The following is a 112,558-nucleotide window of genomic DNA, read 5'->3' as shown; positions in this document are numbered from 1 at the left end:
GTTCGGCCAGTGTGCCCTGGGGGCAGAATTCGACCTCCAGATCCCCGTCGAGGAACTGCTGGGCGAAGAACTTGTTCTCCCCGACGTAGGAGGCGAGGACCTTGGAGACCTGCTTGTTCTCCAGCAAAAGGCCAAGGCCCTTGCCGTCGACTCCCATGTTGTTGGAGACGATGGTCAGGTTCGTCGCGCCCGAGTCCCGCAGCGCCTTGATGAGCTGGGTGGGATTCCCGCTCAGGCCAAAGCCTCCCACGGCGATGGTCATGCCGTCCTTGACGACTTCGGCCAGTGCGGCTGCCGCGTCGTCGCGATACTTCGTTGTCATCGATTCCTCCATGCCGTCCACGATGTGGAGTGCAGTTCTGATTACCTCCAAACCTACGTAGTCGCAGGTAGGCAATCAATAGGCGGTGCCGTATTGGAGCGGTATTGCTCAGATCATGGGGAATCGTGGACACAGCGTTCATAATATGGACGAATGTTGCACGAGATTAGACGACGTCGAATTCATTGCCTTCCGGATCCTGCATGGCGATCGCATAATGGCCCATGGAGGGCTCGTCGTGGATGCCGAGGACGACCGCTCCGCGCGCAACCAGTCGCTTGGCCGCGGCGCCCACACGCTCGACGCGGGTCTCCAGCGGAACACCCCGTCCACCGCCGACTTGCAGGTCGAAGTGCCAGCGGTTCTTCATGGTTTTCGACTCGGGAACCTGCTGGAACCAGATGCGAGGCCCTCGGCCGGTGGGATCGATGATGGATTCGGGGAGGTCGCCAGAGCCGGGAGACAGTTCCTCGTCCGGCACTCCCAGGTCCTGCCAGTAGGCGCGCCAGCTGGCGTGGCCGGCCGGCGGAGGTTCTTGCACGTAGCCCAGCGCCTCGGCCCAGAACTCCACCATGAGCTGCGGGTGCGCGCAGTCGATGGTCAGCTGCATGGTCATCTCCGGTGTCGTCTCCATGCCAGCAGTATGGCGGAGACGCGGTGCGCGGACGCGGGCTTGGCGGCTGCCATCCAGGAGGCTGATGCGCCGCCCCAAGTTCCGGCCATGGACGCCAATCGTCCATAATGTGGGCATGAGTACAACACCTTCCGGGGCACAGGTTGTCGGACGCCTGGCAGCCGTATTGCGCACCGTGAGCACCTCCATGCCGCAGGGCATCACCACCACGGAGGCCGCACGGCAGGCGAGGCTGCCGAGGCCCACGGTGCACCGGTTGCTGACCGCATTGGTGGCCGAAGGCTTTTGCGACCACGACAACGCCACCGGACATTGGCTGCTGGGCCCGGAGCTCTACCTGATGGGCGCGGTGGCCGCCGAACGCTACGACATCAGCGAACTGGCCCGGGTGCATGTCGCGGCGCTCGCGGAGGCGACCGGCGAGAGCGCGTTCCTCTCCGCCCGGCGCGGGGATGAGACGGTCTGCTTGCTGCGCCAGGACGGGGCTTTTCCCATCCGCTCCTTCGTCCTCTACGAGGGGCGGCGCTTCCCGCTGGGTGTTGCCTCGGCGGGGATCGCGATCCTCGCGTTCCTGTCCGAATCCACGGTGGAGAACTATCTGCAGTCCCACGATCTGGTACCCGAATACGGGCAGGCCCATTCGGCTGAGGCACTGCGCGCCAAGGTCGCCGAAACCAGGACGCTGGGATATTCGGTGAACCCGGGGCTGATCGTCGAGGGCAGCTGGGGCATGGGAGCGGCGGTCTTCGACGCCACGGGCCAGCCGGCCTGGGCGCTGAGCCTGACCGGCATCCAGAGCCGTTTCGAGGAGGCCCGCCGCAAGGAGCTGGGCCAGCTGCTGCTGCACCACGCGCATGAACTGTCCACGCAGCTGCGCCGCAGCCCTGGAGCGATCACCCGGTAGACCTCCGGTTCCCGGCATCCGGCGACTCACATGATCACAACTTCCTGCGGTAGTCTGTGCTCCGGACGTGTTCGCGGCGAAGACGTCGGCTCGAGCTCTGGAAGGTATTTGTGGGCAATATTCCGTCAGGCATCAACACGCCTGAGATCTTGGTGGACGTGGAAAAGCTGGAGCGGAATATCGCCCGGGTGGCCCAGCGGGTATCCAGCCAGGGGCTGAAGCTGCGCCCCCACGCCAAGACCCACAAGATGCTGGAGGTCGCCGACCGCCAGCTCACCGCGGGGGCCGCGGGCCTGACCGTCGCCACCGTCGGCGAGGCGCTGAACTTCGCCTTGCACGGGGTGCCGAAGCTGTTCATCGCCTACCCGCTGTGGATCAACGAATCCCAGGCCGAGCGCATCCTTGAACTGATGAAGCGGGCCAAGCTGAGCATCGGCACCGACTCGGTCGCCGCCGTGCAGCAGATGGCGAAAATGCTGGGGGAGAAGGCGCCCAAGGTCAAGCTCATGATCGAGATCGACAGCGGCCACCACCGCAGCGGCGTCGCCCCGGCCCAGGCCGTGGAGATCGCCGACGCCGCCCGCGACGCCGGACTGCGCGTGCACGGCGTGTTCACTTTCCCCGGCCACAGCTACGCCCCGAACGCCATCGACGAGGCAGTCAACCAGGAGCACAAGGCGCTCGCCGAGGCAGCCTGCCTGCTGCGCAAGGCCGGGCACCAGGTCAAGCGCATCAGCGGAGGCTCCACCCCCACCGCAGAACTGAGCGACAACTCGGTGCTGACCGAGGTCCGCCCCGGGGTCTACGTCTTCGGCGACGCCCAGCAGTTCGAGCTGGGGCGCACCGGATGGAACGACATCGCGCTGAGCGTGGCCACCACCGTCATCAGCCGCCACGAGGGCTCCGCGGACATCCCGCGGCGCATCGTGGTGGACGCCGGCAGCAAGGTGCTCGGCACGGACCGCCCGGCCTGGGCCAGCGGCTACGGCCGGGTCATGGAATGCCCCGAAGCGTCGATCACCGCGCTGTCCGAGCACCATGCAACCATCGCCTGGCCCGAGGACCGGGAACTGCCCGGCTACGGCGAGCAGCTGCGCATCATCCCGAACCATGTCTGCGTGGCGGTGAACCTGGTGGACTCCGTGCTGGCGATCCACCCGGATGGCGCCGTCGAGCGCTGGGACGTCAACGCCCGCGGGCTGAACTACTAAGGGCCCAAGGCTGACGGCCCAAGGCTGGCGGCTTAAGGCCAGCGGCTCAGGGCGCCGGCTCCAGCTGCTGGGTGGCGTGCGGGTCCCACAGCTGCGCCTTGGACAGCGCCTGCGGCAGTTCGTGGCCGCAGGCCTCGTCGAGCAGGTCGGGGTCGCCGACCACCACCAGCAGGCTGCGGGCGCGGGAGAAACCGACGTAGAGCATCTCCGCGGCGCGGCCCATGTCCTTGAAGCCGTTCACGCACAGGATCACCACGCTGCGCTCCAGGCCCTTGAAGCCGAGCACGTGCCCGTAGAACTCGCCGTCGCGGCGGTGGAACTCGGGCCAGTACTCGCTGTCCACGGTGCCGTCCTCGAAATGCCCCTGGTGGACGGGGTGGCGTTTGTTCGTGGTCAGCAGCGCGATCTGGTTGTTCGCCCAGCCCTCGTCAAGCAGCGCGTCCACGCAGTCCGAGGCGGTGTCGATGCTGTCCTCGGTGCTGCTTGCCACGAAGCGCACCGGGATCCCGTCGCCGCCGCGCAGCTTGCTGGCCTGGTCGATGAATCCCTTGAAGGTCTGCGCGATGCTGCGCGTGTTGCGCAGGTTGTCGTCGACATGGATGGGAACCAGCGCGGCGGCCGGGCCGAAGCTCTCGCCCACTGCCTCGCCGTCCCAGCGGCGGTAGACATCCTGCCGGCTGTCCATGAAGGCGTAGACCCGGCCGCCGGTGGGATCCACCGTGCAGGAAAGCAGTGCCTCCCACCAGTCCGGGGCGAAGTCCTGGGCTTCGTCCACGATCACCGCATCCAGCTTCAGCCCGGCGTCCAGCCCCGGGCCGATCTCGCGCAGCATCGCGGGCATGGCCACGTCGAAGTATTCCTGTCCGCTGCCGTCGGGCACCCCCAGGCTGCGCGCGTATTCGTGGAATTCGCCGGTGTGCACCGGCTTGTTCTGCCGCCAAGTGCCGACCTCGGATTTCAGGTAGTGGCCCAGGCCCTTGTTGTAGCAGAACAGGCCAACCCGCAGCCCCTGCTTGGACAGCTCGCGCGCCTTGGCCAGGGCCATCCAGGTCTTGCCGCTGCCGGCGCCGCCGATGAAGCGCACCCGCGGCAGCGAGCGGGTGGCCGAGAGCAGGATCTGCTGGCGGGCGGTCAGGGTCTCCTGGACCTGCTCGTTGCCCAGCGCCTGGGCGTAGTCGACCTCGGCCTGGTCCCCGCCCAGCGGGCCGGTGGAGGAGGTCAGGTGCTTGACCATGCGTTCGGCGAAGTCCAGGGTCAGCCCGGCCAGGCCTCCGCCCTGGTTCTCGATGGCGCCGCGCACGTGCTGGGCGATCTGCGGTATCTGGCCGCGGTCGATGATCAGCTCGCGGGGGAGTCCCACCGAGGTGTAGTCAGCAGGCCACGGGGTGTAGGGCAGGACCACGATGTGCGCCATGCGGCTGGTGACGCGGGTGCCCATCAGAGGGTAGAGCACCTCCTTCAAGGCGTGGGCGGAGCTTTGCACCTGCGCCATGGGGCTCTGCTTGAGCCGGTGTTTTCCCTTGGCATCCGACTGGTACCAGCAGCCCTCCGAGCTGGAGACCAGGCCGCCCTTGACCTCGATGGCGGCGATGCCCACCTCGGGCCAGAGCACCAGCAGGTCGATCTCGTGCTCGGCGCTGCCATCGCGCAGCTGCACCGAGTGGAAGAGCAGGGCATCCTCGGGCAGCGCGTCGCGCAGCGCCTCGAACACCGCCTTCTCCGCTCCGCCCTTGTCCGTGAACTCCGGATCCTGCGGATAACACCGTGCCATTGATTCCCCCGTGTGATGTTCTGCGGCGCGAAGACGGCCGTCCTACGGGAAGTTTAGGCAGATCAGTGGAGATTTGTCATTCAGATGTCGCCGCGGCGGGCTCCGGGTCCGCTTCGGGTTCCGGCAGCGGCAGCAGCGTGATGGCCACCCAGCCGATCCGGACCCCGATAAGCACCGCCAGGATCGGCGCGCCGGTGACGAAGAGGATGATGATCAGGAACGCCGCGACCGGCTTGCCCCAGCCGGCGACCACAGCGGCCGCCATGCCGGCGGCCATGCCGGGCCCGGCGTCCGCTCCCAGCAGCAGACTGGCTCCGGCGCCCGCTCCGATGAACACCAGGGGGAAGAACTCCCCGCCGCGCCATCCGGCCGCCAGGCACAGCGCGAGGGCCAGGACCTTGGCCACGGCGGCTCCGAAGAGCAACGCGCCGCTCCCGGCTTCGAGCGCGGTCTCCAGCTGCTCGATCTCATGGTGGCCGGAGAAGCGCACAATCGGCAGCGCCGCGGCCAGCGCGGCGAAGGCCAGCGTGTCCGCAGCGGTCGCCAGCATCGGGCGGGACACCAGCCGTGCGACCCGGGCCAGCGCATGGTGCAGCCATTGGAAGGCGAAGCCGGCCGCGGCGCCCACCGCTGCCACGAGCGAGATCCGCCAGGTCACTGCGCCGTCATCGAGCTGTACTGCGGCGATCCCGTTGTTGCCGAAGACGACCTTGGAGCAGAACATGAACGCGAAGAAGCCGGCCACGCCGGCCAGCACCTGCAGCAGCTTCTGCGGCCCCAGCTCGCCGTCGTCGGTGGCGGCGGCCCCCGGCGGAGAGGCGTACAGCCCGCTCAGCGCCCCGGCGATGGAGGCCGAGTGGAGCATGCGCTCTTCGCGCAGGTCGCGGGTGATGAAGTGCCCGACGAGTACCGAGACCTGGGCGATGACCGCCAGCAGGCCCGCCTCGGGGCCCACCGCGCCGCCGAAGGCGATGGAGACGATGCCCGACAGGGCGGTGACGAGGATGATGCGGTGGCGCTTCGCGCGGTCCGTGGGATCGGCGCGCAGCAGCTCGGCCATGGACAGCGGCTCGCTGATGCGGCGCAGCACGATGAGCAGCGCGCCGCCCGCGCAGATGGTGGCGGCGATCCGCCACCAGGGCGCAGGTCCTGCCCACACCAGGTGCTGCAGCGAGGTCATGCCCTGCAGCGTCAGCTGGGCCAGGACGCCGGCGGCTGCGCCGTAGAGCATCGCGAGCCCTGCCAGCCTCAGCCGGCTTGCCAGTGCGCTCACTGCTCGCCGTCCTCCTTCCTGGAATCGCGGTGCCGGCGCTCGCGCACCGACTGGCCGATTTCACCGACCAGCAGGCTCAGGAAGATGATGTCGAAGGCGAAAACAGCGATGACCAGCGACCTGGCGGTTTGACCCACCGCCACGATGTCCCCGTAGCCGGTGGTGGTCATGGTGGTCAGCGTGAAGTACAGGGCGTCGATCCTGGTCTCCAGCCCGACGAATTCCTCCGGGTTGCGCAGCGAGATCGTATAGAAGATCAGCGAGAAGACCACCATGATGGCGTGCAGGAGCAGCAGCAGGTTGCTGGTGCGCGAGGGCTGTCCATGCAGGTGCCGGACGACCAGCACGATCAGCCCGATCAGCAAGGCGCCCACGGCGACATAACGCCAGGGCGCTCCCGGAACGGAGTCCGGGATGGGCACCAGGAAGTACACCAGCGTCAGCACTGCCGCGCCGACACCTGCCCGCACGATGTCGCGTTTCCAGAGCCGCTGAATCAGCGCGCGAACAGGATCAGTCATGGTTCAAGGATGTCGGCCACGCCCGGCACCTCCGCGCCGGGATACAGGACGGCAGGCTACCGCTGGCGTGCCGCCTGGATGATCTGGCGGACCCCGGAGAGGAAGACCTCGCGGTGGTCCAGGTCCAGGATTTCCTCGCGGATCGAATTGGCCAGCGGAGTGGTGCGCGGGTCTGCGAGCAGCGGTCCGGAGAACCATGCGGTGGAATCCGGATCGGAGGACTCGACCTGGTCGACGGCAAGTCCTGCCGCGCCGGAGAGCACGTAGGAGCCGAAGATCGCGTACTGCTCGGCCAGTGCCCTGCCCTGCAGGCCTGCATTGGAGAAGCAGGTGAGCATCAGTTCGATGCTGTCCAGCTCGCCCTGCCCGCTGGTGGTCAGCGAGGTGGCGGAGGCGGCGATGGCTGGGTGCTCCATGAAGACGTCAAGGGTGCGTTCGGCGAATTCCTGCAGGCATTCCTGCCACTGGCCGGTGGGGGTTTCCAAGCGCTCGATGGCCATGAGGAAGACCCGGTCCAGCAGCTCCTGCATGAGGCTTTCCTTGTTCCGGAAATACCGGTAGATCGCCGTAGGATCGACACCCATTTCGTTGCCCAGTTCGCGGAAGGTCAGGCTCACGGTGTTCTGGCTGGAGGCAAGGCGCAGCGCGGCTTCGACAAAAGCCTCGCGGTCCAGAGGGGGCTTCACTGCGCGCTTGGCAGCCGCTTTGGTGGCCATGCAACCTTCTTCCTGACGTGGTGGAGCCGGTTTTCGACTCTTCCGGTCATCTTACATTTCTTCGTGACAGCAGAAATGTCAACACCATTGACAGCGTGATTGACGCACGCTTAGTCTCATATCTAACACTTGAAGTAACGAGCGTCACATTGCGAAATGTTGGTCCGGCCTCCTGGGGCACGGCGGCCGGTCATTGCAGTGGGGACGACTCGACGGGGATTCGTCACTTCGATCAGAAACCTCATAGCTAGGGAGACCGAAATGAGAAAGAAGCTCGCGTCCGCGGCCATGGTGGCCGGTGCAGCGCTGCTGATGACTTCGTGCGCCGCAGGCGGCGGCGAAGGGGCCAAGCCGGAAGGCCCGAAGTACGAGATCACCGACAAGACGGCGGCCCCCAGCGGCGAGCTGGACCAGGTGACCTGGGCGACCTATGCCGAACCGTTCTCGCTGGACTACGCCTACGCCTTCGACTACGCGGACAACCAGGTCCTGTCGAACGTCTGCGAATCGCTGCTGCGCCTGGAGCCGGACATGACAGTTTCCCAGGGCTTGGCGACGAAGTGGGAGAACAAGACCCCGACCACCTGGGTCTTCACCATTCGCGAAGGTGTGAAGTTCCACGATGGTTCGGAGATGACGGCCGACGACGTGGTGGCCTCGATGAAGCGCCATATCGATCCGGCCGTCGGATCCTTCTGGTTCTCGGTCTACCAGAACGTCGACAAGATCGAGAAGACCGGTGCCAACGAAGTCACCGTCACCACCAAGATCCCCGATGCGCTGTTCGGGGAGTCGATGTCCGGTGCGGCCGGCGTCATCGACTCGGCCAAGACCTTCGAGGCCCTCGGCAGCGACTACGGCAACGCCAAGGGCGGCGTGAACTGCTCCGGTCCGTTCGAACTGGACAAGTGGCAGAACGGCGAGAAGATTTCGCTGACCCGTTTCGACGACTACTGGGACAAGGATCTGGCGGCGAAAACCAAGAAGCTGGACTTCGTGATCATGACCGATCCGGTGGCCCGCATCAATGCCATGAAGTCCGGCGAGGTTGACGGCGGCTGGATGGTTCCGGCCAACGCCATCGAGGAGCTCAATTCCTCGGGTATCGGAAAGGTCCATTTCGGCCTGAACACCGCCATGCAGTTCCTGGTGGTTTCCGATCTTGAAGGCCCGCTGGGCAACGAAGAAGTGCGCAAGGCGCTGCTGATGGCCATTGACCGCGAGGGCCTGGTCCAGGCCGCCGCGCAGGGCTACGGCAAGGCCAGCAATTCCTTCACCACCGAATCGGTGTGGGGCCAGGCCGACGAGGCGACCCGCAAGGCAGCCTTCGAGAACCTGAAGGAGTACCCATACGACCTGGACGCGGCGACCAAGATCATCGAGGAGCAGGGTGTGAAGGGTGAGGAAATCACCATCACCACCGCGCCGATCGGCAACGACTTCGCGGTCATCGCGCAGGCGACCACTGCCGCGGCGGAGTCCATCGGGCTGAAGGCCACGATCAATACCGTGACCCCGAATGCCTACACCGCCTTGTTCTCGGATCCCGAAGCTCGCAAGGGCACCGACCTGTACTACACCAGCTGGTACCTGTCAGTCGGCGATCCGCTGGAGATGTTCTCCATCCTGCGCACCGATGACTTCTCGAACTACGGCAACTGGTCGGTTGCCGACTACGACAAGTCAACCAACGAGGCCCTGAGTACGATGGATCCGCAGGAGCGTTATGCCGCAGCGGTGAAGTCGCAGGAAATCACCAACGACCAGCTTCCATGGCTGCCGCTCTACGAGTCGCCGAACTACCTGTGGATGAATGACAAGATCACCGGCCCGTCGCCGTCGATCAATTTCATGTACTACCCATGGGGTGCGGAAATCGGCGCGAAGTAGCGCCACCGCCGCCACGGGGCAAAATGAGCAGCCTCCCGGATTCCATTGAATTCGGGAGGCTGCTCGGTTTAAAGCGAGTGCTGCGGAAAGGATCACGGTCCGTAGTCGACGTGGATTGCGGTTCCCACCTCTCGTTGGACATCCCTGGCCAGCTGTCGTCCGTCCTGGATCCACCTCCGCTCGTCGAATCCCGTGCTCCATCCGCGGTCCCAGTGCATGTGCTGCTGGAATTGGCCATTCCACTGCGAAAGCCTGACGCACAGGGCGTCGGACAGGCCGTAATCCTCCGGGATCTGCATGCCGCATTCCCACAGGGGCCATTCGGCCCCGTAGTCGCAAAAAATCCGAAGGACCCGTAGGTTCCCGGACGGCATTTCACTGGTCATGCCGTTAGCCTACGCGGTGGAGCCGAATCTGTGGCGCGCCAAGCCACAAGGGCGACCGGATGGCCTGGTGCGCTGGTGCTTCCGTTCAGGCAGGCGCCGCGGCAAGCTGCTTGGCGCTCCTGATGAGCTGCCTCGCCCCGGCGATGAACAGCGCCCGCTGGTCCAGATTCAGGATTTCGGCTTGCAGCTCGGCGGTGCGCAGATGGTTCGGGCAATTTGTTGCCAAGGGCCCGCCGAACCATGTCCCGGAAAGATCATCCGGGGAATCGAGGTAGTCGCGGACCAGGCCCACCGAACTTGAAATGAGGTATGACGCGAACACCGCGTACTGCGAGGCAAGCTGCGCGCCGCGCAAACCGGCCTGGGCGAAGCATTCGAGGATCAGCTCCATCGTGGCCAGTTCGCCGGGGCCGTTGGTGGTGTAGCTGTTGGCGACCAGAGCGATGGGCGGATTGGCCAGGAAGCTGCGGAGGGTATGTTCCGCGAATTCTTCGAGCCGCCGTTCCCAGTCCTCGACCGGCGTGGCCGTGCACTCGCAGACCTGCATCAGGATGCGGTCCAGCAATTGTTCGAGCAAATCATCCTTGTTGCGGAAATGGCGATAAATCGCCGTGGCGTCGATGCCCAAGTCTTTGCCGATGTCACGGTACGTCAGATCGCTCTTGGCGGATCCAAGTGCCAATCGTAGCCCTGACTGAATAAAAGTCTCCCTGTCAAGGCCGCTTTTTTTCTGCCATTTGCCGTGGCTCGGGGCGTCATTGGTGGCTCCTTTCAGGGTGCGCGAAAGACTGGGATTTGGAACAAACCCCGAGACCACTTTCGTACCTGACAACAAGTCTGTCAACAGCATTGACAGACTTGTTGACCTCAAATAGTGTTCTATCCAACAAGATATTGAGAGAAGGGTCACAGATGCCTCAGGTAGCCCAGGTAGCATTCCATTCCGGCAGCGTCTTCACCGGTTCCGGCCAGCCGCTTCGCGGGCAGGCGGTGCTGGTCAACGACGGCAAGATCAGCGCCATCGTGGCGCAGGACCAGCTGGAAAACTACATCGACGAAACCACCGAGCTGGTCGACCTGGCCGGCGCGCTGCTGGCCCCGGGCTTCCAGGATTCCCACATGCACCCGGTTTCCGGGGGCACCGAGCTGCTGCAGTGCAACCTGGCCGAAGCGGAGAACGCCGAGGAAGCCGTCGCGCTGATCGCCGCCTACGCCGCGGCCAATCCGGACACCGAATGGATCGTCGGCGCCGGCTGGTCCATGGACCACTACCCGAACGGCGCGCCGCTGGCCTCGCTGATCGACGCCGTGGTGGCCGACCGCCCGGTAGCCCTGCACAGCCGCGACCACCACTCGCTGTGGGCCAACAACGCCGCCTTCAAGCGTGCAGGCATCGACGCCAACACCCCCGACCCTGCCGACGGGCGCATCGAGCGCCTGGAAGACGGCTCCCCGGCAGGCACCCTGCACGAGGGCGCCATGGGCCTGGTCGAGGCGTACACCCCGGAACTGGACAAGGACTTCGTGCTCGCCGGCCTGCACAAGGCGCAGGAAGACATGCTGGCGCTGGGCATCACCGCCTGGCAGGACGCCATGATCCTGCAGGACGACGACGCGCCGAACAACGCCGAGGCCTACGAGCGCGCACTGGCCGAAGGCACCTTGCAGGTGCGCGTGCGCGGCGCCCAGTGGTGGAAGCGCGACCAAGGCCTGGAGCAGCTCGAAGGCATGATCGCAGCCCGCGCCCGCGCCGAAGAGCTGGGCCACCCGGAACGCTACTCGCTGGGTACCGTGAAGATGATGGTGGACGGTGTCGCGGAAAACTTCACCGCCGCGATGATCGAGCCCTACCGCGACAAGTGCGGCCACGCCACCCACAACAACGGCATCTCCTTCGTGTCCGCCGAGGACCTGAAGACCTACGTCATCGCGCTGGACGCCGCCGGATTCCAGGTACACTTCCATGCCCTGGGCGACCGCGCCGTGCGCGACGCGCTGGACGCAGTGGCAGCCGCCCGCCAGGCCAACGGCCCGAGCGCCAACCGCCACCACCTGGCGCACTTGCAGATCGTGACCAAGGAAGACAGCGCCCGCTTCGCCCAGCTGGACGCCACCGCGAACCTGCAGCCGCTGTGGGCCTGCCACGAGGACCAGCTGGACGAGCTGACCCTGCCGTTCATGCCTGAATCCGCGCAGGACCGCCAGTACCCGTTCGGGGACATCCAGGCTTCCGGCGCCCGTCTGGCGGCCGGCAGCGACTGGCCGGTCTCCAGCGCCAACCCGTTGGAAGGCTCGCACATCGCCGTCAACCGCATCTCACCGGAGAACGATAGCGTTCCGCTGGGCGGCGAGCACCAGTGCCTGGATTTGGCCACCATCCTTGCCGCCTACACCTCCGGCACCGCCTACGTGAACCACCTGGACGCCATCACCGGATCCATCGCTGAGGGCTACCTGGCCGACCTGTTGGTCGTCGAGCCGAACCCGTTCGAGGTTCCGGCCGAGCAGATCTACCGCAGCCAGGTGGCCTCCACCTGGATCGACGGCAAGTGCGTCTACCGCGCAGCCTCCGCAGCGCTCACCGCAAACTAGGAAGGGGCGATACATTGAAGAAAACGCTGACCACCACCGCGGCCCTGGCCGCCGTGCTCGCACTGAGCGCCTGCGGCGCCGCAGGCGGATCCTCGGTTGAAAAGCCGAACTTCGAACTCTCGGACTCCACCCCGGCCCCGAGCGGCGAGCTGGACACCCTGAGCTGGTCGCTGTACGCCGAGCCCTACTCGCTGGACTACGCCTACGCGTTCGACTACTCGGACAACCAGGTGCTGGCCAACGTCTGCGAATCGCTGCTGCGCCTGGACGCCGACCTGTCGATCTCCCCGGGCCTGGCGACGAAGTGGGAGAACCCGACCCCGAATACCTGGGTCTACACCATCCGCCAGGGTGTCAAGTTCCACGATGGCACGCAGCTGACCGCCAAGGATGTCGCCGCCTCGCTGAACCGCCACCTGGATCCAGAGGTCGGCTCCTTCTGGTACAGCGCTTTCGCCAATGTGAAGAGCATCGAGCAGACCGGCGACTACGAGGTCACCATCACCACCACCAAGCCGGACGCGATCCTGAACGAGTCGCTCTCCGGCGCGGCGGGCGTCATCGAATCCGCCGCCACCCTGGAAGAAGCAGGGGCCGACTACGGCAACGCCACCGGAGGGGTGGACTGCACCGGCCCGTTCCAGCTGGAGAACTGGAGCAGCGGAGAAAAGCTCAGCTTCTCGCGCTTCGACGACTACTGGGACAAGGACCTGGTCGCCAAGGCGCAGAACCTGGACTTCGTGGTCATGACCGATCCGGTGGCCCGCGTGAACGCGCTGAAGTCCGGTGAGATCGACGGCGGCTGGATGATCCCGTCCAACGCCATCACCGAGCTGCAGGCTACCGGCTCCGGCCAGATGTACTTCGGCACCAACTCCTCGGTGAACTCGCTGATGGTCACCGCCACCGACGGCCCGCTGGCCGACGAGCGCGTGCGCAAGGCTCTGCTCATGGCCATCGACCGCAACGGACTGGTGATGGCCGCCGAATCCGGCTACGCCAACCCGACCGACGCGCTGACCAGCGAATCCGTCTGGGGCCAGCAGGACGCCAAGGTGCAGGACGCAGCCTTCGGAAGCCTGGAAAGCTACGGCTACGACCTGGAGAAGGCCACCGCGCTGATCAAGGAAGCCGGCGTGGAAGGCCAGGAAATCACCATCACCACCGCTCCGATGGGCAACAACTTCGCCGTGGTCGCCCAAGCCAGCGCGGCGGCCGCTGAATCGATCGGGCTGAAGGCCACCATCAAGACCGTCACCCCGAACGCCTACACCGCGCTGTTCTCCGATCCGGCGGCCCGCGAGGGCACCGACCTGGTGTTCACCAACTGGTACCTGTCCATCGGCAACCCGCTGGAGATGTTCTCCATCATGCGCACCGGCGACTTCTCCAACTACTCCGAGTTCAGCGACAAGTCCTACGACACGGCAGTGAACGAAGCCCTGCACGGGAAGAAGGCGCTGGCCGGCGACACGGAGAACATGCTCAAGGCCCAGCAGATCCTGAACGAACAGCTGCCCTGGCTGCCGCTGTACGAAAGCCCCACCTCGCTGTGGATGAGCGACAGGGTCACCGGCGCGACGCCGTCGGTGAACTACCTCTACTACCCTTGGGCGGCACAAATTGGCTCAAACTAACCTGGCAACCGCCCCGGCCGCAGCAGCGCCGGGCAAGCCCAAAGGCAACACGGCCAAGGCCGTGAAACTGGCGGCCTGCAAGATCGGCGCGTTCATCTTCACCGTGTTCATCTCCTCGGCGATCGTGTTCTTCTCACGCTGGCTGGTGCCGGGGGACCCGATCAGCTTCCTGCTGCGCGGGCGCAGCCCCAACCCGGAGGCGATCGCAGAAGTCACCGCGATCTACGGGCTGGACCTGCCGCCGCTGCAGCAGTACTGGAACTGGATCACCGGGGTATTGCAGGGCGACTTCGGCCGCTCGCTGCAGTACCGCCAGGACGTCTCCGACGTGATCATCGACCGCCTGCCGGTCACCCTGGGCCTGGTCGTCATGGCCGGGCTGATGATCGCGGTGCTCGGCCTGGCCGCAGGCATCTGCGCGGCGCTGTTCCGCGGATCCTGGATCGACCGCGGCATCATCGCCTCGATGTCCGCGCTGGCCGCGATCCCGTCCTTCGTCGGCGCGATCGTGCTGATCGCGTTCTTCTCGATCCAGCTGGGCATGTTCCCGTCCTTCGGCTCCGGAGAGGGCTTCTGGGACATGGTCTACCACCTGGTCCTGCCGTCGCTGGCGCTGGCGCTGTCATTCATCGCGGTGGTCGGGCGCGTGACCCGCTCCGCGATGATGGAGGAGTTCTCCCGCGAACACGTCGAGGTGGCCCGCTCCCGCGGGGTCACCGAGGTGGCAGTGGTCTTCCGCCACGTGCTGCGCAACTCGCTGGGCCCGATCATGACCGTTTCCGGCCTGCTGGTGGCAGGACTGCTGGTCTCCTCGGCCATCGTCGAGCAGGCCTTCGGCCTGGCCGGCATGGGTTCGCTGCTGGTCTCCTCCGTGGACCGGCTCGACTTCCCCGTGGTGCAGGCGATCGTGCTGATCGTGGTCACCGCATTCGTCGCCATCAACACCATCGTCGACCTTCTGGGTCCCGTCATCGATCCGCGCCTGAAGGCCGGGGAGGGAGCACGATGAGCATCCAAGCTCCGCGCCAGGGCCTCAAGCGCCTGAGCCTGCACCGCACCCGCTGGGGTCTGGTCTTTTCAGTGGTCTTCGTGGCCGTGGTCATCCTCGCGGCGATCTTCGCCCCGATGGTGGCCCCGTACAAGCCGGCCGCCGTGGACCTGCTGAACGTGAACTCCAACCCGACGCTGACCCACCTGCTGGGCACCGACGCGCTGGGCCGCGACACCGTCTCTCGCATGATCTTCGGCGCCCGCACCGCGCTGGCCGGCCCGATCTTCGTGCTGATCCTCTCCACCTTGCTGGGCCTGGTCCTGGGCCTGTGGGCCGGCTGGGCCGGCGGCAAGATCGACGCGATCCTGTCCCGCCTGTTCGACATCGTGCTGGCCTTCCCGGCGCTGCTGCTGGCCATCTTGGCGGTGGCGCTGTTCGGCAAGGGCCTGACCGCCCCGGTGATCGCCATGTCGATCGCCTACACCCCGTACATCGGCCGGCTCACCCGCCAGCTGGTGGCCACCGAGAAGAACCGCCAGTACGTGGCGGCCTACAAGGTGCAGGGCTTCGCCGCCCCGTGGATCGCCATCCGCGCCGTGACCCCGAACGTGCTGGGTGTGGTCGGTTCGCAGACCACCCAGAACTTCGGCTATGTGCTGGTCGAGCTGGCCGCCCTGTCCTTCCTGGGCCTGGGCATCCAGGCCCCGACCGCCGACTGGGGCAACATGATTAACGAAGGCCAGAGCGCCCTGGTGGCAGGCAACTTCCTGCCGGCGCTGGTGCCCTCGGTGGCAGTGGTGCTGGTCGTGGTCGCCGTGAACTCCATCGGCGGCTGGCTTTCGGACAAGTTGGGAGATCCGTTCGCATGAACCTCTTAGAAATCGATGATCTGGGCATTGAAATCCGCCAGAACGGATTGACCACCCGACTGCTTGATGCGGTGTCGCTGCACATCGCCGCCGGTGAAACAGTGGCCCTGGTCGGCGAATCCGGCTCCGGCAAGTCGCTGACCGCCCGCGCGGTGCTCGGCCTGCTGCCACGCCATGCCAAGACCAGCGGCTCCATCAATCTGGTGGGCACCCAGGTGCTCGGCGCCCCGACCGCGAAGCTGCGTGACCTGCGCCGCACCCGCGCCGCCATGGTCTTCCAGGACCCGCGCTCCTCGATCAACCCGGTGCGCACCCTGGGTGCGCACCTGATCGAGCCGATGATGCAGGTGCCCGGCGCCAACCGCGCCGCCCTGGAAGCCCAGGCGGTCAAGCTGCTGGGCGCCATGGGGCTGACCAACCCCGAGGCGCGCATGAAGCAGTACCCGCACGAGCTTTCCGGCGGCATGCTGCAGCGCGTGATGATCGCCGGCGCGCTTATGAACGACCCGGAGCTGCTGATCTGCGACGAGTCCACCACCGCGTTGGACGTCACCACCCAGGCGGCGGTCATGGAGCTGCTGGCCACCGCGGTGGCCGAACGCGGCATGGGCATGCTGTTCATCACCCACGACCTGGCCCTGGCCGCCTCGATTGCCGACCGCACCTACGTGCTGCGCAACGGGCAGCTGCAGGAAACCGGCGACACCCGCCAGGTGTTCACCGCGCCGACCTCCGAGTACACCAAGCAGCTGGTCGCCTCGACCCCGTCGATGCGCGGGGTCCCCTCGGCCGGCGCGCTGAGCCTAGACACCCCGCAGGAGCACGAGCTGGTGCTCAAGGTGGAAAACGTCTTCAAGACCTACCACCCGCACGGCCAGCCTGCAGTCAAGGCGCTGCAGGACGTCTCGATCTCCATCCCCGCCGGCGGCGGCCTGGCAATCGTGGGCGAATCCGGCTCCGGCAAGTCGACCCTCGGACGCATCGTGGCAGGCCTGGAAGAGCAGGACACCGGCGACATGGTGGTCTCCGGCGGCCCGATCAACCAAGGCTCGGCCAAGGAACGCCGGCTGAAGCGCGCCTCGCGTGTGCAGATGGTGTTCCAGGACCCGTACCAGTCCCTGGACTCCCGGCTGACCCCGGCCAAGGCGTTGGAGCGGGTGCTGAAGCTGCACTACAAGCTGGATGCCAAGGCCATGAAGCAGCGCATCACCGAGCTGCTTGAAAGCGTGGGCCTTCAGGAGAAGCACGCCAACCTCTTCCCGCGCAAGCTCTCCGGCGGCCAGCGCCAACGTGTGGCCATCGCCAAGGCCATGGCCCTGAACCCGCGCCTGCTGGTGCTGGACGAAGCCACCAGCGCCCTGGACGTCTCGGTGCAGGCACAGGTGCTGGAACTGGTGAACAAGCTGCGCCGCGAGAACGGCGTCGCTGTCCTGTTCATCAGCCACGACCTGGGCATCGTGGGCGAGATCTGCGACGAGCTGGTGGTGGTCCAGTCCGGCACCATCGTTGAATCCGGCCCCACCGGCCAGGTGCTGAACAGCCCGCAGCACGACTACACCAAGAAGCTGCTTGCTTCGGTGCCGCGTCCTCGCTGGGAAGCCCAGCGCGAACCGGCAGCAAACAACTCGCATTAATACCGCGAGAAACTACCTGAGAAAAGTGTGATGACTACACCACGACCGACATTCTTCGAGAATGCCGAAAAGACGATCGACCCTGCCCTGTGCGCCGCCTCGCTGCGCGACACCAAGCGCGCGGTCTACTGGCTGGACACCCCGGCCCGCCCGGGCAACCGGCCGAAGCTGACCGGCTCGATCCGCACTGACCTGCTGGTGGTCGGCGGCGGCTACACCGGGCTGTGGACCGCGCTGCAGGCCAAGGAACGCAACCCGCACACCGACGTGGTGCTGCTGGAAGCGGGCTGGGTGGGCGACGAAGCTTCGGGCCGCAACGGCGGCTTCTGCGAAGCCTCGCTGGTGCACGGCGAATCCAACGGCGAGAACCACCTGCCCAAGGAGAACGCGCGACTAGCCGAGCTCGGCGAGGAGAACTTGGCCGAGATGGTCGCCACCATCCGCCGCTACGACATCGACTGCGATCTGATTCAGGAAGGCGCCCTGGCGGTGGCCACCGAGCCGCACCAGGATGCCTGGCTGCGCGAGGAATCCAACGGCGAGGACGTGCTGTACCTGGACCGGGAGGAAACCCGGGCGCTGATCGCCTCCGATTCCTTCCTCTCCGGTTCCTGGTCCAAGGCCGACACCGTGCTGGTCAACCCGGCCAAGCTGGTTTGGGGCCTGCTGCGGGTCTGCGAAGAGCTGGGGGTGAAGGTCTACGAGCAGTCAAAGGTCGAATCGCTGCAGGAGCAGGGTTCCACCATGCTCGCCTCCACCGCCGCCGGGAAAGTCACCGCCTCCAAGGTGGCCCTGGGAACCAACGTGTTCCCGTCGCTGCTCAAGCGCAACGCGCTGATGACCGTGCCGGTCTACGACTACGCGCTGGTCACCGAGCCGCTGACCGAGGCGCAGCGCGAGGCCATCGGCTGGGATACGCTCCACGGCCTGGTGGATCTGAACAGCCGCTTCCACTACTCGCGTCCCATCATCGACGAGAACGGGGACTTCCGCATCCTGTACGGCGGGTACGACGCGCTGTACTTCTTCGGCGGCAAGGTGGATAGGGCGCACTACCACTCGGAATCGACCTACACCCGTCTGGCAGCGCACTTCTTCGCGACCTTCCCGGCACTGCAGGACCTGAAGTTCTCGCACGCCTGGGGCGGAGCGATCGATTCGTGCAGCCGCTTCTTCTCCTTCTTCGACGTGGCCTACAATGGCAAGGTTGCCTCCTGCGCGGGCTCCACCGGACTGGGAGTGGGAGCCACCCGCTTCGGCGCCAAGGTGATGCTGGATCTGCTGGAGGGCAAGCCGACCGAGCTGACCGGCCTGGAAATGGTCAAGAAGAAGCCGTTGCCGTTCCCTCCTGAACCAGCTGCCTGGCTAGGGGTTAAGATGATGACTTCGGCCATGGCGCGCGCCGATCGCCGGGAAGGCAAGCGGGGAGTATTCCTGCGAACTATGGATGCTATTGGAATGGGATTTGATTCATGAGCGAAAACACCACCGTCTTCGAGATCGGGGCGAACACCCGCAGCGTCGACGCACTGTCCGTTGAACTGGCCCACGAGCCGGTGCCTGCGGAGCAGTCGCTGGCCGGGGACCCGACCACCGCCGCCGAATCGCTGGGCGAGATCTTCGGCGCCGAGTTCGGCCTGTGGGAGATGAGCGCCGGCACGATGAGCGATGTCGAGGCCGAGGAATTGTTCATCGTGCTGTCCGGCACCGCGACCGTCACGATCCATCCGGTCAACGGCTTCGAGAAGCAGACGGTGAACCTGGTTCCGGGCAGCATCTGCCACCTGCGCGAGGGCATGAACACCACCTGGGTACTTGAGGCTCCGTTGCGCAAGATGTACCTGGCGAAGTAACTTCCGCCAATCCCGCAGCAGGCGATGAAATGAACAAAAATTTTGTTCATTTCACCGCCTGCTGCTTTTTCGGCATTCCCAAACGCCGCCGACGGACCTAGCCTGAAATCCCGGCCGGCGTTGAGGAGCGGAGAAATGTCAGTGAACAAGAAAACTGTCGAAAAATACATCGACGGATTCAACAAGAACGACCATGCCCAGATCCTGTCCTGCCTGACCGAAGACATCGTCTGGACAGTCTTCGGGCATTTCCGCCTCACCGGAAAGCAAGCCTATGGCGCCGCCATAGAGAACGAGGATTTCAGCGGATACCCTGTGCTGCGCATCGTGCGCCTAGTCGAGGAGAACGACACAGTCATGGCGGAGATCCACGGTGAAACCCACCGCGCCACCGGAGAACAGGTGCGTATGGCCATGGGAGAGGTCTTTGTCATGCGCGGCGGGTTGATCTGCGAGCGCCGTGCGTTCGTGATCAACCTTGAAGAAAACGACTACAAATCGCACTTGGAATGCTGCGCAGGACAGGACACGCACTTCAATCGCGGCGAACAACTCCGGACACGGAGATGCCCGGGCCATTGGAGGAGACAACGAGTCGGATCAGTTTGACCCGGGTCTTGCTGATCGCGATTACACATCGTAGAGTCCAAATATCAAGGACAATAGCGCAGTCCGCGCATCTGAGCCCATTGCAGGAAAATGACGAAAATGCGTCCGGCAGCTGGTTGCTTGAAAAGCCCTAATATGACTTTACTAAATCGCAGGAAGAGTAACTGAAGCTGGTATTTGCAGAAAATGCGGTTAGAAGCATTTCGGGAGATTTTTGTTATAAACGACACGACGGATTTATGAAAGTGAGTTTTACTTCTAAGATCCGCGACAATTTGTGTATGGAAAATATTAACGAAACTGATATTCCTGCAAGGGGACTTCAACGTTCGAGAGGGCTCGCCCGGATACTGAACCGAGAGACAGCGGTCTCGGACATGTTGCAGTTCCTCACAGAATTGGACCCGAAACCATGGGCGAAAACTCCGCTTGATTTTGTTCCGGTATCAATAGAAAGAGAAACTAGAATTTCCGCAGAAAGCGCTCAAGGAAGTGCCGATCTTGTACTCCAAAGTGCTTCAGGACAAACGGCAGCTATTGAGGTCAAGCTCAATCACTCGTTGAGCGATGAACAAGTCTGCCTCTATGACTCATGGTCTCTTCAAGCTGACGCCAAGATATTTCTCGCATCCCTGGATCCGCACAGTGAGCTTCCACGGCAGGGCTGGGTTCCTCTGTACCTCGATGAACTATTTGATCATTGGGGTAAATCTGATGTGGTGCTTGCGCGAGAGCTTTCTATACAGATCCAAGAGATCCTCCAGCATAGGCGAAATATCGTGGACAGTTTATTCATGGACGTAGCTTCTTTGGAAGAAGCGAAGTGCTTCGCAGATATCGGCAATGTAGATGTCATGAAGATGGTGGTGCGAAGACTCAGGCAGGAGCTCAGTGCCGATTTTGATTCTGTTTCAGCGACAGTGACGTTGGGCGGCGGAAACTCCATCATTCAAACTTGGAACCGTGTCCCAAGTACGAACCTGTTTTTCATAGTCGAGGCACGTTTCGCCAGTAACCGAGCTGTGCTGAGGTTCGGGCTCGAGGGGGGACTTGACGCGGACAGTGGTCTAGAAGTTTGGAGGGCAGCACAGTCTATCGAATCTGATCTCCGCGCGGATCGACTAGCGGAATTTGCTGCAAACTCTGGGATGGCCGTATTTGAAGATGCTTTTATCGCGAAGGGGCCCGGGCGTCCTAAGCACAAAGGAAGCTGGGAAGATGCCTTGTTCAAGTGGCAAACGGGAGGGTCTTTCTCAGAGCATTTCGGAGGACTCAATCCTGGGTTCTGGCGAGATAGGGCCTATAGGTTACAGGCTCTGGGCGAGATCAAATTGACGAATGCTAACGGTTTAACATTGTCGAACATGATTCGCGGAACTCACCAGTATCTTCAGAACATTTGGGCTCACAGGGAGAAGAATTAGTAGTTGTGACGATCAACCTCGCGCATTAATTGCCCGGGCCGTTGGAGGAGACAACAGCCCGGGCAGGCTTATGAGTTGCTCTAGGCGTTCGCCGCCACCATCTGCGGCCACCACGAAGGCTGGGTCCACAGATCAAGTTCGGCTTCCAGCGCTGCGCCCAGGGTGAAGACGGTGGAATCGTCGTAGGTGCGTCCCACGATCTGCACGCCGGTGGGCAGGCCGTTCGGCGCGACGCCGGAAGGCACAGCGAGCACCGGCACGCGGCCCACGACGTTGAACGGCACGGTCAGCGCGGATTCGATCCAGGAAACCTGCTCGCCGTTGACCTCCAGTAGCGCCGCCGGGTCGGCGAAGTCCGCGGCCATGCCCTGCACACCCAGGGTCGGGCACAGCAACGCGTCGTATTCGCTCAGCAGCGCGCCCAACGGTGCGTAGATCTCCGCCTCGGCGGTCAGGCCCTCGGCGAAGGTGCCGGCCTGCGCGGCGCGGCGCGCGAAATCAAGGGTGTAGGGCATCAGCAGGTCGCTGTCGGCGCCGGCGACCTCGGTGATGAACGGCCCCATGATGCCGCCGAAGTGCGCCCAGGCGGCCTCGACGATCTTCTTACGGCTCCACGGCATGGACACTTCCTCGACTACGACACCGGCATTGCGCAGGGCGTCGGCCGCCGCGCGGGTGTTAGCCTCGATAACCGGGTCGATCGGGTAGTCGCCCAGATTGATGCACAGGGCGACCTTCATGCCCTGGGCGGCGGAGGCCTGAGGCACCGGCAGCGCCAAAGCGGGGCGCAGCGAAGCCTGGTCGTCCGGGTGCGGTCCGGCGATCACGTTCTGCAGCATGGCCACGTCGGCGACGCTGCGGCCCATCGGGCCGTCGGCGCAGTAGGTGTCCTGGTTGAATGGCGCCATGCCGGGCACGCGGCCGAACGGCGGCTTGAAGCCGACGATGCCGGAGAAAGAGGACGGGATTCGGATTGACCCGCCGATGTCCGAGCCGGTGGCCAGGATGGATTCGCCTGCGGCCAGTGCGGCGCCGGATCCTCCGGAGGATCCGCCCGGGGTCAGCTCGGTGTTCCACGGATTGCGGGTGACGCCCCACAGCTTGGAGTGCGTGTACGGCGCGCAGCAGAATTCAGGGGTGGTGGTGCGGCCGTGGACCACGGCGCCGGCGTCGAAGATGCGGTCCACGATCGGGTGGCTGACATCCGCGACGGTGCCCTGCTCGGTCAGTGAGCCTTCCTCCGCCTTGTATCCGGCGATGGGCTGCTCTTCCTTCAGCAGCAGCGGGATGCCTTCCAGTGCGCCCAGATCCTGCTCGCCGGCGGCGAATTTCCGTTCCGAGGCGCGGGCCGCGTCATAGGCGGTCTCCAGCATTTGTTCGGTCAGCGCGTTGACAGACGGCTCAACCTCGGCGGTGCGCTGCACCACGGCATCCAGCAGTTCAACAGGGGACAGTTCCTTGGCACGGAACATCTGTCCGGCCTTGGTCGCGGTCAGGTGGTGCAGTTGCATTCGCGGGGCTCCATTCGCAGGGAAAAGCGGAGAATCATAACCTTCTTGACTGAGACTAGGCTCACACCAGCTTCTGTGTCAACGATATTGTCAATGCTGTTGACGTGTTGTTGAAACATATAGGGAATGGGACCGGGCAAAAAGTGCCCCACCACGGCAGTTGGGGGTCTGCCATGGTGGGGCACGTGCGGGGAGGATCAGGCGCGGGGCTTGCGCTCCCGGCGTTCCTGGAGCAGCGCCTGGCGCAGCTCCGCATCGGCGGCGACGTCCGCGGCGGTGCCAGCCAGCGCGACCGCCGCGTGAAGCACCGCTTGGTCGGCGCCGGCCGAGCAGGTTTCCGCGGCGAACTCGGCGGTGTGCGGCATGCCGACTGCGTCCAGCACGGCAATCACCGGGTGGATCGCCGGCAGGTACTGGGACACGTTGCCCATGTCCGTGGAGCCTCCGCCGGCGCTGCCGGCCGGAAGCTGCAGCAGGTTCCTGCCGGTGGCGCGCAGGGAGTTGTTCCAGCGGGAAAGGATGCGCTCGTCCTGCAGCACCGGAAGATAGGCGGGGCAGGACTGCTCCTAGTCCATCTCGCAGCCGCTGGCCAGAGCCGCGCCGCGGCAGGCGCGCAGCACCTTGTCCTTGACCTCCTGCTGCAGCGCGGCGTCGTGGGCGCGGACCTCGATCTCCAGACTGGCCTGCGCCTGGATCACGTTGGTGACCGCCTGGGTGGGCAGTACCACTGCGTTGATGCGGATGCCGTCGGGCAGCTGCTGGCGCAGCAGGCCGATGGCCACCTGGGCGATGGTCGCGGCGTTGGAGGCGTTCACGCCGTGCGAGGGTGCGGCCGCTGCATGGGAGGCGGCGCCGGTGAAGTGCACCTTGAAGCGGTCGCAGCCCTGCGAGGAGGTACCGGTGCAGTCGATGTCCATGCCCGGGGTCGGGTGCACCATGATGGCGAAGTCCACGTCGTCGAAGGCCCCGGCGCGCAGCATCAGTTCCTTGCCGCCGCCGTCTTCCTCGGCCGGGGTGCCCAGCAGCACCACACGCAGGTCCAGCTCCTCGGCCACCTGCGCCAGCGCCAGCGCGGCGCCGACGGCGCCGGAAGCGATGATGTTGTGCCCGCAGGCGTGCCCGATCCCCGGCAGCGCATCGTATTCAGCGCAGATGCCCACGGTCAGCGAACCGCTGCCGAATTCCGCGCGCAGGCTGGTCTCCAGATCGTATCCACCGAGCTGGATGCTGAATCCTGCTTGTTCCAGCGGGGCGGCCACGCGGGCCACCGAGCGGTGCTCGGTGAACGCGGTTTCCGGGTCGGCGTGCAGGGCCGCGGACAGGCCCAGCAGGGTTTGGCTGTGTGTTGCCACGGCCTGCTGCAGGCGCTGGGCGGTGGGTGAAGCGGTGGCCAGTTCCATGGGTTACTCTCCTTCGGTCGCTGCGGCCGCTACGGGGGGTCGAATCCGCCGGGGCGCCGGCGGGCTTGGAGGTGTCGCGGAAGCGCAGGGCCAGCAGGGCCACACCCAGGGACAGCACGGCGCAGATGATCCAGACGGCCACGTAGGTGCTGTCGGCCGACACCGTGCTCGGGGCGCCGTCCACCGTGACGGTCACCAGTGCCGAGGACATCACCAGGGCGAACACGGCGCCGGAGACCGAGCCGGAGGCGGTCCGGGTCGTGTTGTACAGCGCGGAGGCGATGGCCACCGAATCAGCCGGGGACTTGCGCACCACGATGGCTGGCAGCAGGCCGAGGATCAGGCCGTTGCCGAAGGCGCCGATGGCCATGGACACCATGAAGGCCGTTGCGTTGTCCGCCATCAGGATCATGCCGCCGAAGGACACCGCGGAGAGCACCGAGCCGGCGATGATCGCGGCACGCGCACCGATCTTCGAGCCGATGCGGTCGGCTTGGGTGGTGCCGATGAACGTCATCAGCGCCAGCACCAGGAACAGCAGGCCGACGGCCGAGCTGCCCAGCCCTAGGCCGAAACCGTAGGTGTTCGGGTCGGTCATGATGAACAGCGACCCGGCGGTCTGCGAACCGAACATCTGGGCGCCGAAGAACGCCGCGGCGACAATCGGCAGGCCGATGCCGGTGCCGGTGAGCACCTTCAGGTCGATCAGCAGGTAGGCCACGCGGCCTTCCACGCGCACCCAGAGCATCAGCAAGACCAGGCCGCCGATAATGGTGCCCCACGTGGCGGCCGAATCCCAGCCCCAGATCGCGGCGTTGGAGATGCCCAACAGGGCGGACAGCAGGCCCTCGGTCAGCAGCACGGCGCCGGCCCAGTCGATCGTTCCGGCCGTGCGGGTGCTGGACTCGGGAACCAGCCATGCCACCACGGGAATGCACAACACCAGGAACAGCGCCGGCGCCAGCAGCACCAGGGTCAAGTCGTCAAAAGCGGACAGCAGTACGCCGGAGAACATGGCGCCCAGCGCGCCGCCCAGGGTCAAAGCGCCCACGAGCTTGCCGATGCTGCGCCCGGCCGACTCCTCGTCGCGGCTGCGCACAATCGCGAATTCCAGCGGGAGGAAGGCGCCCAGCGGGGCCTGCAGCGCGCGGCCAACCAGCAGCCAGGTGAAGCTCGGAGCAAAAGCACCAGCAACGAACCGGCCGCGACCAGACAGACCGTGATCAGCAGCATCTTCTTGTGACCGTACAGGTCCCCGAGCTTGCCGATGATGGGCACGAACGCAACGGTCATCAGCAGGTAGATGACCATGACCCAGTTCAGGGCCGCGGCTTCCACGCCGAAATCCGAGCCTATACGGGAGAGCAGGGGAGGGAACCAGCCTTGCAGCAGTCCGGAACCGAATTCCATAACGACCAGGAAGCCGACGGCGCCGCCGGCCACCTTCCTGGTGGTGCGAGTTGTTGATGACATCTGATGATCCGATACTTCAATGAAGGCAGCGAGTTGTTCGAGCCGAGATAAAGCTACAAATACCTGCCGAGTTTCTAAGCACTATGCTTGAAAGTAGACTATTTAGGAGTCATGTTGCAGGATTATGCGGTTGATGCCCTCGATCTGCGGATTATTAACGCCCTGCAAATCCGCCCGCGCGCCCCGTGGACCCAGCTTGCCCCGATCCTCGGCGCGGATGCCGCGACGCTGAACCGACGCTGGCAGCAGCTGGCCGACCACGGCATCGCCTGGATCACCACCTTCGACTGGAATGCTTGGGAAGCGGCGGCGCTGGTGGAGATCAACTGCCACTCCGGAGCCAACACTCAGGTCGCGCTCGCGCTGGCCGAATCCCCGGAAGCCATCGCGGTCGACCTGACGGCCGGCGGCCGCGACATCGTGGCCACCGTCGCAGCACGTGATTCGCACGCGCTGGGAAAGTACCTGCTCGACGAGCTGCCCAAGGTACCCTCCGTGGCCTCGGTGCGCAGCCACCCCATCGCCCGCACCCTCATCGACGGAAGATCATGGCGGGTGCGCGCACTGGACGCCCACGAAAGCGCGCGTATTGCGGGCCTTCCGCTGCCTGCTACCAGCCGTTCCGCGACGCGCAACCCGGAGCTCGAACGGGCGATGCTGGCCCTGCTGAATCGGGACGGCCGAGCCAGCGCCACTAGGATCGCCTCCGAACTGGACCAGAACCCGCGGCATATCCGCGAGCTGCTGGCCTTGATACAACGTAGCGGATCGCTCATCCAGCGCACGGATTTGGCCAGGTCACGCTCGGGATGGCCGGTCAGCGCCTGGCATTTCATGCGCGTCCCGGCCACCAAGCTGGAGGGCATCGCCGGCAGGCTGGAAAACCTCCCCGAGGTCCGTCTGGTGTCCCACACCGTGGGGCCGCACGATGTGATTATGGACGTCTGGCTCAAGGACCTGGGCGAAGTGCAGCGGCTGGAGCAGGCCCTGGAAATCCGCCTGTCCGGTTTGGCCATCAGCGACCGGTCGGTGGTGCTGCGCACCGTCAAGCAGATGGGCCAGATTCTCGACGACCAGGGCCGCTCGATGGGGCGCAGTCGTCTTTAGTGCGGGACGTCGGGCAGCTGCAGATCGTTCAGGGCTCCGTGCGCAGCACCCGCAGCAGGCAGCGTTCGGCAGGATCCAGGTGATGTCGGGTCTTCAGCTGCCGGTACGAACGGCGCAGCCGGTCCAGCCGCTCGGGTTCCTCGCACAACAGCAGGACCCTTGGGTCGATATAGGATTCCCGGGCGATCGTCGGCGTATTGCCGAGCTTCGCGGCCGCTGTTTCCACCGCGTGCTTGGCCAGCTGCTCCGGTGCCTGGGCGGCGGCGCCCGGGACCTCGAGCAGCGCCTGCAGTGCGCAGCTCGTGCCGCCCCAGGTCCTGAAGTCCTTGGCCGTGAAAGGCCCGTCCATGGCCTGACGCAGGTAGCTGTTCACCCGATCGGCATCCATGCGGTGCGCATGGTTGTTCTCATCGAGAAATCGGAAGAGCTCGTGGCCTGGCATGTTCTTCAATTCCTCGAGGATGCGCATCAACTTGGGATTGCTCACGCGAATGGACTGGGGCTGCCCCGATTTTCCGGTGAACTCCAGCTTCAAGGATGCGCGGGCCGGCTTGACGTGCTTGCGGCGCAGGGTCGTGGCTCCGAAGGAGACGCCTGCACCGGAGCGGGCCGGCGTTCCGACCCGCAGCAGATGCTCGTCGATGAGCGCGATGACCGCCGCCGCAACCTTCTGCTCGTTGGCCGAACGCCGACGGAGGTCCTTGCGCACTTGGGCGCGCAGTTGCGGCAGGGCGGTACCGAACTCCAGCATCCGGGCGAATTTCGCTTCGTCTTGACGAGCCCTGAACACCGGGTTGTAGATCGACTGGGTGCGTCCTGCCGCATCCACACCGACGGCCTGCACCTTGGCCCGCGTGCTGCGTGCAATCCGCACCTGCTTCCACGCCGGTGGAATGGCCAATCCCTTGATGCGGTCCAGCTCCTGCTGGTCCGTAATCCTCTGCGAGTCCAGCTCGTAGTAGAAGCCGCGGCCTGCACCCTTGCGGATGATCGGGAGCCGATCCTTGCGTGCCATGCGCCCCGTCCTCAATGTTGTTCCTGCACTTGGCACTACCCTAGGAAAATCACGAATGCCGGCGGTACCCGGCTCGGCGAATTCCAAGGCGGGACGGGGACTGCGTCCGCTGCCAGAGTTTCCGGCGGATGCGGGACAAGGCATGATGGGAGCATGGAGAATTCATCCGCACCTGCCTGGACCGCCAACTACCAGCCCGGCGTTCCCGCCGAAATCAAGCTGCCCACCGAATCGCTGAGCCACATGTTCGAACACTCGGTGCTCGAAGCCGGGTCCAGCCCGGCCACCGAGTTCTTCGGCCGGCGGATGAGCTACAAGGAACTCGGAGAGCAGGTCCAGCGGGCCGCCGAAGGGCTGCGGAATCTCGGCGTGCGCGCCGGGGACCGGGTGGCGCTGATCCTGCCCAACTGCCCGCAGCACGTCATCGCATTCTATGCGGTGCTCCGCCTGGGAGCCGTGGTGGTCGAACACAACCCGCTGTACACCTCCCGCGAACTGCGCCACCAGTTCGAGGACCACCAGGCGCGCGTGGTCATCGCCTGGGACAAGGTGGTCGAGCATGTCCAGGAATTCCCGAAGGACATCCCGATCGACGCGATCGTCGCGGTGAACCTGCTGGAGGCCTTCCCTGCCGTCAAGCGCCTGGCGCTGCACCTTCCGGTGAAGAAGCTGCGCGACACCAGGAACTCGCTGACCACCCGCACCCGCGGCACCCTCGCCTTCAAGGAGCTGCTCAAGGCCTCGCCGCTGGATTCGGCGCATCCGTACCCGCAGGTCCAGGACCTCGCGGTCATCCAGTACACCTCGGGCACCACCGGGCGTCCCAAGGGCGCCATGCTCACCCACTTCAACCTGTACTCCAACGCCCTGCAGGGCGAAGCCTGGATGCACGGGGCGCAGGAGCGCAAGGAAATCCTCTATGCGATCCTGCCGATGTTCCATGCCTTCGGGATGACCCTGTACCTGACCTTCGGCATCAAGAAGCAGGGCCTGCTGGTGCTCTTCCCGAAGTTCGACCCGGACATGATCCTGGACGCGTGGAAGAAGTCCCCGGCCAGCGTGTACTGCGCGGTGCCGCCGATCTACGAGCGCACCGCTCTGGCCGCCAAGGAACGCGGCATGTCCTTGGCCAGCGCCAAGTACTGCATTTCCGGCGCGATGAACCTCCCGGACCACGTGGTGGAGCTGTGGGAATCGATGTCCGGGGGCCTGCTGGTCGAGGGCTACGGAATGACCGAGTCCTCGCCGGTGGCCATGGGCAACCCGTTCCATCCAAGCCGCCATGCCGGCACCATCGGGGTGCCGTTCCCTTCCACCTTGATGAAGGTTGTCGACGTGGACGACCCGAGCCGCGAAGTGGCGCAGGGCGAGCCTGGCGAGCTGCTGATCAAGGGGCCGCAGGTCTTCCGGGGCTACTGGAACAACCCGGAGGAAACCGCGAAAACCCTGACGGCGGACGGCTGGCTGCACACCGGCGACGTGGTCGCGGTGGACGAGGCGGGCTTCGCCACAATGGTGGACCGCGCCAAGGAACTGATCATCACCGGCGGTTTCAACGTGTCGCCGACCGAGGTTGAAATCGCGCTGCGCCAGCATGCGGACGTCGCCGACGCCGCCGCCTTCGGAAAGCCGCTGGCCCGCGGTGGCGAGATGGTGGTTGCCGCCGTCCAGCTGGAAGAGGGCGCGGCCCTGGACGAGGACGCGCTGCGCGAGCACTGCCGCGAGCTGCTGGCCGCCTACAAGGTTCCCAAGCGCATCCTCGCCATCGACGAGATGCCACGCTCGATGCTGGGCAAGATCCTGCGCAAGCAGGTCAAGGACGGTCTGGTCGATTCCATCTGAGGCAGGCCCATCGAGGGGATAGCCAAGAGCAGCAACCCTGCGGTCCTGCTGCGCTATCCCTCCAGCAGCCGCAGGTTGGTTTGGCAGCTCAGCGCTTACGGATCTTGACCTTGAAGTATTCTTCGGCCCACTGCTCGCTCTCCAGCTGGCTGTCATCGCCATCCAGCCAGCTGTGGATCAGCTGGACCAGCCGTTGTGCCGATATTACGGTGCACACGCGATGCAGACCGGGTCGGGAGTAGTTCCACCACTCGAAGGTGAATTCCTGACCGGACTCCCAGTAGGTTTGCACGAATTCCGGGTGCTCCACTCCCGGCCGGGGCTTGGCAATGGTCAGGAACGGGGTTCGCAGGTGGGGCAATCGATTGATCCAATAGCCCAAGTGCTCGGCGGTGATGCTGTCCCAGCAGTACGAGGAAGAACTGATGTCCAACCCTCGATAGATCGTCGTTCCATCAGCGCTGGTGGAGGTGTGCATGGTTGTTTCGATCCGAGCTGTGGGGGAAGGGTATTCAGCAGATGAGGCTTTCCGGAGCAATGTGCGCAACGAATTCAGCATGTGGAATATGGCTCCTTGTCAGCTCGCTGAGCTGTTCTTCGATGTCGTCAATCCAGTCTCGGTGGATTTCGGGGGTGTATCCGGGCTCGGAATGGGCATGCACGCTAAGCTGTGGCGCGGTGCCCTGCATCCAGACTCCCACATGGTCATCCAGGTCGGAACGCTGCACCAAATCGATCAGGCGTCTTGCGACGTCCAGCTGTTCCTGATCTGTGCGCAGGGCCGTGACGCAGAATTTGATTGCGATTGAATCGTTCATCGTTCGATCTCCTTTCCTGATTGGCCGAAGCCAAGCAGCTAGAACTCATGTCTCTCCTATGGCTAGCTCCACATGCCGCCCCGCAAGTGGGCGGCCGGAAACCCGCTAGCGAAGCCGCGGCATCGCCGAGAGCAGTGACTTGGTGTACTCATGCTGAGGGTCCCCGAAGATCTGCGCGGTATCTGCCTGCTCCACGATCCGCCCCCGGGTCATCACCGCGACCCGGTCGCTCATGTGCTCGATGACCGACAGGTCGTGGGAAATGAACAGGTAGCTGGTTCCCGTTTCCTGCTGGATGCGGTCCAGCAGGTCAAGCACCGTCGCCTGGATCGACACGTCCAGGGCGGATACCGGCTCGTCGAGCACCAGCACCGCGGGTTTGGGAGCCAACGCCCGGGCGATGGCCAGGCGCTGGCGCTGGCCGCCGGACAACTCGCGCGGGTTGCGCGAGGCGAGCGCGGGATCAAGTTCCACCTGCTCCAGCAGCTGCTCCACCCCATCGCGGTATCCGCCGTCCGCGCGCTTGGACTTGCCCTCGCTCAGGGCATCGGTAAGCAGCTGGCCTGCCGTGTAGCGGGGGTCGAAGGAGCCCAGCGGGTTCTGGTAGATCGCGCCCATGGCACGGCGCAGCTCCCGGCGCTCGGATTCCTTGCCCGGGGCGAAGTCCCGGCCCAGCAGCTGGACCTGCCCGGAGTCGGGTTTTTGCAGTCCCAGCACGATGCGTGCGGTGGTGGTTTTCCCGGACCCGGATTCTCCCACGATGCCCAGCGTGGTGCCGCGGGGCAGCTCGAAGGACACCGAGTCCACGGCCTGGTGGCTGCCGAAGGACTTACCCAGATTGTGCGCGCGCAACGCCAGCGTCGGGTCCTCGGCATTGACGGCAGCGGCCGCGGGCGCGGGCGCGGCGTGAGCCGAGGAAGCGGAGAGCGGGACAAAGCGCGGGATTCCAGAGGGAACCGCCCGCAGCAGCGTGCGCGTGTACTCGTGCTGCGGATCTTCCAGCGCCCGGGCGGCGGGCCCGTGCTCCACGATCTTCCCGCGGCGCATCACCGCGATCTCATCGGCAAGGTGAGCGACCTGGGCCAGGTCGTGGCTGATCATCAGCACCGCGCGGCCCTGTTCCTTCAGCTCGCGCAGCTGCTCCAGCACCAGGGCGGTCAGCTTCGAATCCAGCGCGGTGGTCGCCTCATCGGCAATGACCACCTGCGGGTTGCCGATCAGCGCCTGGGCGATCAGCGCGCGTTGGCGCATGCCGCCGGACAGTTCGGTGGAGCGTTGCCGCGCGCGCAGTTCGGGATCCGGCATATGCACCCGCTCTAAGATCTCGATGACCCTGGCGGACCGCTCGGCGCGGGAGTTCGAGCCGTGGACCTTCAACGCGTCGCCGATTTCCCGGCCCACCGGGCGCAACGGGTCCAGCGCCGTCAGCGCGTCCTGCAGGATCATGGACACTGCGTTGCCGCGAATGCCCTGCCATTCCCGGTCGCGCAGTGCCAGGCCGTCGTGGCCGCAGATCCGCAGCGTCTTGGCGGTGACGGTTCCGCCGGACAGCCCCAGCAGGCTGCGCGCGGTCACTGACTTGCCCGACCCGGACTCGCCGACCAGCGCCAGGGCGCGTCCCGCGGACAGGGTGAAGGAGACGTCCTGCACCGCAACGTCGGCGCCGAAGCTGACCGAGAGGCTGGATACGGTGATCAGCGGTGCGGAATCACGGGTGCTCATATGGTTCTGGCCTTTCCGCCCAGGGCTCGGCCGATCAGGGTGGCGCCGGCGGCCACTACCACGATGGCCAGACCCGGGAACAAGCTCATCCACCACGCCAGGTGCAGGTAGGTGCGCCCCGCCGAGAGCATCGCGCCCCATTCGGGTGCCGGCGGGGGAGTTCCCAGCCCCAGGAAGGACAACGCCGCGGCCCAGATGACGGCCTGGCCGATACCCAGGGTGACCAGGGCGAGCAGCGGCTTGAGTGCGTTGGGCACCAGGTGGTTGCAGATCTTCAGCCAGGTGCCGCGGCCCAGCACGGTGGCAGCTTCGAGCATTTCGGAATTCTTCAGCGTACGGATCTGGCTGCGCACCAGCCGCGCGTAGCCCGGTGCAGTGGACAAGCCCACCGCAATGATGGCAGGTCCCACGCCGGGGCCGGTGAACGCGATGATCAGCAGCGCCAGCAGCAGCGAGGGGATGGAGTACAGTGCTTCGAGCACCCGCAGGATGATGCCGTCCAGCCAGCGCGGCGCCATGGCGGCCAGGGTGCCCAGCACGATGGCCAGCCCCATGCCCACGGCGGTGGCGGCCAGACCGATGAACAGCGAGTCTCCGGCGCCGTGGATGACGCGGGTGTAGATGTCCCGCCCGGATTCGTCGGTGCCGAACACGTGCTCGGAGCCCGGAGCCTGGAATGCCTGCGCCGGGTTGATGGCCAGCGGGTCGCCTGGAGCGATCAGCTGCGGGGCCAAGGCGGTCAGCGCCCAGAACGCGATGAACAGCCAGGCGAGGATCTTTGACAGCCGGCTCATGAGGCGGCTCCCGCCGGGTCGATGGCGCGCTCCACTGCTTCGGTGAGTGCCATGACCAGGATGTAGACCAGCGCGGAAAACAGCGCCAGGCCGGTGACCATGGGGATGTCGCGGGCCAGCACCGCGGAGAGCAGCGAGCGTCCCAGCCCGGGGCGGGCGAAGATCACCTCGACCACCACCGCGCCGGACAGCAGGGAGGAAAACGCCCATCCTGTCAGGTTCAGCGCCGGCAGCGAGGCATGGCGCAGACCGTGGCGCCAGAAGACCGCCAGCCGGCTTTCGCCGCGGGCCCGGGCCGCCAGCGCGAACTGGCTGGACATCGCAGTGGCCAGGGAGTCGCGCATCAGCTGGGTGAGGAATCCGGCCAGCGGCAGCGCCAGGGTCAGCACCGGCAGCACCAGTCCGGCGCCGGTGCCGTTGTCCACTGCAGGCAGCCAGCCCATGGCGGAGGAGAAAACCATGATCAGCACCGCCCCGAGCCAGAAGTGCGGGACGGCGGCTGCTACGATCTCCACCATGCTGCCAAGCCAGGCGCCGAAGCGGTTGGCCCGCATGGCCAGCGCGGCGAAGAGCAGCGCCAGCAGCCAGGCGGCTGCCAGCGCCAGCAGGGCCAGGGTGATGGTCTTGGGCAGCACCTCGGCCATCACGTCGAGCACCGGGCGCTTGAGCGCGTAGGAGGTGCCGAAGTCCAGCTGGGCCAGCTTGCCCAGGAACATCAGGTACTGCACGGGCACCGGCTGGTCCAGGCCGAACTCGGCGCGGGCGGCGGCCAGCGCCTCGGCCGAGGCCTGGGAGCCGGGCCCGCCCATGATGGCTTCGGCCGGGTCGCCGGGGATCAGGCGGATGCCGATGAAGATGGCGGTGGCCACCAGCCACAGCACCACCAGCGCCCCGCCGATCTTCCGGACGGCCCAGCCGAGTGTTCCCATTCGCGTGCTACTCGGCCAGGAACACGTCGGTGTAGACCGGGGATGACACCGAAGTGGTGGCTCCCATGTTCTTGACATGCGCACCGTACAAGAAGTGGTTCTGCTGGTCGTACAGCGGCAGCACGTAGTAGCCTTCCAGCACCATCTTCTGCGCCTGGGCGTAGAGGTCCGCGCGCTGCGCCTCGTCGTTGGTCTGCTCGGCGTCGGTCAGCAGCTTGTCCAGTGCAGCGTTCTTGACCTGGGCGTTGTTGGCGAAGTAGCCGGAGGGGGCCGGGACGGTGGAGTCGGAGTGGTAGAGGATGCGCAGCACGGACGGGCCGACCTTGGTGTACGGGGCGGAGACCAGGTCGTAGTTGTGCTCAGCCAGCGCGCCGTACCAGCTGGACAGGTCCAGCAGCTGAATCTTCACTTCGAAGCCCACGGCCTTCGCCGAGGCCTGGAACTGCTCGAAGAGCGACTGCTCGGCCGGGACCGACTGGTTGGTGGATACCGGGAAGACCACTGACAGGCGCTTGCCGTCCTTGGAGCGGTAGCCGGCCGAGTCGCGCTCGGTCCAGCCTGCCTCGTCGAGCAGGGAGTTGGCCTTGGCCGGATCCGTGGTGAACAGCGATTGCTCGGAGATGCCCAGTAGTTCCACGCTGGAGAGCAGCGAGTAGCTGCGCTTGGCGGTGTCGAAGAACAGCGAGGTGATGCCGGCGTTGACGTCCACCGAGCGGATGAACGCCTCGCGCACCTTGGCATCGTTGAACGGGGCCTTGGAGCTGTTCAGCTCGATGCGGTTGGAGGCGCCCGGACGCGGGGCGTCCAGATGGCCCAGCGGGCCGCCCTGCGCGGCGGTGGCGATGGTGTCAGGCTGGGCGTTGTCGATCACGTCGACCTCGCCGGAGGCCAGCGCCGCGTAGCGGGTGGCGGCTTCCGGGATGAAGCGCCAGGTGATGCCGTCTAGGTAGGCGGTGGGCTGCGTGCGGGAAGCATCGGCCACCGGCTGCACGTAGTCCTCGTTGCGCACCAGGTTCACCGCCTGCTGGTGCTCCCAGGACTCGACCTTGAACGGTCCGGTGCCCACCGGGGCGGCGCAGTTGGTGGCCTGGTCGCGCTCCAGCGCGGTGGGGGATTGGATGGCGGTCCACGGCATGGACAGCGACTCGAGCAGCGCGTTGTCCGGGGCGGAGAGCTTCAGCTCGGCGGTGCGCTCGTCGACGACCTTGATCTGGTCCACCTTGCCCACGGCCAGATAGCCGGTGGAGGAGGCGGTATCCGGGTCCTGCAGGTGCTCGATATTGGCCTTGATGGCCTCGGCGGTCAGCTTGGTGCCGTCGGTGAAGCTGATGCCCTCGCGCAGGGTGATGGTGCGGGTCAGCCCGTCCTCGGAGACCTCGGTGGATTCGGCCAGCCATGGGATGATCTTGCCTTCGGAGTCCTTGGTGAACAGGGACTCCAAGTATTGGCTGGCCACCAGGGCCTGCGGGTAGTTTCCGCCGACGTGAGGGTCCAGGCAGCTTGGCTCCGCGTCGCCGGAGGCGTAGACCAGGGTGCCGCCGGCCACCGGGGTGGCGTCCTGGGTGGACTCGGTTCCCGCTGTGGAGGAGCATCCGGCCAGGACGATCGATGCGATGCCGAGGGCCGCGGCGCTGGAGAGCAGGCGGCGGGCGCGCTGGTTTCTTTGCATGGGCTGAAACTTACCTCATTAAGTGGATGGGAGATGACCATCTACCACCCTAGCCACCCGGGCCTATCGGCGACACTTCTGGTGACGGGTGAACCGGCCAATGCGATCCAGTTCACACCCCGGGGCGGCAGGCGGTCGCGGCCGCGAACTACTTTTCGCTGGCCACGGTCATGCGGCGGTTAGCATGCGCCGGGGTCTCGATCTCGTCCAGGATCGCCACGGCGAAGTCCTGAGTGGAGACGAAGTCGCCGGCCGGCGAATCGGTGCCCAGGGTGTAGCTGCCGGTGCGGGAGCCCGGGGCGATAACCGGTGCCGGGGCGGCCACGGTCCAGGTGATGCCGGAGACCGAGGTGAACATGTCGTAGACCTCCGCGCAGGTCAGGGCCTCGGCCTTGTACTCTTCCGGGAAGCCGTCGGTGTCGACCAGACGCACGCCGTCGACCTCGGTCGCGCCGGCGCCGCCGACCACGATCAGCCGGGCGTCGGTCAGGGTCTCGGTGATTTCCTCGAAGGCGTCCAGGTAGTCCTGGTGGTCCCCGCCGGTGCGCGATGGCGGCACGGCAATGACGATGACGTCGTTTTCCTTGCCAAGCTGGCGGTAGGTCGAGGTGTTGCCAAGGTCGGCGGCCACGGCGGTGGCTCCGTCAACTTCCTTGCCCGAGCGGGTGACCGCGGTGAGCTCGTGGCCGCGGGTGGCGGCCTCGGCGATGATCTGGCTGCCGACCATGCCGGTGGCTCCGTAGACTGCGATCTTCATGGAGAGTCCTTTCGTTGCTGGTGAATTCAGCTCAATGGTATCTTTTGGATACTGGCTACTACAACGAAACTAGGTTTCCCCATGGAAAGCGACCGGGATTTCAATGTGTTCGTGCAGGGCTGCCCCTCGCGTGAAATCATGCAGCGACTGGGCGACAAGTGGACTCCGCTGGTGCTGCTCGCGCTCGCTGGAGGGCCGCAACGTTTCTCCGCGTTACGCCAACGCATCGGTTCGGTGACCCCCAAGGTGCTGACCAGCACGCTGCGCACCCTCGAGCGCGACGGCCTGCTGCTGCGCACCGTCACCGCCCAGGTGCCGGTGCGGGTGGACTACGAACTCAGTGACCTCGGCCGCAGCCTGCTGGGTCCCATGGAGACCATCCGGCTCTGGTCGCAGGAACATGTGCCCAGCGTCCTGCGCGCCCGCGAGGAGTTCGACCGCACCCGGGACGACGCCGCCTTCTAGCCCTGGATCGCCGGATTTTCGGGCCCGCAGCCCAATTCATAAGTAAAACTATGGTTCTTGGTAGATAAAAACAGTTTTACGAATGTAACCGTCCTCACGATGATTGAAAGAGTCAGCAGTCAGATCGTGAAAGGGCGAATCCCGTGTCCGAACATCTCTCCCCCCGCGTTGTCACCCTGGGGACCGCCGGCGGACCGCGCTGGTGGACCGGCGAGAACGCCGGACGCCGCTCGGGCATCGCCACCGCTGTGGTCGTCGGCTCCGCGGTATACCTGGTCGACGCGGGAACCGGCGTGGGCAGCCAGCTGATGAAGGCGGGGTTCACCCCCGGGGACCTACGCGGCATCTTCCTCACCCACCTGCACTCGGACCACACCATCGACCTGGCGTCGCTGGCGATCTTCGGCCTGTTCACCATGGCCCGCGACAAGCAGCCGGTGCGGATCATCGGCCCCGGCGACCGCGGCGAGCTTCCACCGGTCTCGCCGCGCGCCGTCGTGGCCCCGCAGCCGCTGTTCCCGGCAAACCCCACCCCCGGCACCGCGTCGATGTTCTCCGCGCTGATGCAGGCCTATGCCACGGACCTGAACGACCGCGTGATCGACGCCCTGCGTCCCTCGCCGCTGGACTACTTCCAGGCCAGCGACATCAAGATCCCTGCCGCCGGAGGATACCACCCGAACCAGAACCCGACCCCGCAGGACTTCGAGCCCTTCGAGATCTACCGGGACGAGCTGGTCACGGTGACCGCCACGCTGGTCGAGCACCCGCCGATCGCTCCGGCTTTCGCCTTCCGCTTTGACACGGCCGAAGGCTCGGTGACCATCTCCGGGGACACCGCGCCCTGCGAGAACCTGGTGCGGCTGGCCCGCGGCACCGACCTGCTGCTGCACGAAGCCATCGACTTCGACTGGGTCGAGCGCGCCTACGGCTCGCTGGGCACCGAGGAGGCCGAGGCCTCCATGGACCACCACCGCCGGTCCCACACCTCGGCGCTGCAGGCGATCGACATCGCCGAACGCGCCGGCGCGGCCACCCTCGCGCTGCACCACCTGGTTCCCGGAACCACCCCGGATTCGGTCTGGCATGCACACGCCGGCCAGTTCTCCGGCAGATTCCTCATCCCCAATGATCTGGACGTCATCTCCTTCGCCCGCAAGACCTCTGAAATGGCAGTAGCATGAGTAACACTGTGAAGCACGAGCAAGACCCGGGCCTGCGAGTTCCCAGCCTTTCGTCGCCTGAAATGCGGCGCATCCTGGCTTCGAGCTTTTTGGGCAGCGCCATCGAATTCTACGATTTCATCTTGTATGCCACCGCGGCGTCGCTGGTGTTCAACAAGATCTTCTTCACCAACCTCACCCCGGGCGTCGCGATCTTCGCCTCCTTCGCCACGCTGGCCGTGGGCTACCTGGCCCGCCCGCTGGGCGGCATCGTGTTCGGCCACTTCGGCGACAAGATCGGCCGCAAGGGCGTGCTGATCACCTCGATGGCCATGATGGGCGGCGCTTCGACCCTCATCGGCCTGCTTCCTCCCACCGCGCAGGTGGGCATGCTCGCCCCCATCGCGCTGATCATCCTGCGTGTGGTGCAAGGCCTGGCGGTCGGCGGCGAATGGGGCGGAGCGATGCTCATGGCCCTGGAGCACGCGCCGAAGGAGCGCCGCGGCTTCGCGGCGAGCTTCGCCAACATGGGCGGCCCGGCCGGCGCGGTCCTGGCCACCCTGGCTGTCTCCGCGGTCTCGCTGCTGCCCAACGAGCAGTTCCTGGCCTGGGGCTGGCGCATTCCGTTCATCCTGAGCATCGCGCTGGTCGGCATCGGCCTGGTCATCCGCTTGAAGGTCACTGAGTCCCCGCTGTTCCTGTCCCTGGAGCAGAAGGCCGAGGAGCGTAAGACCCCGATCCGCGAAGTGCTCACCCGATACCCGAAGTCCGTCGTCCGCGGCACCTTGGTGGGCATGAGCTCCTACACCGTGCAGGGCCTGATGACCGTCTGGGCCATCTCCTTCGTGGTCGACGACCTGGGCATGGACCGCACCAGCGTGCTGAACATCAAGGCGATTGGCGCCGCGCTGACCGTGGTGGGCATCTGGTTCGCCGCCCGCTACTCGGACAAGTATGGCCGCCGCCCGGTCATGATGGTCGGCATCCTGGCCGGTGCGCTGCTGGCCCTGCCGATCATGTTCATGCTGGAACTGGGGCAGCTGTGGATCTTCGCCATTGCCCTGTTCATCGCCAACGGCATTATCCAGGCCAGCATCTTCGGACCCTTCGGCGCATTCACCGCCGAGCTGTTCCCGACCCGCATCCGCTACACCGGAGCCTCGCTGGTCTACCAGCTCTCCTCCACCGTGGGCGCCGGCTTCACCCCGATGATCGTGGCGGGCCTGGTGCTGGTCGCCAGCGGCAAGCTGTGGCTGGTCGGCGTGGTCTGGGCCGCGACATTCATCATCGCCGCGCTGGCCATGCGTGGCATGAAGGAAGGCAAGGACGCCGACCTGGAAGCGCAGGACATCTAGGGGCGCGGCGCCCCGTCAAGGGACATCGCCGCCAGCACCCCGAATCAGCCGGGTCGTTCAGGAATTCTCCTGGGCGGCCCGGCTGTCGCGTTCGGCGCCGACCTGTTCGCAGAAATCCAGGAATGCCCGAAGCCGCAGGCTGGGGCGCTTGGTCGCGGTGTAGGCCACGCAGATGTCGCTGTAGCCCACCGGTCCGTCGATCTCCAGCATCGCCAGCGGCAGCCCGTCGTAGCTCACGTTCACCGGCGGGCGCTGCACCAGCACGGTGTAGCCCAGCCCGCGGGCCACCATGCCGCGCACCGCCTCGAAGCTCTGCGAGCTCCAGCGGATCTTCGGATCCAAGCCAGATAAACGCAGGTTCACCAGCTGGTTGTCGCGCACCGTGGGCAGATCCAGGGAGACGAAGTCGTCCTCGGCCAGTTCGGCCAGCTTCACCGAACCGCGCTCGGCGAAGCGATGCGAGGCGGCGACCAGCACGTAGGGGCGCCCGGACATCACCACCCGGTGCTCCACGTCCTCCAGCAGGTGCCGGGTGTGGGTCAGCACGACATCCAGGTGCCCCTGCAGCATGCGTTGCTGCAGCTGCGCGGCATCGCCCTCGATGATCTTCACCTGCAGCCCCGGGTTGGGTGCGGTGAAGCACTCGCAGATCACCGGGATCCAGAAGGCGGCCAGCGAGGAATAGCAGCCGATGACCAACGGGCCGGCGAGCGCCGACTGGCGCTCCATGATCTGGCCCTGGATCTCCTCGGCATGGCGCACCAGCGAGCGGGCATCGTGCAGGAACTCGGTGCCCACCGCGGTGAGCACCACGCCGCGGGCCCGGCTGCGCACCAGCAGCTGGCTGCCGACCACGCGTTCCAGATCAGCCATGGACTGGCTCATCGCGGCTTGGGAGATGTGGCAGGCCACGGCCGCCGCGGACAGCGAGCCGGCCTCGGCGACCGCGACGAAGTACTGCAGCTGGCGCAGGGTGTAGTTGACCATCTCAGAGCCCCGCCGCCACCAGCACGATGGCGCTGCCGCCCAGGGCGAGCATCGCGCCGGTCATCACCAGCACCGCCACCACGTCCGCGTGGATGCGTTCGTTCTGCACGCCGTGGGCCATCCTCGAATAGCGGCGGCGCTGCGAGAGGTAGATGCCGCCGGCGGCGCAGACCGCGATGCCCACCAGGACCAGCACCCCGGTGCCGTAGTGCGGAGCCCAGCGTAGGAACACGCCGCTGACCACGAGGAATGACACCAGCGTGCGCGCCCAGGCCATGACGGTGCGTTCGGGCTGCAGGCCCGGGTCGGTGACCGGGAAATCCTGTTTCATTCCGCTACTTTCCCACCAGGACCATGGCGAGGGCGGCAATGGCCCCGGCAATCGCGCCCAGGCTGAGCAGCGGCACGATGGCGGGCAGCGGCAGCGGCTTCCCGGTGCGCATGCTGCGTTCGACCCGGACCCAGCGCACACCGGCGCCCAGGGCGATGAGCATGCCCACCCCGATGACGAAAAACGCCAGCACGGTGCGCACCGGCCCCGGGAACGCCCCGGCGGTGAACGCCTCCAGGGCGATGCCTCCGGCCAGGAATGCCAGCGAGGTGCGGATCCAGGCCAAAAAGGTGCGTTCGTTGGCCAGCGTGAACCGCGGATCGGGCTCGCTGCCTTCGGGCAACAGCGTCCGGGCGAGTTTGCTGCGGTCATTCTGGGTCATGGGCATCCTTGCGCGCGGCGGCCTCCGACCGGAAAACGCCGGTGCTGGCCGCGGAAAATCTTCAGATCCGACCCCGTGCCGACACTGGCCGCCGCGGGGTTTACTGCTCTTCCAAGACTACGTCCAAAACCCCTTCGAAATCATGTTTGCGACGGCTTGCCGGGCCGTGGAATTCCGCGGAATTCCCGTGTGTTCGGCGGTGCGCGAAACCGTGGGCGCCAGCCCGCGCCGAGAACCCGAATCGGTGTAGTGTGAGTCACATATGTAGCCTCGGGCGTCCACACCGATGACGCCTGCTTGAGTCAGGAGCCAAACATGCTCGAACTTACTGAAGACCAGAAGGCGCTCGCGGAAATGGTCCGCGATTTCGCCACCACCCGGATCGCCCCGAATGCACTGGACTGGGATGAGCGCCAGCATTTCCCCGTCGACGTGCTGGCCGAAGCAGGCCAGCTGGGCATGGGCGGAATCTACGCCGGCGAGGAGTTCGGCGGTTCGGCGTTGACCCGCAGCGACGCGATCTTGGTGTTCGAGGAACTGGCCAAGGCCTGCCCGACGATTTCAGCGTACATTTCCATCCACAACATGGTGGTGTGGATGATCGACAGTTTTGGAACCACCGAGCAGCGCGCCCACTGGTTGCCCGAGATGACCACCATGCAGAACCTTGGCTCCTATTGCCTGACCGAACCCGGGATCGGTTCGGACGCCGCGGCGCTGACCACCCGCGCGCGCCGGGACGGGGATGAGTACGTGCTCAGCGGGGTCAAGCAGTTCATTTCAGGAGCCGGCACCTCGGCGCTCTACATCGTCATGGCGCGCACCGAGGACACCGGCTCGCGCGGCATCAGCGCCTTCCTGGTTCCGGGGGACAGCGCAGGGCTGAGCTTCGGCCCGAACGAGAAGAAGATGGGCTGGAAGGCGCAGCCCACCCGGCAGGTCATCATGGACGGCGTGCGCATCCCGGCCGGCAACCTGCTCGGCGCCGAAGGCCAGGGATTCTCCATGGCCATGCAGGCGCTGAACGGCGGACGGCTGAATATCGCTGCCTGTTCGCTGGGCGGCGGGCAGCATGCGCTGGAGCAGTCCGCGGCATACCTCAAGGAACGCCAGGCTTTCGGCGGGCCGCTGACCCGCCAGGAGGCGCTGGTCTTCAAGCTGGCCGAGATGGACATGGGGCTGGAAGCCGCCAGGTCGCTGCTGCGCAGGGCCGCCGCCGCGCTGGACGCGAAGGCGCCTGACCGGGTCAGGCTGTGCGCCATGGCCAAGAAGGTCGCCACGGATGCAGGTTTCGAGGCCGCGAACAGCGCCATCCAGCTGCACGGCGGCTACGGCTACCTCAGCGACTACGGTCTGGAGAAGATCGTCCGCGACCTGCGGGTGCACCAGATTCTGGAAGGCACCAACGAGATCATGTCGCTGATCGTGGGCCGCGGCCTGGTCGACAAGTAGCTGCCGGGCGCCCGCGGCTCAGTCGTGCCGCGGGCGCAGCTCGACATCGAGAACCGGGGTGGAGGTATTGGTGTCCTTCCCGGTGGGATGCACCGGGATGATCTCCCGGTCGAAACTCCGCAACGCAGCGATGGACCCCAGCTCCATGGCATCCAGCAAGGTGCGCTGGGTGGGGCGCATCATCTTGATTTCCTTGCGCTCCAGCGCCGCGAACAGCGCTTCGGGATGGATCCAATTGGAGATCGCCGCTTCGGAGGTCTGGTGGCGTGGTTCCTGGTCCTCGCGCAGCACCGCGATGAAGAAGTAGGTATCGAAGCGCTTGGGATAGCCCACCGGGGTGACCCAGTTCGCCCAGGGAAGCAGCTGTTCGGGATCCAGCAGCAGACCGGTTTCCTCGAATACCTCGCGGCGGGCGGCCGCCAGCATTTCCCCGGCGTGGAAGGAGGCCTGCTGCTCACCCTCGTCCCAGACGGTGGAGTGCTTCCAGCGCTGAGCCTGTTCGGCGAGCAGCCGCGCATCGAGGGCTCCGCTGCGCACCAGCTGAGCGTCCTGCGCGTCGACCCGGCCTCCGGGGTAGACGACCATACCCGCGGCAAAGTCCATGGTGCTGACCCGGTGCTGGATGAACACCTCGAACCCGGTGTCCGCTGCGCGTAGCAACAGCACGCTGGCGGCGCGTCGGATGGGAACTTCTACGGCTGGATCTAAAATGGGCTTCGTCGTCATGAACCCCAGTATGTCCTGTATTTGCCGTGCTGAGCCAACGGTATGCACGTTCAGGCGTCATCGAGCCCGGCTATCGCTGCAGGATTCCTTGCCAGTACGCTGCTGCCTGCATAGAGTGTGACGCACGCCGGGGCCTCTGCGTTCCCGGCGTACCTCGGGGCCTCGGTGGCCTGACGTCTGCTGAAAGAAGGAACTCGCGTGAAGGGTCCGCAGCTCTATGTCCTTTTCCCCGGTACGGCGCGGGAAGCCTTGAATTTCTATGCGGGGGTGTTCGGCGGCGAGCTGACCCTGTACTCCTATGCGGAGTTCAACCGGAGCGACGGGCCGCCCACGGCGATCGCCCATGGAATGCTCAGCGGGAACGTGACGCTGGGTGCGGCCGATGCGGCGCCGGACGAGAACCCGGTGCAGATCCAGGGCGCCATGCTCTCCTTGCTGGGCGCGGCGGAACCACCCGTGCTGCACGGGTGGTTCGAGGCGCTGGCCGAGGGAGGCCGGGTCCTCGACCCGCTGGCCGCCAAGCCCTGGGGCGCCTGCGACGGCCAGGTCCTCGACCGCTTCGGCCTGACATGGCTGATCGGCTACGAACAACCATCCCAGTGAGCGGCGGGACTACTGCGGCGGGAAGGCGAGGGTTCCGAGCACCGAAACAACCGTGATGACTATCGTGGCCAGCAGTCCCAGCAGCAACGACTTGCCGCCGGTTTTCACGATACTGCGCAGGTGGACTCCGAGCCCCAAAGCGAACATGGCTGACGAGAGCAGCAGGGTCTGCAGCATCTGGCCCGCGTCAAGGGCCCAGACGGGAACAATTCCGCTGCTGCGCAGCAGCATCGCCGCGATGAATCCGAGCACGAACAGCGGCACCAGCGGCGGGTTCTTGCCGCCGGTTACCGCGTGGCGGCGGCGCATGAACATGCCCACGCCGGCGATGATCGGCGCCAGAAGCACCACGCGGGCGAGCTTGACGGTCACCGCCACCTCGAGGGCGGCCGCTCCCACCGACCCGCCGGCCGCCACGACGTGCGCGACCTCGTGGGTCGAGGCGCCCACCAGCATGCTGATGCTGCGCTCATCCATTTGCAGCAGCGCGCCGAGCGCAGGCATGGCAGGGATCATGAGGGTTCCGAAGAGCACCACCAGTCCGACGGCCGTGGCGACTTCGCTCTGCTTGGCCCGCACCACGTTCTCTGCCCCAGCCACCGCGGCCGCGCCGCAGATGGAGAACCCGGCGGCGATCAGCAGCCGTTGCGGCAGATCCATGCCCAGCCGGGAGCCGATCCATAAGGTGGCGAAGAAGGTCACTCCGACGGAGAGGAAAACCACCAGCAGCACCCCGGGGCCCAGCCCCAGGATGGTACCCAGGGACAGCTGCAGACCGAGCAGGACGATGCCCAGGCGCAGCAGCTTTTTGCCGGAGACGGCGATGCCCGGTTCCAGGGCCGTGGGAACCGGAACGATGTTTCGCCACAGCGCGCCGAGCACGATGGCCAGCAGCAGTGCGCTGACTCCGTCGAGGAATCGGCTGATGACCATGCACAGGGCCCCGGCCAACAGGCAGACCGCCAGTCCGGGGAACAGGGTGCGCAGCGTTGCGCGGGTTGATGTCGGGGAAGATGTCTGTGTCTGGTCTGTCGATTGCATGTTTTCAGTCTTCTCCCGTCACGGTTTCGGCGGTATTCGTCCCGTGGCTATTGGAGGCATATGCTCTTGATATGGATCAAGACCCGTCATCACTGAACAGCATTGCGCACTGGATCCAGTTCTCCTCGCTTTCCCTGCTGGTCGGCATCGCCGACCACGGCAGCCTCAGCGCCGGAGCCCGGGCAGCCGGCATCGCCCAACCGAATGCCTCGCGCGCCTTGAAAACCCTCGAACGCCGGCTCGGATACCAGCTGGTGGATCGCAAGACCACGGGGTCGACTCTGACTCCGGAAGGCGTGCTCACCGTCCAGTGGGCGCGCGAAGTGCTCGAATGCCTGCAGACCTTCGCCGCCGGCGCGCGGTCCCTGGCAGACCCGGGCCAGAGCGAGCTGGATTTCGGGGCCAGCATGACCGTGGCGGAGTACCTGGCGCCCAGCTGGATCGGGGCGCTGCACCGCAAGATGCCGTTGGTGAAGCCGAGGATGCGGATCATGAACTCGCAGGACGTGATCCAGTCGGTCCGGGAGGGCGAGCTGGAATTCGGTTTCGTCGAGACGCCGCACATCCCCATGGGGCTCAGAAGTCAGCAGGTCTACAGCGACGAAATGCTGATCGTCACCGCGCCGGACCACCCGTGGGCGCAACGAGGCGGCGCACTGACCCTGCACGAGCTGCAGAACACCGCGTTGATCGAACGGGAAGCGGGTTCCGGGACCCGGGCCTTCCTCGACTACATTTCCCATGCCGACCGCCCCAAGCCGCTGGCCGAGTTCAACAGCAACGCCACCATCTGCCAATGCGCGGCCGCCGGCATGGGCCCGGCGGTGCTCAGCCAGCTGGCCGTGGAAAGCCAGCTGAAGCTCGGGACGCTGGTGGAGATCCCCTTCGACGGCCCGGCGCTGGTCCGCGAGCTGCGGGCGATCTGGTCGGTGGACCACGTCCCCGGCGCCGCCGAGCAGGCGCTGCTGGAAATCGCCGCGGAATCCGCGTCCTAACCCTCCAAGAGGGAGGCTGACCTCGGATAACCTCGGCCGCAGCCGCTGTTCGATGGAAGCAAGCCCGTGCAGTGACGGGCGCATGCTGCGTGGTCCGCTGTGCAACAATGCACGCTTGGTGTGCGCAATCGGCCCCTCGAACAAGACTGGTAAACCTTTCAAAGCAGTGTGAGCTGCGACATACTCGGGTGCTACGGGACGGGTCCAATGGGGGACCTGCGGCATCGGAAGGATTGGCAGTGGCATCGGAAATTTCTGATAAAACCGAACGCAAGGGGCTGCGACGGGTCGTCGCGGCATCGATGGCGGGCACTATCGTCGAGTGGTACGAATTCTTCCTCTACGCGACCGCGGCCACCTTGGTGTTCAACAAGGTCTTCTTCCCCGACTCGGGCAACGACCTGGACAACATCATCAAGGCATTCCTCACCTATGCGGTGGGATTCATCGCCCGGCCGATCGGCGGCATCGTCTTCGGCCACTTCGGCGACAAGTACGGTCGCAAGCACCTGCTCCAGGTGGCCATCATCCTGGTCGGCGTGACCACGTTCCTCATGGGCTGCCTGCCCACCTACGACATGATCGGCTACGCGGCCCCGATCCTGTTGATCGTCCTGCGCTTCCTGCAGGGCTTCGCCGTCGGCGGCGAGTGGGGCGGCGCCGTGCTCCTGGTGGCCGAGCACGCGCCCAACCGCGAGCGAGGATTCTGGGCTTCTTGGCCGCAGGCAGCGGTGCCGATCGGCAACCTGCTGGCGACCATTGTGCTGCTGGTGCTGTCCTTCACCCTCAGCGACGAGGCATTCCTCGCATGGGGCTGGCGCGTGGGTTTCTGGCTCTCTGTAGTGATCGTGGGCGTTGGCTACTACATCCGCACGAAGGTCTCCGACGCGCCGATCTTCCACGAGGCCAAGGCCGAAATGGAAGCCAATGCCGCGGCAGGCTACGGCGTGGCCGAAGTGTTCAAGCGCTACCCACGCGGGGTGTTCACCGCCATGGGCCTGCGCTTCGCGGAAAACATCCTCTATTACATGGTGGTGACCTTCTCCATCACCTACATGAGCGTGCAGCTGGACATGCAGACCTCCAACATCCTCACCCTGATGCTGCTGGCCCACGTCTTCCACGCCATCGTGGTTCCGCTGGTTGGACGCTTCACCGATACCCTGGGCCGCCGCCCGGTCTACGCCGCCGGCGCCGGATTGATGATCGTTTGGGCTGTGGTCGCCTTCCCGATGTTCAACACCCGCAACGACGCGATCATCCTGCTGGCCATCGTTGCAGGACTCGCAGTGCACGCGCTGATGTACGCGGGGCAGCCGGCGATCATGGCTGAGATGTTCCCGACCCGCATGCGCTACTCCGGGGTGTCGCTCGGCTACCAGGTCACCTCCATCGTCGCCGGGTCGATGGCTCCGATCATCGCGGCGGCCCTGCTGCGGGCGTCCGGAAGCTGGGTGCCGGTAGCCGGATACATCGTCTTCGCCGCGCTGGTGACGCTGGTTGCCGTCTACTTCCTTCGTGAATCCAAGGGAGTGGACCTCGGCGACATCGACGAGCAGGACCGCATCAGCAACGGCCTGTCCACCGAGGTGCTGGACTCCGAAAGCAAGCTGACGCGCTAGCTGCCAAGCCGCTACTGCCAGAGTGCCGCATCCCGCACCGGGGAGCGGCACTCTGGCAGTTAAACGGCACCGGCCCGGTTGTGGTGTCCCTTCAGGAATTGGCCGCGGAGGACACCGGGGCGAAGGGCGCCAAATGCCAGTCCCCGCGCTCGGCGGCCTCGTGCAGCGCCGTGGCGGTCAGCTGCACCGCCGGATTGCGCAGCGCTTCCTCACGCCCGACCAGCCAGTATTCCGATTCGTAGGTGAACTGGTCGTGGAGCACCGGAACCAGTGCCTCGTAGTGCCGGCTGAGGAATGTCGGCAGCAGGCCGATGCCGCCATGGCCCATGGTCGCCGAGTACTGCACCGCGATGCTGTTGGACGAGATGGCTCGGCGCATGGGCGGCAGCCCGCTGGTGGCATCGTCGAGCTTGTCCACCGTCAGCGCGGTGTCGATGTAGTAGTTCAGCGCATGCTCGCGCAGGTCTTCCAGTTTCCCGGGGGTCCCATGCAGGTCCAGGTACCTTTTAGTGGCGTAGAGCCGCAGCTCGTATTTCAGCAGCAGATGGGAGACCGCGCGTCGCACCTGGGGCTGGCCGATGACGATTTCCAGGTCCATGCCGGTGCGGCCCTGGCGTGCCCGCGTGGTTTCCGAGACCAGGTCGAACAGTAGCTGCGGGTGGATCTCGTGCAGCTTCGCGAGGGTCGGCGCGGCCAGATGGGCGCTGAAGGCGTCCGGTGCGGCGACGCGCACGTGGCCGGTCACCTGTCCAGGCTCGTCGGCGGAGCCGATGGCGGCGACGGCCCGTTCGATGGCCTCGGCCGAGGCCATGGCGCGCCGCCCGAGGTCGGTCAGTTCCCACCCCTGCGCCGAGCGGGTCAGCAGCCGTCCGCCCATGGCCTGCTGCAGCGAGGCGATGCGCCGGGAAATCGTGGAGTGGTTCACCCCGAGCACGTTGGCGGCCGCCGTGTACCTGCCCAGCCGGGCGACGGTCAGGAAGGCGATCAGGGACTCGAGATGGTGGTAATCGATGGGACGCTGCATGCTCCCAGTGTGCGCCAGCGCACAGCGGTGTTGCAATTTTCTCGGGTCTTTGTGCATTGAGGAAGTGATGTGGCGCACCTACGCTGGCCATATCCGGGATTACCCGAAGTATCAAGCACCTGTCGGCGCGTGGAAGGAACAGCACAATGAGCGTATATGCATGGATCGGACTGGGGAACATGGGCGGACCCATGTCGGCGAACCTGGTCGCCGCCGGGCACGAGGTGCGCGGCGTCGACCTGAACGAGCAGGCCCGCGCCGCGGCGGCGGGAGCCGGTGTGCTCCTCGTCGATTCCGTGGCCAAGGCACTGGAGGGGGCGGATGCGGTGATCACCATGCTGCCCAAGGGCCAGCACGTCCGCGCGGTTTACGAGGGCCCCGAAGGCATCTGGGCCCATGCCACCGACTCGATGATGCTGCTTGACTGTTCCACCGTGGACATCGAGACCTCCCGCTACATCCACGAGCAATCCGCGGCCCGCGGCCTGAAGTTCGTCGACGCCCCGGTTTCCGGAGGCATCTCGGGAGCGGCGGCCGGATCTCTGGCCATCATGCTGGGCGGGGCGCCGGAACTCATGGAACGGGCCAGCGAACTGGTGGCGCCGATGTCAGCGCGAGCCATCGTCGCCGGCGGCCCGTCCATGGGCATCGCGGCGAAGATCTGCAACAACATGATGCTGTTCATCGACCTCATGGCCAGCGCCGAGGGATCGCAGCTGGCCGAGAAGCTGGGGCTCGATCCGCAAGTGTTCTGGGAGATCGTGTCGGTATCCTCAGGCCGTTCGTGGGCGCAGCAGACCTGGTACCCGGTTCCCGGCATCGTCGAGACCGCCGCGGCGAACAACAACTTTGACGCGACCTTCCGCGTGGACCTGGCGCGCAAGGACGTAGGGCTGGCGCTGGATGCGGGAACCACGTCAGGCATCTCGCTTCCCGCCGCGGAACTGGTCAGCAAGCACTTCGACGAGCTGATCTCCGAAGGACTGGAAGACAAGGACTGCTCGCTGATCGTTAAGAACCTGGTGCCCGGCGGGCAGGTGCGCGGCTACGGAGCGGCAGAGCATGCAAGCCGGTGACACCCGGCGCACCGTGCGCCGGGCGGTAGTCACCGGCGGCGCGGGAGGCATCGGGCTGGCCTGCGCCCGCGAGCTCTCTGCCCAGGGAGTCCGCGTCGTGGTGGCGGACCTGGACGAGCAGGCGGCGCGGAATGCGGCGGCCGAGGTCGGAGGGGAAGCCTGGGTGGTGGACCTGTCCGACACCTCGGGGCTGGAGGAGCTGTCCCTCGATGCCGACATCCTGGTCAACAATGCCGGGGTGCAGCGGGTGGGACCGATCCATGAATACCAACCCGATCATTGGCGCCTGATCCACCGATTGATGCTCGAAGCGCCGTTCCTGCTGATCCGCGCGGCGCTGCCGGGGATGTATGAGCGGGGGTTCGGGCGCATCATCAACATCTCCTCCGCCCATGGCCTGCGCGCCAGCGCGTTCAAGAGCGCCTACGTGTCGGCCAAGCACGGACTGGAGGGCCTGTCGAAGGCGACCGCGCTGGAAGGAGCGGAGCGCGGGGTGACGAGCAACTGCATCAATCCCGGATATGTGCGCACCCCGCTGGTCGAAGCGCAGATCGCCGACCAGGCGAGGGCCCACGGCATCGACGAATCCGAAGTGATGGAAAAGATCATGCTGACCGAGATGGCGGTCAAGCGGCTCATCGAGCCGGAGGAAGTCGCTTCGCTGGCCGGTTGGCTTGCGGGGGACAGTGCTGCGATGGCCACCGGAGCCAGCTACGCCATCGACGGAGGCTGGACGGCGCAATAGCCATTGAACCCGCCGCGGCAAACAGCGGGCAGGTGCCGGGAATGGACTTCCCGGCGCCTGCCCGCTGTCGTTTCTCGGCCGTATTTATGCCTTTGCTACGTGGTGCCCCAGCTGGCTGGTCGGCACGCGGTAGGTTTCGCGGGCGGTCAGCGCGGAGATCGAGGCGATCAGGGCGATGGCCGCGGTGAACAGGCTGATCTGCACCCAGCCGCCGGGCTGCAGTCCGCCCAGGGCGGCGACGATGGACGGGGCGAAGCCAGCCATCAGGAAGCCCAGCTGGGTGCCGATGGCCAGGCCGGAGAAGCGCACCTGGGAGGAGAACATCTCCGCGTAGAAGCTCGGCCACACGGCGTTGGCCGCCGCGTAGGCGCAGGAGAAGACCAGCAGCGAGAGCCCGAACTGCAGCAGCGTGTTGCTGGTTTCCATGGATCGCAGGTAGAAGGGCATGACCGCGGCGGAAGCCAGCGCGCCGTAGATGAAGACCGGTTTGCGGCCGATCTTGTCGGCCAGCATGCCGAAGAGCGGCTGGGTGAGCAGCGCTCCGATATTGCCTGCCACGACCAGCCACAGGGTGATGGACTCGTCCATGTTGCCAATGGTCTTGCCGTAGGAGATGGCCAGGGTTCCATACACGGTGGACACCGCGGCGATGAACGCGCACAGCACCACGCGCAGCACGTCCTTCCAATGGAAGCGCAGCAGCACCGCCAGCGGCAGCTTGGCGATCTCGTTGTTCTTCTTGGCCTTCTCGAATTCAGGGGTCTCATGCAGCGAGCGGCGGATGAAGAAGGTGACCACAACAACCACGGCGGACAGCCAAAACGGGATGCGCCAGCCGATGCCGAACTTGATCTCGTCCGGCAGTGCCACTACCGGAATGAAGATCAAGGCCGCCAGGATCTGGCCGCCCTGGGTGCCGGTCAGGGTCCAGGAGGTGAAGAAGCTGCGCCGGTGATCCGGGGCGTGCTCCAGGGACATGGAGGAGGCTCCGGCCTGCTCGCCGGCGGCGGACAGGCCCTGCATCAGGCGGGCGACCACCAGCAGGATCGGGGCCAGCCAGCCGACCTGGTCGAAGGTGGGCAGGCAGCCGATGGCGAAGGTCGAGGCTCCCATGAGCACCAGGGTGAACATCAAGACCTTCTGGCGCCCGATCCGGTCGCCGAAGTGGCCCAGGATGATCGCGCCGATGGGGCGGGCGATGTAGGCGAAGCCGAAGGTCGCCAAGGACATGACCGCGGCGTTGGTGTCGGCGTCGGGGAAGAAGATGTGCGGGAAGATCAGGGCTGCGGCGGAGCCGAAGATGAAGAAGTCGTAGTATTCGACGGCGCTGCCCATGAAGCTGGCCAGCGCGGCCTTGACCGGCGTGCGCTGCCCGGCTCCGTCGTCTTCAGATGCCGACGGCTTCGGTGTCGTGGTCATCGGGTTACTCCCTAGATGGTGGCGATGTTCTGGCCTCATTCCTTCAAATGTTCGCTATGCGACCACTTGTTCGGAATGTGTTCATTGGTTTAGAGTAGATGCAAATCACATACGAAGCAATACCTGTTGCATCGATGACTGAATGCGAGGACCTGCGATGAGTACAACTACCGAATCCTATTTGGTGGGCTTGATCGGCGACGGGGTGATGCCGTCGCTGACTCCCGGGATGCACGAGCGGGAGGCTGATGCGCAGGGCCTGCGCTACCTGTACCGTCCCATCGACCTCACCGTGCTGGAGCGCCCGGGCAGCGATGTGGGTGCTCTATTAAAGGCCGGTGAGCAGCTCGGATTCAATGCCTTCAACATCACCCATCCGTGCAAGCAGCTGGTCCTGGAGCACCTTGATGAGATCTCCCAGAACGCGCGGGACATCGGCGCGGTGAATACGGTGGTCATCCGCGACGGGAAGTTCCACGGCTACAACACCGACGCCTCAGGATTCGGCCGCGGCTTCGCCGAAGGGCTGCCCGGAGCCAACCAGCAACAGGTCCTGCAGCTGGGAGCCGGCGGCGCCGGATCCGCCGTGGCCTACGCGCTGCTGGCGTCCGGAACCGAGCAGCTGTTCCTGGTGGACCCGGACGCGCAGCGCGCTGGGCAGCGGGCCGCGGAATTGAACCGGCTTTTCCCTGAAGCCACGGTCACCGCGGCGTCCCCTGACCAGGTTCCCGAGCTGCTGCCTGCGGCGGACGGGCTGCTGAACGCCACCCCGATCGGCATGCACCACCACCCGGGCCTGCCGCTGGATTTGGCCGGGCTCGAATCCCGCCACTGGGTAGCCGACTGCATCTACCGCCCGGTCGACACCGAACTGATCCTCGCAGCCCGCGACCGCGGCTGCCGGGTGCTTGACGGCGGGCACATGGCGGTGGGCCAGGCCGTGGACGCCTTCGAGATCTTCACCGGCATCAAGCCCGATGCCGCGCGCATGCGCGCACACCTGCTGGAGATGCTGGAGGCGGGCCTGTAATGCGCACCTCCATTGCCACCGTGTGCCTCTCGGGCACGCTGGAAGAGAAGATGCTCGCCTGCGCCAAGGCCGGATTCGACGGCATCGAGATCTTCGAGCAGGACCTTCTGGTCAGCCCGATGTCCCCGGAGGAGGTCCGGGCGCTGGCCGCGCGACTGGGGCTCACCTTGGACCTGTTCCAGCCCTTCCGCGACTTCGAAGGCGTCGAGCCGCAGCTGCTGCAGGCGAATCTGCACCGGGCGGAGGCGAAGTTCAAGCTCATGGCGCGCCTGGGCATGGACGTGATGCTACTGTGCTCAAATGTCGGCACCGCCACGATCAACGACGACGAGCTGTTCGTCTCCCAGATCCGCCAGCTCGCGGACCTGGCCGCCGGATACGGGATCCGCATCGCCTACGAGGCGCTGGCCTGGGGCACATACGTGAACACCTACCAGCACTCCTGGGAGATCGCCCGCCGGGTGGACCGCGAGAACGTGGGCATCTGCCTGGACAGCTTCCACATCCTCTCGCGCGGGGACGACCCCGAGGCGATCGCGCAGATCCCGGGGGAGAAGATCTTCTTCGTGCAGCTGGCCGACGCCCCGGTGCTGTCCATGGACATCCTGTCCTGGTCGCGGCACTACCGGGTGTTCCCGGGGCAGGGCGGATTCAAGCTGGAGGAGTTCCTCGGCGCCATCGCCCGCTCGGGCTATGCCGGCATCATTTCGCTGGAAATCTTCAACGACGTCTTCCGCCAGTCGAATGTCGAGCGCACCGCGGTGGACGGGCTGCGCTCGCTGAACCTGTTGCAGTCCCAAACCGCCGCGCTGCTCGATGCGCAGGGCATCGGCTCCGCTCTTGCACTGCAGGCGCTGCCCGGCGGGCAGAAGGCCAACGGTTTCGACTTCACCGAAATCCGCACCGAGGACCCCGAACCGGTGGCCCGGCTGCTGGCCCAGCTGGGCTTCGAATTCCGCGGCCAGCACCGGCGCAAGCCGGTGCAGCTGTTCAGCGCCGGCGGGGCGCGGATCATCATCAACTCGCAGCGCAGCCGCGGGGTCACCGCCGCGGTGTCAGGCTTCGGGGTGCAGGTCCCGGACCCCGCCGCGGCCGGCGAGCGCGCCGTGCAGCTGCTGGCCCGCCCGGTCCCGCGCCAGCACCTGCGCAACGAGGCGGACCTGCCCGGCTTCAACGCCCCGGACAACACCGAGGTCTTCTTCGGAGCCACCGGGGACGCCGGGGGCTGGGAAGCCGAATTCGGGGTCCACGAGTCCGGAGCCGCGGCGGGGCACCCCGCGCTGATCCAGTGCATCGACCACCTGAACCTCGCCCAGCCTTGGCAGTCATTCGACGAATCCGTGCTGTTCTACACCAGCGTGCTGAACCTCCAGGCGCTGCCCGGCACCGAGGTTCCCAGCCCCATGGGGCTGGTCCGCTCGCAGGTGCTCGCCACCGGGGACAATGCGGTCAGGTTGGCGCTGAACATCGTTCCGCACGGGCTGGAAGAGGCCATCGACAGGAACCACGAGTACCCCGAGCACATCGCGGTGCGCACTGGGGACATCATCACCCTGGCCCGCAACGCGGTGGCCGACGGCATGGAATTCCTGCACATCCCGGCCAACTACTACGAGGACCTCGCCGCGCGCTTCGACCTGGAGCCGCAGCTGCTCCAGACTTTGCAGGAGCTGAACCTGCTGTACGACCGGGACGAGCACGGGGAGTTCCTGCATTTCTACACCGAGACCATTGGAAACATGTTCTTTGAAGTAGTTGAGCGCCGCGATGGTTACGATGGGTACGGGGCGCCCAATGCCCCGATCCGGCTGGCCGCGCAATTCGAGCGCAACCGCTGGAGCAGACACTAGCCACGGGGAGAATCGACTGTGACGCAGCGGCCGGACTACTTTGTTAAATCCACGGAGAAGACCCTGGCCGTCCTGCTCGCCTTCAACGGCGGAAACCCGGAGATGACCGTCAGCCAGGTCGCCGCCGCCACCGAACAGACCCGCGCCTCCGCCCGCCGCTTCCTGCTGACCCTCACCGACCTGGGCTACCTGGAAGCCAACGGGGCGAACTTCCGCCTGACCCCGCGCGTGCTGGACCTGGGAGCCTCCTACCTTTCCGGGCTGACGCTGCCCAAGGCCGCCACCTTGCACCTGGAAAGCCTGGCCCGCGAGCTGGAGGAAAGTGCCGCACTGTGCGTCTTGGAAGGCCAGGACATCCTGTACATCGAGCGGGTGTCCTCGCCGCGGCTGTATTCGATGAACGTGTCCATCGGCAACCGGCTTCCTGCCTGGGTCACCTCCATGGGCCGTGTGCTGATCGCCGAGCTGGGCGACGCAGAGCAGAAGGAGTTCCTGACGCAGATCGACCTGCAGCGCTACACCGAGCACACCGTGGCGAACCTGGAGCAGCTGCGCGCGGAGCTGGCCCGGGTGAAGGAGCAGGGCTGGTCGCTGGTGAACCAGGAACTGGACGAGGGCCTGCGCGGGCTGGCCGTGCCGGTGTACCGGGGAGACCAGCTGCTGGGCGCGCTGAACATTTCGGTGCAGCGCGGGCGCGCGGACCTGCAGAGCATCACCGAGCAGCTGGTGCCGCGCCTGCGCCGGGCCGCGCAGGACATCGCCGACGACTTCGGGGGACGGCTGGCCTGACAAGCCGCCCGGTTGCGCCGCGACGGCGTAGGCTGTCCTGCATGAGCACAGGTAAGGCGGCCGTGGCGCCGCACGAGCACCCGGCATTCGCCAACGACAAGTCCGCCCAGTGGCTGGGCGCCGAGGTGCTGCGCGCTGACTACGGCGACGTGGTGATCAAGATGCGGCTGCGCGATGACATGCTCAACGGCTACGGCATCGCGCAGGGTGGCATGATCGTCGCCTTCGCGGATACCGCCTTCGCCCTGGTCTGCAACGACCCCCACAGCGATGCAAGCACCATCACCGTGGCCTCCGGGGTGGACGTGAACTTCATGAATCCGGGATTCTCCGGGGATACCATCACCGCCACCGCCAAGCTGGTGGGCCATGCCGGGCGCATCGGGCTGTTCGACATCGAGGTCACCCGCGACAACCAGGACGGCAACACCACTCACCTGATCCATATGCGCGGGCGTTCGCGCACCATCCCCAACCGCAGCTAGGTCCGGGCGATCGCCTGCCCAACCCGGAGTCCGACAGGGCCCTGCGCCCGAGCCATTGCGGCCCTTGGCCGCTACGAGCCGGCCGGCGCTGAAGCAGTCGGGGCGGTGCCAGGTTGCTGCCCATCGGGCAGTGCAGGAGGACGCCCGGTAGGCATGCCTCCTGGGGCCCCTCCGCCGCCTGGGGCCCCTGCGCCGCCTGGAGCACCGCCGCCTCCCGGGGCTCCTCCGCCGGTAGCCTCGGTGTTCGTATCCACATTGACCGTGAGGCGCACGGTGTAGCCGGCGCTTATATCTCCGGTGACGGTCGCCAGCTGGGTGGCCCCCGAATCATCGCCGAAGACATTGTCCGAGTCCAGACTCACGCCCTGCAGGTTCTTCACCGACTGCTCGTAGCCGGTGGTGGCGTACACCGCGGTACAGGTTTCCTGCGGCAAGGCGACCTGCGAGGTGGCGATCGCCGTGGTGTGGTCGGTAATCGACCCGGTATCCGGGTACACCTCGAAGTGGATGTGCGGCCAGCGCCCGGCATAACATGCAGGGAAGATGCTGGTGTAGCGCACCAGACCCTCGGCATCGGCCACCTGGACCCCGCGCAGGTAGTTCTCATTTTCCAGACCGCTGGAGTACATGGAGTATTCCCCGGACCGGTCGCAGTGCCACACGTACACGGCCACACCCTCGAAGGGCTGGTTGTTGTTGGCCATGTCCACGATCTTCAGTTCAAGGGTCATCGGGATGCCCTCAGCCGTGGTGGTGCTGGTGCCAAAGCTGGAGCGGATGTCGCTGCGGACGATTCCGCTTTGCTCCAGCACATCGGGCCCATTGGACCCGTCGCCCGGGTACGGGCCGGCGGTCTCGTCAGGGATCTCTGCGGCGGTGGACGGGGAAGGGGAACCCTGGGTGCCGGTGGGGGAACAGGCCGCCAGGGCGAACGCGAGCGTGCCCACTCCCATCCCGGCCAGGACCTTGCGCCGCTCGATCAGGGTGCCGACGTCGAAGGACAGACCCTGGTCCTCAAGATCTTCTTCGGGCCGGGGCAACTGTCGGTGTCCGAACCAGCGTGGTGGGGGATTCATAGCGCGCTCCTTGAAGCAGGTGACATGGGATTGATTGCCGTGTTCACTACCGTAGACGCACGGATCATGGCCCATCACAGGAGGCACTGTGGGTTTTCTGAGAAGGGCTGGCGGCTAGCTTCCCTTGGAGGCGATGGCCTGCTCGAGCAGCAGCGAGAGACGGCGCACGCCCTCGGCGATGGTTTCCTCGTCCACCGAGCAGAACGCCAGCCGCAGCTTGTTGCTGGCCTCTCCCGAAGGGCTGAACGCCGCCCCCGGAATGAAGATGACCCCGGCCTTCACACCCTGCTGCAGTAGCTCGTAGGTGTCGATGCCCTCGGGCAGCGTCAGCCAGATGAAGAATCCGCCCTCCGGATGGGTATGGGTGATCCCCGCCGGCAAATGCTCGCCCAGCGCGGCCAGCATGGCGTCGCGGCGCGAACGATACAAATCGTTGTACTTGGCAATCTGGCCCTTCCAGTCATGCTCGTCCAAGTAGGCGCTGATGATCATCTGGTTCAACGTCGGCGGGCACAGCGCCACGGCCTCGCCGGCCAGGTAGAAGCGGCGGAACAGGTTGGTGGGCACCGCAGCCCAGCCGATGCGCAGGCCCGGGGCGAAGATCTTGGAGAAGGAACCCATGTAGATGACGTTCTGCGCATCCAGACTGCGCAGCGTCGGGGCAGCCTCGCCCTCGTAGCGCAGCATGCCGTACGGGTTGTCCTCGAGGATCAGGATGCCGGCCTCGCGGCAGATCTCGACGATTTCGCTCCGGCGCTCGGCGGCCAGCGTGATTCCCGAGGGGTTGTTGAAGTTCGGAATGGTGTAGAGGAACTTGATGCGCTCGCCGGCGGTGCGCAGCTCGGCGATGCGGGCGCGCAGCGCGTCGGGGATGAGCCCGTTCTCATCGGTGCCTACCGGGCGGGCCTTGACCTGGTAGGCCTCGAAGGTGTTCAGCGCGCCCACATAGGTGGGATCTTCGCACAGGACGGTGTCGCCAGGGTCGCAGAAAACCTTGCAGGCCATGTCCTGGGCTGACTGCGAGCCGTTGGTGACCACCACGTCCTCGATACCCACGTTCGTGATGCCCTCGGCAGCCATGACTTCGATGATCTGCGCGCGCAGCTCGGGGGTTCCCAGACCGGAGCCGTATTGCAGGGCCACCGGCCCCTGCTCGACGATGATGCGCTGGGCCAGCTCGCCGACTTTCTGAAGCGGCAGCAGCTGCAGGTACGGGTTGCCGCCGGCCAGCGAAACCAGCGAAGGATCCAGCGACAGCTCGAACACGTCGCGGACCGCCGACTGCTTGATTCCGGCGGCGCGCCGGGAGAAGAGCGCTTCCTGCACGTCCTGGATGGAACGCTGATCGGTTGACATGGGTCCTCCTGGATCGGCCGGCCCCACGGTAGCGGGAGCGCGGCGTCTGCGACGTTCAGTGGCGCAGAAAAGTTTTCAAATAGAATACTTTGGTATTCCAACAGGAAAACAGGTGCTTGGCAAGATCCTGGGCCCCGAAAACCGCAATTTCCCTTTCAGTCCGCCTTGGATGACGGGTTCTCGCGGGAGTCGAGCCAAGCCTGGATGGCGCTGGGGCGGATGCGGCGATGCGTGCCCCGGTATTCCACCGGAATGATTCCGGAGTCCGCGAGCTTGCGAAGATAGCTGTTGGAAATCCCCGCCATCTGGGCCGCCTGCGAGGTGTTCAGCAGCAGTTCGGCGGTGCCGATGGTGACCGAGTCCCCGGCGGCGAAGCGCGAGAGCACTTCGATCAACGCGTCGTGGGCATCCTTCGGGATCTGTAGGGCGGTGCCGTTGACGAATACCGTCGTGTCGCTGGATTCGGCCAGCGCGCGGCGCAGCCTCGCGGTGGTTTTTTCATCGAGTGCCTCGAATGTGCGCACCTTGCCCAGCGCGGAAGTCGGAGTTGCCATAGGTCTCATTTTGCCTGAGAACCGCCCTGGCCGCACGGTTGGTGACCGAGGCCTTCCAGATGCCGATTATGAAACTTTATGACGGTGATGCGACGAATGGGGGTTGTCTAGCGACCAGCGGTTCCCGTATGGTGGAAATCGTAGGTCTAAAGAAAGTACTGACCAGCCATCTTCCGGCACACCGTGGGGGAACGCTTCGCCTTACCAGGCTGCTTCGCTCGGGGAACTGTGCACATGGACGCTTGATACCTGCCTTAACTGCGCAGCCTCAAGATCCATTGCGGTCGGATGAATGGTCATGCGCGTTCCTACGCTATTCCACAAGCTTCGTGGGTACTGCGTTTTCGTCATTCAGAACTTTCTTGAAAGTAGAGCTATTCAATGTCTGTTGAATCCACTAAAGACCTGTCCACCATCACCGACACCGAAATCTTCGACTCCCACCTCGGCGGCAAGCTGAGCGTCCAGTCCAAGATGCCGCTGACCTCCAAGCGCGATCTGTCCATTGCCTACACCCCGGGTGTCGCCAAGGTATCGCAGGCCATCGCGGATGATCCGGCAAAACACGCCACCCACACCTGGGCCTCCCGCTTGGTCGCCGTGGTCTCCGACGGCACCGCGGTGCTGGGCCTTGGCGACATCGGCGCCGCCGCCTCGCTTCCGGTTATGGAAGGAAAGAGCGCCCTGTTCAAGGAATTCGGCGGCCTGGATTCCATCCCGTTGGTGCTGGATACCAAGAACGTCGACGAAATCGTCGAGACGATCGTCCGCCTGCAGCCAAGCTTCGGCGCAGTGAACCTGGAAGACATCTCCGCCCCACGCTGCTTCGAGATCGAGCGCCGACTGATCGAGGAACTCGACGTTCCGGTCATGCACGATGACCAGCATGGAACCGCCGTGGTGGTCCTCGCGGCCCTGATCGGTGCAGCACGCCAGGTCAAGCGGGACATCAGCTCCATGAAGGTTGTCGTCTCCGGTGCCGGTTCGGCCGGCGTCGCCGTGACCAACCTGCTGCTGTCCGCCGGCGTCGACGACGTGATCGTGCTCGACTCGCGCGGCACCATCCACCGCGAGCGCAACGACCTGAACCAGTTCAAGGCAGACCTGGCCGCCCGCACCAACCGCGACGACGTGATGGGCGGACTGGCCGAGGCGCTGGACGGCGCGGACGTCGTGGTCGGCCTGTCTTCCTCGACCTTCCCGGAGGAAGCGCTGGCCAAGATGAACAAGGACGCGATCATCTTCGCCCTCTCCAACCCGACCCCGGAAGTCATGCCGGATGTCGCCGCCAAGTACGCGGCAGTGGTCGCCACCGGCCGCAGCGACTTCCCGAACCAGATCAACAACGTGCTCGCATTCCCGGGCATCTTCCGCGGCGCGCTGGATTCTGGCGCCAAGAAGATCACCGAGGAAATGAAGGTCGCAGCCGCCCACGCCATCGCCGAACTGACCGGCGACGACCTGGCCGCCGACTACATCATTCCTTCGGCGCTGGACGACCGTGTGATGCCGGCCGTTGCTGCAGCCGTTGGCGCCGCTGCCAAGGCGTCGGGCGCGCTGTAAAGATTCCCCTGCGAGGGAGCTCATAGGCGGCAGTTGGAGAGCTGCCGCCACCGGAATTCGCCGTTCCGAATCATTCGATTCGGGACGGCGTTTTTCGTTGCCGCGGGATTCACCGCGATGATCCGGAATGGGCGGCATCCGTTGTCCACATGTCGCACCGCACCGCGCTGGTCCCCCGGAAGCGCGCTGAGACTGGGAATATCTCGGCTCACTACCTAGGGAGGACACTTATGGAAACGTCCGGAGGAACCTTAAGTTTCATAAGCAGCACACCCGATGAAGATTTCATGTACAGGATCGCGCGGGAACTGGACGAGGCGGGATTCGCGGTGGTGGCGTACCTTCCCGACGACGGCCGGACCTTCGCGGCATTTTCCATCGGGCTCAGCAGCTACGGGCATCCGGAACTCGTGGTCACCGCGGACTGCGAAGAGTCCGCGCGCTGTTTCCTGCTCCACCTGATCGAGCAGGTGCTCCGTCGCGGCAAGGCCTTCCGGGAAGGGATCACGTCGACGCCGTTCTTCCCCTCGCTGGAGGTCGTGGACATCACCGACCCCTTGGCTGGGCTGCGCATCTACGATGAATTGCTCGACGCCGAGGATTTGCGGGTGTTCGGAGTACGACCGAAACACGCACTCGATAGCGCCCCTGCCGACAGCACTTCGGTGCGCTGAACACGGAGAGGAAATGACATGTGCGATATGTGCAATGGCATGACCAGGGAACAAGTCAATGCCAAAACGAACCGCCACATCCAGGAATACGGCAGATCCATTGTCTACGTCGAAGCAGATGCAAGCAGCGGATCCTACGGTTACACAGTTGGGCTGAGCAAGGTTGGCCATCCAGAATTCCTGGTTCGGGGCATGGGCCCGGAGGACACCATGCAGATGCTCAACGGCTTCTCGGAAAGCGTTTTGTCGCGCGGCGAGAAGTTCGGGCAGGGGCACACCGCAAATTGGAAGGATGGCAGCCTGCTGTTCTTCAGCACGGTGTCCGGCCGCCTCCATCTGCTGATTCCGGCAGCCTACTCGCGGTACGCGCAGCGGACCCGGCTGCTGGAGATCAGCTTCGTCGGGGAGGACGTTCCGTACAGCGTGCTCGCCGCGCGAAAGAACTAAGCTGGAGGCCGGACGGGAACTGCTCCGGGGGTACGGCTTGGGCTTACCACTACGAGACTGATGGCCCTGCGCTACCAGAATGGAACAGGCCCGGGCAGCGAGTACCGGGATTCGGTTGCTGCGCTCCTGTTCGGAGCGACTCTTCGCCGGGGCTCCGGCCGGATTTGCAGCCGGGATTAGCGGAATGAGGCATGCACGGTACCCAGCCTGCTGATTTGGGCGGACGCTGCGGCAGCATTGCCCAGCGACACCGGTACGTTCATGGAGCCGCTGAGCACGACGTCGCCCGGCTTCAATCCCGAACCCAGCGCTGCGAGGTGGCGGGCCAACCATGCGACGGATTCGAGCGGGTTGCCCAGGACGGAGTCGGTGGAGCCGGGATGCTGCGCCCCGCCGACTGTCAGCAGGCTCGTCGCGTCGGCGATATCGGCAGGTAGCCGGACCGGTTCGCCAACCACGGCCGCGGCCGCATTCGTATTGTCGGCGATGAGCAGCGGGAGACTTGCAGCTCCTCCGGACCAGCGGCTGTCGATGATTTCCAACGCAGGGGCCACGGACTCGGTGGCCTCGATGACGTCTTGCACCGAAGTGGCGGGGTCGTCGAGCGGCGAACCGATGGTGAACGCGATTTCCGCCTCCACCATCGGATTGCTGAGCTGTTGTGTCTCGACGAAACTACCGGAGGGCGACAGCGTGCTTTCCAAAACGTATCCGTGGACCGGGGATTCGTACCTGTATGAGGCGCGCGCGGACGCTGCGGTCAGGCCGATTTTGTAGCCCGCGACGCGGTCGCCGTCAGCTAGTGCAAGTTCGCGGCCCAAGGCAGCGATTTCGCAGGCGAGCTCGAGATCCAGGGCTTCGAATCCGGCAGGCGTGAGTGGTGAGCCGCAGCGTGTGGCGTGGCGCAGATCGCGGGCGACGGCATGAATGTTTGACGCTTCCATATCTTCCTCCGATAGGACGAACAATCCACTGGCTGCGGAGCTTTAGCAGCCTGTTGGATCTTTCGTTGGGGCACTGAGGGGACCGTTGGATTTACGGATCCGGCGAGGCGTCTTCGTCGGGATTTTTCCGAGCTACAGTACCAGCATGGCAAATCGCATAGTGGAAAATGAATTTCATTACACGAAAGAAAGTCATATTTCGGTGAGAGGTCGAAGGCCCTCTCGGCGGCCCATGCCGCAGCGAAAGAACGAGAGGGCCGCTGGAACCAGAACTGGTTCCAACGGCCCTCTCCGTATGGGGGATCGTCCCTGGCGCACCTCGCCTAGTGCGACAAGCGCGAGCCCTTGGCCTCGAGATAGGCGGCTGCATCGCGCTTCTCCTGGGCGATGCGCACCTCGTGGTCCCGGCGCAGCTGCTTGTGCTTCGGATTCTTGCGCAGCAGCAGGTATCCGAGACCGACCAGCGCGAACCAGATCGGGGCCGCGTACATCCCCAACAGGGTGTCCGGGTCCTGGGTGAAGGCCCACAGCAGGAACACGAAGAAGGCCAAAACTACCCACGGCATGAACGTGCCGCCGGGGACCTTGAAAATCGACTCGTCGTGGGCCTGCGGGCGGCGCTTGCGGTAGACGATGTAGCTGATCAGGATGATGCTCCAGACGAAGATGAAGCACAGCGAGGAAATCGTGGTGACGATGGTGAAGCCCTTGGACTCGCCCAGTCCGAAGACCAGCAGGACGATCGCGCTGAGCAGCACCACGCCGGAGAGGAACAGCGCGTTGCGCGGAACCTGGCGGCTGGTCAGCTTGGAGAACGCCTTGGGGGCGTTGCCGTCCGTGGACAGGCCGAACACCATGCGCGAGGTGGAATAGATGCCGGAGTTCGCGGAGGACATGGCAGAGGTCAGCACCACCATGTTGACGATGTGCGCAGCGGCGCCCAACCCGGCCAGGGAGAACAGCATCACGAACGGGGAGTTGTCCGCATCGAAGCGGTCCCACGGAACCACGGACATCAGCACAGCCAGCGAGCCGACGTAGAACAGCAGTACGCGGACCGGAATGGCGTTAACGGCCTTGGGGAGGTTGTGCTCGGGGTTCTTGGTTTCCGCCGCCGCCGTGCCCACCAGCTCGATGCCCACGAACGCGAAGACCGCGATTTGGAAGCCCATGATGAAGCCCATGAGCCCGCCTCCGAAGAAGCCACCACCCACGTTGAACAGGTTAAGGAAGGAAGCCCGGGCGCCGTCGTGCTCGAAGCCGGTGAACACCATGACCAGGCCGATCACGATCAGCAGCACGATGGCCGCGATCTTGATCAGCGCGAACCAGAATTCGGTTTCGCCGAATCCCCGCACCGAGGGGAGGTTCAGCGCGATAAGCGCCACGATGACAACCAGTGCAGGAATCCAGGTCGGGATCAGCGGCAGCCAGAAGGTTACGTAGACCGAGGCCATCACGATCACGTCGGCCACGCCGGTGACGATCCAGCAGAACCAGTAGGTCCAGCCGGTGAAGAACGCGGCCCAGGGACCGAGGATGTCTCCAGCGAAGTCGGAGAAGTTGCGGTAGCTGCTGCGGCTGAGCAGCAGTTCGCCCATGGCCCGCATGACGAAGTACAGCATGAAGCCGATGATCATGTAGACGAGGATGACCGATGGGCCGGCCACTGAGATGGTTTTGCCGGAGCCCATGAACAGGCCGGTGCCGATGGCACCGCCAATCGCAAGCAGCTGGATATGTCGGTTGGACAGGGCGCGTTGGAGCTCCGGTCCGTTCTCGCTGGCAGTATCCGTGGATTCGTGCGCCACGTGGTGCCCCTTTCGTGCATCGCCCCGCGGGACGCCGGTCGTACTGGTGCGAGCTCATACGAGCCCAGTGAGTGACATTACAGCATCCGAATCTCGTTCAATAGTCGAATTTCCGCGGGAAGTGCAATGCCAGAGGTGGGAATAGAGTTAATTGTGTTCGAGCTCATTAGTGCCGATGACGGGTCAATGAGTAGTCTTGGATCATGGCATTTCGAAATCGTCGAGCAGCGGCTCTCCCGGCAAAGTTGTCCCGATCCTGGCTATTGGTTAATGCGGCCAAGGACGAAGATTTTGCCCCGGCCCTGGCCTCGGAAGCGGACTCAGTCATCTTCGACATGGAAGCCGCGGTGCCCGATGACAAGAAGGCAGAAGCCCGTGACAAGGTGGTCCACGCGCTTTCCAACGGCATGACCGCCTGGGTGCGTGTCAACGGCATCGACACCGACTACTGGTCCGATGACTTGGCAGCTCTGTCGGCCACTCCCGGCCTGCGCGGCGTCATGCTGGCCATGACCGAAAAACCTGAACAGGTCACCTACACCGCGATGCGCCTTCGTGCCGGAACCCCGGTGCTGGCGCTGATCGAATCAGCAGTCGGCATCGAGAATGCTACTGCCATTGCCTCGGCTCCCGGCACCTTCCGCCTGGCCTTCGGCGTGAACGACTTCCGCAAGGACACCGGCGTCTCCGACGACCCGCTGGCCTTGGCCTACGCCCGCGGCAAGCTCGTGGTCGCATCCCGCGTGGGCAAGCTGCCTGGCGCCATCGACGGCCCGCCTCCTGCAGGCTCCGACGGAGCCAAGGTCACCGAGGAGACCCTGGTGACCGCATCGATGGGCATGACCGGAAAGCTGTCGCTTTCGCGCGACCACGTGGACGGCATCAACGCAGGGCTTGCACCGAGCGAGGACGAGCTGTCCTGGGCCATGGAGCTGCTCGAAGCCCACGCGGCGGGCGCCTCGGTGGGCGACGGTTCCTACCTGCCACGACTGGCCCGAGCACAGAAAATCGCCGATCTGGCCGATTCCTACGGCCTGTGGAACGCCTAGGCGTCTGATACACAGCACCATTGCATCCCTCCCGGCGGCTCGCCGGGAGGGATGCTTTTTGGTGTGCTGGTGGCCTGGGCCGCCGACTGGGTTGGACTGCGTTTCGGAGAATAAAACAGCGCCCTCCCTGATCCGTGAATCAGGGAGGGCGCAGGGACGGAGTCCGCGTTTCGAATTAGCGGATTGGATCCGGTTCCTGGACGTCGCCGCCGTACTTGTGCGACGAGCCCACGACATCGCCGGACTTCCACTCGGCCCAGCCTGGGCGGCCTGCCATGAAGTCCTCGATCTGGGCCTTGTCGGCTTCCAGCTTCGGGTCGTTCTTGAGGTACCACTTGGTTTCGCGGGCGATGAGTCCGGACATGATCAACAGGCCGATGAGGTTCGGCAGAGCCATCAGGCCATTCATCATGTCGGAGAAGTTCCAGACCGCGGTCAGCTCGGTGGTGCAGCCGACGAACACGATCAGCGAGAAGATCACGCGGAACGGCATGACGGCGCGGCGGCCGATGAGGCGTTCGATATTGCGCTCACCGTAGTAGGACCAGCCGAGGATGGTCGAGAAGGCGAACATGACCAGGCCGAGGGTCACGATCCAGTGGCCCCACTGGCCCGGCAAGCCGTAGCTGAATGCCTGGCCGGTCATCAGTGCTGCGGAGATCTGCTCCCCGGTTTCCGGATCGGTCATGTTCCACACCCCGGTAGTGATGATGACCAGGCCGGTGCAGGTGACCACGATGATGGTATCGATGAAGGTCTGGGTCATGGAGACCAAGCCTTGGCGTACCGGGTGGGTGGTCTGCGCAGCCGCTGCTGCGATAGCTGCCGAACCCATGCCCGACTCGTTCGAGAAGATACCGCGGGCCACACCGAACTGCACGGCGATGATGATGGCCGAACCGGCGAAGCCGCCGACTGCCGAGGTGCCGGTGAAAGCATCGGTGAAGATCTGCGCGAAAGCGGCGGGAATTCCACCGACGTTGGCGATCAGGATGTACAGCGCTGCGGCAACGTAGAAGATGATCATGACCGGGACGAAGCCGGCGGTGACCTTGCCGATGGACTTGATGCCGCCGACCAGCACGGCCATGGCCAGCACAGTCAGGACCAGGCCGGTGACCCACGGAGCCACGTTGAAGGAGTTTTCCATGTTGGCGGAAATCGAGTTGCCCTGGGTCATGTTGCCGATGCCGAAGCAGGCAAGAGTTGCCGCAATGGCGAAGAACAAAGCCAGGAACTTGCCGAACGGGCCCTTGATGCCGCGTTCAAGATAGTACTGCGGACCACCGGACTTTTCGCCGGCAGCGTCGGTGCCGCGGTAGCGGACGCCGAGGAAAGCTTCGGAGTATTTCGAGGCCATGCCCAGCAGGCCGGTGACCCACATCCAGAACAGGGCGCCGGGGCCGCCAATGCCGATGGCGGTGGCAACACCAACGATGTTGCCGGTGCCGACGGTTGCGGCCAGCGCCGTGGTCAGGGCCTGGAACTGCGAGATGTCGCCTTCGGCTCCCGCGTCCTTGCGCTTGAGCAATCCCAAGCGCAGGGAGGCCCCAAGCTTGACTAGCTGCAGGCCGCCCAGGCGGATGGTCAGGTATAAACCGGTACCCAGCAAAAGCGGGATGAGGACAAACGGTCCCCAAATTACCGAGGAGATGTCACCAAGTGTGGTGGCCAAGGCATCCATAGAAAAGTTCCTTCGTGCGAGTGAAGAGTATGCAGTCCGTTGATGTAGACGGATTGCTTGCTGTGACACACTTTATAGGAAGCTGAGATGGATGTCACAAACGGTAACCTTGGCCAGGGTTCCCCGATGTGCCGCCTTGTCAGGTGAGGGTCGGATGCGCGGGTTGGACTATGGGATTTCGCGGGGATCCAGCCGAATTATCGACATTCAAGCAGGCGAAAACTGCCTGAGATCGGATTCTTCTGCGGTAAAAATAAGATCCCAGTGAAGAAAATTCCGATCCAGCAACGTGCGCCAGAGGCGTGGGAATTTTCGCTGAACGGCAATAACTGGCACGTTTATGTCGAAAATTCTCGTCTCTGGACAACTCCGCTCCCGCATTCGACGTGATGAATGCGGGAGCGGAATCGTCCGTGGAGCGCGCTATTCCGGGGTGGCCGCCTTGAAGGTCACCCGGGAGGTGCCAAGCCCCTCGATGCTGGTTTCCAGGACATCGCCGGCCTTGAGCCAGGGGTGGCGGTTGTGCTCGTTGCGCCGGCCCAGGGCAACACCCGCGGGGGTGCCGGTGAGGATGACGTCGCCAGGCTGCAGCTCGTTCATGACCGACAGATAGGCAACAAGTTCCGCCGCGGAGAAGATCAAGTCGTCAATGGTGCTGTCCTGGACGGTCTCGCCGTTCACGACACTGGTGATGCGCGCGTCGGGCTTGAGCTCGTCTGGGGTCACGAGCCAGGGGCCCAACGGAGTGGTTCTGTCCCAGACCTTGCCCTGCAGCCATTCGGAGGTGCGTCCCTGGTAGCCGCGCAGCGACACGTCGCTGCTGACCGCGTATCCCGCGATATGCTCTTCTGCCTGCTCGGCGGCGATGCGTCGCCCGGGCTTGCCGATGATGATGGCCAGCTCGGCTTCGTAGTCCAGGCGGTGGTCCTCCGGTGGAACTTCGATGTCGTCGTTTGCGCCGCACAGCGTGGAAGCGAACTTCGCGAACACCGAAGGGTACTCCGGCAGCTCCTTGCCAACCTCCGCTGCGTGCGCCTTGTAGTTGAGCCCGATGCAGTACACCTTGCTGGGATTCGGGATGACCGGTGCGTAGTCGGCTTCACCCTCGGCGATCGAATCGCCGACCAAGGCGCGGGCCAGAACTTCCTGCTGGGTGGCATCGTTCAGGCGCAGAAAGCGCTGCACGGTGTCCAGATTTTCCAGGTAGTAAATCCGGTCGTCCTCGATGACTGCTGCGGTCGTATGGCCGGGGTCGCTGGCCAGGCGAAGGGTAGCTAGTTTCATATACCTATCGAACTACATTTCCCGCGACTGCGCACCCGTAATCCGGACATTCGAAACAAGACCTGCCTCAATAAATACAACCTAGTCAAATGCTGTATACGGGAAACCCAACTAGTTTCGCCCTGAAAGCGGGACTAAAGTGGGAAGAAACTGAGGCTGGCTCAGCACTCGGTTGCACTGCTAAATACGAAACTAAAGTGAAGTAGGTTTTAATGTGGGAGATTTCATTGGCGAGCGATCTCGCCAAATACTTTTCGCCTCCTGGCAGCACTTCTCGCTGGTCGCGCAGTGCCTGATCCTGGCGACGTTCATCGCGGTTTTGATCGCCGTTCTGGTGTATCGGAACAAAGCATTAGCGGGAATTGCCAACGGAGTCAGTGCCGTCGGCCTGACCGTTCCATCCTTTGCGCTCATCGGTCTGTTGATCGTGCCTTTCGGCTTCGGCGTGACGCCCGCCGTTATCGTGGTGACATTCTTTGCCGCCCTGCCCATCCTGCGCAATGCGATCGTGGGCCTGAACAATATTGAGCCGACCATCGTCGAATCCGCTCGCGGGATTGGCATGAGCCGGCTCAAGACGCTCGTATCCGTTGAAATCCCCATCGCCTGGCCGGTCATCCTCACCGGCGTGCGCATCTCAGCCCAGATGGTGATGGGTGTGGCCGCGGTCGTTTCATACGCCCTGGGCCCTGGACTCGGCGGATTCATCTTCTCCGGACTCTCCCGGCTTGGCGGCGCCAATGCGCTTGAGTCGGTGGTCGTCGGAGTAGTCGGCGTCGTCATCCTGGCACTCATTCTTGACCTGATCTTGCTCGGCATCGGCCGACTGACTACCCCGCGAGGTATCCGTGTCTGATTCAAAAAATTCCGCATCCGGCGTCTCGGAGCACACCGTCTCCGGCGCTTCCATCATGCTCGAAGAAGTAACCAAGACCTACCCCGGGCAGAAGAAGTCCGCCGTGGGTGGCCTGACCCTTGAGATCCCGGCGGGATCCATCGTCATGTTCGTCGGCCCTTCGGGTTGCGGCAAGACCACGACGCTGAAGATGATCAACCGCCTGATCGAGCCGACCAGCGGGCAGATCGTCATCAACGGCGAAGACGTCACCACGATGAACGGCGACGAGCTGCGCCGCCGCATCGGCTACGTGATCCAGGCCGGCGGCCTGTTCCCGCATATGACCGTGGCGGCCAACATTGCCATGGTTCCCAAGATGCTCGGCTGGGACAAGGCGAAGATCGCAGCCCGCGTCGACGAGCTGCTCGAACTGGTCTCGCTGGATCCCGAGCTGTACCGCGACCGCTTCCCCAAGGAGCTCTCCGGCGGGCAGCAGCAGCGTGTGGGCGTGGCCCGCGCGCTGGCCGCCGATCCTCCGGTGCTGCTCATGGACGAGCCCTTCGGCGCGGTGGACCCGATCACCCGCCAACGCCTGCAGGACGAGCTGCTGAACATCCAGTCCGAGGTGCAGAAGACCATTGTCTGCGTGACCCACGATTTCGACGAAGCGGTGAAGCTGGGGGACTGGATCGCCATCTTCAACGAGGGTGCGCAGCTGGAGCAGTACGATTCTCCCGAACGCATCCTGGCCAACCCGGCCAGCGAATTCGTGGAGAACTTCATCGGCTCCGGCGCAGGGCTGAAGCAGCTCACGTTGACCCGTGTGAACGAGGTGGATCTGGTGGATGCAATTACCACCACCCCGGGCAAGCGGGCCTCGGATGTGCTCTCGCAGCTGCAGGGCGCAGGGCGGAAACTGGCCGTGGTGCTCGACTCCAGGGGCCGTCCGCTGCGCCGACTTGGCCGCCGCCAGCTCTCCCGCATGGAGATCATCGAGGGCACCTATGACCCTGGTCTTCCGGTCGTTGGCGAGCAGGCCACGCTGAACGACGCACTGGACACCATGTTGGTGGCCAGTGCCGAATACGCCCTGGTGACCGGCCGCCGCGATGTCTTCAAGGGCATCATCACGGTGCAGACGGTGATGGAGGCGATCGCCGCGGCGAATTCCGCGTCCGACGATCACCACGAAGCTCCGGTGGGCTTGAATTCCGGCGCCATCAACGTGGTGGATATCGAGGTCGAGCCCGCGGAGCGCGGTGGGGAGCCGGCATGAGCAAAGAGACCAAGGGGCTGATTTATCAGCTGGTGGCGATCGGGGCGGCATTCGCCGCGCTGGTCATCTGGCTTGTGACCGCTGACCTGACCGAGACCGAACGCCAGACCCTGGATCCGGCAACGATCTGGAAATATACGCAGGAGCATCTGCAGATCACGCTGATTTCCACCGTGATCGTGCTGCTGATTGCCATCCCGCTGGGGATCCTGCTCACCCGCCCGTCGCTGCGCAAGGCAGCTCCCGCCGTCCGGGCCATCGCGAACTTCGGCCAAGCCGCACCGGCCATCGGCGTGATCGTCCTGCTGGCCTTCTGGCTGGGATTCGGTCCGAAAACCGCCGTGATCTCGCTGGTGATCTACGCCATCCTGCCGGTGCTGTCCAATACCATCGTTGGCCTGCAACAGGTCGATCAGCGGCTGGTGGAAGCCGGACGCGGCATCGGCATGAGCCAGCTGGCCGTCTTGTTCAAGGTCGAGCTGCCGCTGGCCGTACCCGTGATGCTGTCCGGAATCCGCACCGCCTTGGTGCTTCTCGTGGGCACCGCGACGCTGGCGACGTTCATCAACGGCGGCGGCCTGGGCATCTTGATCACCACTGGCGTGAACCTGAACCTGAACGTCGTGCTGATTGCCGGCTCGCTGCTGGTGGCGCTGCTGGCTTTGACCGTCGACTGGATAGGTCGCCTGGTTGAACAGCTGGCACGACCGAAGGGACTTTCATGAAAAGAACATCGAAACTCATCGCTTTGTCCTTCGCCGCGTTGATCGGCCTGACCGGTTGCGGACTGAGCCCTTCCACCGGCACTGTGCCGGAATCGGCGCCGGGAAGCATCCAGCCCATCCCGGACCTTCCGGAGGATGCCAAGGCCACCGTGACCTCGAAGTCCTTCACCGAGCAGCTGCTGCTTGGCAAGATCACCGTGATTGCTCTGGAAGTCGCAGGGTTCAACGTCACCGACCTGACCAACGTGCCCGGCTCGCAGCCCGCACGCCAGTTGCTGCTCTCCGGCGATGCCAGCGCGCTCTGGGAATATACCGGCACCGCCTGGCTGACCTATCTCGGTCACGAAGAACCGGTTGCCGGTGAGCAGAAGCAGTGGCAGGCCGTGCATGATGAGGACGTGGCGAACAATATCGTATGGGGAAACCCGGCACCGCTGAACAACACCTATGCGATGGCCATGAACCGTGAGACTGCGGACCGTCTGGGCATCACCAAATTGTCGCAGCTCAAAGAGCTGGACAAGAACGAACTGAGCTTCTGCGTTGACCCCGAGTTCAACTCCCGCCGCGACGGCTTGACCCCGATGCTCAAGCATTATGACATCGACCGCGGCAAGGGCGTCTCTGAAGACAACATCGGCCTGTACGATGTCGGTGCGATCTACCAGGCCACAGCCGACGGGGCCTGCAACTTCGGCGAAGTCTTCACTACCGACGGCCGCATCAAGGCGCTGGATCTGACGGTGCTGGAAGACGACCTGAAGTACTTCCCGAGCTATAACGCCGCTCCGGCGTTCAACGGTGATTTCATCCGCGAGTTCCCGCAGGCAATGGACATCATGGAGCAGATCGCTCCGCTGCTGACTGATGAAGCTCTCATGGATATGAACTACCAGGTGGACGTCGTCGGACGCGAACCCTCGGATGTCGCCTTCGAATGGATGGTCGACCAAGGGCTGGTGACCAAGCCGTAGGGCTGGGCGCCATCCAACGCACCGGAGGTGTGTTCCGGGAACAGCACGTTCCCTGAACACACCTCTTGTGTATTAATCATTGATAGCGTCCACGGCCACCGCAACGAGGGTTCAGACTTGGTTTCGGGTTTCAAGTTGTCCATCAACCTCGTCTGCGGCTTCGGTGCTCGCGGCCGTGGTGGTGGACCCCTCCTGCCAGATTTCTTCCAGGCCGGCAGCGAGTTCATCTTCCTGTTCCGCGATAACGGGTTTCCTGGGTCTCGGTGCTCACGCGACCCGCCCGTCCATGAATCCTGCTTGGCGGAACATGGCTGGCAAAAAAGTTTGGCAAATGAAAGGACTAGTCAGCAGCGCTTTTTATGGTTTGCATGTCGAAGTTTGACAACATTTCATCGATAAGTGGTTGACGGTTCAACTTGATTGGTGCAATACTGATATCAGCAAAACAAATTGAAGCATCAACTAATCCAGTAGGTGCTGACGGAAGGAATTGATCATGACTGCAGCAGCAACTTCGCCATTGACCGCAGGTACCTGGAACCTGGACGCCTCGCACTCCGAGGTGGGCTTCTCGGTTCGCCACGCAGGCATCTCCAAGGTCCGCGGCAGCTTCACCGAATTCGATGCAACCCTGACCATCGGCGAGAGCCTGGCTGATTCCTCGGTGGAGGCCACCGTCCAGATCGCTTCGGTTTCCACCAAGGATGCCAATCGAGACGCCCACTTGAAGAGTGCCGACTTCTTCGATGCCGAGCAGTTCCCGACCATGACCTTCAAGTCGACCGGAACCAAGGGCGACGCAGACGAGTTCGTGCTCATCGGCGACCTGACCATCCGCGGCGTCACCAAGCAGGTTGAGCTGGAAACCGAACTGGGCGGCCAGGCTGTGGATGCCTTCGGCGCCACCCGCGTAGGCTTCTCTGCCTCGACCACCATCTCCCGCAAGGAATTCGGCATCACCTGGAATGCCGCTCTGGAAGCCGGCGGCGTACTGGTCAGCGACAAGGTCAAGATCGAGATCGACGCCTCGTTCGTCCTGCCGACCGCAGAATAGTTTTCCCGACTGCCGCCTTGGGGAAGGCGGTACAGGGCCGATACCGGCAAAACCTCCGAATCACGCACTGCGTGGGTCGGAGGTTTTGTCGTTAGATCGGGTTGCGCGGGCCGAATGAGATCAGTAGTCGAAACCTCCGGCGACGGGGAAGGATACGAAGACCGCGAGAATTATGAAGATTATGTACAAGAACCCCAGCGCTCCAAAGATGGTGCCAATCCACCCGGTGACCTTGCCGACGGTGGCTGAAGTGTTGAATTCGCGCTCCGCCCTATTCGCCTTAACAATTGCGATCGGGCCGAGGACGATCCCCACGACGAACAGGGAAATGATGCCCAGGATCATGGAGGTCTGGGCCAGCTGCGCACCTTCCGGATGCACCATGGGATAGCCGTAGCCCGGCTGGTTGCCCAACTGCTGCTGGTTCTGGCCATGGTACTGCGGGGCCTGGTATTGCGGCGGCTGGTACGAGGAACTTGGCTGCGACCAGTTCTGGTTGCCGCCCGAAGAATAGGGATTGTTGGGTTCGTTATTTGGCGTGGTCATCTGGCCGTTGCCTTTCCTCAAAGCGATTGATAAGTCTATTGAACCAAGAAATCCCGAGGATGCACCGTACAGACGCGGGGAAAGACGCCACGAGCCGGAGAAGTTCATCACGCACAGCTAGGCGGGATTCGCGGCTCTCCACCTGGCATGCGCCAGCGTGGCGATAATTGCCAGGGCGATCCCGAGCCAAAGCCCGTAGCCGAAAATCTGTGCGTAGCCGGCAGCGGCCGCAAGATCCGCGGTCAGGTAGGTCATTGTGGAGGCTCCGAAGAACAGGGAGAACACGAACAGCGAGACGGTTGTCGCACGGGCCTCAGGGGCAATGTCGGTGGCCCAGCCCTGCATGGATGAATGCATGATCGCGTTCGCCGCACCGAGGAAAAACCCGGTGAAGGTGAAGGAGGCGGGGGAAGGGATGAATGCTGAGGGAACGAAGCTCAGGAACAGGACCGCCCCGCCGATACCGATCAGCCAGGTGCGCGAGAACCGGGCCACCAACCGCCGCATCAGTCGGGCCCCGAGGATCACGCCCAGCGCGAAGCCGCAGCCGAGCAGACCGGAGAGCCCGACGCCTACCCCTGACTTCTGCAAGGCGGGAACAATATAGGTCAGCAACCCCATCAACAGCGCGCCTTCAACGAAAACTATCGCATAGAGCAGCAGGTTGGACGGCCGCACTGCGGCCCCGAGCTTCATCGTGGCGTGTGCGCGGGCCGGCTCCTGCACCCCGCGCAGCGACACAAGCGCGGCAACCGCGCCCAGGGCGGGAAGGATGAAGACCACTCGCCAATCGAGGTAGGCGGCCAGCAGTCCCGCGGCCAGGGTCGCCAGCGTGGTGCCCAGGGACGAATAGATCTGCAGGTCCGACAGGCCACGGGCGCGTTCAATGCCCTTGCGCGTATCTCCGAGCAGGGTCAGCAGCGTGGGATACATGGCCCCGAACATCAGGCCGGTGAAGGACCGGGCCAGCAGCAACGGCAGGTAGGCGGTGAATAGCACGCTGGCAATGGAGCCGAGCGCGGCGCCGACCAGCGAGCAGCGCAGTACCGTGAGCCTGCCGAACTTGTCGCTGACCAATCCCCAGAAGGGCTGGCCCACCGCGTAGAGCAAGGCATAGGCGGCAATCAGCTCAACGGCCTGGGCGAAGGAGAGCTCGGTTCCGGCCGACAGCATGAGCAGCATCGGTGCGGTGCCGTAGCGGTCGAAGAAGGACAGGAAGCCGATGAACCGCAGGGCGGCGTCAGGCAGTCCGCGCGGGGCCGCCCGCTGTGTGTCCTTGGTGCCCACGTGCCGGTCCTCCATCGTGCTGCGCTTGGTGCCGCGAAAAGCTTCTCGTCAATCAAAACAGATAGCCCGCGGGCATAAAAATTCGCAGCCGGTTCCCTGGAGGTTAGGAGTGGGAACCGGCTGCGATGGCCTTGTACGATTCGGCTACAGACCGCGCACCAGCAAAACGTCCAGCACACGCGGGCCGTGCACGCCCTCGACGCGTTCGAGCTCGATGTCGCTGGTGGCCGACGGGCCGGAAACCCAGGTCAACGGCCGGGTCACGGTCAGGCGGGGCATGGCCTCGGGCAGCAGCTGCACGATCGTGGAGACCGGCACGATGCACACGTGGTGATCGGGAACCAGCGAAATCGCGCGGCGGCCCTGGTCCGGCTCGCCGTCAAGGATGATGGTGCCGGATTCGGCGATGGACACCGCCGAGGAGGTCACCACCGCGCTGGTCTCGTCCAGCTCGGCGACACTCAGCCGGGCGCCCGGCTCGTCGATGCGCCGGGCGATGCCCTGCGGCAGCGCGGACAGCCAGCCGGTGTCCAGCCCATGCGGGTAGACCACCGAGGATGCCTGGCCCAGCTTCGCGGCCACAAGGGCGGGGATCTGCGCGGCGTCGATGACGTCCACGCCGGCCTTGTAGTCGACCAAGCGGTCGACGAGCATCTCGATGAGTTGCTCTTCGCTCATCTCCGAGCTGGTGCGGTACTCGCGCGGGATGTCTTCGGCGGCCGGGGCGTCGGCCAGGGCCGAACGGATGCGTCCGAGGATTTCTTCTTTGGCGCTCACTTGGATTCCTTCTCGTCGCTCCACCAGTCGCGGAAGGACTTGTTTGGCGGGGCAGGGATGTCGCGGGACTGGGTCCAGCCGGCGGCGATGCCCGGAAGCTTCTTGATCTTCTTGCTCTTGCCGGCGGCCAGACGGCCCAGCGGCAGCGCCTTCTCCAGCAGGCCGATGTTCTTGCCCTTGCCCAGCGCCCAGGAGCCGCCCTTCATGAGCAGGTCCATCTGGGTCGGGATCTTGTGCTTGCCGCGGTTCGCGTCCACGTCGTCCCCGCGCAGGTGCACCAGGATCTCCGGGATGTTGATCTTGACCGGGCAGGCTTCGTAGCAGGCGCCGCACAGCGAGGAGGCATACGGCAGCGAGCCGTTGTCCTCGGCCTCGATGCCGGTCATCAGCGGCGAGAGGATCGCGCCGATCGGACCAGGGTAGGTCGAGCCGTAGGCGTGGCCGCCGGTGCGCTCGTAGACCGGGCAGACGTTCATGCAGGCCGAGCAGCGGATGCAGTTCAGCGCGGAGCGCCCGAACTTGTCCGCGAGCACGCGGGAGCGGCCGTTGTCCAGCAGCACGATATGCACGTTCTGCGGCCCGTCGTCTTCGCTCACGCCGGTCCACAGCGAGGTGTACGGGTTCATGCGCTCGCCGGTGGAGGAGCGCGGCAGCAGCTGCATGAACACCTCGATGTCCTCCCACTTCGGGAGAACCTTCTCGATGCCCATGACAGTGATCAGGGTTTCGGGAAGGGTCAGGCACATGCGGCCGTTGCCCTCAGACTCCACGACGCCCAGGGTTCCGGTGTCAGCCAGCGCGAAGTTCGCGCCGGAGATGGCGACCTTGGCGGCCAGGAACTTCTTGCGCAGGTGCTTGCGGGCGGCCTCCGCGAGCCGGGCCGGCTCGTCGGTCAGGTCGGGATCCACGACCGGCATCTCCTTCAGGAAGATGTCGCGCACCTCGGTGCGGTTCTTGTGGATGGCCGGGACCAGGATGTGGCTCGGCTTGTCGTGGCCCAGCTGGACGATCAGCTCGGCCAGGTCGGTCTCGAAGGCTTCGATGCCCTGGGTTTCCAGGTGCTCGTTCAGGCCGATTTCCTGCGTCGCCATGGACTTGACCTTGACGACCTCGGTGGAGCCGGTTTCCTTGATCAGGTCGGTGACGATCTTGTTCGCCTCATCCGCGTCGCGGGCCCAGTGGACCACGCCGCCGCGGGCGGTGAAGTTCTTCTCGAATTCCAGCAGGCGCTCTTCAAGATTGATCATCGAGGAGTTCTTGATGGCGCTGCCGGCATCGCGCAGCTGCTCCCAGTCGGGCAGTTCGCCGACCACGCGCAGGCGCTTGTCGCGGATGGTGTGCGTCGCGTGGCGCAGGTTCTTGCGCATCTGGGTGTTGCCCAGTTCGCGGTGCGCGGCCTGGGGGAACGGCTCCTGCTCGAACAGGTTGCCCATTCCCGGGGCCGGCATGCCGAGGAATACCTGGCTCACAGTTTCACCGTCTCTTCCATGGTGCTGGCCAAGATGTCGGCCAGGTGCAGGGTCTTTGGCTTGGCGCCGGTGCGGGACAGGCCGCCGCCGATGTGCATCAGGCAGGAAGCGTCGCCGCCCGAGCAGGCCGAAGCGCCGGTGGAGCAGATGTTCTTCACCTTGTCCTCGAGCATGGCGGAGGAGACGTCGGCGTTCTTGATCGAGAAGGTGCCGCCGAAGCCGCAGCACTGGTCGGCCTCCGGAAGCTCGTTCACGGTGATGCCGCCGACGGTCTTGAGCAGGTCGAGCTGGCGGTCGCCGAGCTGCAGCGAGCGCATGCCGTGACAGGACGGGTGGTAGGTGATGGTCTCGGGGAAGTAGCTGCCCAGCTGCTTCGCGGCATCGGTGATTCCCAGGACGTCGACCAGCAGCTGCGAGAGCTCGTAGGTGCGCTTGCCAACGGCCACTGCGCGTTCCTTCAGCTCCGGCTTGCCCAAGCGCTCGGCGAGGTAGGGGTGCTGGTGCTTGACCGAGGCGACGCAGGAGCCGGAAGGGGCCACGGCAACGTCGTAGTCGTCGGTGTCAAAGGCATTGATATGGTTTTCAACCACCGGCAGGGCTTCGGGCATGTATCCGGAATTCATGTGCATTTGCCCACAGCAGGCCTGCGCCTTGGGGAAAATGACCTCATGACCCAAGCGTTCCAGGATTTTCACCGTGGACTTGGCTGTTTCGGGGTACATGGCATCGACGATGCATGTGGCAAAGAGAGCGATCCGCATACTAAATATCTCTTTCGAAGTGTGGTCTGACCATACTACGTCGGAACTTTCTCGATAGTCAAGACTTGTTGTGATGGCTCTCACCTCGTACACTTGGTGGTCGGACCACGTATGGTCAGACCATCACAAGTAAGGACGCCCACACCGTGTTTACCCCCACAACAGATCCCATAGCTGGCAGCGTTGCCATCTCGGCTCTGGTCGCTCTCGTGCCATTGCTGACATTTTTCATCCTCCTTGCGGTTATTAAAACCAAGGCCCACGTGGCGGGTCTCGGCTCGTTGGCCGTCGCAATCCTGGTTGCCATCTTCGGTTGGCATATGCCGGTGGGCATGGCGCTGAACTCCGGCGTCATGGGCATGGTGTTCGGTGCCTTCCCGATCGTCTGGATCGTCGTCATGGCGATCTTCCTCTACCAGGTCACTGTGGTCTCAGGACGCTTCGACGACCTGCGCCGCGTCTTCGACGTAATTGGCGGCGGCGATGTCCGCATCCAGGCAGTGCTGATCGCCTTCTGCTTCGGCGGCCTGCTTGAAGCGCTGGCCGGGTTCGGCGCACCGGTGGCCATCACCGCCACCATGCTGCTGGCCCTGGGCCTGTCCCCGCTGCGCGCCGCCTGCGCCGTGCTGATCGCCAACACCGCCCCGGTCGCCTTCGGCGCCGTGGCCATCCCGATCACCACCGCCGGTGCGCTGACCGGCATCCCGTCAGCCGAGATCGGCGCCGTGGTGGGCCACCAGTCGCCAATCCTGGCACTGTTCGTTCCTTCCATCCTGGTTCTGGTCATCGACGGCTGGCGCGGCATGCGCCAGACCCTGCCGGCCACCTTGTTCATCGGTTTCTCCTTCGCCGTGGCCCAGTGGCTGTGCGCCACCTACTTCTCCTACGAGCTGACCGACATCGTCGCCTCGCTGGTCGGCCTGGCCGCCGCCGTGATCCTGCTTCGCTTCTGGACCCCTAAGGGCGCCGGCGAGGCCCGCGGCCGCATCCTGACCGCCGAGGCCGCCGCGCTGCCGATCGAGCACGGCAAGAAGCTGAACCCTTCCAACACCTGGATGGCGCTGTTCCCCTACCTGCTGGTCATCCTGATCTTCGGCGTGGCCAAGCTCTGGAAGCTGGGCGTGGACATTCCCGCATGGCTTGCCAGCACCGACATTAAGTTCGGCTGGCCGGGACTGCATGGAGCTGTGGTCAACGCCAACGGCGAGGCAGTGTCCTCCACCATCTACAACTTCTCCTGGCTGTCCTCCCCGGGCACCCTGCTGCTGATCACCGGCACCATCGTGGCGCTGGTCTACTCGATGAACGACGGCGGCGGCAAGTACAAGATGACCTTCGGCCGCGGCATGGCCGAAGTCTGGCACACCGTCTACAACATGCGCTACGCCGCGCTGACCATCCTGTCGGTGCTGGGCCTGGCCTACGTGATGAACCTGTCCGGCCAGACCATCACCGTGGGCACCTGGCTTGCCGGCACCGGAGCGTTCTTCGCCTTCCTGTCGCCAATCCTGGGCTGGATCGGCACCGCGGTGACCGGTTCGGACACCTCGGCCAACGCGCTGTTCGCCAAGCTGCAGCAGACCGCCGGCATGAACGCCGGCATCGACCCGACCCTGCTGGTCGCCGCCAACACCTCCGGCGGCGTGGTCGGCAAGCTGATCTCCCCGCAGAACCTGGCCATCGCCGCCACCGCGGTGAAGATGGAAGGCCAAGAGTCGGTCATCCTGAAGAAGGTCGCCGGCTGGTCCGTGGGCATGCTGCTGGTGCTGTGCGTGCTGGTTTACCTGCAGTCCACCCCGGTCCTCTCCTGGATGCTGCCGTAGCCCGAATCCGGGCTAAAATTGGGTCTTGATGTCAGTAAATCCAGCTCCACGTGCCTACCAGGTAGTTCTCACCGCAATTGAGAACGACCTGCGGTCAGGAGTCCTCACATTGGGCGACCAACTCCCCGGTGAGCGGGCGCTGGCCGAGCAGCACGGTATCTCCCGCGCTTCGGTGCGCGACGCGATCCGCATCCTCGACGTGATGGGGATCGTGCGGACCTCTACCGGTTCGGGCCCGAACTCCGGCGCGGTGATCATTTCCGAGCCCTCAGCCGGAATCTCCCAGGCGCTGCGACTGCACGTGGCGGCCAAGGGGATCAATGTGCGCGAGATCGTGGAATCACGCATCCTGCTGGAAACCTGGGCCGCGCAGATGCACCCGCGGGACACCGTGTACGCGCAGCAGGTCCTGGACCGCACCGCCGTGCTGATCATGCGCATGGACGACCCGCAGCTTTCGCGCGACGAGTTCCACCGCATCGATGCGGAGTTCCACGTGCTGCTGGCTTCCACGGCAGGCAATGCGGTGGTCGAGTCCATGATGGAGTCGCTGCGCAACTCGATCAGCGACTACGTGGCCGCGTCGATCCCGGATGACGAGTCCTGGCAGCCGATCGTGCGCACGCTGCGCCGCCAGCACAAGGCGATCCACCACGCGTTCGCCACGGACCAGCGCGAGCGCGCGGCCCAGCTGCTCGAAGAACACATCAACTGGTTCTACTCGCAAACCCGATAGCAAGACCAAAGCCGAGGCCTTCGATCCAAGAATGGATTGAAGGCCTCGGCTTTTTGCGTCTGCATGTCACTGGGCAAGACTAGGAATCAGTCGGCCAATGGTTCCGACACCCAATGGGGATGCTCACCGAAGCTCAGTTCGCAGTTGCGGCAGGAATACCTCGGCACCGGAGGGTTCGGAATGGCGCAGCCGCCAACGACGTATTCCTCTTCATCGGGCGGGAAGGCCGGCATACCCCAGAAATATTCCTTCGGATTCCGGGCTCCGCAGCCCGGGCAGGCAACGAGCATTCTCTGGAGATGCTTGAGCGTGGGTGCGTGCATCAGCCGGTGGCAATCGGCGCATAGCAACGCTGCGTCATCAACATGGTCCTGGATGTCCCAATGCAGATCGACATGACGATCGCGGAAGAAGTGAACCGTACTCCTGCCCTTGATATTAGTCTGGCAGCCGTCGCAGTAGTCGGTTTCTGAATCATGTCGCTGCGCGAGGGCCAAGGCATGCACCGTGGCTGTAGCTTCCGACTCGCTATCGACCCCGCAGGCTCCCGCATCGAGGTACAACGGGCGCGGATTTTCAACGAGCCCGGTCAACGCGTTGAGAACGCGCTCCGCGAGCTGGGGATTGAGCGCCTGCGAAGATCGAGGCAGCCCGGAATCGCACAGCTGTTCGAGGTCCAGCAACGAAATCGGCTGGGCGAATGTTGCCTCACGGCGGACATCGTAGGTTCGCCCTTCTAATGAATTCACAGTTTCCAATGCCATAACCAACGGCGGCGTCGTGGCAAGGACGGTAAGTACCATGGTGCCTGCCGAAATTTCTTCCCCGATATTCCAGACGCGTTGATCCATCCTGGACACATCGAGGTAGGCTGCGGCACCGATCGCGTCAGGCTCCCAGCAGAAGTACAACTTCTTTTCGGATCCCAGCGTGAAGGGCATCTCGGCACCGATTTCGTTGCGCTGGCGGTTCAGCAGCGCGTTTGGTGGGAAATGGGGCCTAGGCTGTTCCTCGAATGGCTCATGCTGGTGAATCATGTCGATTAGTTTCTGACGAGTCATATCCATGCAGGCCCAAGCCTGCTCGGGTGACGTCAACTGGCCGTAGCGGGAAATCAGTTGTGTGCGGTCGAAAGAGCGGTAGTCGGTCATTAGGTCAGGACTCCCCGGTGCGATGAGCTAATTGTTGACTAGAATCTATCCGGTTCTTCCGACAAATTGGCGACCAACTACCAGATGATCAGCGGAAGCTTGCTGAATCCACTGCCGGGGAAGTGGGCGCGGACCGGCGGATCGTTCTCGATGGACACCAGCCGGTGGACGCGCAAGATCAGTTCTTCGATCAATACCCGCAGTTCCAGCCGTGCCAGGGGCGCACCGGGGCAGTTGTGGATCCCTGCCCCGTAAAGCGAGTTCAGGCTGGGATGCCGGTCGAGGAGGATGTCGTCGGGATCTCCGAAAGCGCTTTCGTCGCGGTTGGCCGACGCTCCCATGGTGCTCACACGTTTGCCGGCAGGAATACGTACCCTAGAAATCTCTACATCCTTTATAGCGACCAGCCGGTCGGAAACTAGCGGTGCAGGGGAGCACAGTATCCGTCGGTAACGGCATCGACCAGGCGTGAAGCAGGCTCGCAGGGATGCCGAGTCTGGTCGTAATTGTGGTTAGTTCGCTTACTGTCCAATTGCTCAGCAGGCTGACCAGTTCCTTCATCGGTCATCTTGCGGTCGTAGACCCACTCATTCATCAGACAGGTGGTCAGATCCGTTGACGCGTTTCCCCAGCACAGCGCCAGTCCCTCAGCGGGATGTAGCCGCCGATCTCGATGGCGTTTTGCTTCATGGCCGTGCGGTTCTGCTCTCCGGTCGCAACACTGCCGAGACGCCTCGGGATCCTTGGGTCCCACTGGACAATTTTCGGCGCAGACATGGCAGCTTCTTCCGGTCCTTAGCCTTCGCAGTCAGCCTATGAGTGCCACGCCGTGGAAACAAGGCTCTGTGTAAAGCATGGCGTCGCCCGTGAAGCGGGCAACGCCATGCTGATCAGCTAGTTGTTGGAAACCAGCGAGATCTTTGTGCTCACCGGCACCGGATTGGCGAACAGATCCAGAACCGGGCAGTGGGCGTCGACTGCCTGGCGCAATTCGTCGTAGCGCTCAGCGGTTTCCGGGCCGGTGATCTGCACATCGAGATCCACCGAGGTGAAGCCGGGGCGGATCGACTTGTCGATACCGAACAGGCCGCGCACGTCCAGGTTTCCGTTGGCCACGATCTTCACGTCGTCGACCTGGATGTTCAGCTGCTCTGCATAGAGTCGGTAGACAACGACCTGGCAGGAGATCAATGCGCCCAGCGCGTACTCGACCGGGCTCGCGGCCAGATCGTCGCCGCCCAGGGCAGCTGGCTCGTCGACGGTGAAGGTGTGCTTGCCCGAAACGATGTTGCTGGCCACCGAGCCGAAGCCCTCGCCCTGAACAGTGAAGGTCAGTTTGGCGCTGTCCGGAGCAGTGGAGATGCGTTCTCCCCAGCCGGCGCCAGCCTGCTGCAGGCGGGCTGAACGATCTTCGGCAACGGAAAGGGTGGAAGCTGCGGTAGACATGAGGAAATAATCCCCTTTCTGGCGCAAGGGGCGCCATCGCTTACGAACCTGTCTTTCAGATCCGTCGAATCATCACCTGGAGCACCCCGCACAATGACGCGAATAGGGTTGCCGTCCAACCAGCCAGGGCTTGTGTGATTGGAACTCGTGATTCAGTAGTTACTTTTCTACCGGGTTTCTTCGTGGTTGGTAAATAGCTTTCTTCATGTTTCGTCACAGGAAGAACTGTCCATTGCGTCGATAGAATTGATCACGAACTCCGCGCAGTTACGGCGCGGCCTCCTACCCGAGAAGTTGTGAGCATGGAATACCAGCTGACCCCCGTCGCCGCTCAAACCCTGGTCACCGAAGGCGAGTACAGCCAAGGGTGGCTGATGGCCAATTCCGGGCAGGTGACCATTTCAGACCGTCGGCAGATGCCCGGTCGTTCGATCGTTTCCGGCTGGGTTCTCCGGGCCTTCGTCGTGGTACAGCTTTCCATCGAGGGCACGAGCATCAGCTTCAGCAGCCGTTGCGATGCGCATCCGGAAGAATATTCCTGCGCGGATGTCGCAGCGTTGCTCGTGGAAGCAACCCAGATCGGCAGCGGCGGCTTCGCAGTTTCGGATGTAGTCAGGGCAGAAGACACCTGGAAAGCCCCGCAGGCCCCGCAGTGGGAACGGACCCTGAAGCGGCTGCTTCCGCAGCTGCCTACCGGTGCTGAGCACGAAAACGACCTTGAAGAGGAACCACTGGGACTGATCCTCAAAGTCATCCCCGCCACTCGATTTGGCCGGCCGACCTTGAACCTCAACGCGCGTCCGGCCCGCAGGGGAACCCGCAGCCCCTGGGTCCAGACCGGAGTATCTTGGCGTAAGCTGCCATTTGACGGCAGGTTCGCCAAGGAGCAGCGCCGCGCCGCCAACGAATTGGTCATGCTCAACGAACGATCCCAGCATGACCAGTATGGCCATGTCTGGGATGCCACCGACTGGATCATCCTGAACAACTTGCCCGGCAAAGACCTGCGCGAAGCCTTCGACCTGATCCATGAAACCGGAATTCACATTGTCAACGGCAACGCCAGCAACCGCAGCGAGGTGTCTTTGGCGGATCTTTCGGGTTCGGCCTTTCTCGACTTGCGGCGAAACGACAGCGGCCTGACCATTGAAGGCATTTTCCGCGGTCCGAACGGCGAAACGGATAACGTCTTGGCATTGGGCAACCCGCCGTCCATGATTGCCTTTGCCGACAAACCGCTGGACAAGGCGAAAAATCTTTCACTGGCACCGCTGGAAGACGCGGTAGGGCCGGAGCTGAGGGATCTCATCAGCGCCGGCGCAATGATGGTTCCGACCAAAGACATCGAGGACTTCGAAACTGGGTACCTGAACTCCCTTCGGCAGGTGGCACCGGTGCGCAGCGAAGATGCCAGCTACAGGGTTCCCCAGCCGGCACGCCCGGTGCTCCAGCTTCAGCTGGCTGAAACTGGAACTGGTTTGACCATGAGCTTTGCATGGAAATATCCGCCCAAATCGCCACGCCAGAAGTCGGTTGAACGCGAGATCATCAGCTCGGTGAACGACAAGCTCGGCGGGGACCAACCACTGGGCCAGACGACCAAGAACGGTGTCTTCCCAGAACAAGAACTCTCCAAGAGCCAAGCCATTGAATTCGTCATGTACCTGCTTCCGTTGCTTGAGGAACACCCGGATATCCTCATCACCGGCCACGAGCAATTGCCGAGCTATTCACTGAATTCCGAACCGGCCAAGGTGAGCATCGAAGCGGGGGAGAGCACCGGAGACTGGTTCGACCTGGCCGTCGAGGTGTCCATCAACGGGATGAAGGTGCCGTTCGCCGAATTGCTTTCCGCATTAACCATGGGGGACGAATACTTGGTCCTTGAGGACATGACGGTGATTCCGATTGACGGACCGGAATTCCACCAGCTGCGCCAGCTGGTCCAGGAAGCCGGGGAACTGGGCACCGTGTCCGGCAACAGCATCCGAATCCACCGCTTGAGCATCGACTGGTGGCAGGAATTGGTGGACTTGGGCATCATCGAAGCCCAGGAAAACCAGTGGCTCCAGACCATGTCTGAACTGACCAACGGCGAGCAGCTGGAGAAGATCGACCTCCCCGACTCGTTCACGGCGCAACTGCGACCGTACCAGGAGCAAGGCGCCGCCTGGCTGAACTTCCTGCGCACGCATTCGCTGGGCGGGGTGCTGGCGGACGACATGGGCTTGGGTAAGACCGTCCAGCTGCTGGCAGGCCTCGAACAGGCCCGCACCCAGAACCCGGAGCAGAAGTTCCTGGTGATCGCTCCGACCTCTGTGGTTGGCAACTGGGTTAACGAAGCGCATCGTTTCACCCCGCAGATGCGGGTCCAGTCCATCACCTCCACGGCCAAAAAGGCAGGGAAGAGCATTGTCGAGCAAATCGGCGATGCCCAACTGGTGGTCACCAGCTACGCCATTTTCCGGTTGTCATTCGAAGAATTCGAGGACGCAGGGTTCTCCGTGCTGATTCTCGATGAGGCGCAGCAGCTGAAGAACCACACGTCCAAGGGATACAAGCAGGCGCGCCAGCTGTCGGTTCCGTGCAAGCTGGTGGTGACCGGTACCCCGATGGAGAATAACCTGATGGAGCTGTGGGCCCTGGTCTCGCTGGCTGCGCCCGGTCTGCTTGGCGGCCAGAAGGCATTCAAGGACAACTACCAGAAGCAGATTTCCGACGGCGACTCGGAACGGCTGGAACGGCTCAAGAAGCGGTTGCGCCCGTTTGTGCTGCGCCGTACCAAGGAACAGGTAGTTCCGGAGCTTCCCGCCAAGACCGAGCAAGTACTGGAAGTCGAGCTGGAACCGGCGCACCGCAAGGCCTATGACCGCCGTTTCCAGCGGGTGCGCCAGGAAGTGCTGGGACTGGTGGATGACGTGGATTCCAACCGGTTCAAGATCCTGCAGTCATTGACCCTGCTCCGGCAACTGGCGCTTGACCCTTCCCTGGTTGATGAGGGAAATGCTCCCAGCGCCAAGTTGGAGATGTTGCGCGAGCTCATGGCGGACGCAGTCGCCGAGGGGCACAAGATCTTGGTCTTCAGCCAGTTCACCAGCTTCTTGGGCAAGGCGAAAGACATTGCGGTGGAACTCGGAATCGACCACGGTTACCTGGACGGCGCGACCAGCGGTCCCAAGCGCAAGGACATGATTGACGGGTTCACCGACGGGCAATTCCCGGTCTTCTTCATATCGCTGAAGTCCGGCGGCTTCGGCATCAATCTGACCACCGCCGACTACTGCATCTTGCTGGATCCCTGGTGGAACCCTGCGGCCGAAGCGCAGGCCATCGACCGTGCGCACCGCATCGGCCAGACCAAGCCGGTGTACGTCTACAGGCTGGTTGCCAAGGACACCATCGAATCCAAGGTGCTGGCCCTGCAGGCAAAAAAGACAGCACTATTCAACGACGTACTGGGCGAGCAGACGGATGCGGCACAGTCCTCGGTGCTGAGCGCGGATGACTTCCTGGCTTTGATGCTGTAGGTCGTTTTGCTGCTGTACAGCGAAAGGCGGATTTCTGATCGAAAAATTTGATCAGAAATCCGCCTTTCGCGTGTTCAGGGTCCGGAGCGCCTACACGATGTCGTCAAAGGTCGAGTTGAGCCGGTGCATGAGAATGCCGAATTCTTCCAGATCGTCGTGGTTCCAGTCGCTGAGGTGGTTTCGTAATTGCTGGCGCAGCATGTCGCCACTGGAACTCCATTTCTCGCGGGCCTCATCGGTGGCGGAGACCAGCTGAGCCCGGCCGTCCCGCGGATCCGGAACCCGGGAGACCAGCCCGATGGACTGCAGGTGCTGCACTAACCGCGACACTGTGGCCTTGTCGAGGCGGAGCTTTTCGGCGAGCACACCCTGCTGCTGGGCGTCTTCGCGGATGACGACTGCGAGAAGCCGGTAACCCTGGTCCTGGAGTTCAGGATGGATGATTTTGGCGCGGCGAACAAGCATCTGGCGCGCACGAAACAACAGGGCGGTGAATTCGTCTTCCACCTTTTGCATCAGCTGTTCTTCTTGCATGTTTTCTATTCTAAGATTTTTTGTGGTTCCATGACGTGATTGGGCACAATTCGCTCAAAGAACTAATTGCGCGCCATTCGTAAATTGCATTCGGCCGATTCTGTTCTTTCGCCAATTGCCGGGTTTTCCACGGAGCCATTGAGGCCCAGAACTCCGACCAGGTTGAAAAACCGTCCGTCATCACGGCCGCATGTCACGGGGAATCGATCCGCAGGTTGAACATAGCCTATGAATGACGACAGGGAGATCTAATCATCATGTTCCACACGCAACTGGCGGTCGACGGCGGACAAACCGAAATAAAACTCAGGATTATCGACAAGGGCAACGTCGCGGAACGTCGCCTGCCTGGGGTCCAGACGCATCTGCCGGTACTGCCGCAGTTGGCGGCCGCTATCGGGCACGCAGCAAGTATCCGCGGTACCGGATTCGACGTCGTTTCCATCGGCACCACCGGGCTGACCAATGCCGAGCATGACGCCGGGGCGCTCAGGGCGATGCTGCAGCCAGGCGTGGCGCATCTCAACCTTGCCCATGACTCGGTTTCAAGTTATCTGGGCGCGCTGGGAGACCGGCCCGGGGCGGTGGTTGTCGCCGGAACCGGCGTGGTCACCCTCGCCGTCGGAACCAACAACACGGCCCGCGTGGACGGCTGGGGCAACATTATGGGGGATTCCGGCAGCGCGTACTGGATGGGGCAGCAGGCATTATCCGCGGTGATGCGCGCGCACGATGGCAGGGGACCTCAGACAGCGTTGACCGGCCCGGTCCGAGAACGTTGGCCGGAGCTAGAAGAAGCCTACATCCAGCTCCAGGCCGCGCGCGACAAGATCTCCGTGGTGGCCTCCTTCGGGAAGGAAGTCTCCCGCTACGCCCAGACCGATCCGGTCGCTGCCCTGATCTGCGATCTCGCGGGCAAAGAGCTGGCCCATTCGGCGGCCGCCGCATTGCGCCGGACAGGCCAAGCCGATGCCTCGCAGGCAAGTGTTGCCTGCCTCGGCGGAGTATTCGCCGGTGCCCGGGTACGCTCGGCCTTCACGGCAGAGCTGGCCTCGCTGGTTCCCGGAGCGCAGCTGGTCGAACCGGCCGGCAACGGGCTGGACGGCATCCGCCTGATGGGCGGGCTGACGGCGAACCATCCGCTGAGATCCATGATTTCTTCTGTTTGAACCATCCAGAGGGCTTGGAGGTGACACCGCTAATATGTGCATCGCCTAATTAGGTGACAAGATAGGTTCAGAACTATTTGCGCACCAAAGGAGTCATTGTGAGTTACCGTGTCGGTCCAGCAGACCAGTTGCCAGAAGGCGAAGCGTTGCTGGTAGAGGCAAAAGACAGTGGAGCCATCGAGGACATCGCGGTGTTCCACGCCGAAGACGGTAACTTCTATGCGCTGCAGGACGAATGCACCCACGAAGTCGCGTCGCTCTCCGAAGGCTGGATCGACGGCTGCGAAGTAGAGTGCCCGTTGCACTCCTCCAGCTTCGACCTGCGCACCGGCAAGGTGCTGTGCATGCCAGCCACCAAGGACGCCCGCACCTATAAGGTCAACGTGGTGGACGGCAACCTGGAGCTCGACATCTAGATGTCCTCCGTACACATCATCGGGGCAGGAGTAGCCGGCTACACCCTGGCCCGTGAACTGGTCAGCCGGAACTATGCGGGAACCATCAGCATCAGCGATACGCAGGGGCTTCCCTACGACCGACCGCCGTTGAGCAAGGCCCTGCAGGTCGAGCCCTTCGCGCCGGTCTCCTGGTACCGCGAGAACCGTATCAACCTGGTCCAGGAAGAAATCACGGAACTGCAGGTGCCGACGGCCGAGGACGACTGGGTAGTCCTGGCCACTGGCACCATCCCGCGCACCCTGGACGTGCCCGGCGCGGAATTCGCGCGCAGCCTGCACACCGCGGCCGACGCCCAGCATCTGGCCCGCGAGCTGGAAGACGGGATGTTCGGCCAGCGTGTGCTGGTCATCGGGGCAGGCCTGGTCGGCGCCGAATTCGCCTCCACGGCCCGGATGTTCGGTGCCCAGGTCACTCTGGTCTCCAGCTCCAACGCCCCGCTGGCGCACGTGCTGGGCGAGGATCTGGCCGAGCAGCTGCATGCGGAGCACCAGTCCCACGGCGTCACCACGATCAACGGAACGGTCACCGAGCTGGGCCCCGGCTACGCTATCGTCTCCGGTGAGCGCCACGACGCGGACATCATTGTCGCGGCCATCGGCGTCGAAGCGGATACCGCGCTCGCCGAACGCTCAGGCCTGGACGTGGAGAACGGAATTCTGGTCGATGCCGGACAGCGCTCGACAAGCCATCGGCAGGTGCTGGCCCTGGGCGACGCGGCCCGCGAAGCAGGGCGTCCCCGTGCGGTGCACTGGGAAGCAGCGATGGAGGACGCGGCCATTGCCGCCTCCACCATTCTCGGCACCCCGGCGCCCGGCCGGTCGGTCCCGTGGTTCTGGTCCGACCGCCACGATGCCCACGTGGAAACCGTGGGGGACTTCTCCAAGGTTGCCAGCGTCGTGAAGCGGTACAGCCGCCGCGGCAAGATCCAGACGGTATTCGGCCTGGACGAATCCGGCACGCTGGTGGCGGCCTCCATGATCGATGGGGGACTGATGTCCAAGGCGGTGCGGAAGCTGATCACCCGCGGCATCACCCCCGGCATTGAACAGCTAGAGGACCCGCAGGTAGGTCCCCGCGAGTTAGGACGACCCGCCCCATGAGCGCTGGAGCACCCGGAAGCGTCCCCGCCGCATTGCAGGTTCCCACCCGGCGCGTGGGCGCCGGGTGGATCACCGCCTTGGTGATCGTGCATATCGGCATCAACGTCGGTTTCTTCGCGCCCATCCAGGTGCTGCTGGGACTGCATGCCCAGCAGCTGGATGCCAGCCAGAAGAATGCGATCCTCTCGCTGGTCACCGGCGTGGGCGCGGCCGTCTCGCTGGTGGCCAATCCGCTGTTCGGAGCGCTGAGCGACCGCAGCACCTCGAAGTTCGGCCGACGCATCCCGTGGGTCTTCTTCGGCACGCTCGCCGGCGCGCTCTCGCTGTTGCTGATGTCCACGGCCCAGACGGTGAGCCTGCTGGTGCTTGGTTGGGCGCTGATGCAGGCGGCCGGCAATGCCGCGCTGGCCGCGATCTTCGCTACCATTCCGGACAAGGTCCCGGTGGAGCAGCGCGGCATGGTGGGCGGCCTGGTGGCGCTGGGCCAGACCTGCGGTTCGCTGATCGGCGCGGTCATCGGCATGTATGCCGCGCAGGATCTGGTCTTCGGCTATGCCATCGTCGCGGTGGCAGTGGCGCTGTGCTCCATCCCGTACGTCATGATGCGCCAGGATGTTCCGCTGCCCAAGGGCGCGCTGCCGGCGCTGAAAGCGGGCGAATTCCTCAAGAGCTTCTGGATCAACCCGGTCAAGCACAAGGACTTCGGCTGGGCGTGGCTGACCCGTTTCATGCTGTATCTCGGCTGCCAGTTGTGCCTGGTGTACCTTTTGTTCTTCCTGCAGGACCAGCTGGGCCATCCGGACCCGGCCCAGGGCGTGCTGGTCCTGACCGCTATCTACGCATTCTGCGTGATCTTCTCCTCGGTGATCTCCGGAAAGATCTCCGACCGCGACGGCAAGCGCAAGAAATTCGTGATCATTTCCTCGGTCATCGTGGCCCTTGCCGCCGGGGTGCTGGCCTTCGCCTCCAACTTCACGACCGCCGTCATCGCCGCGGTGCTGCTGGGCATTGGGTTCGGCGCCTACCTGGCCGTCGACTTCGCTCTGCTGACCCAGGTGCTGCCGCACGCCGATTCGCGCGGCAAGGACCTGGGCATGATCAACATTGCCAACTCGCTGCCGCAGGTGGTTGCACCGCTGGTGGCCTGGCTGTCGGTGACCTGGTTCGGCGGCTACCCGACCCTGTTCCTCATTTCGGCCGTGATCAGCCTGGTCGGCGCAGCGCTGGTCCGCCAGATCAAGAGCGTTCCGTAAGCATGTCCGAAACCATCTCATGGCTCACCAACGACGCACCATTTGCCATCACCTTCGTATTCTTCTTCTGCCTGGCGTTCGCCCGCGGGAATGCCACCTATTGGGTCGGTCGCGGCATCGCCAAGGGCGTGGAGCATACGAGGTTTGAGCGGCACCTGCATGGTCGGGCCTACCAGCGCGCCCAGCGCTTCATCGCCCGGTGGGGCATGCTGGCGGTTCCACTGAGCTTCCTGACGGTGGGCATCCAGTCCGCGGTGAATACGTCGGCAGGCGTCAGCCGGATGCCAGTGCGCCGTTACCTGCCGGCGGTGGCGGTGGGCGCCATGGCCTGGGCGCTGCTCTACACCACGATCGGCTTGGCGGTATTCTATGCGTGGTTGGCCCTGGACTGGCCGTGGCTCGTCGGCGGGGCGCTGGTGATCGCGCTGGCCGCCGTAGTCATTCTCCGGATGCGCAAGCGCCGCATAGCGCACGACGCCCCGGACAATATCCCGCCGCAGTAGCGCCGGCAGCGGCCCTCCGCAAGATCAATGGAAGCACCACGACTCATTGAAAGCAGGTGTGCAAACGATGCTCAATGGAACCAACGCCTCGGGCGGCCCCACGGCGCAGCTTGATGAACTAGACCGCAAGCTGCTGGAGCTGCTCTCCAAGAACTCCCGGCGGACGAATAATTCGCTGGCCGAAGAGCTGGGCATCGCTGCATCGACGTGCCTGGCACGGCTCAACGCCCTGCGCGATTCCGGAGTGATTTCCCGGTTCACCATCGAGGTGGACCCGCAGGTGCTCGGCAGGGAGCTCGAAGCCCTGATCTTCGTGCGCATCCGCCCGGGAGCCCGCCACCTGATGGCGAATTTCGCCACGCAGATGCGCGACAAACCCGGGGTGCGCCAGCTTTTCTTCCTGGGCGGCGCTGACGACTTCGTGCTGCACGTGGCCGTGCGCAACTCGTCAGATGTACGCCAGTTCGTACTGGACAACTTGTCAGCCAATCCAGCCGTGGCGACCACGCAGACGTCGCTGGTCTTCGAGCACAGCCATGGTACCGGCGAGTTCTAGCGGATCCAAGCGGCGGAACCAAGTGACAATTACGCGCCGATTCGATACCCCAATTCAGTAATTCGAATAAATCTGCTAAACTTGTTGTTCTTCTGTACAGGAGAATGAAGCGTCCGGGAAGTTTGAATTGAACACAGCTCCTAGCTGGGATCGCGGGCTGCGGAATCCTCAACTTGAAGACAAAGGGGGTCGAGAAGACAATGAACGTGGAAACCACAATGCTCACTGCCCTGGTCACCCTGGCGGTGCTGGCAATCGTAACGGTCGTCATGGTGCGTAAATACAACCGCAACCATCACGCGGAAATTCGTCAGGGTCTGCTCAAGCAGGCGCATGACTACGACATCGCATCACCCGATGACATGACGAACAATGAATTGACGGTGCAGATCCGCGCGGCCAAGCGCGCGCGCAAGCATCGGAACATCAAAACCGCATAGCGGCTTCGGATTACGATCCGAATGAAAAGCGGAGGCAGGATCCTGCCTCCGCTTTTTGCGCCCTGTCCGTTAACGCCGAAACAAATGCCCTCGGCACCAACGAATCCGCGCACGCGGGGATGCCTGAGCTACCTCGTTGTCGCTGGTCACCCACCCGACAGCGGGGGATCGGCCGCGGGAAAATTGCCCTCTTGGCAAGCCGGTGAAGCAGGTGTACTGTTTTCCATTCGTAAGGCTTTTCTACAACATGTAGACGGCAGGCACTACGAATTCGGATTCTATGAGCAAACTCCAGCGAAAGCACCGTTTTCATGTTTCCGGATCAACCGTGGTGGCGCGGCCGGCCCGCATGGTGGCTACGGGATTCGCCATCACGATCCTGATCGGCGGGTTGCTTCTCGCGTCCCCTCTTTCCTCTTCCACCGGGCAGAGGACGCCTTTCATCGATGCGCTGTTCACCGCAACTTCAGCAGTCTGCGTCACGGGCCTCGCGGTGCTCGATACCGCGACGCACTTCAGCGTTTTCGGGAAAATCGTGATCATCGCCTTGATCCAGGCCGGCGGTCTGGGCATCATGCTCGTCGCGTCCCTGTTCTCGCTGAGCATCTTGGGAAAACTCAGCCTGCGCGCAAAAATCACTGCGCAGACCGAGGCCAAGGCCGTCGAAGGCCCAAACGTGAAGAACGCCGCCCTGTCGATCGTGAAGGTGACGTTCACGATCGAGGGCATCATCGCGGTGCTGCTGGCTGCCCGATTCATCCTCGGGTACGGCTATTCGTTCGGGGAAGGTCTGGCCTACGGAGGGTTCCACGCGATCTCCGCTTTCAACAATGCAGGATTCGCACTCTTTTCCGACAACTTGGTGGGGTTCGCATCCGACCCGTGGATCTGCATTCCTATTGCCGCGGCGATCATCCTCGGCGGCCTGGGATTCCCCGTAATCCTGCAGATCCGCCGATACGCGCGGAACAGGCTGAAATGGTCCATGAATACGAAGATCGTGCTGGTAGGCACCGTTGCCTTGCTGCTGTTGGGCACCGTATTCATCACCGCCATGGAGTGGGCCAACCCGGACACATTGGGGCCTATGTCCGTCCAGGACAAGCTGCTGGCTGGATTCTTCCAATCCGTGCAGACGCGTACCGCAGGGTTCAACTCGATCAATATCGGGGACATGCATTCGGCCACCTGGCTGGGCATGGATCTGCTCATGTTCATCGGCGCTGGCCCGGCAGGCACCGGTGGCGGCATCAAGATCACGACCTTCGCGGTCCTGTTCTTCATCATCCTCACCGAACTACGCGGGGAAGCCGCAGTGAACATCTTCGGCAAGCGGCTGTCCCGTTCGGTGCACCGCCAGGCGATCACGGTGGCGCTCGTCGCGGTGGCCGCGGTCTTCACGGGAACTATGGCGCTGCTGGTGATCACCGAATTCACCCTGGATGAATGCCTGTTCGAAGCGACCTCGGCGTTCGCCACGGTGGGGCTGTCGACCGGCATCACCCCCGAGCTGCCCGCGACCGGCGAAGCGGTGCTGATCGCGCTGATGTACCTGGGACGCGTCGGCGTCCTGTCGCTCGGATCGGCGCTTGCCCTGCGCGACAAGAAAGCAGTATTCGAACTTCCTAAGGAAAGGCCAGCAATTGGTTAACTTCTCCGGCGGCCGCGGTGCGGCCAAGAAAATTGCCCATGCAAATTCCGTCGCAGTCATCGGCTTGGGACGTTTCGGAGCTTCGCTGGCTCTGGAGCTGATGAGCTCGGGAACCAGCGTGCTGGGAATCGACCTGGACGAAGATATCGTCCAGTCCCTCAACGGGGAACTCACCCAAGTGGTCCGGGCCGACGCCACCAAGCGCGAAGCTCTTGAACAGCTCTCGCTCAACGAATTCGACAGGGTTGTGGTGGCCATCGGAAACCACCTCCAGGCGTCGATCCTCACCTGTTCAAAGCTGTTGAGCATGGACATTCCCCATGTCTGGGCCAAGGCGCTGGATGACCAGCACGGCCTGATTCTCGAACAGCTCGGCGTGCACCACATCATCTACCCGGAGAAGGACATGGGCCGAAGGGTAGCCCACCTGGTGCGCGGATCGATGATGGACTACCTCGAAATCGATCGTGGATTCGCCATGGTGAAAATGACGACGCCGAAGGTGCTGCAGGGGCTGAAACTCGGCGACAGCAACCTGCGCAAGCACTACGGGGTAACAGTGGCGGCCCGCACCAATGACGAGGGCCGCTGGCAGCATGCCGATGCCCAGACGGTGCTCAAGCCCGGTGACCGCATCCTGGTGCTCGGCCCGATTTCGGATACCGAAGCCTTCGGCCAGCTGCCCGATTGAACGGGTTCCCACAGGCGGCTGAACGCCGCCCGGAGGCCCACCCAGGTGTGACGTAGGCGCGTTTAACGCTGAAATCATGCCGTTTGCATCACAGGGGCATGTGTGTTTGTGAACAAATAGACAAGTATTTAACAGGTAGCGAAAATTCGTGGGGTTTACTGGAAGTACGGTGTTTGAATTTACTTAGGAGAGCGGTTATCGATGGGCACGATCCCACTTGGCGAAGATATTCTGTTGGCACGACATGGCTCGAACATTGTCAAGCTCCGCCAGGACCGCAAGCACCGTTCGACCGTCGCCTACCTGCGTGGCGGAGAGATCGACACCGCATCGAACATCCTGATGGCGGCACCGGCAGTAGCCCCTGCCATCTCCCAGACTGCATCGGCGCAGGCCCAGTCCGCAACGGAGAAGCCTGCAACCCCGGCGGCAAGCATCAGCGCCGGCGCAGCCCGGTACCTGAACAACGAAAGCGCCATCAGCCGTGACGAGGTCCGCTCGCTGGCCAAGATCTCGTTGGGCTTCAGCGCGATCATGGGCACCGTCTTCGGCGGCCTGCTGCTGGCCCTGTACAAGGTCGGCGGCCCCGAAGCCTTTGACTCCATCGCGACGATGACCACGATGCAGTAATCGGATAACTTTCACCGTGCGAAGCGGGGTCCCTTTGGGGCCCCGCTTCTGCCATTAACGTGCAGATTTCACCCATTGCGGGTCAGTCATTGTCCAGCCCTTGTCAAGTCTCGTATTTCAGCGAATCAGGGCATAGGATTGCCGCAACGCGAGGGATGGGAGTGCACCATGCGCTTTGTTTTGGAAGTCAACTTCGACACCGAGAACATGCAGCTGAAGCCGTTGGAGGAGCTGCAGAAGATTCTGCGTGACTGGTCCACCAAGATCACCATGTATCCGCTCGTTCCCGGAGCCCAGGAAGACGTCTTCGACTCCGACAACGAGGAAGTCGGGGAGTGGGCGATCCTGGACGACTAGTCCCGGCGCTTGGAGAATCTTCCGATCACATAGCCTGCCGCCAGCGTGATGAGCAGGATCGCCCACAACGGAGCGGCGGTGTGGAACAGGAAGAATTCGACGCGCACGATATTCAGGTTCTGCAAGATGAACACCAAGGCCACGATGACCAGCGCCACCGAGGTCCACTGCTTGCCGGTGATACGTGCCAGCCATGACTTCTTCTGCGGCCCGTCGGCGTCGTGGGCTTGAGTCATTTTTTGCTCCCTGCCGCCAGGAGGCCTGCGACCATGGCCTGCAGGCCGCGCTGGAACGAGTCGTCGCTGGTGTTCCGCCCGGTGGCACGCTGATCGGACACTGCTTGGGTGAAGTTCGGGGTGGCATCCTTGTGGTCCCGCGCGTCGAAGATGTCGTGCGGGGCGGCGGTATCCATGGCCGAGCCGAAAATGAATGATTCCAGCGCCACGATGGTGGGGATGATTGCCTCGTCCTTCAACCCGTAGTCGCGCAAAGCCTCGGCGACCCGTTCATACATCTTCAAGGTGCGCGGGGAATCGGACACCGGGAGCACCGCAATGACCGGAACCAGGGGAATGTGCTGGGCGAAGACATTCCGGTAGCTCGTGGCCCATTCAACCAGCGCCTCGGAGATCTCCAGGGTGTCGAAGACCGAGGTGTCCACGTCGGTCATCACCAGTTCCTGGACCCACTGCAGCAGGTCGTGCTTAGAGGACACGTGGTTGTACAGGGCCGAGGCGGCAACGCCCAGGGATTTGGCCAGGCGCTGCATCGTCAGGGCCTCGTAGCCGTCTGCGGAAGCCAGCTCCAGCGCGTGGCTGGTGATGCGTTCTCGGGTGAGCACGGCTCTGCGCGGTCTGCCCGCACGGCGAGGCGCCTCTTCGCTCATTGATGATCCCCTAGCTGACGTGGGTTACTTCACAAGATCGTGTTCGTACCCTATGCTATAGGAAAGATAAATGAACTGAATTCATTTTATTGTTCTAGGAGAGCAGTCATGAAACATCTCGAACGCGATGTCGTTGTCATTGGTGCAGGTCCTTCCGGCCTGACCGCCGCCTACGAGCTGGTCAAGGCCGGTAAGTCCGTAGCGGTGCTCGAAGCACGCGACCGCGTGGGCGGCCGCACCTGGACCGACACCATGGACGGCGCCACCATCGAGATCGGCGGCCAGTGGATCAGCCCGGACCAGACCGGCCTGTACTCGCTGATCGAGGAACTGGGCATCGAGACCTTCGAGCGCTACAAGCAGGGCAAGAGCGTCTACCGCACCGAGGCCGGCGAAGCCATCATCTACGAAGGCGAGGACTTCCCGGTCGGCGAAGCCACCGTGGCCGAGATGAACAAGCTCATCTCGATCATGAACGAGCTGGCCGCCGGCATGAACCCGGACAAGCCGTGGGAGCACCCGCAGGCCGAGGAGCTGGACAAGATCTCCTTCCACCACTTCCTGCGCGAGAACTCCTCCGACGAGGTGGCGTGCAACAACATCGGCCTGTTCATCGCAGGCGGCATGCTGACCAAGCCGGCCCACACCTTCTCCGCGCTGCAGGCAGTGCTCATGGCCTCCTCCGCAGGCTCCTTCGACAACCTGGTCGACGAAGACTTCATCCTGGACCGCCGCATGAAGACCTCCATGCAGGGTGTGTCCATCGCCGTGGCCGGCCGTCTGCCGGAAGACACCCTGTTCCTGGAGAACCCGGTGCTCAAGCTCGAATGGTCCGAAGACGGCGTGGTGGCCCACGGTGCCGACGTCACCGTGAAGGCCAAGAAGGCCGTGCTGGCAGTTCCGCCGAACCTGTACAACCGCATCAGCTACTTCCCGCCGCTGCCTCGCTGGCAGCACGTCACCCACCAGCACCAGTCCATGGGCCTGGTCATCAAGGTGCACGCGGTCTACGACACCCCGTTCTGGCGTGAAGAGGGCCTGTCCGGCACCTGCTTCGGCCCGAACCACCTGGTCCAGGAAATCTACGACAACACCTTCGACGGCGAATCCACCGGCACCCTCGTCGGCTTCATCTCGGATCTGGAAGCCGACAAGATCTGGGCCATGGACACCGACGCCGAGCGCAAGGAAGCCATCCTGAAGGCCATGGCCGAGTTCCTGGGCGAGAAGACCCTGGATCCGAAGGTCTTCTACCTCTCCGACTTCGGCTCCGAAGAGTGGACCCGCGGCGCCTACGCCACCAGCTACGATTTGGGCGGCCTGTACCGCTTCGGCCCGAGCCAGAACGAGAACGTCGGCCCGATCTACTTCTCCTCCTCGGACCTGGCCGGCGAAGGCTACCAGCACGTTGACGGCGCAGTACGCATGGGCCGCCGCAACGCGGCCCGCATTCTCGCGGAACTCGACGGAACCTCCTACGACGAGTCCTACGACGGCGTGGCTACCCTGACCGCTCCGGCCGACTCGAAGATCACCGTCTAAGACGATGAAACTGCTCGTAGGTTACACCGCCGACGAACGCGGCGCGGAGGCCATTGAGTTGGCCAGCGCAGTGGTGGCCGGAACGAAGGATGCATTCGTGCAGATTGCCATCGTTCTTCCGGCCGCCGCACCCTTTACCGCCGTCTACCCGGGCGGAGACCATGGTTATGAAACCATTCTCTCCGCCCAGGTGGACCGGTGGGCCGCCGAAGCGCTGGCGCTGGTTCCCGAGGGAATCGGCGCCAGCGTTGTGGCGCGCTCCGTGTCGTCCATCGCTGAAGGGCTGATCGAACTCGGCGAAGAGTTCGAAGTCCACGGAATCGTGCTCGGAGGGCGCAAGCGCCATCTGGGCGGCTTCTTCATGCCCGGGGCCATCGCCAACGCCCTGCTGCACTCCTCGCCGCTGCCGGTCTTCATGACCTCACCGGCCTCTCTGGAGAACCTACGCGAAGCAGGCGGGCAGATCACCCGGCTGACCGCGTTCGTCGGAGACCGCCCCGGGGCCGAGGAGATCATCTCCCTGGCCGCCAGCGTCGCCAACGCGCGCAATATCAAGCTGCGTGTGGCAAATTTCGTGGCCCACGCCGACGTGTCCGAAGGCTCCGCCGGAATCGACGACCACGTGCGCGGGATCCGCGAATACCTCGATGAACTGGTGAAGGAACTGGGCATCGAAGCGAGCGTCGAGGTCATCGCCAGCGGCAGCATCGACACCGCGATCAACGAGCTGTCCTGGCAGCCCGGAGATCTGGCCCTGCTCGGCTCGGCCCGCCTGGCGGCGCATCGCCGCCTGTTCATCGGCCCGAAGGCGCATCGCATCCTCGGCCACCTCAACGTCCCCATGGGCGTCATTCCCCACTTGCCATCAACACGGTAGAAAGCCGATCAAAAATTCGTATCCCTTGGATCCTCTCCAAAACGCACTCACCGTCGACCGCCCTGCCGCATACCTGACACAGCGTCCAGGGCGGCGCGCACTGCCGCGGCTCAACGGTGAGCACACTCCCAAAGGTTTTTGACAATGTCACAAGAAATGAGGCGGGATAGCCTTCCCGAAACGAACGATTCGGGACTTCATGAAAAAGGTCTGTCCAAGGGCACCGTCGGTGTCCTGGGCCTGATCGTTATCGGCATCTCCTGCATTGCCCCGGCGTACACCTTGACCGCCGGGCTCGGCGCGACCGTAGCCGAGGTGGGCACCAGCCTTCCGGCCATCCTGATCGCCGGCTTCATCCCCATGCTTCTCGTGGCCCTCGGCTACCGGGAACTGAACAACGCCATGCCCGACTCGGGCACCTCCTTCACCTGGGCGACCCGCGCGTTCGGGCCCATGATCGGCTGGATGGGCGGCTGGGGCCTGATCGCCGCCACGGTGATCGTGCTGTCCAACCTGGCCGCGGTGGCGGTGGACTTCTTCTACATCCTCATCGCACAGCTCACCGGGCAGGAATGGATCGCGGCGCTGACCAAGAACCTGTGGATCAACATCCCCACCACGCTGGTGTTCATCGCCATCGCCGCCTACATCTCCTACCGGGGCATGAATGCGACCAAGGTCTTCCAGTACGTGCTGGTGGGCTTCCAGGTAGGTGTGCTGCTGCTGTTCGCGATCATGTCCTTCACTGCTGATGCGCCGTTCGACCGCACCCCAATCACCTGGGACATGTTCAACCCGATGGGAGTGGAATCCTTCACCGCCTTCGCCGCCGGCATCTCGTTGTCCATCTTCGTATTCTGGGGCTGGGACGTCACCCTGACCATGAACGAGGAAACCACCGACCCGAACAAGGTCCCGGGCCGCGGCGCCACCTGGACGGTGCTGATCATCATCGCGCTGTACTTGGCCGTCGCCACCGCCGTGCTGTACTTCGCCGGCGTCGGAACCACCGGCCTGGGCGCCGGCAACCCGGACAACCAGGAATCCATCTTCGCCGTGCTGGCTGGACCGGTCATGGGCCCACTGGCCATCTTGATGTCGCTGGCCATCATGTCCTCCTCTGCGGCGTCGCTGCAGTCGACCATGGTCTCCCCGGCGCGCACCATCCTGGCCATGGGCTACTACAAGGCGCTGCCGAGCAGCTTCGCCAAGATCTCCCCGCGCTACATGTCGCCGTCGGTGGCCACCGTGGTCTCCGCGGCCGCAGCCGCTGCATTCTACGTGGTTACCCGCCTGCTGTCGGAAAACGCCCTGTGGGACACCATCACCGCCCTCGGCCTGATGATCTGCTTCTACTACGGCCTGACCGCGCTGGCCTGCGTCTGGTACTTCCGCAGCGAGCTGTTCTCCAACGCCCGGAACTTCTTCTTCAAGTTCCTGGCTCCACTGGTGGGCGGTGTCATCCTGCTGGTGATGTTCTTCGTCACCGCGGTTGATTCCATGAACCCGGAGTACGGTTCGGGCTCGGAGATCGGCGGCATCGGCATGGTCTTCATCCTCGGTGTCGGCGTGCTGCTGCTGGGCGTGCTGGTCATGCTCTACAGCCGTGTCCGCCACCCGGCGTTCTTCAAGGGCGAGACGATCAAGACCGGCAAAAACCTGACCCTCTGAGAATCCCGGCACCCCAGCGTCACTGTTGCACATTGAACCACCCAAAGCACGCTTTGGGTGGTTCAATTGTTTTCATGACTACACCTTCGGTTCTCTTCATTTGCTCACGCAATGCCGGCAAGTCGCAGATGGCCGCGGCACTGATGGATTACGTGTCAGACGGCAAGGTCACCAGCTATTCGGCCGGCACCAACCCCGGTGCCTCGATCAATCACGAAGCGGTCGCCTCGCTGGCCGAGTGCGGCGCGGACATGGCCCAGGGCGAACCCAAGCCCATCGATCCGTCGCTGGCCGCCTCGGTGGACCGGGTGGTTATCCTCGGCACCGACGCCAATCCGAGCTTCGATCCGCAGGTGAAGACCGAACGCTGGGTCACCTACGAGCCGAGCGAAGACGGCATCACCGGCGCCGAACGGATGAACATGATCCGCGATGAAATCGCCGACCGGGTACGCAGCCTTTTCCACGAATTGGAGAAGTAGGCATCGCACTTTCCAAGACCGCACGCCGCACCACCTCGTGGTGGCTTCCCGGCATCTGCCTGATCCTCACCGGCTGGTGCGCCAACCAGTATGTCTCCCTGATCAGCTGGTACCAGCAGCAACGGCTGCTGAGCGAATTCGAAGCCATGCTGGTCATGGGCAGCTATCTGCTCGGCATGATCCCTGCGCTGATGTTCGGCGGCCCGCTGACTGACCGCTTCGGGCGAAAGCCCTTCACGCTGGCGGCCCTGGCATTCTCGGTGCTCGGATCCCTGGCCCTGATGGGCGGCTGGTACACCGAAGCGGGCCTGTACCTCGGACGCGTCTTCACCGGGCTGGGCATGGGGCTCGCCATGGTGGCAGTCACCAGCTGGGTCAAGCTGATCAGCCCCGGGCCGGCAGGCGCCACCCGGGCGGCGCTGTGCACCTCGGCCGGCTTCGCCATCGGCCCGGCGATCTCCGGCGCGATTGTCGGATCCAGCCAAAGCCCGGAACTCGCCTACGCTGTCCACGCGGTCGCCACGCTGGCCTGGTTGCTGCTGATGCTCACCGCCAAGGAGGAACAGCCAGCCGTCCTGCGCCAGGTGGATCCGGCGGATGCTGCCCCTGCCGCGCACCAGATGCGGACCAGCATGGCGAACATGAAGCGGTTCACCCGGCTGGTGCTGCCCGCAGCCCCCTGGGTCTTCGGGATGGCAGCCACGGGGTTCGCGGTGGTCCCCGCCCTGACCGCCGAACCGGGCCAATCCAGCCTGCTGTATTCCACGATCGCCGTGGTGGTCACGATGGGCATGGGCGCAGCAATCCAGCCGCTGATCCGCCGTTTCAACGATGTCAGCCGGGTCGGCCTGCTGCTCTGGGGGCTGGGCGTCGCCTTGGCGGGCCTGTTGCTGATGCTGGTGGTTTCGCTGACCGGCTCCGAAGCCGTGGGCATGGCGGCATCGGTCGTGTCTGGCGCCGCGAACGGAATCCTGCTGGTCGCAGGGCTGAGCCAGGTGCTGGATCTGGCAGGTCCCGCGGATCTGGGCAAGCTGACCGGACGGTTCTACATGTGCTGCTTCATCGGCTTCACGTTCCCCACGCTGTTCGCCCTGTGGCGGCCGATGGCCCACCCGGCGCTGTTCATCGGGCTGCTCGCCATCTGCTGCGCCGCCTCCATGGTCCAGGTATTCAGGGCCCGGAAATACCTGCCCGGACGAATCCCCCAGCATGTAACAGACTAACGGCCAGGCACGCGGTGCCTGGCCGTTGTGAAAGATGCGGGCTTAGTGCTTTTCGCCGCTCAACTTCTTGAGCAGCTCGGTGGTGCGGAACGGAATGACGTCGCGCAGGATCATTGACGTCGAGGTGCGGGTGATGCCCGGGCAGAGGCGAATTTCCTCGCTGACCCGGTACAAGTCGTCGGGGTCCGTGGCGGCTACGCGGATCAGCAGGTCGGTATCGCCGGCAGGAGCCACGCACTCGAGGACTTCTGGGATTTGCCGCAGTCCCGCGATCGCCTCGTTCAGGCGGGCCTGGTCCAGCTCCGCGCTGACGAACGCGCTGACGCCGCGGCCCATGGCCGCCGGCAGAATACGCGCAGTATTCGGACGCAGGGCGCCGGAGTTCGCCAGCCGCTCCAAACGGGACTGCACGGTGCCTCGGGCCAGTCCAAGCTGCTGGGCGAGCATCATGATGGGAACACGCGGATCGGCATCGAGGGCCAGAAGGATACGTCGGTCGGTTTCATCGAGCTGATACGTATCCGAATTCATCTGTGGTCTCCTATGACGGCGTGTGCGTGAAGATCGCGAGTGCTACAAATAGATTTTAGTCAAAATGACCAGTATCTCCCAAGCGTGTTGCACGGACTGACCGGTTTGTTGCGTGCGCGGTGCTCGCAGGGGCAGCAACGGCATAAATTGTGGCGTAGGGAACACGTTATGCACAGGTTGCGTCGAATCAGATCTAACTTCAGCAAATGACAGTAATCTGATGCCATGAGGTTCTTGCGATTAGAAGACGTTGCCGAGGAGCTGAACGTCAAGCTTCCGCAGATCCGCGCGTTGATCAAGAGTGGAGAGCTGCCAGCCATCCAAATCGGAGGCAGGGGAGTGTGGCGCGTGGAACGCGAAAAGCTGGAGGAATACATCCAGACTCGCTATGCCCAAGCGCGCGAGGAAATCGAGAGGGAATCATAGCGGGCGCTCCGGCAGAGTCTTCGAGACGTATGCCGAAGCACCTGATTGCTAGTGCTCCTCTTCATTCATGAACGAATGCAGGGCATCGCGGACGAACGGTGCGTGCCCCTGATAGTTCTTGGCGAAGCGTTCATCAGCGACGTACATGTCGGCAAGTCCCAGCACGTACGCGCGCAACTGCGCCGGGTCGCCGGAAGCGGCCGGGGTGCCCGGTATGGACGCCAGCCACTGCACGTGCCGGGAAGCCAGCAGGCGTGCGGCGTCGCTGTCGGCGGAGATTCCGTCTTCGCCAGCCTGTACCCACGCGTGGTTCAGCTCCTTGACCTGTTCCATCATGTCGGCTCGCTCGGCGCCGCTCTTCGAGCGCCACCATTGATCGGAACGCTCGTAGGCTTCCGAGCCCCACCGGGCGACGACTTCTTCCTTGTATTGCTCGTTGAACCCTTCGAAGGCGGAATCGAGATTCACTGTTTCCCCTTTCGATAGTGCGCTAATGCTGTGGCGCAGGGCCTTGATCTGACGGTCTATGTTTTCCCGCTGCCGATCCAGGTCTTTGACATGGATTTCCAGCGCCTGGATCTGTTCCGTTTTGGAATCGAGCACCTCGGAGATGGTGTCCAGCCGCAGGCCCAATTGGCGCAGCAGCAGGATCCGTTGCAAGCGGACCAGCTCGTGCTGGCCATAATGCCGGTAGCCGTTGTCAGCCACGAATGCCGGACGAAGCAGGCCGATGTGGTCGTAGTGCCGCAAGGTTCTGCTGGTCACCCCGGTCGACTTGGCTACCTCGGAGATGCTGTAACTCGTGTCCGGGTGTTTCTCTCGGCGAATCTTATCCATATGGAAACGCTATAGGTTGACGTTGCGTCAAGGTCAACACCGTTCGGAACGCCCCTTCCGGGAGGGTTTTCGAGCAGTGCCGGCAAAGTGACGGATCGACGCAAACGAGATGGGCCGAGATTGATCATATTGATCAACCATGATGATGCGTATTGCACACCCTGACTGGTCTGTAGTTGAATAAACGTAGTTGAAGTCGTCAAGAGCTACCGCCGAGAACGACTTTCACCGGCACGTTCCAGACCAAAGTCATCTGTAACGTTGTCGTGCGCTTCGACCACCCGTATCGAACCATGGTGAATAGAATTCGCGAGCGGCTCGCAGGTATTCCACCCTTGAGGGAATGCCTCCGAGCCGCTCGTTTGTCTTGCCATTCCTGCTCCGGGGCTCGCGAAACGCTGGCCTGAAGCCGTACAGGTTGCCCTGAGCTCTGGAAGAATGAGTCCAGAGGAACACTTGGGGACTCGAAGGAGCAATGTTGAGATCAACCGCAGGCGTCTGGCAAAGCTGGTGGATGCAGCTGGTGGCCGGGCTGCTGATCGTGGCGTTCGCCGTCCTTCCGTGGCTGTGGATCGGCTACGAAGACCAAGCAATTCTTCCCTACAATTCGAACGACGCACTCGGATTGCTGCTCGTCTTCTCCATGGCGACCCTGCTCAGCGCATTCTTCGCCCGTAGGGTTGGGCACGGCGGTACTAAATTCGCCGTGGTGACCGATGTCGGCGTGGTGCTCGGGTTTATCGCGCTGGCGTTCCAAGCGACGTACGTGCTCGAACCGGGACTATTCGACGGGGAGATCTCTGCGGACTCGGTGCGCCACCTGTATTTCCTTGGCACCCTGTTTGCCGTGTTCCAAGCGCTGTACTACCTGATCGTCAAGCTCAAGCTCATTGGAGCGGCCCCGCTGGTTGCGCTGATCGCCGTGGGCGTCAGCTACTGGCTGCAGGTCGTGGCTTCCCTGGTTTCCGGAGCGCAGTCCTACGCGCAATATCTCTGGTATGCCGGGCCGGTAGTCCTCGGCCTGGTGCTGGGAGTCCTGGGGTTCCTGAAGGCCGCCAATTTGCTGATCTGGATTCTCTCGCTCGTGATCCAGTGGATCACGCCCGCGCTGTTCGAGAGTGTCGCCGCGGTCGGCCAAGGCGCGGAGCGCGGTGTCGGGAGCATTCTCGGCGCGCTCGTGAGCGGCACTTCCGATGCCCTAGTTAAGCAAGAATGGCAGATCCCTGTTCTGGTCAGCCTCGCTACTGCCATGCTGACGAGCGTCGTCTTGCTGATTGTCCACAAGGTCAGGGGACGAAGGTACTAGCCGATCTCGTCGGATGATTATCTCCCTGCGCACCATGAATTACGGAAGGAACTAGCCATGAGCCAGAATACGTCGGATGCGAGCGATTCGGTGCTGATCGCCCGGACAATCCAGGACTATGCCGAACGGAATCCGATCAAGCCCGGCAAGTACGCCGCCAAGCGCATTTTCGCGGGGGAGAAGGCCCAGATCACCGAAATCGCCTTCGATGCAGGGGTGGAGCTTCCGGACCACATGGCGCGCACACCGATCATCGTCCAGGTGATCAGCGGCGAAGTTGATTTCACCGTTGGCGGCGCAACCTCCACGTTGGGCATCGGAGGCTCCATTTTCGTTGAAGCCAACGTCCTGAATGCGGTCTACGCCGCGCAGCAGGCGCGCATTACGGTCACGTTCCTGAGCAGCTAGGGTCGGGGACCCTGCAACCGGTGACGGTGAGAGGCCCCGCGCGCTTTGAATAGAATGATTCCATGAGTGAGTTGCGCGAACGCGATCCGGATGAACTGGTCCAAGCGATCATCCTGCGGATCGACAAGGAAGATCCGTCCACCGAGGACGAGGGCCTCTCAGCAGTTGCCCGCGCAGCTGTCATCGCCTACCTCCGCTCGCCGCATGAACCTGAATGGCAGACCTGGTCGGAGCAGGCATTTGCCAAATCGGTGCGGCGCGCCAATCCCAAGATGTTCTCCAAGGTGCTGGAGGTGTTCCCCGAAGCGATGGTGAGCCAGGTCGGCAAGGCCCAAGCCGTGGGCCTGCCGCCGCTGCCGGCGAACGACCTGCCGAAACTCATCGCCAAACTACAGGTGTCCGGCACGCAACTGCCCAAGAGCAACGAGGTGCTGGTCGCGGAGGTCAATATCGGCATCAGAAAATCACTGCAGATGTCCACCGGCAAGGCTGCGGCGCAGAGCGCGCACGCGCTGTTCGCCTGGCTGACCGAGGAAAAAGGCGAGCGCATCGAACGCTGGTTGTCCGCCCATGCGCCGGTCGGGATCCAGCACCTGTCCGATGAAGACTTCGAGCGGCTCCGCGCACAGGCCGCGGGACCGGTGATCCAGGATGCAGGGCGAACGGAAATCGAGCCCGGTTCGGAAACCGCGTTTGTATACATCAAAACAACTAAGTGAATTTCGAGTGTGCAAATACTGTATTTTCTCTGGGTATGTCATTCTAGGAGTGGCAGCCGTAACTGGAGGACTACCGACGGGCAGCTGTCGTCCAGTTTCCGACCTCACCGATCAGTGAGGATCTGACCGAAAGAACCCAGATGCCCCGTCGCACTCGCGCGCTAGGCCTTGCCTTGGCGCTGTCACTATGCCTGAGCCCCGTGATCCCGGCCGCTGCCGCGCCGAGCATCGCTCCCGCCCAGGAAGTAGCACTTGCCGCCGCGGTCAAAACCGTCAGCAAGAAAACAATCCAGAACCTGAACCTGCGGCAGAGCGCCAGCGCTTCGTCCAAATCGCTGCTGGTGATTCCCAAGAACGCCACTGTTAAGGTCAGCGCCACGAGCAACGGATGGTCGAAAACCAGCTACGGCAACAAAACCGGCTGGGTCTCGGCAAAGTTCCTCACCAACGTTCCAGCAGCTTCCACCTCGAAGACCAAGACCTACCGCTACCTGAGCTCCTACCAGGTGCTGCGGCAGAGCCCGTCGTCCAAGGCGAAGTCGCTCGGAGCGCTGCAGCGCCGGACCAAGGTCGAGCGCCTCGGCACCTCAGGCTCCTGGACCAAGATCAAGTCCGGCAGCAAGACCGGATTCGTCCCCACGAACCAGCTCAAGAGCAGTGCGCCGGCTGTTGCCTACCGCTGGGCCAAGACCAAGCAGCCGATCTACAAGAGCACCTCGACGAGCTCCGCCAAGGTCGCCACCCTCGCCGCCGGCGCAAAGGTCCAGTGGCTGCGCAACTACGGCAGCTGGAGCTCGGTGTCGGTCTCGGGTAAGACCGGATGGATCCAGAGCAAGCACCTGGGCGCCACCGCACCGCTGAAGGTGATTGGTTCGCGCTGGAGCATCGATACCACCGTTGTCCGCGCGACCCCGTCGTCCAAGGCGAAGTCGCTGGGAACCATCCCGGCTGGCCAGAAACTGAGTCTGTACTCGACCAGCGGCTCGTGGGCCAAGGTCAAGACCTCCAAGGGAATCGGTTGGGTGCCGGTCTCCGCGTTGGTGGCCACCGCCTACAAGCCGATCGCTAGCAAGTCCTACTGGGCCGGGGCGAATCTCGCCTTGAAGTCGGCGAACTCCTCTGGCAGCAAGAGTATGGGCAGCATCGCCAAGGGGCAGAAGGTCACCGCCATCGGCACCTCCAACGGCTGGACCCGGATCAAGTCCTCCAAGGGCACCGGCTGGGTGCCGTCGAAGAACCTGCTGGCCGAGGCCCCGGTGGTCGAAAAGGTCATCGGCTCGCGCTGGACCATCGACAAGACCGTCGTCCGCGCCACCGCCTCGACCAAGGCCAAGTCCCTGGGTACCGCCTACGCCGGCCAGAAGATGAGCCTGTATTCGACCAGCGGCTCGTGGTCGAAGGTCAAGACCGCCAAGGGCGCCGGATGGGTTCCCACCTCCTCGCTCGTCACCACGGCCTACACGCCGATCTCCAGCAAGTCCTACTGGGCCACCTCCGGCACCACGCTGCGCGCGTCGAACACCGGCAGCTCGAACTCGCTGGGCTCCCTGGCAAAGGGCCAGAAGGTCACCGCCATCGGCTCCGCCAACGGCTGGACCCGCGTCAATTCCTCTAAGGGGACCGGCTGGGTTCCGGCAAAACACCTGAGCTCCAAGGCCCCGGTCGTGGACAAGGTCATCGGCACCCGCTGGAGCATGGACGCAACGGCGGTGCGCACCACGGCCTCGTCCTCCGCGAAGTCGCTGGGCACCATACCTGCCGGCCAGAAGCTCAGCCTCTACGCAACCAGCGGCTCGTGGTCGAAGGTCAAGACCTCCAAGGGCACCGGATGGGTTCCAACCTCCACGCTGACGAACTCGGCCTACGCCGTGATCGCCAGCAAGCCGTACTGGGCCACCACCAACGTGAACCAGCGCGTCGGAAACTCGGTGAACACCAAGTCATTGGGTGTGCTGTCCACGAATGAAAAGGTCACCGCCCTGGGTTCGGCCAACGGCTGGATCCGCGTGAAGAGCCGGCTCGGAACCGGCTGGGTGTCGGGAGCCTACCTCTCGGCATCCAAGCCGAGCCTGCCGCTGCCATCGGACCCGCCAGCCACTCCCGACGCCAGCTACCGCTGGACCACCGCCAGCGTCAACCTGCGCACCGGTGCGGGCACCCAGTACGCGTCCAAGGGCGTCGTGGCGCTGGGCGAAAAGGTCACCTACCTGAAGACCTCGAACGGCTGGGCCAACGTGGTCACTAGTCTGGGCAGCGGATGGATCAAGGACGACTACCTGAGCACCAAGGCCACCGTTTCGGTGCAGCCCGACACCCAGAAGGTCATCAACGCGGTCAAGGACCGCTTCGCAGACAGCATCAGCGCCATCTATACGTTGCGCAGCGGCTCGATCGGGCACAGCAGCGGCAAGGCCGCCGATTTGATGATCCGCAACTACAAGACCGCCGCGGGTGTGGCCAACGGCGACAAGATCGCGCAGTTCCTGCTCGACAACCGCGACCAGCTGGGCGTCTCCTACCTGATCTGGCAGGACGAGATCTGGCTTCCAACCACCGGATGGACTGCCTACTCGACCTCCGGCAAGTACGGAAACCAGTTCACCGGCAACTGGAACGACACCACCCGCCACATGGACCACGTCCATGTCGAGGTCTACGGCAACGCCGCGAACAACAAGCCGCTGGACCTCAGCGCCCTGCGTTAGCGGGCCTCGCAGCCCGCACGCTGGGGATGGAACGTGAACAGGCCCCGGAACGACGCCGCTTCAGCCGCGCGTTCCGGGGCCTGTTTTTCTTCTCTGGCTCCCTTGCCCGGGTGGCCTCGGTTCGCGTGGAGGGTTGCCCGTCAGCGCAGTCGAATTGAATGTTTGACCCCTCAAACATTATCCTATGAGGGGGTGGAACGTGAGCCCCCTCTTTCGCGGCAACGAGGCCGTGCGAGCGCAGGGAAAAGGATTCGAGGGTTGTTGGTGAAAACTCACTCGCGCCGGCGGCGGGGCCAGGGCCTGCTGCGGCGCCTCGGGATTGTGCCGCTGATGCTGCTGTTTCTCGCGGGCTGCTCCGGCGGCACCGCCGCCGAACCGCAGCCAGTGGAGCCCGATGACCGACCGGTGGTCTTGACGACGTTCACGGTGCTGGCAGATATCGCGCAGAACGTGGCAGGGGAGCACCTGCGGGTGGAATCGGTGACCCGGCTGGGCGCCGAGATCCACGGCTACGAACCGACACCGGACGACCTGCGCCGGGCCTCGCGCGCTGACCTGATCCTTGACAACGGGCTGAACCTCGAAGCGTGGTTCGCGCAATTCGTGGCCGACAACCCCGCCCCGCACGTCACGGTCAGTGACGGCGTCGAGGTCATCGACATCGCGGACGAGGAAGGCTCGGGGAAACCGAACCCGCACGCCTGGATGAGTCCGCTGAACGTGCAGAAATACGCCGGGCGCATTGCCGAGGCGTTCAGCGAGCTGGACCCGGAACACGCCTCTGACTACCGCGCCAACGCCGCGCAGTACCAGAGCAAGCTCCAGGCTGTGCATGACGAGCTGGCCGCCTCGCTCGCGCAGATCCCCGAATCCCACCGGACCCTGGTGACCTGCGAAGGCGCCTTCAGCTATCTGGCCCGCGATGTCGGGCTGACGGAGAAGTACCTGTGGGCGGTCAATGCGGAATCGCAGGCCACTCCGCGCAAGGTGGCCGCGGCCATCGACGCCGTGCGCGAACGGCAGGTGCCAGCGGTGTTCTGCGAATCCACGGTGTCGGACGCCGCCATGCAGCGGGTGGTGGAGTCCACCGACGCCGTCTACGGCGGGACGCTCTACGTCGACTCGCTGTCGGCCGCCGACGGGCCCGTGCCGACCTACCTCGACTTGATCACCCACGACACCCGCACCATCGCCCGCGCATTGAAGGGAGAGTTGCCATGAGCAGCCAAGCGGAGCATCCATGGGCCATCGACGTCCAGAACGCCACCGTCCACTACGGCCCGGTCCAGGCGCTCGACCACGCCACCGTGCAGCTGGGACGGGGTATGGTCTGCGGGCTGGTGGGCATGAACGGCTCCGGCAAGTCCACGCTTTTCAAGACGATCATGGGCCAGATCAAGCCGGATACCGGCAGCGTCCAGATCAATGGACAGGATCCGCAGCAGGCACGGAAGAAGGGCATGATCGGCTACGTCCCGCAGAACGAGGCGGTGGACTGGGACTTTCCCATCTCCGTGCGGGAGGTGGTGATGACCGGCCGCTACGGGCACATGGGCTTCACCCGCCGTCCGCGCAAGGCCGACCAGCGGGCGGTCGACGAAGCGCTGGATCGCGTCGAGCTGACAGCCTACGCCGGGCGGCAGATCGGCCAGCTCTCCGGCGGGCAGAAGAAACGCGCGTTCGTGGCCCGCGGCATCGCCCAGGAAGCCAGCATCATGCTGCTTGACGAGCCGTTCGCCGGCGTGGACAAGCGCAGCGAGGCGACCATCACCAAGCTGCTGCGGGACGTCGCGGACGACGGCGGAACGGTGCTGGTCTCCACCCATGACCTGCACGCGCTGCCCCAGCTGGCCGACGAAGCCATCCTGCTGATGCGCAGGGTGCTCATGCACGGGGACCCCACCCGCGTGCTGCAACCCGAAAACCTGGCCATGGCCTTCGGTCTGGACCCGATGAAACGAGGCGGACAGTGAACCTGATTGAACTGCTGGTCGAACCGCTGACCTACACCTTCATGCTCCGCGCGTTGGCCGTCACGATCATCGCCGCGGTGCTGTGCGCCATCCTGTCCTGCTGGCTGGTGCTCATCGGCTGGTCGCTGATGGGCGACGCCGTCTCCCATGCGGTGCTCCCAGGCGTCGTGCTGGCCTACATCGTCGGGGCTCCCTTCGCGCTGGGCGCCCTGGTGTTCGGCTTCATCGCCGTCGCCCTGATCGGAGGAGTGCGCGATACCTCCAGGCTCAAGGAGGACGCCGCCATCGGCATCGTGTTCACCACGCTGTTCTCCTTCGGCCTGGTGCTGATCTCTGTGACGCCGAGCCAAGTGGATCTGAACCACATCATCTTCGGCAACCTGCTGGGCGTTTCAGCTGCGGACCTGTGGCAGGTGCTGATTATCGGTGCCATCACCTTCATGATCCTGCTCCTCAAGCGCAAGGACTTCACCCTCTATGCGTTCGACCCCACCCATGCGCACGCTCTGGGCATGAACCCGAAGCTCATGGGCGCAGTGCTGCTGGGCCTGCTGGCCATGACCTCGGTGGTGGCGCTGCAGGCAGTCGGGGTGATCCTGGTGGTCGCCATGCTCATCATCCCGGGTGCCACCGCGTACCTGCTCACCGACCGCTTCGGCACCATGCTGGTGATCGCTCCCGTGCTGGCCGCATCCGGCGGGGTGCTCGGCGTCTACGTGAGCTACTACCTGGACGCCTCCACCGGCGGCATGGTGGTGCTGGCGCAGGGTCTGATCTTTGTTGCGGTCTACCTCTTCAGCCCGCGCCAGGGCCTGGTCGCCTCGCGGCTGGCGATCCTGCGCCGGCGCAAGGCGCTGTCGACGGCCGGCTAGTTCGGCAAACGCACTGCGGGTGTCTATTCCCGCCCGGCACAATGCAGCACCGCCCCCGAACTCGTTCCAGTTCGGGGGCGGCGCTGCGTTGTTCCGGCAGGTGCCGACGGT

General features: G+C 64.1%; 110 protein-coding genes, 1 pseudogene and 1 riboswitch (2 of these 112 cut by a window edge). Of the genes and pseudogenes, 63 read left to right on the top strand and 48 right to left on the bottom strand.

The window, feature by feature from the left end:
- Positions 1–322, bottom strand: the 5' end (the start) of a protein-coding gene (locus DFO58_RS11980) for a CoA transferase subunit A (protein ID WP_120991397.1). It extends 383 nt beyond the left edge of the window; only the first 322 of its 705 coding nucleotides appear in the window; its start codon is at positions 320–322; its stop codon lies off the left edge, out of view.
- 166 nt (positions 323–488) lie between these two features.
- Positions 489–956, bottom strand: a complete 468-nt coding sequence (locus tag DFO58_RS11975; RefSeq protein WP_120991039.1) for a VOC family protein — start codon at positions 954–956, stop codon at positions 489–491.
- A gap of 115 nt (positions 957–1,071) precedes the next feature.
- On the opposite strand from DFO58_RS11975, the gene DFO58_RS11970 reads away from it, so the two are divergent.
- Together DFO58_RS11970 and DFO58_RS11965 are read left to right on the top strand one after the other, a co-directional pair.
- Complete coding sequence (locus DFO58_RS11970) at positions 1,072–1,860, top strand: IclR family transcriptional regulator (RefSeq protein ID WP_183043183.1); 789 nt, start codon at positions 1,072–1,074, stop codon at positions 1,858–1,860.
- Between the two features lie 110 nt (positions 1,861–1,970).
- Positions 1,971–3,071, top strand: a complete 1,101-nt coding sequence (locus DFO58_RS11965) for an alanine racemase (RefSeq protein ID WP_120991035.1) — start codon at positions 1,971–1,973, stop codon at positions 3,069–3,071.
- 46 nt (positions 3,072–3,117) lie between these two features.
- Here DFO58_RS11965 and DFO58_RS11960 read toward each other — a convergent pair whose 3' ends face one another.
- The 4 genes from DFO58_RS11960 to DFO58_RS11945 form a co-directional block, all read right to left on the bottom strand.
- Positions 3,118–4,842 carry an NERD domain-containing protein gene (locus DFO58_RS11960; RefSeq protein ID WP_053798823.1) on the bottom strand — a complete coding sequence of 575 codons (1,725 nt, stop codon included), beginning with the start codon at positions 4,840–4,842 and terminating at the stop codon, positions 3,118–3,120.
- A 76-nt stretch (positions 4,843–4,918) separates the two neighbouring features.
- The gene (locus DFO58_RS11955; RefSeq protein ID WP_120991033.1) at positions 4,919–6,115 is read right to left on the bottom strand and encodes a chloride channel protein; all 1,197 of its coding nucleotides are present in this window, start codon (positions 6,113–6,115) and stop codon (positions 4,919–4,921) included.
- Positions 6,112–6,636, bottom strand: coding sequence for an ion channel (locus DFO58_RS11950; RefSeq protein WP_120991031.1), 525 nt, complete (start codon positions 6,634–6,636; stop codon positions 6,112–6,114). Before DFO58_RS11950 ends, DFO58_RS11955 begins: the two co-directional genes overlap by 4 nt.
- A 56-nt stretch (positions 6,637–6,692) precedes the next feature.
- A complete protein-coding gene (locus DFO58_RS11945; protein ID WP_120991028.1) occupies positions 6,693–7,352 on the bottom strand; it encodes a TetR/AcrR family transcriptional regulator in 660 nt (219 codons plus the stop codon).
- A 261-nt stretch (positions 7,353–7,613) separates the two neighbouring features.
- On the opposite strand from DFO58_RS11945, the gene DFO58_RS11940 reads away from it, so the two are divergent.
- Positions 7,614–9,242: an ABC transporter substrate-binding protein gene (locus DFO58_RS11940; RefSeq protein ID WP_120991027.1), complete on the top strand. Its 1,629-nt coding sequence runs from the start codon at positions 7,614–7,616 to the stop codon at positions 9,240–9,242.
- A 92-nt stretch (positions 9,243–9,334) separates the two neighbouring features.
- On the opposite strand, the gene DFO58_RS11935 is transcribed toward DFO58_RS11940, so the two are convergent.
- Complete coding sequence (locus tag DFO58_RS11935) at positions 9,335–9,541, bottom strand: hypothetical protein (protein WP_147407277.1); 207 nt, start codon at positions 9,539–9,541, stop codon at positions 9,335–9,337.
- Between the two features lie 172 nt (positions 9,542–9,713).
- A complete protein-coding gene (locus DFO58_RS18270) occupies positions 9,714–10,478 on the bottom strand; it encodes a TetR/AcrR family transcriptional regulator (protein WP_183043182.1) in 765 nt (254 codons plus the stop codon).
- A 62-nt stretch (positions 10,479–10,540) separates the two neighbouring features.
- Here DFO58_RS18270 and DFO58_RS11920 point away from each other — a divergent pair, with 62 nt between their 5' ends.
- The 9 genes from DFO58_RS11920 (at position 10,541) to DFO58_RS11880 (ending at position 21,237) form a co-directional block, all read left to right on the top strand.
- Positions 10,541–12,220 (top strand): amidohydrolase, encoded by a 1,680-nt coding sequence (locus DFO58_RS11920; RefSeq protein ID WP_120991023.1) that lies wholly within the window; start codon positions 10,541–10,543, stop codon positions 12,218–12,220.
- A 14-nt stretch (positions 12,221–12,234) separates the two neighbouring features.
- Positions 12,235–13,857, top strand: coding sequence for an ABC transporter substrate-binding protein (locus DFO58_RS11915; RefSeq protein ID WP_120991021.1), 1,623 nt, complete (start codon positions 12,235–12,237; stop codon positions 13,855–13,857).
- Positions 13,844–14,866 carry an ABC transporter permease gene (locus DFO58_RS11910; protein ID WP_120991019.1) on the top strand — a complete coding sequence of 341 codons (1,023 nt, stop codon included), beginning with the start codon at positions 13,844–13,846 and terminating at the stop codon, positions 14,864–14,866. Before DFO58_RS11915 ends, DFO58_RS11910 begins: the two co-directional genes overlap by 14 nt.
- Positions 14,863–15,717 carry an ABC transporter permease gene (locus DFO58_RS11905; protein ID WP_120991017.1) on the top strand — a complete coding sequence of 285 codons (855 nt, stop codon included), beginning with the start codon at positions 14,863–14,865 and terminating at the stop codon, positions 15,715–15,717. The genes DFO58_RS11910 and DFO58_RS11905 overlap by 4 nt, the downstream gene beginning before the upstream one ends.
- Positions 15,714–17,351: an ABC transporter ATP-binding protein gene (locus DFO58_RS11900; protein WP_120991015.1), complete on the top strand. Its 1,638-nt coding sequence runs from the start codon at positions 15,714–15,716 to the stop codon at positions 17,349–17,351. Before DFO58_RS11905 ends, DFO58_RS11900 begins: the two co-directional genes overlap by 4 nt.
- Before the next feature lie 30 nt (positions 17,352–17,381).
- Positions 17,382–18,827, top strand: a complete 1,446-nt coding sequence (locus DFO58_RS11895; RefSeq protein ID WP_120991014.1) for an FAD-dependent oxidoreductase — start codon at positions 17,382–17,384, stop codon at positions 18,825–18,827.
- Positions 18,824–19,204, top strand: a complete 381-nt coding sequence (locus DFO58_RS11890; protein WP_120991012.1) for a cupin domain-containing protein — start codon at positions 18,824–18,826, stop codon at positions 19,202–19,204. Before DFO58_RS11895 ends, DFO58_RS11890 begins: the two co-directional genes overlap by 4 nt.
- Positions 19,205–19,339: 135 nt before the next feature.
- Complete coding sequence (locus DFO58_RS11885; protein ID WP_120991010.1) at positions 19,340–19,813, top strand: nuclear transport factor 2 family protein; 474 nt, start codon at positions 19,340–19,342, stop codon at positions 19,811–19,813.
- A gap of 281 nt (positions 19,814–20,094) precedes the next feature.
- Entirely contained in the window at positions 20,095–21,237 is a 1,143-nt protein-coding gene (locus DFO58_RS11880; RefSeq protein WP_147407275.1) for a hypothetical protein, read from the top strand.
- 80 nt (positions 21,238–21,317) lie between these two features.
- Here the strand turns inward: DFO58_RS11880 and DFO58_RS11875 are convergent, their stop codons facing one another.
- The 4 genes and pseudogenes from DFO58_RS11875 to DFO58_RS11860 all read right to left on the bottom strand — a co-directional run bounded on the left by DFO58_RS11875 (position 21,318) and on the right by DFO58_RS11860 (position 25,558).
- Positions 21,318–22,748, bottom strand: coding sequence for an amidase (locus DFO58_RS11875; RefSeq protein ID WP_120991006.1), 1,431 nt, complete (start codon positions 22,746–22,748; stop codon positions 21,318–21,320).
- 197 nt (positions 22,749–22,945) lie between these two features.
- Positions 22,946–23,287 carry a hypothetical protein gene (locus DFO58_RS11870; RefSeq protein WP_120991004.1) on the bottom strand — a complete coding sequence of 114 codons (342 nt, stop codon included), beginning with the start codon at positions 23,285–23,287 and terminating at the stop codon, positions 22,946–22,948.
- A gap of 27 nt (positions 23,288–23,314) precedes the next feature.
- Entirely contained in the window at positions 23,315–24,007 is a 693-nt protein-coding gene (locus DFO58_RS11865; protein ID WP_286163573.1) for a M20/M25/M40 family metallo-hydrolase, read from the bottom strand.
- A pseudogene (locus DFO58_RS11860) lies at positions 23,892–25,558 on the bottom strand (MFS transporter). The gene DFO58_RS11865 and the pseudogene DFO58_RS11860 overlap by 116 nt, the downstream one beginning before the upstream one ends.
- Positions 25,559–25,732: 174 nt before the next feature.
- Here DFO58_RS11860 and DFO58_RS11850 point away from each other — a divergent pair.
- On the top strand, positions 25,733–26,728 hold the full coding sequence (locus DFO58_RS11850) for an Lrp/AsnC ligand binding domain-containing protein (RefSeq protein ID WP_120990996.1): 996 nt from the start codon (positions 25,733–25,735) through the stop codon (positions 26,726–26,728).
- Between the two features lie 28 nt (positions 26,729–26,756).
- Here DFO58_RS11850 and DFO58_RS11845 read toward each other — a convergent pair whose 3' ends face one another.
- Complete coding sequence (locus DFO58_RS11845) at positions 26,757–27,743, bottom strand: DNA topoisomerase IB (protein WP_183043180.1); 987 nt, start codon at positions 27,741–27,743, stop codon at positions 26,757–26,759.
- 153 nt (positions 27,744–27,896) lie between these two features.
- Between DFO58_RS11845 and DFO58_RS11840 the strand changes: the two genes are divergently transcribed.
- Complete coding sequence (locus tag DFO58_RS11840) at positions 27,897–29,585, top strand: long-chain-fatty-acid--CoA ligase (protein WP_120990992.1); 1,689 nt, start codon at positions 27,897–27,899, stop codon at positions 29,583–29,585.
- An 88-nt stretch (positions 29,586–29,673) separates the two neighbouring features.
- Here the strand turns inward: DFO58_RS11840 and DFO58_RS11835 are convergent, their stop codons facing one another.
- The 7 genes from DFO58_RS11835 to DFO58_RS11805 form a co-directional block, all read right to left on the bottom strand.
- Complete coding sequence (locus DFO58_RS11835) at positions 29,674–30,063, bottom strand: hypothetical protein (protein ID WP_147407273.1); 390 nt, start codon at positions 30,061–30,063, stop codon at positions 29,674–29,676.
- 34 nt (positions 30,064–30,097) lie between these two features.
- Positions 30,098–30,403: a hypothetical protein gene (locus DFO58_RS11830; RefSeq protein WP_047120125.1), complete on the bottom strand. Its 306-nt coding sequence runs from the start codon at positions 30,401–30,403 to the stop codon at positions 30,098–30,100.
- 105 nt (positions 30,404–30,508) lie between these two features.
- A complete protein-coding gene (locus DFO58_RS11825; protein WP_120990988.1) occupies positions 30,509–32,125 on the bottom strand; it encodes an ABC transporter ATP-binding protein in 1,617 nt (538 codons plus the stop codon).
- Positions 32,122–32,919, bottom strand: coding sequence for an ABC transporter permease (locus tag DFO58_RS11820; RefSeq protein ID WP_120990986.1), 798 nt, complete (start codon positions 32,917–32,919; stop codon positions 32,122–32,124). Before DFO58_RS11820 ends, DFO58_RS11825 begins: the two co-directional genes overlap by 4 nt.
- On the bottom strand, positions 32,916–33,848 hold the full coding sequence (locus DFO58_RS11815) for an ABC transporter permease (protein ID WP_120990984.1): 933 nt from the start codon (positions 33,846–33,848) through the stop codon (positions 32,916–32,918). The genes DFO58_RS11820 and DFO58_RS11815 overlap by 4 nt, the downstream gene beginning before the upstream one ends.
- Positions 33,849–33,855: 7 nt before the next feature.
- Positions 33,856–35,517 carry an ABC transporter substrate-binding protein gene (locus DFO58_RS11810; RefSeq protein WP_120990982.1) on the bottom strand — a complete coding sequence of 554 codons (1,662 nt, stop codon included), beginning with the start codon at positions 35,515–35,517 and terminating at the stop codon, positions 33,856–33,858.
- A 148-nt stretch (positions 35,518–35,665) separates the two neighbouring features.
- Complete coding sequence (locus DFO58_RS11805; protein WP_047120120.1) at positions 35,666–36,274, bottom strand: NAD(P)H-binding protein; 609 nt, start codon at positions 36,272–36,274, stop codon at positions 35,666–35,668.
- 138 nt (positions 36,275–36,412) lie between these two features.
- Between DFO58_RS11805 and DFO58_RS11800 the strand changes: the two genes are divergently transcribed.
- The 3 genes from DFO58_RS11800 to DFO58_RS11790 all read left to right on the top strand — a co-directional run bounded on the left by DFO58_RS11800 (position 36,413) and on the right by DFO58_RS11790 (position 39,257).
- Positions 36,413–36,739: a helix-turn-helix domain-containing protein gene (locus DFO58_RS11800; RefSeq protein WP_353616384.1), complete on the top strand. Its 327-nt coding sequence runs from the start codon at positions 36,413–36,415 to the stop codon at positions 36,737–36,739.
- A 143-nt stretch (positions 36,740–36,882) separates the two neighbouring features.
- Positions 36,883–37,923: an MBL fold metallo-hydrolase gene (locus DFO58_RS11795; RefSeq protein WP_120990977.1), complete on the top strand. Its 1,041-nt coding sequence runs from the start codon at positions 36,883–36,885 to the stop codon at positions 37,921–37,923.
- Positions 37,920–39,257 (top strand): MFS transporter, encoded by a 1,338-nt coding sequence (locus tag DFO58_RS11790; RefSeq protein ID WP_120990975.1) that lies wholly within the window; start codon positions 37,920–37,922, stop codon positions 39,255–39,257. Before DFO58_RS11795 ends, DFO58_RS11790 begins: the two co-directional genes overlap by 4 nt.
- Positions 39,258–39,314: 57 nt before the next feature.
- Here the strand turns inward: DFO58_RS11790 and DFO58_RS11785 are convergent, their stop codons facing one another.
- Genes DFO58_RS11785 through DFO58_RS11775 form a run of 3 tightly spaced genes read right to left on the bottom strand, consistent with a single transcriptional unit; the run spans position 39,315 to position 40,957 of the window.
- The gene (locus DFO58_RS11785) at positions 39,315–40,244 is read right to left on the bottom strand and encodes a LysR substrate-binding domain-containing protein (RefSeq protein WP_120990974.1); all 930 of its coding nucleotides are present in this window, start codon (positions 40,242–40,244) and stop codon (positions 39,315–39,317) included.
- Position 40,245: 1 nt separating this feature from the next.
- Positions 40,246–40,575, bottom strand: coding sequence for a DUF202 domain-containing protein (locus DFO58_RS11780; RefSeq protein WP_120990972.1), 330 nt, complete (start codon positions 40,573–40,575; stop codon positions 40,246–40,248).
- Between the two features lie 4 nt (positions 40,576–40,579).
- Positions 40,580–40,957 carry a DUF202 domain-containing protein gene (locus DFO58_RS11775; protein ID WP_053798801.1) on the bottom strand — a complete coding sequence of 126 codons (378 nt, stop codon included), beginning with the start codon at positions 40,955–40,957 and terminating at the stop codon, positions 40,580–40,582.
- Positions 40,958–41,272: 315 nt separating this feature from the next.
- Between DFO58_RS11775 and DFO58_RS11770 the strand changes: the two genes are divergently transcribed.
- Entirely contained in the window at positions 41,273–42,409 is a 1,137-nt protein-coding gene (locus DFO58_RS11770; protein ID WP_047120113.1) for an acyl-CoA dehydrogenase family protein, read from the top strand.
- Between the two features lie 18 nt (positions 42,410–42,427).
- Here DFO58_RS11770 and DFO58_RS11765 read toward each other — a convergent pair whose 3' ends face one another.
- Positions 42,428–43,135 carry an NUDIX domain-containing protein gene (locus DFO58_RS11765; RefSeq protein WP_047120112.1) on the bottom strand — a complete coding sequence of 236 codons (708 nt, stop codon included), beginning with the start codon at positions 43,133–43,135 and terminating at the stop codon, positions 42,428–42,430.
- A gap of 198 nt (positions 43,136–43,333) precedes the next feature.
- Between DFO58_RS11765 and DFO58_RS11760 the strand changes: the two genes are divergently transcribed.
- Positions 43,334–43,738, top strand: coding sequence for a VOC family protein (locus DFO58_RS11760; protein ID WP_053798798.1), 405 nt, complete (start codon positions 43,334–43,336; stop codon positions 43,736–43,738).
- Between the two features lie 9 nt (positions 43,739–43,747).
- Here DFO58_RS11760 and DFO58_RS11755 read toward each other — a convergent pair whose 3' ends face one another.
- Entirely contained in the window at positions 43,748–44,779 is a 1,032-nt protein-coding gene (locus DFO58_RS11755) for a putative sulfate exporter family transporter (RefSeq protein WP_120990970.1), read from the bottom strand.
- A 71-nt stretch (positions 44,780–44,850) separates the two neighbouring features.
- Here DFO58_RS11755 and DFO58_RS11750 point away from each other — a divergent pair, with 71 nt between their 5' ends.
- The gene (locus DFO58_RS11750; RefSeq protein WP_113606994.1) at positions 44,851–45,774 is read left to right on the top strand and encodes a LysR substrate-binding domain-containing protein; all 924 of its coding nucleotides are present in this window, start codon (positions 44,851–44,853) and stop codon (positions 45,772–45,774) included.
- Between the two features lie 239 nt (positions 45,775–46,013).
- Positions 46,014–47,396 carry an MFS transporter gene (locus tag DFO58_RS11745; protein ID WP_047120108.1) on the top strand — a complete coding sequence of 461 codons (1,383 nt, stop codon included), beginning with the start codon at positions 46,014–46,016 and terminating at the stop codon, positions 47,394–47,396.
- 91 nt (positions 47,397–47,487) lie between these two features.
- Here the strand turns inward: DFO58_RS11745 and DFO58_RS11740 are convergent, their stop codons facing one another.
- Complete coding sequence (locus DFO58_RS11740) at positions 47,488–48,420, bottom strand: LysR family transcriptional regulator (RefSeq protein WP_053798795.1); 933 nt, start codon at positions 48,418–48,420, stop codon at positions 47,488–47,490.
- Between the two features lie 146 nt (positions 48,421–48,566).
- On the opposite strand from DFO58_RS11740, the gene mmsB reads away from it, so the two are divergent.
- Both mmsB and DFO58_RS11730 read left to right on the top strand, forming a co-directional pair.
- A complete protein-coding gene (gene mmsB / locus DFO58_RS11735; protein ID WP_053798794.1) occupies positions 48,567–49,496 on the top strand; it encodes a 3-hydroxyisobutyrate dehydrogenase in 930 nt (309 codons plus the stop codon).
- On the top strand, positions 49,483–50,241 hold the full coding sequence (locus DFO58_RS11730; RefSeq protein WP_047120105.1) for a 3-hydroxybutyrate dehydrogenase: 759 nt from the start codon (positions 49,483–49,485) through the stop codon (positions 50,239–50,241). Before mmsB ends, DFO58_RS11730 begins: the two co-directional genes overlap by 14 nt.
- A gap of 84 nt (positions 50,242–50,325) precedes the next feature.
- Here DFO58_RS11730 and DFO58_RS11725 read toward each other — a convergent pair whose 3' ends face one another.
- Positions 50,326–51,660 carry an MFS transporter gene (locus DFO58_RS11725; RefSeq protein ID WP_120990968.1) on the bottom strand — a complete coding sequence of 445 codons (1,335 nt, stop codon included), beginning with the start codon at positions 51,658–51,660 and terminating at the stop codon, positions 50,326–50,328.
- A gap of 157 nt (positions 51,661–51,817) precedes the next feature.
- Between DFO58_RS11725 and DFO58_RS11720 the strand changes: the two genes are divergently transcribed.
- The 4 genes from DFO58_RS11720 to DFO58_RS11705 are packed head-to-tail and all read left to right on the top strand — an operon-like array spanning position 51,818 to position 55,814.
- Positions 51,818–52,690: a shikimate dehydrogenase gene (locus DFO58_RS11720; protein WP_120990966.1), complete on the top strand. Its 873-nt coding sequence runs from the start codon at positions 51,818–51,820 to the stop codon at positions 52,688–52,690.
- Complete coding sequence (locus DFO58_RS11715) at positions 52,690–54,540, top strand: sugar phosphate isomerase/epimerase and 4-hydroxyphenylpyruvate domain-containing protein (protein WP_120990964.1); 1,851 nt, start codon at positions 52,690–52,692, stop codon at positions 54,538–54,540. Before DFO58_RS11720 ends, DFO58_RS11715 begins: the two co-directional genes overlap by 1 nt.
- An 18-nt stretch (positions 54,541–54,558) precedes the next feature.
- Positions 54,559–55,329, top strand: a complete 771-nt coding sequence (locus DFO58_RS11710; RefSeq protein WP_120990962.1) for an IclR family transcriptional regulator C-terminal domain-containing protein — start codon at positions 54,559–54,561, stop codon at positions 55,327–55,329.
- A gap of 41 nt (positions 55,330–55,370) precedes the next feature.
- A complete protein-coding gene (locus DFO58_RS11705) occupies positions 55,371–55,814 on the top strand; it encodes a hotdog fold thioesterase (RefSeq protein ID WP_053798788.1) in 444 nt (147 codons plus the stop codon).
- A 71-nt stretch (positions 55,815–55,885) separates the two neighbouring features.
- Here DFO58_RS11705 and DFO58_RS11700 read toward each other — a convergent pair whose 3' ends face one another.
- From DFO58_RS11700 to DFO58_RS11690, 3 genes are all read right to left on the bottom strand, one after another.
- On the bottom strand, positions 55,886–56,890 hold the full coding sequence (locus DFO58_RS11700) for an intradiol ring-cleavage dioxygenase (protein ID WP_120990960.1): 1,005 nt from the start codon (positions 56,888–56,890) through the stop codon (positions 55,886–55,888).
- Positions 56,891–57,004: 114 nt separating this feature from the next.
- Positions 57,005–58,246: a PLP-dependent aminotransferase family protein gene (locus DFO58_RS11695; protein ID WP_047120098.1), complete on the bottom strand. Its 1,242-nt coding sequence runs from the start codon at positions 58,244–58,246 to the stop codon at positions 57,005–57,007.
- 155 nt (positions 58,247–58,401) lie between these two features.
- Complete coding sequence (locus DFO58_RS11690) at positions 58,402–58,800, bottom strand: helix-turn-helix domain-containing protein (protein WP_047120097.1); 399 nt, start codon at positions 58,798–58,800, stop codon at positions 58,402–58,404.
- Between the two features lie 381 nt (positions 58,801–59,181).
- Here DFO58_RS11690 and DFO58_RS11685 point away from each other — a divergent pair, with 381 nt between their 5' ends.
- The 3 genes from DFO58_RS11685 (at position 59,182) to DFO58_RS11675 (ending at position 61,484) form a co-directional block, all read left to right on the top strand.
- A complete protein-coding gene (locus tag DFO58_RS11685) occupies positions 59,182–60,363 on the top strand; it encodes an NADP-dependent malic enzyme (protein ID WP_053798785.1) in 1,182 nt (393 codons plus the stop codon).
- A 230-nt stretch (positions 60,364–60,593) separates the two neighbouring features.
- Positions 60,594–61,037 carry a hypothetical protein gene (locus DFO58_RS11680; protein ID WP_146955948.1) on the top strand — a complete coding sequence of 148 codons (444 nt, stop codon included), beginning with the start codon at positions 60,594–60,596 and terminating at the stop codon, positions 61,035–61,037.
- A 39-nt stretch (positions 61,038–61,076) separates the two neighbouring features.
- Positions 61,077–61,484, top strand: coding sequence for a DUF4262 domain-containing protein (locus DFO58_RS11675; RefSeq protein WP_183043179.1), 408 nt, complete (start codon positions 61,077–61,079; stop codon positions 61,482–61,484).
- A 176-nt stretch (positions 61,485–61,660) separates the two neighbouring features.
- Here the strand turns inward: DFO58_RS11675 and DFO58_RS11670 are convergent, their stop codons facing one another.
- Together DFO58_RS11670 and DFO58_RS11665 are read right to left on the bottom strand one after the other, a co-directional pair.
- On the bottom strand, positions 61,661–62,428 hold the full coding sequence (locus DFO58_RS11670; RefSeq protein ID WP_052772490.1) for a fumarylacetoacetate hydrolase family protein: 768 nt from the start codon (positions 62,426–62,428) through the stop codon (positions 61,661–61,663).
- A 323-nt stretch (positions 62,429–62,751) separates the two neighbouring features.
- Positions 62,752–64,239, bottom strand: a complete 1,488-nt coding sequence (locus DFO58_RS11665; RefSeq protein WP_183043178.1) for an amino acid permease — start codon at positions 64,237–64,239, stop codon at positions 62,752–62,754.
- A gap of 203 nt (positions 64,240–64,442) precedes the next feature.
- On the opposite strand from DFO58_RS11665, the gene DFO58_RS11660 reads away from it, so the two are divergent.
- Positions 64,443–65,288: a CoA ester lyase gene (locus DFO58_RS11660; protein ID WP_047120092.1), complete on the top strand. Its 846-nt coding sequence runs from the start codon at positions 64,443–64,445 to the stop codon at positions 65,286–65,288.
- 175 nt (positions 65,289–65,463) lie between these two features.
- Here DFO58_RS11660 and DFO58_RS11655 read toward each other — a convergent pair whose 3' ends face one another.
- Together DFO58_RS11655 and DFO58_RS11650 are read right to left on the bottom strand one after the other, a co-directional pair.
- Positions 65,464–66,972: a sodium:alanine symporter family protein gene (locus tag DFO58_RS11655; protein WP_120990956.1), complete on the bottom strand. Its 1,509-nt coding sequence runs from the start codon at positions 66,970–66,972 to the stop codon at positions 65,464–65,466.
- A gap of 423 nt (positions 66,973–67,395) precedes the next feature.
- The gene (locus DFO58_RS11650) at positions 67,396–68,256 is read right to left on the bottom strand and encodes a fumarylacetoacetate hydrolase family protein (RefSeq protein WP_047120090.1); all 861 of its coding nucleotides are present in this window, start codon (positions 68,254–68,256) and stop codon (positions 67,396–67,398) included.
- A 214-nt stretch (positions 68,257–68,470) separates the two neighbouring features.
- Here DFO58_RS11650 and DFO58_RS11645 point away from each other — a divergent pair, with 214 nt between their 5' ends.
- From DFO58_RS11645 to DFO58_RS11625, 5 genes are all read left to right on the top strand, one after another.
- Positions 68,471–69,112, top strand: a complete 642-nt coding sequence (locus DFO58_RS11645; RefSeq protein WP_053798780.1) for an ABC transporter permease — start codon at positions 68,471–68,473, stop codon at positions 69,110–69,112.
- A gap of 55 nt (positions 69,113–69,167) precedes the next feature.
- The gene (locus DFO58_RS11640) at positions 69,168–70,370 is read left to right on the top strand and encodes an ATP-binding cassette domain-containing protein (protein ID WP_053799472.1); all 1,203 of its coding nucleotides are present in this window, start codon (positions 69,168–69,170) and stop codon (positions 70,368–70,370) included.
- A complete protein-coding gene (locus DFO58_RS11635) occupies positions 70,367–71,095 on the top strand; it encodes an ABC transporter permease (RefSeq protein ID WP_047120088.1) in 729 nt (242 codons plus the stop codon). The genes DFO58_RS11640 and DFO58_RS11635 overlap by 4 nt, the downstream gene beginning before the upstream one ends.
- Positions 71,092–72,069: a glycine betaine ABC transporter substrate-binding protein gene (locus tag DFO58_RS11630; protein ID WP_120990954.1), complete on the top strand. Its 978-nt coding sequence runs from the start codon at positions 71,092–71,094 to the stop codon at positions 72,067–72,069. The genes DFO58_RS11635 and DFO58_RS11630 overlap by 4 nt, the downstream gene beginning before the upstream one ends.
- Positions 72,070–72,565: 496 nt before the next feature.
- Positions 72,566–73,123 carry a YceI family protein gene (locus tag DFO58_RS11625; protein WP_047120086.1) on the top strand — a complete coding sequence of 186 codons (558 nt, stop codon included), beginning with the start codon at positions 72,566–72,568 and terminating at the stop codon, positions 73,121–73,123.
- Between the two features lie 120 nt (positions 73,124–73,243).
- Here DFO58_RS11625 and DFO58_RS11620 read toward each other — a convergent pair whose 3' ends face one another.
- The 5 genes from DFO58_RS11620 to DFO58_RS11600 all read right to left on the bottom strand — a co-directional run bounded on the left by DFO58_RS11620 (position 73,244) and on the right by DFO58_RS11600 (position 77,963).
- Positions 73,244–73,669 (bottom strand): DUF4190 domain-containing protein, encoded by a 426-nt coding sequence (locus DFO58_RS11620; protein ID WP_120990952.1) that lies wholly within the window; start codon positions 73,667–73,669, stop codon positions 73,244–73,246.
- 117 nt (positions 73,670–73,786) lie between these two features.
- Positions 73,787–74,956, bottom strand: a complete 1,170-nt coding sequence (locus tag DFO58_RS11615; protein ID WP_286163572.1) for an MFS transporter — start codon at positions 74,954–74,956, stop codon at positions 73,787–73,789.
- A 144-nt stretch (positions 74,957–75,100) separates the two neighbouring features.
- Entirely contained in the window at positions 75,101–75,733 is a 633-nt protein-coding gene (locus DFO58_RS11610; protein ID WP_120990948.1) for an LUD domain-containing protein, read from the bottom strand.
- Entirely contained in the window at positions 75,730–77,181 is a 1,452-nt protein-coding gene (locus tag DFO58_RS11605) for a LutB/LldF family L-lactate oxidation iron-sulfur protein (protein WP_053799471.1), read from the bottom strand. The genes DFO58_RS11610 and DFO58_RS11605 overlap by 4 nt, the downstream gene beginning before the upstream one ends.
- A gap of 17 nt (positions 77,182–77,198) precedes the next feature.
- The gene (locus tag DFO58_RS11600) at positions 77,199–77,963 is read right to left on the bottom strand and encodes a (Fe-S)-binding protein (protein WP_047120083.1); all 765 of its coding nucleotides are present in this window, start codon (positions 77,961–77,963) and stop codon (positions 77,199–77,201) included.
- A 146-nt stretch (positions 77,964–78,109) separates the two neighbouring features.
- Between DFO58_RS11600 and DFO58_RS11595 the strand changes: the two genes are divergently transcribed.
- A complete protein-coding gene (locus DFO58_RS11595; protein WP_120990946.1) occupies positions 78,110–79,786 on the top strand; it encodes an L-lactate permease in 1,677 nt (558 codons plus the stop codon).
- A 28-nt stretch (positions 79,787–79,814) separates the two neighbouring features.
- A complete protein-coding gene (locus DFO58_RS11590) occupies positions 79,815–80,522 on the top strand; it encodes a GntR family transcriptional regulator (protein WP_047120081.1) in 708 nt (235 codons plus the stop codon).
- A gap of 86 nt (positions 80,523–80,608) precedes the next feature.
- Here the strand turns inward: DFO58_RS11590 and DFO58_RS11585 are convergent, their stop codons facing one another.
- From DFO58_RS11585 to DFO58_RS11575, 3 genes are all read right to left on the bottom strand, one after another.
- Positions 80,609–81,673, bottom strand: a complete 1,065-nt coding sequence (locus tag DFO58_RS11585; RefSeq protein WP_120990944.1) for a hypothetical protein — start codon at positions 81,671–81,673, stop codon at positions 80,609–80,611.
- 77 nt (positions 81,674–81,750) lie between these two features.
- A complete protein-coding gene (locus tag DFO58_RS11580; protein ID WP_280524257.1) occupies positions 81,751–82,071 on the bottom strand; it encodes a cytochrome P450 in 321 nt (106 codons plus the stop codon).
- Positions 82,072–82,567: 496 nt separating this feature from the next.
- Entirely contained in the window at positions 82,568–83,119 is a 552-nt protein-coding gene (locus tag DFO58_RS11575; protein WP_053798773.1) for an OsmC family protein, read from the bottom strand.
- A gap of 31 nt (positions 83,120–83,150) precedes the next feature.
- Positions 83,151–83,272: riboswitch (SAM riboswitch) on the bottom strand.
- 149 nt (positions 83,273–83,421) lie between these two features.
- On the opposite strand from DFO58_RS11575, the gene DFO58_RS11570 reads away from it, so the two are divergent.
- Entirely contained in the window at positions 83,422–86,646 is a 3,225-nt protein-coding gene (locus DFO58_RS11570) for a DEAD/DEAH box helicase (protein ID WP_120990941.1), read from the top strand.
- Positions 86,647–86,736: 90 nt separating this feature from the next.
- Here the strand turns inward: DFO58_RS11570 and DFO58_RS11565 are convergent, their stop codons facing one another.
- Positions 86,737–87,180, bottom strand: a complete 444-nt coding sequence (locus DFO58_RS11565) for a MarR family winged helix-turn-helix transcriptional regulator (RefSeq protein WP_047120079.1) — start codon at positions 87,178–87,180, stop codon at positions 86,737–86,739.
- A gap of 257 nt (positions 87,181–87,437) precedes the next feature.
- Between DFO58_RS11565 and DFO58_RS11560 the strand changes: the two genes are divergently transcribed.
- The 11 genes from DFO58_RS11560 to DFO58_RS11510 all read left to right on the top strand — a co-directional run bounded on the left by DFO58_RS11560 (position 87,438) and on the right by DFO58_RS11510 (position 95,989).
- On the top strand, positions 87,438–88,349 hold the full coding sequence (locus tag DFO58_RS11560) for a BadF/BadG/BcrA/BcrD ATPase family protein (RefSeq protein ID WP_120990939.1): 912 nt from the start codon (positions 87,438–87,440) through the stop codon (positions 88,347–88,349).
- A gap of 98 nt (positions 88,350–88,447) precedes the next feature.
- Positions 88,448–88,765: a bifunctional 3-phenylpropionate/cinnamic acid dioxygenase ferredoxin subunit gene (locus DFO58_RS11555; RefSeq protein ID WP_047120077.1), complete on the top strand. Its 318-nt coding sequence runs from the start codon at positions 88,448–88,450 to the stop codon at positions 88,763–88,765.
- On the top strand, positions 88,766–89,908 hold the full coding sequence (locus DFO58_RS11550) for an FAD-dependent oxidoreductase (protein ID WP_120990936.1): 1,143 nt from the start codon (positions 88,766–88,768) through the stop codon (positions 89,906–89,908).
- A complete protein-coding gene (locus DFO58_RS11545) occupies positions 89,905–91,161 on the top strand; it encodes an MFS transporter (protein ID WP_120990934.1) in 1,257 nt (418 codons plus the stop codon). The genes DFO58_RS11550 and DFO58_RS11545 overlap by 4 nt, the downstream gene beginning before the upstream one ends.
- A 2-nt stretch (positions 91,162–91,163) precedes the next feature.
- Entirely contained in the window at positions 91,164–91,664 is a 501-nt protein-coding gene (locus DFO58_RS11540) for a VTT domain-containing protein (protein WP_113606974.1), read from the top strand.
- A gap of 67 nt (positions 91,665–91,731) precedes the next feature.
- Complete coding sequence (locus tag DFO58_RS11535) at positions 91,732–92,220, top strand: Lrp/AsnC family transcriptional regulator (RefSeq protein ID WP_047120075.1); 489 nt, start codon at positions 91,732–91,734, stop codon at positions 92,218–92,220.
- A gap of 200 nt (positions 92,221–92,420) precedes the next feature.
- Positions 92,421–92,660, top strand: coding sequence for a hypothetical protein (locus tag DFO58_RS11530; protein ID WP_047120074.1), 240 nt, complete (start codon positions 92,421–92,423; stop codon positions 92,658–92,660).
- A gap of 280 nt (positions 92,661–92,940) precedes the next feature.
- The gene (locus DFO58_RS11525) at positions 92,941–94,311 is read left to right on the top strand and encodes a potassium transporter TrkG (protein ID WP_120990932.1); all 1,371 of its coding nucleotides are present in this window, start codon (positions 92,941–92,943) and stop codon (positions 94,309–94,311) included.
- Positions 94,304–95,002, top strand: a complete 699-nt coding sequence (locus DFO58_RS11520; protein WP_244910840.1) for a TrkA family potassium uptake protein — start codon at positions 94,304–94,306, stop codon at positions 95,000–95,002. Before DFO58_RS11525 ends, DFO58_RS11520 begins: the two co-directional genes overlap by 8 nt.
- Positions 95,003–95,203: 201 nt before the next feature.
- A complete protein-coding gene (locus DFO58_RS11515) occupies positions 95,204–95,632 on the top strand; it encodes a hypothetical protein (protein ID WP_113606972.1) in 429 nt (142 codons plus the stop codon).
- A gap of 168 nt (positions 95,633–95,800) precedes the next feature.
- Positions 95,801–95,989 (top strand): hypothetical protein, encoded by a 189-nt coding sequence (locus tag DFO58_RS11510; RefSeq protein ID WP_047120071.1) that lies wholly within the window; start codon positions 95,801–95,803, stop codon positions 95,987–95,989.
- Here the strand turns inward: DFO58_RS11510 and DFO58_RS11505 are convergent.
- Together DFO58_RS11505 and DFO58_RS11500 are read right to left on the bottom strand one after the other, a co-directional pair.
- Complete coding sequence (locus DFO58_RS11505; RefSeq protein WP_047120070.1) at positions 95,986–96,225, bottom strand: hypothetical protein; 240 nt, start codon at positions 96,223–96,225, stop codon at positions 95,986–95,988. The genes DFO58_RS11510 and DFO58_RS11505 overlap by 4 nt on opposite strands.
- Positions 96,222–96,875 carry a TetR/AcrR family transcriptional regulator gene (locus DFO58_RS11500; protein WP_082344834.1) on the bottom strand — a complete coding sequence of 218 codons (654 nt, stop codon included), beginning with the start codon at positions 96,873–96,875 and terminating at the stop codon, positions 96,222–96,224. The genes DFO58_RS11505 and DFO58_RS11500 overlap by 4 nt, the downstream gene beginning before the upstream one ends.
- Positions 96,876–96,983: 108 nt before the next feature.
- Between DFO58_RS11500 and DFO58_RS11495 the strand changes: the two genes are divergently transcribed.
- From DFO58_RS11495 to DFO58_RS11475, 5 genes are all read left to right on the top strand, one after another.
- Entirely contained in the window at positions 96,984–98,417 is a 1,434-nt protein-coding gene (locus DFO58_RS11495) for an NAD(P)/FAD-dependent oxidoreductase (RefSeq protein WP_120990930.1), read from the top strand.
- Between the two features lie 4 nt (positions 98,418–98,421).
- A complete protein-coding gene (locus tag DFO58_RS11490; RefSeq protein WP_120990928.1) occupies positions 98,422–99,294 on the top strand; it encodes a universal stress protein in 873 nt (290 codons plus the stop codon).
- A 156-nt stretch (positions 99,295–99,450) separates the two neighbouring features.
- Positions 99,451–100,965, top strand: coding sequence for an APC family permease (locus DFO58_RS11485; RefSeq protein WP_286163570.1), 1,515 nt, complete (start codon positions 99,451–99,453; stop codon positions 100,963–100,965).
- A gap of 74 nt (positions 100,966–101,039) precedes the next feature.
- Positions 101,040–101,447 carry a low molecular weight phosphatase family protein gene (locus DFO58_RS11480; protein ID WP_047120911.1) on the top strand — a complete coding sequence of 136 codons (408 nt, stop codon included), beginning with the start codon at positions 101,040–101,042 and terminating at the stop codon, positions 101,445–101,447.
- Entirely contained in the window at positions 101,435–102,670 is a 1,236-nt protein-coding gene (locus tag DFO58_RS11475; protein WP_082123981.1) for an MFS transporter, read from the top strand. Before DFO58_RS11480 ends, DFO58_RS11475 begins: the two co-directional genes overlap by 13 nt.
- A 42-nt stretch (positions 102,671–102,712) precedes the next feature.
- Here DFO58_RS11475 and DFO58_RS11470 read toward each other — a convergent pair whose 3' ends face one another.
- Entirely contained in the window at positions 102,713–103,201 is a 489-nt protein-coding gene (locus DFO58_RS11470) for an Lrp/AsnC family transcriptional regulator (protein WP_047120065.1), read from the bottom strand.
- 225 nt (positions 103,202–103,426) lie between these two features.
- On the opposite strand from DFO58_RS11470, the gene DFO58_RS11465 reads away from it, so the two are divergent.
- Positions 103,427–103,627 carry a helix-turn-helix domain-containing protein gene (locus tag DFO58_RS11465; RefSeq protein WP_047120064.1) on the top strand — a complete coding sequence of 67 codons (201 nt, stop codon included), beginning with the start codon at positions 103,427–103,429 and terminating at the stop codon, positions 103,625–103,627.
- A 48-nt stretch (positions 103,628–103,675) separates the two neighbouring features.
- Here DFO58_RS11465 and DFO58_RS11460 read toward each other — a convergent pair whose 3' ends face one another.
- Positions 103,676–104,464 carry a MerR family transcriptional regulator gene (locus tag DFO58_RS11460; protein WP_047120063.1) on the bottom strand — a complete coding sequence of 263 codons (789 nt, stop codon included), beginning with the start codon at positions 104,462–104,464 and terminating at the stop codon, positions 103,676–103,678.
- Positions 104,465–104,939: 475 nt separating this feature from the next.
- Between DFO58_RS11460 and DFO58_RS11455 the strand changes: the two genes are divergently transcribed.
- The 7 genes from DFO58_RS11455 to DFO58_RS11425 all read left to right on the top strand — a co-directional run bounded on the left by DFO58_RS11455 (position 104,940) and on the right by DFO58_RS11425 (position 112,447).
- On the top strand, positions 104,940–105,770 hold the full coding sequence (locus tag DFO58_RS11455) for a hypothetical protein (RefSeq protein ID WP_120990924.1): 831 nt from the start codon (positions 104,940–104,942) through the stop codon (positions 105,768–105,770).
- 57 nt (positions 105,771–105,827) lie between these two features.
- Positions 105,828–106,178 (top strand): cupin domain-containing protein, encoded by a 351-nt coding sequence (locus tag DFO58_RS11450; RefSeq protein WP_120990922.1) that lies wholly within the window; start codon positions 105,828–105,830, stop codon positions 106,176–106,178.
- A gap of 62 nt (positions 106,179–106,240) precedes the next feature.
- On the top strand, positions 106,241–106,897 hold the full coding sequence (locus DFO58_RS11445) for an aminoacyl-tRNA hydrolase (protein ID WP_120990920.1): 657 nt from the start codon (positions 106,241–106,243) through the stop codon (positions 106,895–106,897).
- A 140-nt stretch (positions 106,898–107,037) separates the two neighbouring features.
- Complete coding sequence (locus DFO58_RS11440) at positions 107,038–109,602, top strand: SH3 domain-containing protein (RefSeq protein WP_120990918.1); 2,565 nt, start codon at positions 107,038–107,040, stop codon at positions 109,600–109,602.
- Between the two features lie 264 nt (positions 109,603–109,866).
- Positions 109,867–110,823, top strand: coding sequence for a metal ABC transporter substrate-binding protein (locus DFO58_RS11435; RefSeq protein WP_231735899.1), 957 nt, complete (start codon positions 109,867–109,869; stop codon positions 110,821–110,823).
- Positions 110,820–111,575, top strand: a complete 756-nt coding sequence (locus DFO58_RS11430; RefSeq protein WP_047120059.1) for a metal ABC transporter ATP-binding protein — start codon at positions 110,820–110,822, stop codon at positions 111,573–111,575. Before DFO58_RS11435 ends, DFO58_RS11430 begins: the two co-directional genes overlap by 4 nt.
- The gene (locus DFO58_RS11425; protein WP_120990916.1) at positions 111,572–112,447 is read left to right on the top strand and encodes a metal ABC transporter permease; all 876 of its coding nucleotides are present in this window, start codon (positions 111,572–111,574) and stop codon (positions 112,445–112,447) included. Before DFO58_RS11430 ends, DFO58_RS11425 begins: the two co-directional genes overlap by 4 nt.
- Positions 112,448–112,557: 110 nt before the next feature.
- Here DFO58_RS11425 and phnE read toward each other — a convergent pair whose 3' ends face one another.
- On the bottom strand, position 112,558 holds a 1-nt sliver of the coding sequence (phnE, locus tag DFO58_RS11420) for a phosphonate ABC transporter, permease protein PhnE (RefSeq protein ID WP_082344831.1). The gene runs 875 nt beyond the window's last position; a 1-nt sliver of its 876-nt coding sequence is all that appears in the window; its start codon lies off the right edge, out of view; only part of the stop codon is in view: it crosses the right edge, with 1 base visible at position 112,558.

The sequence above is a fragment of the Arthrobacter sp. AG1021 genome, from assembly GCF_003633665.1.
Taxonomy (GTDB): domain Bacteria; phylum Actinomycetota; class Actinomycetes; order Actinomycetales; family Micrococcaceae; genus Glutamicibacter; species Glutamicibacter soli.
This window is presented reverse-complemented; position numbering and strand designations above follow the sequence as displayed.

Coding starts and splice junctions, on each gene's coding strand:
- DFO58_RS11975 (WP_120991039.1), bottom strand. CDS start 956: ATGGAGACGACACCGGAGATGACCATGCAGCTGACCATCGACTGCGCG.
- DFO58_RS11970 (WP_183043183.1), top strand. CDS start 1,072: ATGAGTACAACACCTTCCGGGGCACAGGTTGTCGGACGCCTGGCAGCC.
- DFO58_RS11960 (WP_053798823.1), bottom strand. CDS start 4,842: ATGGCACGGTGTTATCCGCAGGATCCGGAGTTCACGGACAAGGGCGGA.
- DFO58_RS11950 (WP_120991031.1), bottom strand. CDS start 6,636: ATGACTGATCCTGTTCGCGCGCTGATTCAGCGGCTCTGGAAACGCGAC.
- DFO58_RS11945 (WP_120991028.1), bottom strand. CDS start 7,352: ATGGCCACCAAAGCGGCTGCCAAGCGCGCAGTGAAGCCCCCTCTGGAC.
- DFO58_RS11940 (WP_120991027.1), top strand. CDS start 7,614: ATGAGAAAGAAGCTCGCGTCCGCGGCCATGGTGGCCGGTGCAGCGCTG.
- DFO58_RS11935 (WP_147407277.1), bottom strand. CDS start 9,541: ATGCAGATCCCGGAGGATTACGGCCTGTCCGACGCCCTGTGCGTCAGG.
- DFO58_RS18270 (WP_183043182.1), bottom strand. CDS start 10,478: ATGCTGTTGACAGACTTGTTGTCAGGTACGAAAGTGGTCTCGGGGTTT.
- DFO58_RS11920 (WP_120991023.1), top strand. CDS start 10,541: ATGCCTCAGGTAGCCCAGGTAGCATTCCATTCCGGCAGCGTCTTCACC.
- DFO58_RS11905 (WP_120991017.1), top strand. CDS start 14,863: ATGAGCATCCAAGCTCCGCGCCAGGGCCTCAAGCGCCTGAGCCTGCAC.
- DFO58_RS11900 (WP_120991015.1), top strand. CDS start 15,714: ATGAACCTCTTAGAAATCGATGATCTGGGCATTGAAATCCGCCAGAAC.
- DFO58_RS11895 (WP_120991014.1), top strand. CDS start 17,382: ATGACTACACCACGACCGACATTCTTCGAGAATGCCGAAAAGACGATC.
- DFO58_RS11890 (WP_120991012.1), top strand. CDS start 18,824: ATGAGCGAAAACACCACCGTCTTCGAGATCGGGGCGAACACCCGCAGC.
- DFO58_RS11885 (WP_120991010.1), top strand. CDS start 19,340: ATGTCAGTGAACAAGAAAACTGTCGAAAAATACATCGACGGATTCAAC.
- DFO58_RS11880 (WP_147407275.1), top strand. CDS start 20,095: ATGGAAAATATTAACGAAACTGATATTCCTGCAAGGGGACTTCAACGT.
- DFO58_RS11875 (WP_120991006.1), bottom strand. CDS start 22,748: ATGCAACTGCACCACCTGACCGCGACCAAGGCCGGACAGATGTTCCGT.
- DFO58_RS11850 (WP_120990996.1), top strand. CDS start 25,733: ATGTTGCAGGATTATGCGGTTGATGCCCTCGATCTGCGGATTATTAAC.
- DFO58_RS11845 (WP_183043180.1), bottom strand. CDS start 27,743: ATGGCACGCAAGGATCGGCTCCCGATCATCCGCAAGGGTGCAGGCCGC.
- DFO58_RS11840 (WP_120990992.1), top strand. CDS start 27,897: ATGGAGAATTCATCCGCACCTGCCTGGACCGCCAACTACCAGCCCGGC.
- DFO58_RS11835 (WP_147407273.1), bottom strand. CDS start 30,063: ATGCACACCTCCACCAGCGCTGATGGAACGACGATCTATCGAGGGTTG.
- DFO58_RS11830 (WP_047120125.1), bottom strand. CDS start 30,403: ATGAACGATTCAATCGCAATCAAATTCTGCGTCACGGCCCTGCGCACA.
- DFO58_RS11825 (WP_120990988.1), bottom strand. CDS start 32,125: ATGAGCACCCGTGATTCCGCACCGCTGATCACCGTATCCAGCCTCTCG.
- DFO58_RS11820 (WP_120990986.1), bottom strand. CDS start 32,919: ATGAGCCGGCTGTCAAAGATCCTCGCCTGGCTGTTCATCGCGTTCTGG.
- DFO58_RS11815 (WP_120990984.1), bottom strand. CDS start 33,848: ATGGGAACACTCGGCTGGGCCGTCCGGAAGATCGGCGGGGCGCTGGTG.
- DFO58_RS11810 (WP_120990982.1), bottom strand. CDS start 35,517: ATGCAAAGAAACCAGCGCGCCCGCCGCCTGCTCTCCAGCGCCGCGGCC.
- DFO58_RS11805 (WP_047120120.1), bottom strand. CDS start 36,274: ATGAAGATCGCAGTCTACGGAGCCACCGGCATGGTCGGCAGCCAGATC.
- DFO58_RS11800 (WP_353616384.1), top strand. CDS start 36,413: ATGCAGCGACTGGGCGACAAGTGGACTCCGCTGGTGCTGCTCGCGCTC.
- DFO58_RS11790 (WP_120990975.1), top strand. CDS start 37,920: ATGAGTAACACTGTGAAGCACGAGCAAGACCCGGGCCTGCGAGTTCCC.
- DFO58_RS11785 (WP_120990974.1), bottom strand. CDS start 40,244: ATGGTCAACTACACCCTGCGCCAGCTGCAGTACTTCGTCGCGGTCGCC.
- DFO58_RS11780 (WP_120990972.1), bottom strand. CDS start 40,575: ATGAAACAGGATTTCCCGGTCACCGACCCGGGCCTGCAGCCCGAACGC.
- DFO58_RS11775 (WP_053798801.1), bottom strand. CDS start 40,957: ATGACCCAGAATGACCGCAGCAAACTCGCCCGGACGCTGTTGCCCGAA.
- DFO58_RS11770 (WP_047120113.1), top strand. CDS start 41,273: ATGCTCGAACTTACTGAAGACCAGAAGGCGCTCGCGGAAATGGTCCGC.
- DFO58_RS11765 (WP_047120112.1), bottom strand. CDS start 43,135: ATGACGACGAAGCCCATTTTAGATCCAGCCGTAGAAGTTCCCATCCGA.
- DFO58_RS11755 (WP_120990970.1), bottom strand. CDS start 44,779: ATGCAATCGACAGACCAGACACAGACATCTTCCCCGACATCAACCCGC.
- DFO58_RS11750 (WP_113606994.1), top strand. CDS start 44,851: ATGGATCAAGACCCGTCATCACTGAACAGCATTGCGCACTGGATCCAG.
- DFO58_RS11740 (WP_053798795.1), bottom strand. CDS start 48,420: ATGCAGCGTCCCATCGATTACCACCATCTCGAGTCCCTGATCGCCTTC.
- mmsB (WP_053798794.1), top strand. CDS start 48,567: ATGAGCGTATATGCATGGATCGGACTGGGGAACATGGGCGGACCCATG.
- DFO58_RS11730 (WP_047120105.1), top strand. CDS start 49,483: ATGCAAGCCGGTGACACCCGGCGCACCGTGCGCCGGGCGGTAGTCACC.
- DFO58_RS11725 (WP_120990968.1), bottom strand. CDS start 51,660: ATGACCACGACACCGAAGCCGTCGGCATCTGAAGACGACGGAGCCGGG.
- DFO58_RS11720 (WP_120990966.1), top strand. CDS start 51,818: ATGAGTACAACTACCGAATCCTATTTGGTGGGCTTGATCGGCGACGGG.
- DFO58_RS11715 (WP_120990964.1), top strand. CDS start 52,690: ATGCGCACCTCCATTGCCACCGTGTGCCTCTCGGGCACGCTGGAAGAG.
- DFO58_RS11705 (WP_053798788.1), top strand. CDS start 55,371: ATGAGCACAGGTAAGGCGGCCGTGGCGCCGCACGAGCACCCGGCATTC.
- DFO58_RS11700 (WP_120990960.1), bottom strand. CDS start 56,890: ATGAATCCCCCACCACGCTGGTTCGGACACCGACAGTTGCCCCGGCCC.
- DFO58_RS11695 (WP_047120098.1), bottom strand. CDS start 58,246: ATGTCAACCGATCAGCGTTCCATCCAGGACGTGCAGGAAGCGCTCTTC.
- DFO58_RS11690 (WP_047120097.1), bottom strand. CDS start 58,800: ATGGCAACTCCGACTTCCGCGCTGGGCAAGGTGCGCACATTCGAGGCA.
- DFO58_RS11685 (WP_053798785.1), top strand. CDS start 59,182: ATGTCTGTTGAATCCACTAAAGACCTGTCCACCATCACCGACACCGAA.
- DFO58_RS11680 (WP_146955948.1), top strand. CDS start 60,594: ATGGAAACGTCCGGAGGAACCTTAAGTTTCATAAGCAGCACACCCGAT.
- DFO58_RS11675 (WP_183043179.1), top strand. CDS start 61,077: ATGACCAGGGAACAAGTCAATGCCAAAACGAACCGCCACATCCAGGAA.
- DFO58_RS11670 (WP_052772490.1), bottom strand. CDS start 62,428: ATGGAAGCGTCAAACATTCATGCCGTCGCCCGCGATCTGCGCCACGCC.
- DFO58_RS11660 (WP_047120092.1), top strand. CDS start 64,443: ATGGCATTTCGAAATCGTCGAGCAGCGGCTCTCCCGGCAAAGTTGTCC.
- DFO58_RS11655 (WP_120990956.1), bottom strand. CDS start 66,972: ATGGATGCCTTGGCCACCACACTTGGTGACATCTCCTCGGTAATTTGG.
- DFO58_RS11650 (WP_047120090.1), bottom strand. CDS start 68,256: ATGAAACTAGCTACCCTTCGCCTGGCCAGCGACCCCGGCCATACGACC.
- DFO58_RS11640 (WP_053799472.1), top strand. CDS start 69,168: ATGCTCGAAGAAGTAACCAAGACCTACCCCGGGCAGAAGAAGTCCGCC.
- DFO58_RS11635 (WP_047120088.1), top strand. CDS start 70,367: ATGAGCAAAGAGACCAAGGGGCTGATTTATCAGCTGGTGGCGATCGGG.
- DFO58_RS11630 (WP_120990954.1), top strand. CDS start 71,092: ATGAAAAGAACATCGAAACTCATCGCTTTGTCCTTCGCCGCGTTGATC.
- DFO58_RS11625 (WP_047120086.1), top strand. CDS start 72,566: ATGACTGCAGCAGCAACTTCGCCATTGACCGCAGGTACCTGGAACCTG.
- DFO58_RS11620 (WP_120990952.1), bottom strand. CDS start 73,669: ATGACCACGCCAAATAACGAACCCAACAATCCCTATTCTTCGGGCGGC.
- DFO58_RS11605 (WP_053799471.1), bottom strand. CDS start 77,181: ATGCCGGCCCCGGGAATGGGCAACCTGTTCGAGCAGGAGCCGTTCCCC.
- DFO58_RS11600 (WP_047120083.1), bottom strand. CDS start 77,963: ATGCGGATCGCTCTCTTTGCCACATGCATCGTCGATGCCATGTACCCC.
- DFO58_RS11590 (WP_047120081.1), top strand. CDS start 79,815: ATGTCAGTAAATCCAGCTCCACGTGCCTACCAGGTAGTTCTCACCGCA.
- DFO58_RS11585 (WP_120990944.1), bottom strand. CDS start 81,673: ATGACCGACTACCGCTCTTTCGACCGCACACAACTGATTTCCCGCTAC.
- DFO58_RS11575 (WP_053798773.1), bottom strand. CDS start 83,119: ATGTCTACCGCAGCTTCCACCCTTTCCGTTGCCGAAGATCGTTCAGCC.
- DFO58_RS11570 (WP_120990941.1), top strand. CDS start 83,422: ATGGAATACCAGCTGACCCCCGTCGCCGCTCAAACCCTGGTCACCGAA.
- DFO58_RS11565 (WP_047120079.1), bottom strand. CDS start 87,180: ATGCAAGAAGAACAGCTGATGCAAAAGGTGGAAGACGAATTCACCGCC.
- DFO58_RS11560 (WP_120990939.1), top strand. CDS start 87,438: ATGTTCCACACGCAACTGGCGGTCGACGGCGGACAAACCGAAATAAAA.
- DFO58_RS11550 (WP_120990936.1), top strand. CDS start 88,766: ATGTCCTCCGTACACATCATCGGGGCAGGAGTAGCCGGCTACACCCTG.
- DFO58_RS11545 (WP_120990934.1), top strand. CDS start 89,905: ATGAGCGCTGGAGCACCCGGAAGCGTCCCCGCCGCATTGCAGGTTCCC.
- DFO58_RS11540 (WP_113606974.1), top strand. CDS start 91,164: ATGTCCGAAACCATCTCATGGCTCACCAACGACGCACCATTTGCCATC.
- DFO58_RS11535 (WP_047120075.1), top strand. CDS start 91,732: ATGCTCAATGGAACCAACGCCTCGGGCGGCCCCACGGCGCAGCTTGAT.
- DFO58_RS11530 (WP_047120074.1), top strand. CDS start 92,421: ATGAACGTGGAAACCACAATGCTCACTGCCCTGGTCACCCTGGCGGTG.
- DFO58_RS11525 (WP_120990932.1), top strand. CDS start 92,941: ATGAGCAAACTCCAGCGAAAGCACCGTTTTCATGTTTCCGGATCAACC.
- DFO58_RS11515 (WP_113606972.1), top strand. CDS start 95,204: ATGGGCACGATCCCACTTGGCGAAGATATTCTGTTGGCACGACATGGC.
- DFO58_RS11510 (WP_047120071.1), top strand. CDS start 95,801: ATGCGCTTTGTTTTGGAAGTCAACTTCGACACCGAGAACATGCAGCTG.
- DFO58_RS11505 (WP_047120070.1), bottom strand. CDS start 96,225: ATGACTCAAGCCCACGACGCCGACGGGCCGCAGAAGAAGTCATGGCTG.
- DFO58_RS11500 (WP_082344834.1), bottom strand. CDS start 96,875: ATGAGCGAAGAGGCGCCTCGCCGTGCGGGCAGACCGCGCAGAGCCGTG.
- DFO58_RS11495 (WP_120990930.1), top strand. CDS start 96,984: ATGAAACATCTCGAACGCGATGTCGTTGTCATTGGTGCAGGTCCTTCC.
- DFO58_RS11490 (WP_120990928.1), top strand. CDS start 98,422: ATGAAACTGCTCGTAGGTTACACCGCCGACGAACGCGGCGCGGAGGCC.
- DFO58_RS11485 (WP_286163570.1), top strand. CDS start 99,451: ATGAGGCGGGATAGCCTTCCCGAAACGAACGATTCGGGACTTCATGAA.
- DFO58_RS11480 (WP_047120911.1), top strand. CDS start 101,040: ATGACTACACCTTCGGTTCTCTTCATTTGCTCACGCAATGCCGGCAAG.
- DFO58_RS11470 (WP_047120065.1), bottom strand. CDS start 103,201: ATGAATTCGGATACGTATCAGCTCGATGAAACCGACCGACGTATCCTT.
- DFO58_RS11465 (WP_047120064.1), top strand. CDS start 103,427: ATGAGGTTCTTGCGATTAGAAGACGTTGCCGAGGAGCTGAACGTCAAG.
- DFO58_RS11460 (WP_047120063.1), bottom strand. CDS start 104,464: ATGGATAAGATTCGCCGAGAGAAACACCCGGACACGAGTTACAGCATC.
- DFO58_RS11455 (WP_120990924.1), top strand. CDS start 104,940: ATGTTGAGATCAACCGCAGGCGTCTGGCAAAGCTGGTGGATGCAGCTG.
- DFO58_RS11450 (WP_120990922.1), top strand. CDS start 105,828: ATGAGCCAGAATACGTCGGATGCGAGCGATTCGGTGCTGATCGCCCGG.
- DFO58_RS11445 (WP_120990920.1), top strand. CDS start 106,241: ATGAGTGAGTTGCGCGAACGCGATCCGGATGAACTGGTCCAAGCGATC.
- DFO58_RS11440 (WP_120990918.1), top strand. CDS start 107,038: ATGCCCCGTCGCACTCGCGCGCTAGGCCTTGCCTTGGCGCTGTCACTA.
- DFO58_RS11430 (WP_047120059.1), top strand. CDS start 110,820: ATGAGCAGCCAAGCGGAGCATCCATGGGCCATCGACGTCCAGAACGCC.